Source organism: Streptomyces sp. ITFR-6 (assembly GCF_031844725.1).
In the GTDB taxonomy this organism is placed as follows: Bacteria; Actinomycetota; Actinomycetes; order Streptomycetales; family Streptomycetaceae; genus Streptomyces.
In genome coordinates, this window is record NZ_CP134612.1 from 5,416,847 (window position 1) to 5,528,462 (window position 111,616).

Here is a 111,616-nt window from a genome sequence, read left to right on the forward strand (position 1 = left end):
CAAGGTCCTGGCCAGCCCGTACGTCGCGGCCTGGAAGATCATCGGGCTGCCGGGCGCGGGCGTCGTGATGGACATCGTGATCCTCACGGCCGTGCTGAGCGTGCTCAACTCCTCGGTCTACGTCTCCTCGCGGATGCTGCGGGCGCTCGCCACCCACGGCGACGCCCCCACCTGGCTGGTGGCGACGAACAAGCGCCAGGTGCCGGCCCGCGCGATCCTGGCCGGAACCGTGGTCGGCTGGATCTCGGTGCTCCTGGCCTACCTCTCGCCGGACACCGTCTTCACCTACCTGGTGAACTCCTCCGGCGCGATCGCCATCTTCATGTACCTGATGATCGGCGTGTCCCAGCTGCGCATGCGGCGTCGGCTGGAGCGCGAGGAGCCGGAGCGGCTGACCCTGCGCATGTGGCTCTTCCCGTACCTGACCTGGGTGGTGATGGCCGGATTCGCCGCGGTGCTGGTGGCCATGGCCGTCATCGGTGACCAGCGCACCCAGCTGTTCACCAGCCTCGGCAGCCTGGCCGTCGTCCTCGTCGCGTACGCGGTGCGCAGGGCGGGCGGCAGCCGTCCGGTCCCGGACGCCGGAGTCACCGGCTGACCCGTCACGCGGAACCGCCCGCCCCCGCGTCCTTCCGGACGAGGGTGCGGGCGGTTCCGTATACCGAGGCCGTGACCGGAATCGAACCGGTGTAACTCGAGTTGCAGTCGAGCCCCTAAGCCTCTCGGGCACACGGCCGTGCGTTGCTCCGGTACCGACCGTAGGCGCCCGCGACCATGGGTGCCAAGAGCGCGGGCCGTCCCGCAACGCGACTGCCACACCCCGTTCATGAACAGTCGTCCGGTCCTACGACCAAGGGACCAGAACGGGAGGGACTCGCGACAGAGTCCAAGGGCGGTTTTGCCCCTTACTCTAGGGTTCATGACCGCTCTGGAACCGCGTGACGCCGAGGTCTCGGCCCGCCCCGAAGACATCGATGACCTGCACGGGACCATGGTCGCGGGCGCGGTGGAAGGGGTGCTCGGGCGCACCTACCGGGCGCTGAGCATCGGCATCGTCTCCGTCGTGTTCCTGATCGCCTTCGAGGCCACCGCCGTGGGGACCGCGATGCCGGTCGCCGCCCGTGAGCTGCACGGCATCCCGCTGTACGCCTTCGCGTTCTCGGCGTACTTCACCACCAGCCTCTTCGCCATGGTGCTCTCCGGCCAGTGGGCCGACCGGCGCGGCCCGCTGGGGCCGCTCGCCGCCGGGATCAGCGCCTTCGGGCTGGGCCTGTTGCTGTCCGGGACCGCGAGCACCATGTGGATGTTCATCGCGGGACGGGCCGTGCAGGGGCTCGGTGGCGGGCTGGTGATCGTCGCCCTGTACGTGGTGGTCAGCCGGGCCTACCCGGAGCCGCTGCGGCCCGCGATCATGGCCGGGTTCGCCGCGAGCTGGGTGATCCCGTCCGTCGTGGGGCCGCTGGTCTCCGGGAGCGTGACCGAGCACCTGGGCTGGCGCTGGGTCTTCGTAGGCATCCCGGTCCTGGTGGTCTTCCCGCTGGCGCTCGCGCTGCCCGCGATCCGGCGCATGGCGTCCGGGCCCGCGGACCCGGCGGCGCCCGTCGAGCCGTTCGACCGCCGGCGCGTCGTACTCGCGCTGGGCATCTCGCTGGGCGCGGCACTGCTCCAGTACGCCGGGCAGGAGCGGAACTGGTTCTCGCTGCTGCCGCTCGTCGCCGGGGTCGCCCTGCTCGTCCCCGCGGTGCGCGGTCTGCTGCCCCGGGGCACCGGACGGGCGGCGCGCGGGCTGCCCTCCGTGGTGCTGCTGCGCGGGGTGGCGGCCGGGTCCTTCATCGCCGCCGAGTCGTTCGTACCCCTGATGCTGGTCACCCAGCGCGGCCTGTCCCCGACGATGGCCGGGCTGTCGCTCGCGGCCGGCGGCGGGACGTGGGCGCTGGGCTCGTTCCTGCAGTCCCGGCCGCGCCTGGAGCCGCACCGGGAGCGGCTGATGGTGGCCGGCATGGTGCTGGTCGCTGCGGCGATAGCCGCAGCGCCCGCCGTGCTGATCGACGGGGTGCCGGTCTGGACGGTCGCCGCGGCCTGGGCGGTCGGCTGCCTCGGCATGGGCACGGTGACCGCGTCGACCAGCGTGCTGCTGCTGAAGCTGTCCGCACCGCATGAGGCGGGGGCGAACTCCGCGGCCCTGCAGATCTCCGACGGCCTCTCCAACGCCCTGCTGCTGGCCGCCGGCGGCGCGGCGTTCGGCGCGCTCGGCGGCGGAGCGGTGGGGGCCGTGCACGAGGCCGTCGAGGCGGGCTCCTCCGGCTCCCACCCGGGGGCGTTCGCGGTGGTGTTCCTGCCGATGGCGGGGGTCGCGCTGGTGGGGGCGTGGGTGGCTACGCGGGTGCGTGAGCGGTGAGTGGTACCGATCTGGCCCCACGTGGTGGTACCGTTTTGGTATGGCCATGAACCTGCGTCTTCGTGACGACCAGACCGAAGCACTCAAGCAGCGCGCCGAGCAGGAGGGCACGAGCATGCACGCCATATTGCTCCAGGCCGTGGACGACTATCTGGCCCGGACCGCCCAGCAGGCCATCGTCCGCAAGACGGCGAAGGAGCAGGCGGCCAAGTGGGGCGAGCTCATGGAGCGGCTTAAGTGAGCTGTATCTACCTGTCCTCCGAAGACATCCTCGTCATCGCCGAACACGCCTGCCCCGACATGCGGATCGTGGTCCGCGACGCCGGGCTCCTCGAATCGGCTGCCCACCGGCCGTCCGCGGCCATGTTCGGTGAGGAGGCGTATCCGGACGTCGTGGACAAGGCGGCCGCACTGCTCCAGTCCCTGGCGATCAACCATCCGCTCTTCGACGGAAACAAGCGCACCGCCTGGCTGTCGTGCGTGGCCTTCCTCGCGATGAACGGCGTCGATCTTCGCCCCGACATCGATGCGGCGGAGCGCCTGGTCATCGCCGTCGCCACAGGCGAAACGGACGAGGTGAAGGTCATCTCCCAGGGGCTGCGCGAACTGGTCACCGACCAGGTGTGAGAGCCGTCGCAATCCGCCCCGGGGTGGCGGCGTCCAGGGCGGATCGCACCCCGCCCCCGGTAGGGTGGCCCGGTTGTCGTATCGCGTGCGTGCCCGTCCCGGCCCGTGCGGACAGCACCCCACGTACCCGAGAGACCCGAACCGGAGACCGTGACTACTACCGCCTCCCACCACCTCTCACCCGCCTTTCCCGGCCGCGCCCCCTGGGGTACGGCCGGGAAGCTGCGAGCCTGGCAGCAGGGCGCCATGGAGAGGTACATCCAGGAGCAGCCGCGCGATTTCCTCGCCGTCGCGACCCCCGGCGCCGGTAAGACCACCTTCGCGCTGACCCTCGCGTCATGGCTGCTGCACCACCACGTCGTGCAGCAGGTCACCGTCGTGGCACCGACCGAGCACCTCAAGAAGCAGTGGGCGGAGGCCGCCGCCCGGATAGGGATCAAGCTCGACCCCGACTACAGCGCCGGCCCCGTGAGCAAGGAGTACCACGGGGTCGCCGTCACGTACGCGGGTGTCGGGGTCCGCCCGATGCTGCACCGCAACCGGTGCGAGCAGCGCAAGACCCTGGTGATCCTCGACGAGATCCACCACGCCGGCGACTCGAAGTCCTGGGGGGAGGCGTGCCAGGAGGCGTTCGACCCGGCGACCCGCCGGCTCGCGCTCACCGGCACGCCCTTCCGTTCCGACACCAACCCGATCCCCTTCGTCGTCTACGAGGAGGGGAACGACGGCATCCGGCGGTCCTCCGCCGACTACACCTACGGCTACGGCAACGCGCTGGCCGACGGTGTGGTCCGCCCGGTGATCTTCCTCAGCTACAGCGGCAACATGCGCTGGCGCACCAAGGCCGGTGACGAGATCGCCGCCCGGCTCGGTGAGCCGATGACCAAGGACGCCATCGGGCAGGCCTGGCGCACCGCGCTCTCGCCCACCGGTGACTGGATCCCCAATGTGCTCAGCGCCGCCGACAAGCGGCTGACCGAGGTCCGCAAGGGCATTCCGGACGCCGGCGGCCTGGTCATCGCGACCGACCAGGAGTCCGCCCGCGAGTACGCCAAGATCCTCAAGAAGGTGACGGGCGAGAAGGCCACCGTCGTCCTGTCCGACGAGAAGGCCGCGTCCAAGCGGATCGACAAGTTCACCGAGGACGGCTCGCGCTGGATGGTCGCCGTCCGGATGGTGTCCGAAGGTGTCGACGTGCCGCGCCTCGCGGTCGGCGTGTACGCCACCACCATCTCGACGCCGCTCTTCTTCGCCCAGGCCGTCGGCCGCTTCGTGCGCTCCCGCAAGCGCGGTGAGACCGCCTCGGTCTTCGTACCGACGATCCCCATGCTGCTCGACTTCGCCAACGAGATGGAGGTCGAGCGGGACCACGTCCTCGACAAGCCGAAGAAGGGCAGCGACGAGGAGAACCCGTTCGCGGAGGAGGACAAGCTCCTCGCCGACGCGGAGAAGCTGGAGGACGAGGAGACCGAGGAGCAGCTGCCCTTCGAGGCCCTCGAATCCGACGCGGTCTTCGACCGGGTGCTGTACGACGGTGCCGAGTTCGGCATGCAGGCGCACCCGGGCAGCGAGGAGGAGCAGGACTACCTCGGGATCCCGGGGCTGCTGGAGCCCGACCAGGTGCAGCTGCTGCTCCAGAAGCGGCAGACCCGGCAGATCGCGCACAGCCGCCAGAAGCCGGCCTCAGAGGCGGATCTGCTGGAGAAGCCGGCCGGTGACCGGCCGGTGGTCACGCACAAGCAGCTGCTGAGCCTGCGCAAGCAGCTGAACACCATGGTGTCGGCCTACACGCACCAGAGCGGCAAACCGCACGGGGTCGTCCACACCGAGCTGCGGCGGGTGTGCGGCGGGCCGCCGAGCGCGGAGGCCACCGCCGGGCAGATCGAGCAGCGGATCAAGAAGGTCCAGGAGTGGGCCACACGCATGACGTGAGCCCGCCGGAAACGCGTGGGCACCGGCCCGGGGCACAGGACAGCCGTCCTCGCCCCGGGCCGGTGTCATGAGCGGGCCGGCTCCAGCGGGCTGAGGCCGGTGCCATGAGAGGTCCCCGCCGCTACCAGACGAACGGTGCGGACTGGCTGCTCGTCGCCACGCACGGCACGGTGGCCGACGTCGGGGACGAGGCCACGATCTGCAGCGACCAGTTGGTGGTGCTCGGGGGAGCGGGCAGCACCGTGGAGTTGGTGCTGTCCCCGGCCGCGAGCGTGCCGGAGGTGAGCTTCAGCGGTCCGAGGGTGATCGGGTTGCCGCCGCTCAGGCCGGGGTTGGTCTTCGCGGAGAACTGCACCTGGCTGGTGACGCCGCCCGAGGTCTTGGTGAGCTTGAGCGTCGTCGTGATGCTGTTCGGGTCGGCACTCGTGCCGGCCGGCATGGTGATCGCCGTGGAGGTGATCTTGATGGTCTTGTTCGTACCCGAGTCGGCGGCGGTCAGGGTGGCGACGCCGCTGCCCCAGGAGCCGCAGTCGTAGCTCGCCGTCGCGGTGAGCGGGGCGACGGCGGAGGCGGTCGGCGACGACAGCGCGAGCATCGCGCCGACAGCGGACGCGACGCCCGACACCAGCGGCAGGCGTCTTCGGCTCCGGGTGATGCGTGAGGAGATCGACATGACGGGTGGAACTCCTTCCGGTTGAATTCCGCAGATTCGCTGGATCGGTACCAGCCTGCGGATCTGCGTGCCGGGCCCGGCATGTCGGGTGCAGTGAAACGGTGATCTTCGAAGATGTCAACGGATGCGCCGAAAACGCGTGCTGAAATGCTTTCCGGGCATTTCCGAAAGGATCAATTCGGTCTCTCTTGACTTCTCTGCACCAGAGCTCCTCAATGTGCGCAATCAATGGGCCATGAAAGGGTGTCAGGTGATCCGACGTCGAAGACCCGGGGTGATCGGTCTGCTCGCAGCCTGCTTCTTACTGTCGCTGGGCTGCGCCGGGGCCGCCGCGCCGCTTCCCCCGCACCACGCGACGGCGGCCTCGGCCGGCACGGTGAACCCGACCGTCCACTGCACCCTGCCCGCGGGCCAGGGCGAGGCGACCGGGCCGCAGGAGATGAACGTCGAGCTGTCGCCCGAGGTCGTCGCCCCGGGCGGCAAGGTGCACGCCAAGGTGACGCTCGGCGCGTCCCCCGCCACCAGCGCCATCGCACTGGACGACGTGCCGACCATCCCCAGCCTCGACCTCGCGATGTCCGGCGGGGCCACCGGCACCGTCACCGTGCGGGGCGCCGAGTTCACCATGGACGTACCGGCCGGGCAGCCCATCGAGATTCCCGCGTACGAGGGCGACTTCCTGGTTCCGGTGGACGCCTCCGGCGAGATATCGCTCGCCCCGGTCCGCACCCTCACCCAGACCAAGGTCCTCGGATCGGTCTTCGAGACACCGTGCGACGTCGTCGGTGACGTGGGCAGCGTCGGCACCGTCACGGCGGCGGGCTCCACCTCGGAGCCCGCCACCCTGACCGCCCCGGCAGACCCGGTACGCCCCAACACCGCCGTCAAGCTGCGCGGTTCGCGGTGGACCCCGGACGGCACCCCCGTACCGTCGCTCTGCGCGGCGGGCGGTGGCGGCTGCGACCCGCTGAAGTTCACCTCCAGCACCCTGCGGATCGACTCCTACGGCACGCTCACCGGCACCGCGACCCTCGGCGAGGCCGGGGCGGTGCCCGACGGCAGTTACGAGGTGAAGGTCAACGACGGCACGAAGGAGGCCACCGCACCCCTCACCGTCAAGGCCGTCGCGGCAGGCAACCGGGAGATCTCACTGTCTGCGGACAGCGGCCCGGTCGGCAGCGTGGTCACCGTCAGCGGCCGGAACTACAACCCGGACCGCTGGATCAACATCATCGGCCTCGACGCGGCGGGCACCGGGCTCGACGACAGCGCGGTCTACGTCAAGAGCGGCCCGGACGGCACCTTCGCCGTCGAGTTCACCGTCATCTCCGACGCCGTCGTCGCCGTCCAGGCCGACGAGGGCAACGACCCGGCGACCGTCCGCACGGCGCAGTTCACCGTCACCACGGAGGGCGGCGGCGGGGACGACGGCGGCACGGCCGAGCAGAAGCTGACCACCGAGGTCAGGGCCGGGACGCTGGCCATGACCCAAACCGGTGACACCGTCGACTTCGGCACCACGGTGCTGGGCGCGGACACCGGTGCGCAGCGGGCCCGGCTCAACCGGGTCGAGGTCGAGGACGCCAGAGGCGTCAACAGCGGATGGTCGCTGACCGCCACCCTGAGCCGCTTCACGAACGCCGACGGAAACATCATCCCGGCCTATGCCGTGCGCTGGACCCCGGCCTGCTCGGCGCAGGACGGAAGCGTGGGGACACCGGTGGCCGGAGCGCCCACGGCGCTCGGGAGCGAGGCGGCGAGCCTCTGCCGGGTCGATCCGGACGGATCACGTCCGTTCATCGGCGGGAAGTTCGACGCCGACGCGGATCTCGCCCTCACCGTTCCCGAATTCACCCGGCCCGGAGAATACAGCGCCACCCTCACCCTGACCCTGCTGTAACAGGGGTCACCGGGGAAAGCCCTTCCGGACGCCCGCCCGCTCCATACGGCAATGGAGCGGACGGGCGTTTCCCGTGCCACGTCCGCGCCATTCCGTCCATTCCCATCATTCGCATTCCGCTTCCTTTGGAGGAGTCGTATGTTCGCGCATCACAGATCCGCCGGCACCGGAAGACCGGGTGGCTCGGCATTACGCCGTGCCGTCGCACTCGGCGCCACCACCCTGCTCGTCTGGACCGGCGGATCCGCCGCCCTGGCCCCGCTCGCCCACGCCGGTACGGTCACCCCGACCGTGCACTGCACCCTGCCGGCCGGCCAGGGCGAGGCGACCGGGCCGCAGCAGATGAACGTCGAACTCACCCCCGACGTCGTCGACCCCGGCGGCAAGGTCCACGCGAAGGTGACGCTCGGCCCGTCGCCCGCCACCAGCGGGCTCAGCCTCAACGACGTACCCACCACCCCGAGCCTCGACCTCGCCATGTCCGGCGGCGCCACCGGCACGGTGACCGTCACCGGGCCCCAGGTCTCCCTCGACATCCCGTCCGGGAAACCGATCGAGATCCCGCCGTACGAAGGGGACTTCATCGTCCCCGCCGACGCGAGCGGGCCGGTCTCCTTCACCCCGCTGCGCAACCTCACCCGTACCGAGGTGCTCGGCGGCACCTACGAGACGGCGTGCGTCGTGACCGCGGGCGGCGGGTCCATCGGCACCGTGACCGTGGAGGGCAGCGCCGGACAGCCGGCCACACTGATCGCCCCCACCACCCCGGTGCGCCCGTCCACCGCGGTCACCCTGGCGGGCAGCCGGTGGACACCGTTCGCCACCCCCGTACCGTCGCTCTGCGCGGCGGACGGCGGCGGCTGCGACCCGGCCGAGTTCGCCTCCTCCACCCTCGCGATCGACGGCTCCGGGCAGCTGACCGGCAACGCCGTGCTCGCGGAGGCGGGCGCCGTGCCGGACGGCTCGTACCTGGTGAAGGTCGGCGACGGTACGAAGGAGACGACCGCGCCGCTGACCGTCCGCGCCTTCGTCCCCGGCGGGCCCCGCGCGATCGCGCTGTCCCGGAGCAGCGGGCCGGTCGGCAGCGTCATCGCCGTCACCGGGAGCAACTACTTCCAGGACCGGTGGATCAACACCGTCGCCCTCGACGCGAGCGGGGCGACCCTCGACGACACCGCCGTCTACGTGAAGAGCGGGCCCGACGGGAAGTTCCGCGTGGAGCTCACCGTCTCCGACCCGGCGATCGCCTCGGTCCACGTCGACGAGGCCAATGACCCGGCGACCGTACTCACCGCGCCGTTCACCGTGACCGAGGCCACCGCGACGCTCTCGGCGGGCACGGCCAAGGTCAAACCGGGCGGGTCCATCGGCGTCTCCGGCGACGGCTGGCCGTCCGGCGTCACCCCGTCCGCCGAGCTGTGCGCCGCCGACGGCACCGGCTGCGACGCGGCCCGGATCAGCGGCTCCACCCTCCGGATCACCGCCGACGGCGACCTGAGCGGCACGGTCACCGTCGTCGGCTCCACCCCGCGCGCCGTGTACGCGCTCCGGGTCACCGCCGGCAGCTCCGAGGCCCTCACCCAGCTGACCGTCGCACCCACGTACATCGTCCTCACCCCGGCAGCCGGCCCGAAGGGCACCGCCGTCACCGTCCTGGGACAGGGCTTCGCGAAGGTCGCGACCGTGTCCATCGTCGGGCTGCGGGCGGACGGCTCACAGACCTCCGACCCGGTACGGACCAAGGTGGTCGGCCTCGACGGGGCGTTCTCGCAGACGTTCACCGTCAAGGCGGCCGACACCGTCGCGATCCGGGTCCGCGAGGTCCTCGTCAACCCGCGCACCGAGACGGCCGCCTTCACCGTCCAGGACGGCACGGTCCCGGCCGGCCCGTCCTTCGCGCTCTCGCCGCCCGAAGGACCGGTCGGCACCGTGGTCCAGGTGACCGGTCGGGGCTTCGCACCCCTCGCCACGGTCTCGGTGACCGGACGCACCGCGGACGGGAAGCAGACCTCCGACTCCTACGTCACCCGGATCATCGGACTCGACGGCACCTTTGCCCTCAACTTCACCGTCCGGGACCCGGCGACGAAGTCGATCCGGGCCTGCGAAGTGCTCGTGAACGGTAAAATCGTCCAGCAACTGTTCACGGTGAGTTAACGCTGGTTCACAACTCATGCACGGAGCGTCGCGAGGGAGTCGGCCGACATGGACGCGCGTAGATCCGCGTTGTCCGGCCGACGCCCCGCTGACCGGCGCTTATGCTCGCGGCGCACAAGCGCTTTTCCGTAGGCGCCCGGATTCTGGACGAGGTCTTCCGCTGAGCGGACTGGCTCGCTACTGTCCCAAAAATGTGAACGCCCCGTGGCAACGCCGCCGCGGGGCGCAGCCGGTGCCTTGGCCAGGCCGGCGGCCTCTCCGTGCGTCGCCGCTGGGACCGGTGACGCACAATCCGTGGGAACCAGCCGCCGCCGCTCACCAAAGAGGAGAGGGCGTCGTGACCGCGGAGACCTCGCAGACGCTCGACCGGGGACTGCGTGTCCTCAAACTGCTTGCCGACACCGACCACGGACTGACGGTCACCGAGTTGTCGAACAAACTCGGCGTCAACCGCACCGTGGTCTACCGTCTGCTCGCCACCCTGGAGCAGCACACCCTGATCCGGCGCGACCTGGGCGGAAGAGCCAGAGTCGGCCTGGGCGTACTGCGCCTGGGCCGCCAGGTGCACCCGCTCGTCCGGGAAGCCGCGTTGCCCGCGCTGCGCTCGCTCGCGGAGGACATAGGGGCCACGGCCCACCTCACGCTCGTCGACGGCACGGACGCGCTGGCCGTCGCGGTCGTCGAACCGACCTGGACGGACTACCACGTCGCGTACCGGGCCGGCTTCCGCCACCCGCTCGACCGGGGCGCCGCGGGCCGGGCCATCCTCGCGGCCCGGCAGAAGCCGGTGGGCGAGACCGCGTTCACCCTCACCCACGGCGAGCTGGAAGCCGGGGCGAGCGGTGCGGCGGCCGCGCTGATGGGGGTGACGGGGGTCGAGGGCAGCGTGGGCGTCGTGATGCTCGCGGACGCGGTCCCGGAGCGGGTCGGCCCGCGCGTCGTGGACGCGGCACGGGAAGTGGCCGACGCGCTCCGCTAGCGGGGCCCTCGGCCGGGCGGGCGCGCGGGGTCTGTGCGCCGGTCTCCTTGGCGCGGGGTTCCGTCCCCACCCACCGGACAGGCGCACCCCGTACAGGCGGACGCACCCGCACAGGCCGGTCCGGTTAGATTGGGCGGGTGCTCACACGTCTCTCGCGCCCCCGCACCCTCGCCCTCTGCGCCCTGCCCGTGCTCGCCCTCTTCGGCGTGGCCGCCTTCGCGCCGCTGCCGTTCACGCTGGCGCAGCCCGGTACGACGGCGAACGTGCTCGGGGAGGACAAGGGCGCCCCTGTGATCACCATCGAGGGCACTCCCACCCGGCCCACCAAGGGCCAGCTGCGGATGACGACGATCGTGGCGACCGGGCCCGACGCCGATGTCGGGATCAGTGACGTGATCGACAGCTGGTTCCGTACGGACCGGGCGGTCATGCCCCGGGATTCGGTCTACCCGAGCGGCGGCTCCGAGAAGGAGATCGAGAAGCACAACCTCGACGACATGGTGGAGTCGCAGGACTCGGCCGTGGACGCCGCGCTGAACTACCTCGGCAGGAAGCCCGGCTCCGTCGACGTCACCCTGCACCTCGCCGACGTGGGCGGCCCGAGCGCGGGACTGTTCTTCGCGCTCGGGATCGTCGACAAGCTCGACGGCGACGGCTCGGGGGGCGATCTCACCGGCGGCCGCACCATCGCCGGCACGGGCACCATCGAGGCGGACGGCAAGGTCGGCGCGGTCGGCGGCGTCTCGCTGAAGACGCAGGCGGCCCGCCGGGACGGGGCGAGCGTGTTCCTCGTGCCGAAGGCGGAGTGCAAGGAGGCGCACGCCGAGCTTCCCGACGGGCTGCGGCTGATCCCGGTCACGACTCTGAAGGGCGCGGTCTCCTCGCTGCGGGCACTGGACCACGGGGGGAAGGTCCCGAGCTGCTGACCTGCCGCTCCGCAGGGTCCGAGGGCTCATCCGGACGGGCGCCCGGTTCGTCGTCCATCGTCCGCCAGGCCGGGAAGACGAGCGGGCTCAGCGTCGCGAGCAGGTAGCACCCGCCCATCGCCAGCAGCGCCCCCGAGGCACCCGCGCTCTCCACCAGCAGCCCGGCCGCGAGACCGCCCACCGGCATGGCCAGCTCGCAGCCGGCGGTGATCGCTCCGGAGACCCGGCTGCGCAGCGCGTCGGGGACGCTCCCGTAGATCACCGTCGTCAGGATCGGGTTCAGCACGCCGCCCGCGATCCCGCTCAGCACCATCGTCACGGCCAGCGGCAGCGTCGTGCCGGTGAGCGCCGCGACCAGGAACCTCGGCGCCCCGCACAGCACCACGCAGACGCTGAACACGGCGCGCCGTGAGTAGCGGTGCCCCACCGCCCCGTACAGCAGGGCACCGGTCAGGCCGCCCGCTCCGAACAGCGCGGTGAGCAGGCCCAGATCCCGGGCTCCGCCGAGTTCGGCCGAGGCGTGGACCGGCAGCAGGACGGCGGCCCAGCCCTGGTCGGTTCCGTTCATGATCAGGACCATCACGACGACGCCCAGCAGCAGCCGGTTGCCGAACAAGTAGGCGTAGCCTTCGCGCAGTTCGCGCTTGTAGGTGGGCAGTGAGACCGGTTCGGCGGTCCTGACCGGCTCGGCGGCGCGCACGCCCCGTAGCCCTGCCGCGATGAGCGCGGCGGAGGTGAGGAAGGTGGCCGCGTCCAGCAGCAGTACGGTCTCCGCGCCGACCAGCGCGATCAGTACTCCGGCCAGCGCGGCGCCGACCATCCTGGCCCCGCGCGAGACCGCGTCGAAGAGGCTGGCGGCGCGGGGGAGTGTGGTGCCGGCGTGTTCGGCGAGGTCGGGGACCAGGACGTAGCGCGCGGTGTTGCCGGGCGTGTGGAACAGCCCGTTGACGGCCATCAGGGCGCAGAGCATCCAGAAGGTGAGGGCGTCGGCGTAGTGGAGCAACGGCACCGCGGCGACGGCCAGTCCGCACACCGTGTCGGAGGCGACGGAGACCCGGCGGCGGCCGGTCCGGTCGATGACGGGACCGCCGATCAGGGCGGAGACGACGATCGGGAGGGTCGCGCAGAAGGCGACGAGCCCGGCCCGACCGGCGCTGCCCGTGGTTTCGAGAACGAACCACGGAACACCGATGAGCGTGAGCGAAGTACCTGCTGTGGATATGGAGTTGGCGGCCAGTACGGCGACGAGCGGTAGCCGGTTCCGTGTGTTCTTCCCCCCGTCCACGGACTACGCCGTTCGAGCGGGGCGGGCCGGTGCGGCGGACCCGTCCGGCAGCAGCCGCAGACCGAACTCGACCATGGTCAGGCCCAGTCGGGTGCGCAGGCCGGTGCGCGGTGCGCGGGCGTCGGTGTCGATGCCGGGCCGGGGGTGGGAGAGGCGGAAGTCGGCGGCGTGGCGCCGGAGTTCGGCGGAACGGATGGTGTGCAGCTGAAGGTGCGTCCCGGGATGCATGGCTTGGTGGTCCCCTCGGTCGGTCAGGCCGGTCGGCCATTCGGACAGTCGGTCGGGTAACGCGGTGGCCCGGCGGGTCATTCGGCGGGGCGCGGGAAGACGTGCAGGTGGGTGCGGACCAGGGCGGAGCCCTCGGTGCCTTCCGGGACCCGCCCCCAGTAGCTCTCGATGAGCTCGTGGACCTTCTCCGCCATTTCCAGGGCGAGTTCGGGCGTGAGGAGCATCTTGAAGTCGCTGAGGTCGGAGGAGCGCACCCACTCCTTGGGCCATTCGTGCGTGGTGCCGAGCCAGGTGTTCAGTTCCTGGGCGTGCCGGGTGGCGCTCTCGTGCAGGACGGCTCCCATGGCGCCGCGGATCTCCGGGTCCGGGTCGCGGAGGAAGTCCGCGCTGTGCTCGAAGGCGATGCCTCCGTGGACGGCCCTCCACCACCGCTCGCGACCCTTGCCGCGCTCCGGGTCGTCCTCCACGAAGCCGTACGAGGCGAGCTGCCGCAGGTGGTAGCTGGTGGCGCCGCTGGACTCGCTGAGCCGGTCCGCCAGGCCGGACGCGGTGGCCGGGCCGAACTCCCGGAGGGCGGTCAGCAGCCGCATCCGCAGGGGGTGGGCCAGTCCGCGCAGGGAGCGGGCGTCCACCGTGTGCATGCTGGGGGTGCCGTCCTGACCGGCCTCATTCTCTGTCATGCCCCAACCATAGAATTACAAAGGAAGCTTTGCAACAGGTTCTTTGCATCGCTTTCTTTGTAACTCCGGACGGCTGGATGGCGGTACGGACGGACGGATGGATGGACGGATGGGCCCCGCTCCGTCACCCCGTCTTGATGAACCCCTCCGCTACCAGCCAGTCCTTCGCCACCTGGTGCGGGTCGTCCCCGTCGACGTCCACCTTGGCGTTCAGCTGCTGCGCGACCTCCGTGGTCAGCCGGGCGCTGAGCGGGTCCAGCAGGGCGGCGATGACCGGGTACTTCTCGAAGGTCGGGGTGTGGATGACGGGCGCCGCGTTGTAGTTGGGGAAGAAGTGTTTGTTGTCCGTCAGCACATCGAGGTTCATCGCCTTGATCCGGCCATCGGTGGTGAACACCTCGCCCAGCAGGCAGGAGTTGGACTTGGACACCTGGGTGTATACGATCCCGGCGTCCATCTTCTTGATGTTGGCGCCGGGGATGGACATCCCGTACGCCTTCTCCATGCCCGGCAGTCCGTCGTTGCGGGAGGCGAACTCGTTCTCCACGCAGACCGTCACCGCCGAGGGGTTCTTCTTCGCCAGCGCGGCGACGTCGGAGAGCGTCTTGAGGTGGTACTTCGCGTTGTTCCGCTTGCTGATGGCGAGCGCGTACGTGTTGTTCAGGGTGGACTGCGGCAGCCACGTCACCCCGTTCTTCCGGTCCGCGTCACGCACCGCCTCCCACTGCTTCAGCGGGCTGGTGATCGGCTTCGAACGGCCCAGATAGGTGATCCAGGCGGTCCCCGTGTACTCGTACATCGCATCGGCGTCGCCCTGGCGGATCGCCTCGCGCGCGCTGATCGAACCGGGCAGGTTCGTCCGGTCGAGCACCTCGGCCCCGGCGGCCTTGAAGATGAGGCCGATCATCTGGCCCAGGATGATGTTCTCGCTGAAGTTCTTCGAGGTGACGGTCAGCGAGGCGCCGTCCAGCGGCTCGCCCTTCCCCACGGCCCCCGGCTTCACGTCGTCGACCATCGGGGACCCGCTCTTCAGGCCGCACCCGGAGAGCACCAGCGCCAGGGCGGCCGCCGCCACCGACGCCGTACGCATCCGCCTCCTCCTCATGCCCCCGCCTCCAGTCCGCGCGGTGTCAGCACGACCTCGACCAGCGACGCCAGCCAGTCCACCAGCAGCGCCAGCACCACCGTCAGCACGGAACCGAGCACCAGCACGGGCATCCGCTGGGTCTGGATGCCCGAGGTGATCAGGTCCCCGAGCCCGCCGCCGCCCCCGAACGTCGCCAGGGTCGCCGTGCCCACGTTGAGCACCAGCGCGGTACGCACCCCGGCCAGGATCAGCGGCACCGCGAGCGGCAGTTCGACCTTGGAGAGCGTCCCCATCGCGGACATCCCGATCCCGCGCGAGGCCTCCACCAGGGTCGGCTCGATCGCCTTCAGGCCGGCGATGGTGTTGGAGAGCACCGGCAGCACCGCGTAGATCACCATGCCGGTGATCGCCGTCGAGGGGCCGATGCCCAGCCAGATGACCAGCAGCGCGAGCAGCCCGATCGCCGGGGTCGCCTGCCCGATGTTGGCGATCGCGGTGACCACCGGGGCCGCCTTGTTCAGCCCCCGCCGGGTCAGCCCGATGCCCAGCGGAATGGCGATGATCAGCACCCAGAAGGTCGAGATCGCGGTCAGCCTGACGTGCTGCCACCAGCGCAGTTCGACCGTGTCGCCCGCGAGGGAGTTCTCCGCGATGGCGTCGAGGTGGACGTTGTTGATCCATACGTAGGTGACGACCAGGACCACCGCGAGCGCGAGGGGCACCGTCACCAGCTTGCGCCAGGTGATCCGGCGGGCCGGCCGGGCCGCGGCGGGCGGCGGCTCCTCCTCCTCCTCGTCACGGAAGGCATGGCCCTTGACGTCGTGCTCGCCCGGCGGGCGGTCCCGGTCGGACGCGGGGTCGGAGGAGGGGGAGCGGGAGCCGGGAGTCATACGTCCGCACCGCCCTCCAGCTCCTGCACGGTCTGGTGGCTGCGCAGCTCCTGGAGCTCGTGCTGGTGCTCGATGGCGGTGAGCCGGTCGGCCTCCAGCAGTTCGTGCACGGAGTTCATCAGGGTGTGCATGTCGACGACCCCGATGAACTCGCCGCGCCGCCCGGTCACCGCGACCCGCCCACCGCTGTCGGTCAGTACCGCCTCCAGCGCGTCGTGCAGCGTCGCGTCCCTGGTCACCGTGTCGTGCACGAGCTGCCCGGCCCGCGCCAGTGAACCCCGGGCGCGCATCAGGTCCCCGCGCCGCAGCCATTTGTAGGGGCGGTTCCTGCGGTCCAGCATCAGCAGTTCGTTGTGCGGGCCGCCGCCCAGCTTGTTGAAGACAGACTGGAGCGGGTCGTCGACCGTCACCGTCGGGAACTCGGCGATCTCCACGTCCCGTACCCGGGTGAGGTTGAGCCGCTTCAGCGCCGCACCGGCCCCGACGAAGCCCGAGACGAAGTCGTCCGTCGGGTTGGTCAGGATAGCCTCCGGGGTGTCGAACTGCGCGATGTGCGAGCGCTCGCGCAGCACGGCGATCCGGTCGCCCAGCTTGATCGCCTCGTCGAAGTCATGGGTGACGAAGACGATGGTCTTGTGCAGTTCGTGCTGGAGCCGGATCAGCTCGTCCTGGAGGTGGTCACGGGTGATCGGGTCGACCGCGCCGAACGGCTCGTCCATCAGCAGCACCGGCGGATCGGCGGCCAGCGCCCGCGCCACGCCCACCCGCTGCTGCTGACCGCCGGACAGGGCGCGCGGATAGCGCCCGTGGTACTCGCGCGGGTCGAGGCCGACCAGGTCGAGCATCTCCTCGACCCGGTCCTTCACCTTCGACTTCGACCAGCCGATCATCTTCGGCACCAGGGCGATGTTCTCCGCGACCGTCATGTGCGGGAAGAGCCCGGACGACTGGATCGCGTACCCGATCTTCCGGCGCAGCTTCACCGGGTCCATGTCGGTGACGTCCTCGTCGCCGATCCGGATCCGGCCGGACGTCGGCTCGATCAGCCGGTTGATCATCTTCAGCGTGGTCGACTTCCCGCAGCCGGACGGGCCGACGAGGATCACGGTCTCGCCGGCCTTGATGTCCATCGAGACGTTGTCCACGGCCGGGCTCGGGTTGCCCGGGTAGAGCTTGGTCAGGTTCTCCAGCTGGATGGTGGCACCGGAGGTGGCGTTCACGGCGGGTTTCTCCCCGGCTTCCGCCTCGGTCTCAGACACGGATCCCCCTCGGGATGGTGAGCCGCCCCAGCAGTACGTACGCGGCGTCGAAGAGCAGGGCGAGGACGACGATGCCGAGCGTGCCGGCGAGCACCTGATTGATCGCGTTGGCGCTGCCCAGCGAGGCGATCCCGCGGAAGATCTCGTTGCCGAGCCCAGGCCCGGAGGCGTACGCGGCGATGGCGGCGATGCCCATCAGCATCTGGGTGGAGACCCGGATGCCGGTCAGGATCGGCGGCCAGGCGAGCGGCAGCTCCACCTTGCAGAGCCGCGCGATCCGGGACATCCCGATTCCCTTCGCCGCGTCCACCAGCGCCGGGTCGACGCCGCGCAGCCCGACGATGGAGTTCCGGACGATGGGCAGCAGCCCGTACAGCGTCAGTGTGATCACGGTCGGCGCCACACCGAGTCCGACCAGCGGGATCAGCAGACCGATCGCGGCGAGGGACGGAATGGTCAGGATGGCCGCCGTCGAGGTGATCGCCAGGGAGCCGCCCCAGCCGCTGCGATAGCTGACGACGCCGATCAGGACGCCGAGCACCGTCGCGATGACCATGCACTGGAACACGGCGCTGACGTGCTGGAACGCGTCGGTGAGCAGCTGCTGGTGCCGATTGCCCAGATACTCCCAGAAGCTCAACTCGGCACTCCTCGGATCGGTTGACTCGGCTCAGTCGGCGTCCTCCGCCGCCTGTTCGACGAGGGGGATGATGCGCAGGGGTACGGGGTTCTCCATGACGATGGCCGTGGAGGCCCGGACAATGCCATCAAATCCGACAACGAGGTCGATCACCCGTTGGAGATCCGCGTTGGAACGGGCCACGAGCCGGCAGAACATATCGCCCTGTCCGGTGGTGGTGTGCAGTTCGAGTACCTCCGGTACGCCGCTCAAGTGCGCCCGTACGTCGGTCCCTTGGCCCTGTTTGATCTCCAGCGTCGCGAAAGCGGTGACCGGGTAGCCGAGGGCCGCCGGGTCCACGTCCGGACCGAATCCGCGGATGACGCCATTCGACTGAAGACGGTCGAGGCGCGCCTGCACCGTCCCGCGCGCCACGCCGAGCCTGCGTGAAGCCTCCAGTACCCCGATCCTGGGTTCACGCGCCAGCAGCACGATGAGCCGCCCGTCCAGGTGGTCGATCGCCAAGGTCTGCCTCCGGGGAGTCGCAGGGATGGTCAGCATGTACAGATAGCCCGCCCATCATGGTCAACCACTGCACAGACTGCCCAGTGATTTCGCGAACTGTTGCGCACCTTGCGAAGCGGGGAGACCCTTCGGACATGACTGAGACGATGCACAGCACCCCCGACAGTGCACGGCAGGCCGACCCCTTCCCGGTCAAGGGAATGGACGCCGTCGTCTTCGCCGTCGGCAACGCCAAGCAGGCCGCGCACTACTACTCCACCGCCTTCGGCATGAAGCTGGTCGCCTACTCCGGACCGGAGAACGGCAGCCGTGAGACGGCCAGTTACGTCCTGACCACCGGCTCCGCCCGCTTCGTCTTCACCTCCGTCATCAAGCCGGCCACGGACCACGGCCGCTTCCTGGCGGACCACGTCACCGAGCACGGCGACGGCGTCGTCGACCTGGCCATCGAGGTCCCGGACGCCCGCGCCGCGTACGCCTACGCGGTCGAGCACGGCGCCCACGGCCTGACCGAGCCGCACGAGGTGAAGGACGAGCACGGCACGGTCGTCCTGGCCGCCATCGCCACGTACGGCAAGACCCGCCACACGCTCGTCGAGCGCGGCGGCTACGACGGCCCCTACCTCCCCGGCTACGCCGCGGCCGAGCCCATCGTCGCGCCGCCCGCCAAGCGCACCTTCCAGGCCATCGACCACTGCGTCGGCAACGTCGAGCTCGGCCGGATGAACGAGTGGGTCGGCTTCTACAACAAGGTCATGGGCTTCACCAACATGAAGGAGTTCGTGGGCGACGACATCGCCACCGAGTACTCCGCGCTCATGTCCAAGGTGGTCGCGGACGGCACCCTCAAGGTCAAGTTCCCGATCAACGAGCCGGCCGTCGCCAAGAAGAAGTCCCAGATCGACGAGTACCTGGAGTTCTACGGCAGCGCGGGTGTCCAGCACATCGCGCTCGCCACGAACGACATCGTCGCCTCCGTGAAGGCGATGCGCGCGGCCGGCGTCCAGTTCCTGGACACCCCGGACTCGTACTACGACACGCTGGGCGAGTGGGCCGGCGAGACCCGGGTGCCGGTGGAGACCCTGCGCGAGCAGAAGATCCTGGTGGACCGCGACGAAGACGGCTACCTGCTCCAGATCTTCACCAAGCCGGTCCAGGACCGGCCGACGGTGTTCTTCGAGATGATCGAGCGCCACGGCTCGATGGGCTTCGGCAAGGGCAACTTCAAGGCCCTGTTCGAGGCGATCGAGCGCGAGCAGGAGCGCCGCGGCAACCTCTGAGCGACGCGGGAGTGACCGCGACGGGCGGGCCGGATTCTCTCCGGCCCGCCCGTCGCGGTTTGCGGGGCGGCCACCTGCGTGTCAGCTCTTGCCCGATGCGGTGTTTGAATGGGGCGTCGTTCCTGATCCCGCAAGGAGATGCGCTGTGCCCCTGGTGTCTGTAGTGATGCCCGTGTACAACTCGGCCGCGACGCTGGGGGCAGCGATCCGGTCGGTGCTCACGCAGACCCATAGCGATCTGGAACTGCTGGTCACCGACGACCAGTCCTCCGACGGCTCCATGGACCTGCTCCGCGAGTTCGCCGCCCAGGACGAGCGCGTTCTGCCGGAGTCCGCGCCCGAGCGCGGCGGCGCGGGCCGCGCCCGCAACCTCGCGATCGAGCGCGCCCGCGGGGACTACGTCGCCTTCCTCGACTCCGACGACATGTGGCTCCCGGAGAAGACCGAGAAGCAGCTCGCCTTCGCCGCGGAGGCCACCGCGCCCCTGACGTTCACCTCGTACTTCAAGATGGACGCGGACTACGCGGGTGACAGCACCGACTGGGTCCCGAACGGCCGGGTGATCCCCGCGCGGGCGCACGTGGACTACCGCGCGATGCTGGTCAAGGACTACATCGGCGCCCTCACCGCCATGTACGACCGCAACGCCCTGGGCACACGGCTGATGCCGGAGATGCGCAAGCGCCAGGACTACGCCCTGTGGCTGTCGATCATGCGCGACGGCGCCGACGCCCGGGGCCTCACCGAACCACTCGCCGTGTACCGGGCCCACCAGGCGGGATCGCTGTCCTCCAACAAGCTGTCGCTCGTCCCCTACAACTGGAACCTCTACCGCGAGCACGAGCACCTGTCGGTCCCTCGGGCGACCCGTGCACTGGCCGGCGCGGTGTGGCAGTCGCTGCGGAACTCGCGGATCTGACCCGGGGCACGGGCCGGGAAGCCGGGCGTGGGGTGTCCGCTGTGTCTCAACTAGAGCGTGTCCGCACGTTCTTTGAGTTCCGCGACGCCGAACACTCCGTGGAGGCGGTCGAGGTCCAGCCGGGCGCGCATGTCGTGCAGGGCGTCGTGGACCTTCATTGAGCGGATGCCGACGGTGCAGTCGAGGAATTCGTTCCATACGGCGACCGCGCCGTCGACGTCGTCGCGGCGGAGCCGGACTTGACCGAGGTCGGCGAGGACCATGGCACGGGTGCGCTTGCGGTCGATTCCGTGGATGTCGAGCGCGAGGTGCAGGTGCTCTTCGGCGGCGTCGAGGTCTCCGAGGCGGGCGAGGACCATGCCGGACTCGTGCGCCCAGCGCCCCGGCGAGTAGTGGGCGACCCAGGATTCCCCCGGGACGGCGGGAGCACTCTCGATGGCAGTCTGTGAGGCGGCGAGAGCCTTGGCGGCGGTACGGGGGTCGCCGTCGGTGGCGGCGGCGTTGGCGAGGGTGGCGTTGTAGTAGGCGATGGTGCGCGGCTCATCGAGGTGGCGGGCGAGGCGGACGCATTCCTCGGAAATACGTACCCCGGCCGCCCGGTAGTTCAGGTCGATGCACTGGACGGCGAGCCCACGGAGGGCGGTCGCGGCCAACTCGGCGTGGCCGGCCTCCCGGGCCATCTGATACGACTCCTTGAAGTACTCCTGCGCCATGCCCTGGTTGCCTTCATCTTGCGCCATCCATCCGGCGAGGTGGATGAGCTGGGCGACGGAGGCGAAGAGTTCGCGGCCGGTGGCCTGGGTGTAGCTGTCCTCCAGCCAGGGGCGGACGTCCTGGGTGAGGTAGCGGACCGCCAGGTGACGGGCGTGGCCGCCGCCGAGCTCGGAAGCAGCGTCGCCGAGCGTGGTGGTCATGTGCCGGACGGCGGTGACCTCGCCGAGGCCGACGGTCACGGTGGCGCCTGCGTCCGCGGCGGCGGTACGGCGGGTGATGCTGTCGGGGTCGGGCAGGGAGAGCGCGCTGAGGGCCGCGGCGCTGGAGGCTGCGAGGAACTGCCGACGGTGCAAGTCTGACTCTCCTAACCGGACGACCGAGGCCACGGTATCGGCCCCGGCTCACCGCGTGGGGGCTCGCGCTTGGGCAAGTTCAGCGCGGAAAGCGCCTGGTTGTGCGCCGTCGTCAACCGGGGCAGACGCACTGTCGCACCGGGCGCGAGGGACAACCTCTACACGCTGCCGGGATACGACTACGGGCGGGCCGGGAGCTCCGACCCGCCCGTCGCGGCCGAGGCGTGCTCAGCGGGGCTGCCTGGCGTCCTCGACGAAGGAGGCCCAGGCGTGGTTGCCGAGGATGAGGGCGGGGCCGGTGGGGTTCTTGCTGTCGCGGACGGCGGTGCGGGCGGTGAGGCCCGCGACCTCCAGGCAGTCGCCGCCGTCGGAGCTGTAGCTGCTCTTGCGCCATCGGGCGGTCCCGATTTCGGTGGAGTTGGTCATTGGCTGGCCTCTCGTCTTGAACGTTGTTACATGTCCCGTCGCACCTTGGTGATCAAGGTCAGGCTGTCTTTTGGGTTCAGCGCAACGGCCTGGAGAGAGTCAAAGATCAGCCCGTAGGTGTCTGCCTCATCGGGGCTCTCCAGGTAGTAGGTCCCCGTCCGATGCTCCAGGCAGGCAACATCAGTGATCGATGAGTGCGGGAAGCTGAAAAGCACGAACGATCCCGTCAGGCCGGCGTGGGCTCCGGCATGGTCAGGAATGACTCGTATCTCCACGCTCGGATGCTCAGTCATCGTCGCCAAGTGTTCAAGCTGCTTGCGCATGGCCGCAGCGCCTCCCACCTGTAGCCGGAGAGCGGCTTCGCTCTGAACGACACAGAGGCGAGGCGGTTGGGCGCGGCTCAGGATCTCCTGTCGATGGATGCGTGCTGTCACCAGCGCATCAATCGCTGCCTGGTCCAGCTTTGTTGGAGAGACGGCGATGACGGCCTGGGCGTATTCCGGCGTTTGGAGAAGCCCGGCGATCAGATTGCCCTGGTAGGAGCGGATGCGGTCGGCGGTCTCCTCGTAGCTGATGAAGTCGGTGTACGACGGACGCACGCGGGCCGCACGCTGTACCCATGCCGGCTCCCGGCTGCGCCGGGCAAGCGACACCAGGGCTTCGACCTGATCAGGGTCCTCCACGCCGTAGAACGTCAGCAGGTCACGCAACTCTCCCAGCGAGATGCCGAGTCGGGCGTTCTCGATCCGGCTGATCTTCGACCTGTGGCAACCGATGCGCTCGGCCGCCTCCTCCGGCTTCTTGTCGGCGGCTTCGCGGAGCTCGATCAGAGTGGCGGCAAGTCGGCGCCGTCGGGCAGGTGGTCGTGGTTCGGCCACGTGCGGCCCCCTTTCGTGCGTGGCAACAAGCAAAGACTAGTGCGCGCAAAAGATCTTGGAATATTTTCCTTCTGATTGGGTTGCAGTCGGGACGGGTTCGAGGGCAATCCAGGTTTCGTAGCTCAGGGTGATCAATCGATCGCGCTCGGGTTGTACGGCGCTGCGCGCAGCGCCCATATAAAGACCCCCGCGACCTGCACCGGTCCGGGGGGCGTGGCCCACGCCCTCCAGGAGCGTCGACATGAAGCATGTTATCGACTGGCTGTTTGGTCCGCTGCGGCGATTCATGAAGCCGCCCCCTCAACTCCGTCCCCTCCCACCGCCCTTTTCGGTCAGGCCCCGGTCCGGCGTCATCGCCCTGGCGGACACGCGGCTGGCCGCCGCGCCCGGCCCCTACTCGCCCGCCGCCTGGGCCCGATGGGAGCGTGCCGCGAACCGGGAGCGGCGGGCGCGGCGGACCGTGTGGTGGCTGGCCGCGCACGGTGACTGTGCGAGGAAGGGGCTCATCCACGGTGTGGTGGTGGGCCGGTGACGCCGGATCAGGTTGTGCGGCGGTGGAGCCGGCATCCCCGGCATCCCCGGCAGGTCGGCCGGGCGCGCGCCGAACTGCGTACGGCACTTGCGAGTTGGGGCCTGGTGCCGGTCACCGACACCGCGTTGCTCGTTCTGTCCGAGTTACTCACGAATGCCGGGCGGCACGCCCGGGTCTCGCCGGGCCGGGAGATCGAGACCCGCTTCGTCCGGCTGCCGGACGGCGTGCGGATCGAGGTGCACGACGCCTCGTCCGTCCGCCCGGTCCGCCGGGAGCCCGTGCCGGACGCGTGCGAGGGACGCGGGCTGTTCCTCGTCGCCGCACTCGCGGACCGGTGGGGCGCCGCAGACCGCAACGGCCCGGGGAAAGCCGTATGGGCGGAGTGCATGCTGCCGTCGGAGACCGGAGGCGGTTCGGATGCCGTCTGAACAACTGCGGTGCGCGGTACGGATGAGGCGGGGCGACCTCGTACACGTACAGGGGGAGTGGCGTGAGGTGTGCGCCGTGCGGCTGGACCGGTACGCGACCGGCGGCATGGCTGTAGTGCTGACCTTCGCCGGAGGGGGTCGCCCGCTGCGCGTGCCCGCCGATCACCTGGTCACCGTGCCGCTACCGGAGCCACCGGAGCCACCGGGGCCGCCGGGCTGGGCGTTCGTCGAGGACGCGTCGGACAGCCCGGCGGTGCACGAAACGGAGTGCGTCACGTGTGGGGAGGGCCCGGAGCCCACCGCGTCGCAGGACGTTGCCGTACGGCACCTGTGGTGCGCCGAGCATGCGGCCCGGACGGGGCACACCGGGTCCCTGGCCCTGCGCGTGGGGCTGCTGAGGGCGGTCGCGGTGGACGGGGGCCCTCGTTGACGCGGTGTTCCCGACCTCGCGTGAGGGGGTCGGTCAGCCGAGCAGGCCCGTGTCGGCGCCAATCTTCTTTATGTACGCGTCCTCGGTGGCGAACAGGGTGACCACGCCGTTGTCCGCCAGGACCAGGTAGCTCGCTATCAGGGTCCAGCCGCGCTGCTTCAGGACCGTCCGGGACTCGGCGATGTCGCCATCTGTGTGCTTGCGGTCCTCCCGTTTCCGGGACAGTTGCCAGTCGCGCTCGCGCAGTTCGCTCACCACTCCCTCGAAACTGCTGAGGTCAACAGGCGTGGACTTGGTACCGAAGCCCTTGAAGGCGACGGCGCACGACGCCGGTGAGCCGTCCGACCGCTCCTCGGCCGACCGGGCGAAATCCGGTGCGTTCGCCGGAACGCCCGCATCCGCGGTCGAGGTGTCGAGGTCCGTGCGTACGACCTTCTCCGGGAGGGGGCCGGTGCGGCGAGAGTGCGTGCATGGCGTCGCCCGGCAGAAGGACTCCCGCGACAAGCGCGCCCGGGTCCTGACCGTGGTTGACCAGATGCTCGCCGAAAAGGAGCCGGTCACCTTCACCGCGGTGGCGCGGCGGGCGAAGGTCTCGCACTGGCTGGTCTACGCGGAGGGCGTGCGCGAGGTCGTCGAGCAGGCGCGGCGCCGCCAGGATCGCCAGCCGCGCGAGGACGGCGCCCGGAAGGCTCCGGCCGGCTGGCAGGTGGAAGTACAGATCACCCGGGAGGACAACCGGCGGCTGCGGGAGGAAGTCGACCGGCTCAAGGCCGCCGTGCGCCGCTCCCCGGGCCAGCAGATCGACCAGGTCGGCGCCGCAGACCTCGGCGCCCGCTTCGACGAGCTCACCGCCGTCAACCAGCGCCTCGAAGGCGAACTCGCCCAGGCGAAGGCCCGTTCCGAGGAACTGCAAGGCCGGCTCACCGAGACGGAGGACGATCTCGCCGGGGCGCGAACCAGCCTGCGCCGCATGATCCGGTCGGGGAACCAGGATCCCTCCGTGTGATCCATGCCGGTGCCGACCGCCCGGCCCGGGCGGTCGGCACGTGTGGGTGGCGGGAACTGCCGGCGGTCGTCGGCGGGCAGCAGGCGGGGACCAGCAGGACGTAGGCGACCATGCCGAGGACTCGACTTTGGACCCGGGTGACCGCGGCGATTGCCAGACCCGGCCCGGCTCGAGGGCCAAAGTAGCGAGTCGCGCCGTTCGAACGGTTTGTCCGCCCTCACGGTCGCGGGCTTGTGTGGCCTGGGGCTGTGCCCTGCAGATGCCGGACAGCACGAGCGCGGTGAGACCCCAGGCGTCCGATCAACGCGCTGTCTGCGTCTCCGGAGTGCAGCAGGAGCATCCCGGTTGGCAACCGCAGCCGTCAGTTTCGGCGGCTGCTGCGTCGGGGTTGGCCGCGACCGGCATCGTGGGGGCGCAGCAGCCCTTGCCCTGCCAGGCATCGCGGCCTTCCTTGGCGGCGATGACGGCGATGAAGAGTGCGGCGATGGGGTCGGCCCAGGACCAACCGAGGGTGGCGTTGAGGACCAGGCCGACCAAGAGGATGGCGGAGAGGTAGGTGCACAGCAGGGTCTGTTTCGAGTCGGCGACGGCGGAGGCGGAGCCCAGTTCGCGCCCGGCCTTGCGCTGGGCTGCTGACAGGAACGGCATGACGGCCAGGGAGAGGGCTGCGATGACGATCCCGGAGACGGAGCGTTCGGCCTCGCCAGTGCCTGCCAGAGCGCGGACCGCGTCGATGCTCACGTAGGCGGCTAGCGCGAAGAAGGACGCGGCGATGATCCGCAGCGTGGTCTTTTCGCGGGCCTCGCGCACCGCGCGGTCGCGGGCGGAGAACTGCCAGGCGACCGCGGTGGCGGAGGAGACCTCGATGACGGAGTCGAGGCCGAAGCCGATCAGCGCCGTGGAGGAGGCGATGGTGCCCGCGGTGATGGCGACGATCGCTTCGATGGCGTTGTAGGTGATGGTCGCGGCGACCAGCAAGCGTATGCGCTTGGTGAGAGTGTCGCGGCGGGCCGGTCTGGGGCCGAGGGATATCGCGGTCATCAGCAGCAGCCTTCCGTCTCGGCGTTCGGGCAGGTCTTGTCCGCCTCGACGGCCACCACGGCGTTGCGCAGGTCGTCCAGGGCGCGGCCGAGGCGTTCGTCGGCGAGCTCGTAGCGGGTACGGCGTCCGACGGGCACGGCGACGACCAGGCCGCAGTCGCGCAGGCATGCCAGGTGGTTCGAAAGCCGCGTGCGGGAGATCCCCAGCGCATCGGCCAGGTCGGAGGGATGGGCCGGGGACTCGCGCAGCGCGAGCATCAGCCGGCAGCGGATCGGGTCGGCGAGCGCACGGCCGAAGCGAGCCAGCACCTCGATGTCAGGGGCAATGGTCAGCACCCGACCGACAGTACAAGAAATCCTGAATTCAGAGAAGCGTGAACCGTTAGTGGGCGTGGGGCCCGGGGCGGTGTGTGGGGCCGTGGGTGTCCTCGTCCTGGCCTGCTTCGTCGGGGGTGTGCTGGGGGGTGGTGATCTGGAGGAGTGAGTCGGGGGCGGTCTCGTCCTCGCCGAGGTGGTCGACCTGCAAGGTGGCGTGGGTGATGCGGTAGTCCTCGCGGAGCTGGTGCTGGAGGGTGCGGCGTACGGCGTGGCAGTCGCCGCCGGGGGCGACCAGGACGTGGGCGGACAGGGCGGGCTGGCCGGAGGTGATCTGCCAGATATGCAGGTCATGGACCTCGACAACGTCGTCTGCCGAGGCCATCGCGTCGCCGACGGCGTTGGGGTCGATTCCGGCGGGGGCGGCCTCGAGGAAGATGCGCCCGGAGGCGCGGATCAGGCCGATGCCGGCCTTGAACATGAGGGCGACCACCACCAGGGTGGCAATGGCGTCGGCGCGGGCGAACCCGGTGGTGAGCACGATCGCCCCGGCGATGGCGGTGCCGATGAAGGCGTACAGGTCGTTCAGAATGTGCTGGAAGGCGCCTTCGACGTTCAGCGAGGTGCGGTTGGCCTTGGAGATGCACCAGGCCGCGGCGATGTTGACGACGATGCCGACAAGGGCGGTGACCAGGACCAGGCCGCCCTCCACCTCGGGCGGATGGATCAAGCGCCGCACACCCTCATAGCCGAGCCAGGCGCCCAGCAGGACGAGGGTGAGGCCGTTGGCCTGGGCGGAGAAAATCTCGGTGCGCTTCAGGCCGTAGGTGTAGGGACCGCGGGGCGGCCGGGCGGCCAGTCGCATCGCGATCAGTGCCAGGACGATGGAGGCGGCGTCGGTCAGCATGTGCGCGGCATCCGAGATGAGCGCGAGGGACTTGGCCAGGATGCCGACGACCACCTCGGCGGCCATGAACGCGGTGATCAAGGTGAGGGCGATGCTCAGCCAGCGACGGTCGGCGTCGGCACTCACGCCGTGGGAGTGGCCAGCATGGCCGCCCGTGCCGGGGCCGTGGTCGTGCGTGTGATCGTGGCTCATCGCCGATGCCCTCCCGTTGCGCCGGCCTCGCGCCGGCGCTGCGGGCAGCGAAGCACACCAGTTGCCGAAGCAGCAAAGGCTGCATCGGTGACCGTTGTCAGTACCGATAACCACCGCTGTGACCTGCACTTTCACTATCTGGAGGCTGTAGGCGTCGGGCGCGATCTCTTCGGGAGGTGCGGTACGGGGAAGCCGAACGTGGCCGGTGTCCGCGCCGCTACGATGCGCGGACAGTTCCGCCCGCGGGCGGCGGGCTGGCCAGGGGCGGTGAGGATGGGCAGGCGTCCGCGCATAGCGGCCGACCGGACACGCTGGGGCGGCCGGTTGGTGAGGGCGGCAGCGTTCGCCTGCGCATCGGTAGTGCTGGCCGCGGCCGCCCATCACGGCGCCTCACGCCAGCCCGTGCCCGGCACCACGGTGCTGGTGATGGCCGCGGTTCTGTTCGCCCTGGCGTGGCCGGTATGCGGGCGGGCCAGGACGCTGCCGACCATGGTCATAGCCAAGCTCGCCGTACAAGGGGCGGCGCACAGCGCACTGTCGGCCGTCGCACAGCCCGGCGGCGGCGCTCACGCCGCCCATCATCTCGATGTCCCGGCCGCCGGCGGGCACGGCATGGCGCTGGCCCCGGCCGTCATGCTCACCGCGCACCTGGCCGCCGCCGTCGTGGTGGCCGCGATGCTGCAGGCGGCGGACGGACGGATCACCGCCCTGCCCTCACATCTGGCCCGTCTGGCCGCTGCCGCCCGGGCCCGTCTGCGCCGGTGGCAACCCGTCCTCCGCCTCGCTGCGGTCGTCCGGCCGTGTCCGCGGGGGCTGCCGTCCGCGTCCCGGCGCAAGGTGGGCGTCGGAACACTTCTGGCCCACGTCCTCACCCGCAGAGGGCCGCCGGTACTCACGTGCCGCTCCGTGACCGCAGGGCCCTTCACTCAACCGAGGACACCATGACGCCGAACACACCCTCTGCCCCGCGGACTTTCCGCCGCGTGGCCGCCATTGCCGCCGCAGCGGCCTCGATCGTTGTCGCCGCCGCGGGGACAGCCGCCGCGCACGCGGAAGTCAGCGCTTCCGATGACCGCGCGCTGGCCCGGGAGGTGACGCTGACCTTCGAGTCGGAGGCGGAATCGTCCTCCGCGGGCTTCACGAAGATCCAGATCGTGCTGCCGGAGGGCATCGATCCTGCCGCTGTCCGCCTGGCCAAGGCCCCCGAGGGCTGGAAGATCACCCCCGGCACGGACGGCTACACCGTGGCCGGGCCGAAACTGGCCGCAGGAGTCAACGCCGAGCACAGCATCACCGTCGCACAGCTGCCGCAGGCGAAGTCGCTGGCGTTCAAGACGGTGGAGACCTACAGCGACGGCGAGGTCTCCCGCTGGATCGAGGTGCCCAAGGACGGCGAGGCCGAGCCGCAAAACCCCGCGCCCGTACTGAAGCTGAAGGCCGCCGCGGCCGACGCCTCCTCGCTCGCTCCCGGCCCGAGCCCGACGCCGAGCGTCACCGCTTCCTCAACCGCGCCCTCGCCTTCCACCTCGACTGCACCCTCGGCGCAGGCCGAGGAGAACGACAGCGACGAGGGCTCCGGCGCAGGGGTATGGATTGCTGTGGCCGCCGTCGTGGTGGCAGCCGCGGTCGGCGCGGCATGGTTGATTCGGCGCAGGCGCAGCTGACGACGGCTTGTCCGGCGGGGCCGGGGCTGCGCACGTGGTGCGCTCCCCGGCCCCGCCGGTCCGGTTTCAGGCGTTCACGGGCTGGGGCGCGGGGTGGGTGAGCCGGCCGGTGCGGGCCAGCGCGCTCACCGCCGCGGCGCATCCGGCACCCGTAGCGGCCAGGGCCGCCCACACCAGCCAGGTCGCGTCCCGCGCGTGGGCGAAATCCCACAGCGCTCCGCACACCAGATTCCCCACTGTGATGCCGATCCCGGAGACGGTGTTGTAGAAGCCGTAGTGGGTGGCCACGAGCTTCTCTCCCGACAGGGCGACGACGGTGTCCATCTCAAAGGGGTAGACCACCGCGCTACCGGCGGCCAGCACCGCGACCGCTACAACCAGCGCGCCCAGCACCCCGGCCGTGGACGACGCGGGCACCAGGGCCAGGGGCACGAAGGCGGCGCCCATCACGGCGAGCCCCACGACCAGGGCCTGTTGCCCGGTAAAAACGCGCTTGGCCCAGCCGGTCAGCCGCAACTGCCCGGCCACCGCCACGGCGGCGGAAACGACGAACAGGCCGCTGGTGACCTTCGTGCCATCAGCACCCAGCGCGGCGTCCGCGGTCAACGGCAGCGCGAGGTAGACCTGGAAGGTCAGCACGTAGGAGCCGATCATCGCCGCGGAGAACAGCAGGAACGGCCGGTTCCCGGCCACCTGCCGCCACTGCGCCCACACCCCCGTCCCAGCGGTCCCGGAAGCGGTCTCGCCGACGCCGCGCCGCGGTGGCAGGGCCCGGGCCTGCAGGATGCTCAGGGCGGCGAAGATGGCGGCGGCCACCGTGCACACCAACCGGAAGTCCGCGGCCAGAAGGGCCAGGCCCACCAGCGGGCCCAGCAGCATCCCGGCCTGGTAGTAGACGTTGAACGTCGCGAACGCGTCCACCCGCCGCTCGCCCGCCTCGGCCGCGAGGTAGGCGCGGACGGCGGGGTTGAACAGGGCGCCGGCGAACCCGGTCGCGGCCGAGGCGGCCACCAGGGCGGGCAGGGAATCCACCCAGCCCAGCAGGGCGAACCCGCCGGTGCGCAGTACGCACCCGGCCAGGATCGGCGCCTTGTAGCCGAAGCGGTCGGCGATCGTCCCTCCGATGAGGAACATGCCCTGCTGGGAGAGGTTGCGTACTCCGAGCACCAGGCCGACCGTCCACGCCGCGAGGCCGAGGTCGCCGGCGAGGTGGGCGGCGAGGTAGGGCATGAGCATGTAGAAGGCGAGGTTGATGGCGAACTGGTTCACCATCAGCAGTCGCACCGCCGGGGTGAAGGACAAAGTCTGACGGATCACGTTCTTCACCGCGTTACTCCCGCCAGGGTGTGGCTGTCCGCGCCCGCGACACCAACCGTCAGGGGCTTTTCCACCGTGCGGCAGCGGGTCCAGCAGTCCACCACCGCCTCGGCCGAGCGCCCGATCTCCTGCGGGGCGTCGGCCGGGACGTGCCCGAGAAGGCCGTTCGCGCGGCACCAGTCGTCATCGAAGACCGTGCCGACGTAGCGGTGCGGCCCGTCGGGGAAGACGGCCGCGATGCGCTCCTCCGCCGGTGAGACGCGCGCCAGCCAGCGCGCCACCAGGGCCACCGCCCCCACACTCCACCCGCCGGTGGCATACCGGGTCCGCGCCAGAGCGCGGGCCGCCCACACCGCTTCCGGGGCGGCGACCCAGTGCACTTCGTCAAAGAGCTCGTAGGCGACATTGCCGGGGAAGATGCTGGATCCGAGCCCGCGCATCAGCCGGGTCCCGGCCGGCTGCCCGAAGATCGTCGACCCGCAGGTATCCACGCCCACCACCCGCACGGCGGGAAAGAAGGAGCGCAGCACCCGGGCGATGCCGGCGGAGTGCCCGCCGGTGCCGACACTGACGACGAGCGTGTCGATCCGGCCGAGCTGGGCGATGAGCTCGTGCGCCAGCGGTCGGTAGGCGGCGACGTTGTCCGGGTTGTTGTACTGATCCGGGCACCAGGCGTCCGGATACATGGCCAGCAGCTCGGCCACACGGTCACGGCGGGCCTGCTGCCAGCCGCCGACAGGATGCGGTTCAAGGACGGTATGCACCTCCGCCCCGTACGCGCGCAGAAGGCCAGCGACCTGCGCCTCCATGCCCGGGTCGGTGACCACCGACAGCGGGTGGCCGTACGTCACGCCGGCCAGGGCCAGGCCCAGGCCCAGCGTGCCGGAGGTGGACTCCACGATCCGTCCGCCAGGTACGAGATCACCGCGGCGGCGCGCGGCCTCGACCATGTACAGCGCGGTCCGATCCTTGATCCCGCCGGGATTGTGACCTTCCAGTTTTGCCCAGAACCCCCGGCCGGGGGCAGTGAACGGCTCACCTACCCACAGCACAGGGGTGTCGCCCACCAGGTGCGCCGGTGTGGGCGCCGACCGCGCCGCGGCGGCCAGCAGCTGAGCGGGCGACGAAGGAGAAGGGGGAACAGATTCGAGGACGGTCGACAGGTGGTTCATCGGCACAGCTCTCTCACCACTCCACCGCGGCAGCAGGCCGTAGCGAAGCGGTGTGCAATAACGACGGTCAGGACGGCCCACTCCGAGCCGGTCATCCGCAGCGGGCCTGTTCGGCCCCCGCGAGACCAGCACGGTCGGCTCCGTCAGTGCCGCCACACCTGCAAAGCCGCCCGGGTCCTACCGCTGTACGTAGACGGCGCGGCGCCCTCTACCGGCGGGCCACGCATGGGAGCGGCGTACGGTCCCGCAGCAAGAGTCAGGTCGGCAGGCTGCGGCATCTGGCCTTTGGTCGACGCCGCCTGCGCCACAGCCGGCTCGTCGACTCCGGTACACGCCTGCTGACCGCCATGATGACGCTCGCACGGACCAGAATGTGCCAATACCTGCTCGGTCGCCGACCGCAGGGGAGTAGAGGCGGCGGCTGGCGCTGAGACGGGGACAGCGTCCATCCGCGAGCCACCGGAAGGCTGCGGACCATGCGCGCAGCCAACCATGTGAACAAGCAAGGCGAGCACCAGCGCCGCCCACGGCGCCCACCGCGCAGCGCGCCGATCGCCCGGTGCCGCCTCAAAGATCACGGACACACGGTAATGGATTGATTACGTAAAGTTCTTGTCGGGTTGGCGCCGGCACCTCCTGCACCCCGCCCGTTCGGCCCCTTACTTCCCGCCCTCAGCGGGTTTCTCGATGATCGTCGGCCGCGCGACCGCGAGGCTCTGGGCAAGCATTTTCGCCGCTCTGGATCTTCAGTCCCTTACGTCCCTGAAACCCTTAGGGCGTGCTGACCGGGGCCGATACTTGACAGCTGTAGATAAAGGGCCGGGTCGGCTTCCAGTGGTTCAGGACGATGCCGGCGCGCGGGTCGACGATCAGATAGTGCGGAATGCGCATGGCGGGGTAGTCGCGCATCTTGCTCACGTAGTCGTTCTCGGGGTTGGAACGCGAGACGATCTCGGCGGCAAGGAGAACGTCCGCCGGGTCGATGCCCTGCTCGTCCCCCTCCTCAAGTACCGATTCAGGGATCACGATCACATCGGGGCGTCGCAGAATCCCGAGCGCCTGTTCCTCGACGTCTCCGCCGACGTGAGCGACCACGCCATCGGGCAGCTGGGCGTCGAGTTGCCTGCGCAGACGCAGCGCGGCGAGCTCATGTCGCTTCGCTGGCGACATCACCATGACGATCGCGCCGTGGCTGATCTCCGGGTACTCCAGACCGGGAGGCACGGTGAGTTCTGCGGCGAATTTGCGCAAACGACCGTACACGGTGTCGTTCATGTACTTGATGATAGGGGCCGAGAGCGGCGCAGCTGCTGGTCGAGGCGGGCGGGCGGTTAAGTGGGCCGGACCGTCCGCGCCGCCTCGGTAGGGGTGACCTTCCCGGACGTCAGTGGCCCGACGACGCCCCCGCCGCGCCCTGCTTCGGGGGCGCGGGGGACGGGGCCGGTGCCTGCGAAGGGGCCGGGGCCTGCGGCGGGTCGGTTCGCTGCGGGGCCGGGGCCTGCTGCGGGGCCGGAGGGGGTGCGGGCTGCATGTCCTGGGGGCCGCCCGCCGGGGGCTGGCCCATGGTGTCCAGGGCCTCCTGCGCGTTCGGGGCGTCCAGGGGCGAGAACTGCGGGTTGGTGCGCAGCGCGTCCTCCAGGTTGCGGCGGGCCGGGCCGAAGTCGCTCAGCCCGCGCTGGACCATGCCCAGGTGGTACGCGTACGAGGCGTTCTGGCCGCCCGTGTCGACCGCCTTCCGCGCGTACTCCAAAGCCGAGTCCGAATAGCCCGAGCGGTGCAGCGCCCAGCCCAGCGCGTCCGCCACCGCCGCGCTGCGGTGCCCGAGGTCCCACTCCGCGCGCAGCTGCTCCACCGCCGCGTCCGCGTCACCGTGGGCGGCCTCGAAGCGGCCGAGGAGCAGGGCCTCGTCCACGCCCTGGGTCCCGGCCCGGGACAGCGCCTTGCGCAGCCGGGTGTACTGGCTGACGGAGTCGCCGTCCAGGCCCAGCGACTCGTACAGCTCGCCCAGCTCAAGCATGTATTCGGGCCGGGGGGACTTGGCCAGTGCGGCCTGGTAGTCCCGCTGGGCCTCGTCCGTGCGGCCGAGGGCCGCCAGCGCACGGGCGCGGCCCGCGAGGGAGGCGTGGTGAGCGCGGTCGGTGCGCAGGGCCGCCCCGTACTGGGCCACGGCCTCCTCCGGTTCGCCCCGCTCCCAGGCCAGATCGCCCAGCCGGGAGAGGCAGGCCGCCTTCTCCGCAGGTGTCTTCGCCCGGTTCGCGGCGTCCTGGGCGGTGGCGAGCGCGTCCTCGCGCCAGCCCCGGTCGCGGTACATCTCCGCGGTCCGGCCCAGCGACGGGACGCCCGCCCGCAGCGCCGCGTACTTCTCCACCGCCGCGGTCGACGACTTGAGGTCACCGAGGCCGTTGTACGCGTCGATCAGCTCCGGGTACACCGCCCACTGCTTCGGCTGTCGGCGCCGTACCGTCTCGCCCCACTTCTTCGCCGTCACGTAGTCGTGCCGGGCATTGGCGAGCGAGGCGAGGCCGACCCAGGCCGCCTCGTTCCCCCGGTCGCCCGGCCGCACGTTCAGCGACCGCTTCAGCGCCTGCTCGGCGCGGGTGTAGTACGCCGCGTCCGCCGACCGCCGCCCCCACTCCACGTACGCGGACCCGAGCTCCGCCCACGACCGCGCGTCCGAGGGGTGGGTGCCCACCCACGCCTGCCGGTCCCCGATCAGCGCCGTCAGATCGGAGAGCGAGGCGGGGGAGCCGGCCGCCGTCGCGGTCATCGCCCGGGAGACCGGACCGGACACCGGCGGCGCCGCGTCCTTGTCCTCGTCCGGCACGGCGACCACCGCACCCGTCACCAGCACCGCACCCGCCACCGCGCCGAACGCGGCCCGGCGCAGCGTCGTGCGCAGCGAGGCGGGTGGCGGCTCGGCCAGGGACGCGAGGGCCGGAGGGGATTCGCAGGGTGGGGCGTAGGCGGTGTCCGGGGTCTCGGGGGAGTGGTCCGGCCCGGGGGCCGCCGGGGGCTGCTGCGGAGTGACGTCCATGCCGATCACTCTGCGTCAGTACGAAGATCGCACCGCGTCTTGGGATGGCAGGCGCTTACGGGTTCACACCAATGGGCCCGGATGCGAGTCTTGGATCATGGACGATCTTCTCGAACTACTGCGTGCGGGGCTCCCGGCCGAGGCCCTGATCACCGACCCGGACATCACCGCCTCCTACGCCAACGACATGGCGAGTTTCTGCGAGGCGGGCACCCCGGCCGTCGTCGCGCTCCCACGCAACGTCGAGCAGGTCCAGCACATCATGCGCACCGCCACGGCTCTGCGCGTCCCGGTCGTCCCGCAGGGGGCCCGCACGGGCCTGTCGGGCGCCGCCAACGCCTCCGACGGCTGCATCGTGCTCTCCCTGACCAAGATGGACCGCATCCTGGAGATCAGCCCCGTCGACCGGATCGCCGTGGTGGAGCCGGGTGTCATCAACGCGGTGCTGTCCCGCGCGGTCGACGAGCACGGGCTGTACTACCCGCCGGACCCCTCCAGCTGGGAGATGTGCACCATCGGCGGCAACATCGGGACCGCCTCCGGCGGACTGTGCTGCGTCAAGTACGGGGTCACCGCCGAATACGTCCTCGGCCTGGACGTCGTCCTCGCGGACGGACGCCTCCTCAGCACCGGCCGCCGCACCGCGAAGGGCGTCGCCGGATACGACCTCACCCGGCTCCTCGTCGGCTCCGAGGGCAGCCTCGGGATCGTCGTCAAGGCAGTGCTCGCGCTCAAGCCGAAGCCGCCCCGGCAGCTCGCGCTGGCCGCCGAGTTCCCCAGCGCGGCCAGTGCCTGCGACGCGATCTGCGCGATCATGGAGCGGGGGCACACCCCGTCACTCCTCGAACTGATGGACCGTACGACAGTCCGAGCCGTCAACAAGATGGCGAACATGGGCCTCCCCGACTCCACGGAGGCGCTCCTGCTCGCCGCCTTCGACACGCCGGACCCGGCCGCCGATCTGGCCGCCGTCGCGGAACTCTGCACAGCCGCCGGCGCCACCGAGGTCGTCCCCGCGGAGGACGCGGCCGAATCCGAAATGCTGCTCCAGGCCCGGCGGATGTCGCTCACCGCGCTGGAGACCGTCAAGTCCGCCACGATGATCGACGACGTGTGCGTACCGCGCTCCAAGCTCGGCGCCATGCTGGAGGGCACCGCCGCCGTCGCGGAGAAGTACGGCCTCACCATCGGCGTCTGCGCCCACGCGGGCGACGGCAACACCCACCCCGTCGTCTGCTTCGACCACACCGACGCCGACGAGTCCCGGCGGGCCCGCGAGTCCTTCGACGAGATCATGGCGCTCGGCCTCGAACTCGGCGGCACGATCACCGGCGAACACGGCGTCGGCGTACTCAAGAAGGAGTGGCTCGCCCGGGAACTCGGCGAGGTGAGCGTGGAACTGCACCGGGGCATCAAGCAGGCCTTCGACCCGCTGGGGCTGCTCAACCCGGGCAAGGTGTTCTGACACCCCGCCAAGCTGTTCCGACCGGCGTCCCGCGCCGCGCCCGCTCAACTCTCGCCGTCCTGCGCGTCGTCCGACGGCCAGGGATCGCTCATCCACAGGTCGTCGGCCGGCAGCGGCGCCAGCAGTTCCGCGAGGCCCTCGTCGATACCGAGCCGCTCGGACTCCGTGCCCGGCGGCACCACCCGCAGCGTCCGCTCGACCCAGGCGGCCACGGCGGCGGACGGCATCTCAAGCAGGGCGTTGCCGTCCGGCGAGGTCAGCGCCACACAGATGACGGAGCGTCCGTCGACCTTGGTCGGCCAGATCCGTACGTCCCCGTGCCCGCATGGCCGGAACACCCCCTCCACCAGCAGTTCGCGGGCGAACGTCCAGTACACGGGGGCGTCCGAGCCGATGTGGAAGGTGATGTGCACGGCGTACGGGTCCTCGGTCCGATACGTCAGCCGGGCGGGCACCGGGATGCTGCGCTCGGGCGACAGGACCAGCTTGAGATCCAGCTCGCGTTCCACGACGGTGTGCATGAGGCGTCCCTTCGATACCTGTGAGCCGGTTCCGCGACCGGCCTTCACAGGGAGAGAGCGCCCTGCCCGCCATCCATTACGCGACTTCGGGGAAAAAGATTGGCGTGACCGGAAAGTGGCCCAAACCCCCGGACCGGCACGGGGGTACGCGGGTGTCTGGTAGATGTGGACCCTTGTACTGAGACTCGAAGAGATACGGGACCACGGTGATGAGCGCCCCAACCCCGGCACCCGGTGACGAAAGCCCCCGCGAGGGGTACTACCCCGATCCGTCCATTCCCGGATACGTTCGGTACTGGAACGGCGCCTCCTGGGTGCCCGGCACGAGCAGGCCCGCCCCGCAGAGCGGCGAGTCGATGCCCTCGGTACCCGACCCGGAGCCGGCCGAACCGCACCGGCCCGCCCCCGCGCCGGTGGACGAGACCGGTCCGATGTTCTTCGACGAGGAGCCGCTGGACGACGTCCGCTCCGAGCCCTCGCCCGCCTGGCAGGCCGACGTCTCCCGGCAGAACGGCTTCGGCGGCGAGCACGACCGCCGGGTCTCCTGGGGCGGCCGGCCCGGCCCGCAGCCCGTGCAGCCTGCACCGGGGCCCGATCCGCGTACGGCCGAGGGCGATTCCCCGGCGGCCGACACGCCCGGGGACCGCTCCCCGGTGCTGCGTTCCTCCGGTGACCGCTCGCCCGCCGTCCGGCGGGGCGCCGAACTCGCTCCGGTGGACCCGCGCCTGCCCGTGCCGCCGGGCCGGGAGACGGCCCCGAGCCCGGCCCCGGCTCCCGACCCCGCCGCCGGTGCGCTGCCGGGCATGCGGGACGGCGGTGACCGGGCGGAGAACACCGTCGCCATCCGGGTCGCTCGGTCCGGACGCTCAGGCCGGTCCGGGGGCTCCGCCGACTCCGGCGGCGGCGACCGCGACGGGCAGGAGCCGTCCGCCGAGGGCACGATGACGATCCGGGCGATCGGCCCGGCCGTTCCGGCCGCCCCACAGGCCGCCGCGCTTGGCCCCGCGCAGCAACAAGGGCCCGCGTTCCCTCAGCAGGCTCAGGCACTCCAGCAGGCTCAGGCACCTCAACAGGCTCAGACAGCCCGGCAGATTCAAGCGCCTCAGCAGGCCCGCCAGCCTCAGCAGGCCGAACAGACCCACCGGCCCCAGCAAGCTCAGCAGCCCCCGCTGGCCCAGGCGCCCCACCAGGCTCAGGGGCCCGATCAGCCCGTCGTGCCCTGGAAGCCTCCGGTGAACGACCACTTCCAGCAGCTGGCGGCGGCTCAGTCGGCCGCCCGTCCGGCCGCGCTCGGCAAGAGGTTCGCCGCCCGGCTCATCGACACCGTCGTGCTCGGCGCGCTCGTCGGCGCCGTCGCCTTCCCCCTCGCGACCCGGGCCGCGGACCACATCAACGAGAAGATCGACGCGGCCAAGCTGTCCGGTGAGACGGTCACCGTCTGGCTGCTGGACTCCACCACCGCCGGACTGGCCGCCGGGGTCCTCGTCGCGTTCCTGGTGCTGGGCGTCCTCCTGGAGGCGCTGCCGACCGCGAAGTGGGGCCGTACGCTCGGCAAGAAGCTCTGCGGACTCGGCGTACGGGATATCGAGTCCGGCTCCTCGCCCACCTTCGGTGCCGCCCTGCGCCGCTGGCTCGTCTACGGCGTGCTGGGCCTCCTGGCGGTCGGCGTGCTCAACGTGCTGTGGTGCTTGATCGACCGGCCGTGGCGGCAGTGCTGGCACGACAAGGCGGCCCGCACCTTCGTGGCCGGCTGAGAAAGCCGCACGGCGGAGGAACCCGCACGGCTGACGGCTCATCGGGTGATGGGCCGTCGGGTGGTCCCGTTCCCCCGAAAGCACCTCAGCCGTTGCGGGCGCCCGTGCGGCGGGGTGCACTGCCCCCATGAGCAACGATCAGCCGACGTCCGGCCAGCCGCCAGAGGACGACCCGTTCCTCAAGAAGCCGCACGAGCCCCAGCCGCCGTCGGGCTCGCCCTACGACAGCGCGCCGCCGCCTCCGCCGTACGACCCCGGCCCCTACGGCGGAGGTCAGTTCGGGGGCGCGGACCCGCTGGCGGGGATGCCGCCGCTCGCCGAGCCCGGCAAGCGCATCCTGGCCAGGCTGATCGACTTCCTGATCATCTCGATCCCGCTGTACCTGATCTCACTGCCCTGGGGCGGCGCGGTGGAGGTGTCGAACGACAACAACGGGAACGACGACGTCGGTGACATCTTCGCCCAGACGTACAGCGGCCATCAGCTGATCTGGTCGCTGATCGGACTGGTGATCTATGTCGGGTACGACACGTACTTCACGCACAAGGACGGCCGCACCCCCGGCAAGCGGCTGCTGAAGCTGCGGGTCGCGATGCTCAACGACGGCAGCGTGCCGGACACCGGGAGCTCCTTCCTGCGGGCCGTGGTGCTGTGGCTTCCGGCGCTGCTGTGCTGCCCCTGCCTGTGGTGGCTGATCAACATCGTGCTGATGTTCACGGACAAGCCGTACCGGCAGGCACTGCAGGACAAGGCGGGCAAGACGGTGGTGGTGACCACCAACGGCCGCAACACGGCCTGAGGCAGCCGGGGCACGGCCTGGGCGGACGCGGTCAGTGCCGCAGGGAGTGCTCGCCCACCCGGGCGGAGGCGGAGGTGCGCGCGGCCGGGATCGTGCGCTGTACCTGGCCCACGGCGCGGTCCCCGGTCTCGTGGGCGGGGCGGGCGTCCTGGTGCGCGGAGACCGCGGCCCCGGTGGACTGCGTCCGGCGGCGCGCCGGCGCGGGCACGGTGACGGCCACCAGCAGGCCGAGCGCGAGCCCGGCCGCGGCGATCACGACGATGCCCAGGTCCGAACTCGTCCGGAACAGCAGCAGCATGGCGAGGGTCGAGAAGACAACGGTGACCGAACCGTAGGAGAGCTGTGCGGCAGTAGGACGCGGCATGGCGTTATCCGTCCTCGGGGCGTCGGATGGGCGGTCTCTCAACACGGTCGCACTGTCAAGCGACTCTACGACGGTGGATGCCCTCGCGGAACGGGTAGTAAGCATGACCTAACCCACAGTGCCGGTGCACGGGGGGCGCACGGAGTCATTCTCTGTGTCAATCACGTTTCACGGCGCGCCGGTTGAGTGTGACGTGGTCGTCCGGATAGCGGAAATGTGCTCCTGCATAGTGCACGTGGTCTGTTCAAGTCAAGGTCTGTCTTTTCTCTCGTAACTCCGGTCGAATGTCGTCACTTGTGACGCGTTTCCGCGCGCGGCCCCCTCACACCCCCAGGCCGCAGTCGCGGGCGCCGGGGAGGACTGCATCACGTGATCATTAACAGACGGGCGCTTCGCACCGGAGCGGTTGTCGTGGCCATGGCCGCGACCGCCGCCACCGCATCCGCCTTCGCCACCGCTCAGGCTGATGACAGAGCGTCAGGCACCGCTGCCTCCGCTGTCGACCGCCGGGACCCGGGGTCGAACGAGGGCAACGCGCACAACCTGGAAGGCCCGTTCAGCAAGCAGCAGGACGCCCAGCGTCAGGCCGCCCTTGAGCAGGTCATATCCGGCGACAAGAAGGTGTCGACGCGCAGCGGCTCCAAGGTCGTCAAGCTCGACGACAAGAAGTACGTCGAGCTCGGCCGCGAGAAGACCGACAAGATCTTCACCATCCTGGTGGAGTTCGGCGACAAGGTCGACAACACGACCATGTACGACCCGGACGGCGACGGCCCCAAGCCCGCCGTCCCGAAGTACGGCGGCACGCCCGGACCGGCGCACAACAAGATAGCCAAGCCGGACCCCAAGAAGGACAACAGCACCGCCTGGCAGGCCGATTACAACCAGGCCCACTTCCAGGACCTGTACTTCGGCACGGGCACCGGCAAGAACTCGCTCAAGACGTACTACGAGAAGACGTCCTCCGGGCGCTACTCGGTGGACGGCGAGGTCTCCGACTGGGTCAAGGTCCCCTACAACGAGGCCCGCTACGGCTCGAACTGGTGCGGTTCGACCAACTGCGCCAACGCCTGGGACATGATCAAGGACGGCACCAACGCCTGGGCCGCCGACCAGAAGGCCAAGGGCCGTACGCCGGAGCAGATCAAGACGGATCTCGCCCAGTACGACCAGTGGGACCGTTACGACTTCGACGGTGACGGCAACTTCAACGAGCCCGACGGCTACATCGACCACTTCCAGATCGTGCACGCCGGCGAGGACGAGTCCGCCGGCGGCGGCGTCGAGGGCACCAACGCCATCTGGGCGCACCGCTGGTACGCCTACGGCACGGACGCCGGTGCGACCGGCCCGGCCGAGAACAAGGCCGGCGGCACCCAGATCGGTGACACCGGCATCTGGGTCGGTGACTACACCGCGCAGCCCGAGAACGGCGGCCTGGGCGTCTTCGCCCACGAGTACGGCCACGACCTCGGTCTGCCGGACCTCTACGACACGACCAACACCGCCGAGAACTCGGTCGGTTTCTGGTCCCTGATGTCGGCCGGCTCCTGGCTCGGCACCGGTAAGAACAGCATCGGTGACCTGCCCGGCGACATGACCGCCTGGGACAAGCTCCAGCTGGGCTGGCTCAACTACGCCGAGGCGAAGGCCGCGACGAAGTCCACCCACAAGCTGGGCGTCTCGGAGTACAACACCAAGGACAAGCAGGCGCTCGTCGTCACGCTGCCCGACAAGGCCGTCACCACCGATGTCACGGCGCCCGCGGAGGGTGCCAAGCAGTGGTGGAGCGACATGGGTGACAACCTCAACAACACCCTGTCCCGCCCGGTCGACCTCACCGGCAAGTCCAAGGCCTCCCTCGACCTCGCCGGCTGGTGGGACATCGAGGCGGACTACGACTACCTCTACACCGAGGTCTCCGACAACGGCGGCACCAGCTGGACCGCGATCGACGGCACCGCCGACGGCAAGGCGATCCCGCGCGACGCCAGTGACAAGCCGGCCCTGACCGACGTCTCCGGCAAGTACCAGAAGCTCTCGTACCCGCTGGACGCCTACGCGGGCAAGAAGATCGACATCCGCTTCCGCTACGCCACCGACGGCGGCGCGGGCGGTGTGGGCTTCGCGGCCGACACCATCGTGGTCAACGCCGACGGTGCCGCGCTCTTCACGGACAACGCCGAGGGCGACGACAACGGCTGGACCGCCAAGGGCTTCTCGCGGGTCGGCGAGTCGTTCACCAAGGACTACCCGCAGTACTACCTCGCGGAGAACCGCCAGTACGTCAGCTACGACCAGACCCTCAAGGTCGGCCCGTACAACTTCGGCTTCGCGAACACCCGTCCGGACTGGGTCGAGCACTTCCCGTACCAGAACGGTCTGCTCGTCTGGCTGTGGGACACCTCGCAGAAGGACAACAACGTCTCGGTCCACCCGGGCAAGGGCCTGATCCTGCCGGTCGACGCGCACGCCAAGCCGCTGAAGTGGGCGGACGGCACGGTCATCCGTAACAAGATCCAGCCCTTCGACGCACCGTTCAGCTGGTACCCCACCGATGGATTCACGCTCCACAACGGTGACGTGGCCACGAGGATCAAGCCGAAGCTCGGCATGCCGGTCTTTGACGACCACAGGGGAACCTACTGGTACAAGGAGAACAAGACCGGAAGCGTGCAGGTCGCTGACACCAACACCCGGATCACGATCATCAGCGAGCCGCTCAGCGGCTCCACGATGACCGTCCGGGTGGGCGCCTCGCACAAGTAATCCGGTAACACCGCAGGTCAGAGCATGATCGGCCGTCGCCCTCTAGCGGGCGGCGGCCGATCGTGTTTAGGTGCCTCTTGTTCTGTTCCTTATTGACACGATGTCTCGCGGGGGAGTGCGGAGTATGGCCGGCGGAGGATTCAGCAAGTTGCCGAACGGGAGCGTGGTCGTCGCGATCACGCTGTCGAGCCCGGCGCAGAGTGTGGGGCCGGACACCCCGGTCCGCGTCCTGGTGCACGCGCCGAACCGGGCCCGCGCACTGACCCGGCTGCGCAATCTGGGCCTGCGCGCCGTCTACCTCCGAGGCAACGCGGAACCGCCCACCCCGGACGAGATCACCGCCGTTTTGCACCACCCCGACGGCGTGCTGTGGCGAGCGAGACCCGAGCGGGCCCAGGAACTCTGGCACCCGATCCGGGCGCTCCTGAGGCCCGCCCTGCCGGCCCGGCAGACGGCAGTTTGAAGACAGGCCCTAGACCACAGGCTTGCCGGCGAGCACCACGCCCGCCTCCCGCAGCTCCGTCAGCGCCCGGTCCGTGGTCGCCTCCGCGACGCCCGCGGTCAGATCAAGGAGCACGTGCGTGCCGAAGCCCTCCCGTACGGCGTCCAGCGCGGTGGCCCGGACGCAGTGGTCGGTGGCGATACCGACGACGTCGACCGATCCCACCCCCCGGTCGCGCAGCCACTCGGCCAGCCCCACTCCGTTCTCGTCCAGCCCCTCGAAGCCGCTGTACGCCGCGGCGTACGCCCCTTTGTCGAAGACCGCGTCGATCGCCCCGGAGGCGACCGCGGGTGCGAAATTGGGGTGGAAGCCCACCCCCTCCGTACCGGCCACGCAGTGCGGCGGCCAGGAGTGCTCGAAGTCCGGCGCCGAGGAGAAGTGGGCGCCGGGGTCGATGTGGTGATCACGGGTGGCGACCACGTGCCGGTAGCCGGGCTGGGCCTCGCCGATCAGGTCCGTGATGGCGGCGGCGACATCGGCACCCCCCGCCACCGCGAGGCTCCCGCCCTCACAGAAGTCGTTCTGAACGTCCACGACGATCAAGGCGCGGTGCATGGCGGGTGTCCTTAGGTGGGGGAAGCGGAAAGGGCGGCGGTTACGGGGGAGGCGGACCAGCGGTGGTTACGGGGATGGCCCCGAGCCTAGAGACTCGGGGCCCACAATCAAGCCCGGCCGCGCCTCATACGTACTCGGTGGGAAGAACCGGCTCGCCCCGCGACAGCTGCATCGCGGACATCGGCAGCCCCGCCCGCGCCGCGATGTGCCGCTCCCGGGCCGCGTCCAACGGCTCCCGGGCGACCACCTCGCCGCCCCGGACCAGCTCCACCAGCAGCTGCCGCTCTGCCAGCTCCGGCGGCACCGGGCCGGTGCCGATCACCTCGGCCTCGGCCACGCCGTCCTCGTCCAGCCGGCGCGCCGCCCACTTGCGGCCCCCGATGGAGGTCTTCGCGCCGAGCGACTTCTTCGCCACCGGACGCAGCGGGTCCGCCGGATCGGCCGAGGCCGCGCGTGCCACCAGCTTGTAGACCATCGAGCAGGTGGGCTGCCCGCTGCCGGTCACCAGCTGCGTGCCCACCCCGTACGCGTCCACCGGAGCGGCGGCCAGCGAGGCGATGGCGTACTCGTCCAGGTCCGAGGTCACCACGATCTTCGTCTCCGTCGCGCCCAGCTCGTCCAGCTGCTGGCGCACCCGGTGCGCGACCAGCAGCAGATCGCCGGAGTCGATCCGGACGGCGCCCAGCTCGGTCCCGGCGACCTCGACCGCCGTACGGACCGCCGCCGTCACGTCGTACGTGTCGACCAGCAGCGTCGTATCGCGCCCCAGCGAGTCGACCTGGGCCCGGAACGCGTCGCGCTCGGAGTCGTGCAGCAGGGTGAAGGCGTGGGCGCTCGTCCCGACGGTCGGGATGTTGTAGCGGAAGCCCGCGGCCAGGTCGGAGGTGGTGTCGAAGCCGCCGATGTACGCCGCGCGGGCCGAGGCCACCGCCGACAGCTCATGGGTGCGCCGGGCGCCCATCTCGATCAGCCCGCGGCCGCCCGCAGCCGACGACATGCGCGAGGCCGCGGCGGCGATCGCGGAGTCGTGGTTGAGGATCGACAGGATCACCGTCTCCAGCAGCACACACTCCGCGAAGGAGCCCTCGGCCCGCAGGATCGGTGAGCCGGGGAAGTACACCTCGCCCTCCGGGTAGCCCCAGATGTCCCCGCTGAAGCGGAAATCGGCCAGGTAGTCGAGCGTCGGGGCGTCGACCACGTGCTGGTCGCGCAGGAAGGCGAGCATCTCGTCGTCGAAGTGGAAGTTCTCGACCGCGTCCAGTACCCGCCCGGTGCCCGCGACGACGCCGTAGCGCCGCCCCTCGGGCAGCCGGCGGGTGAACGCCTCGAAGACCGAGCGCCGGTCGGCGGTGCCGGCCTTCAGCGCGGCCTGCACCATCGTGAGCTCGTACTGGTCGGTGAAGAGCGCTGTCGAGGGCACACCGACCCGTCGCCCAAGGTCCGCAGAGTTCATGCCGGGGATGCTACCCCTATTTCGTCAAAGTGACGAGATGGGGGTGGTGGGCCTGGCGCGGTGCCGGGCCCGTTTGTGCGATGCCCCCTCCCGAGTGGCAGCATGGGGTAGGTGAGCGTCGCCCCCGTAGAGATCGAACGTCCCGAATCGGCCGAGGAGAACCTCGTTGCCCCCGAGCCCGACGTCCCCTGGGTGACGCTGGTCCACAACGACCCGGTCAACCTCATGAGCTACGTCACCTATGTCTTCCAGGCCTACTTCGGCTATTCGAAGGACAAGGCCCACAAGCTCATGCTCGACGTCCACCAGAAGGGCCGCGCCGTCGTCTCCAGCGGAAGCCGCGAGGAGATGGAGCGCGACGTCCAGGCGATGCACGGTTACGGGCTCTGGGCCACACTCACCCAGGACCGCAACTAGCACCGCGGCACCCCTCGCCCCGCCCTGTCCCGCCCCGCACGCCCGACCACCATCGGAGAAAACCCATGGCCGGCCACTTCGAGGCCACCCCCGGCGGCGGCGCGGCCGTCGCGCTCGACGAGGTGGAGGTCGCGATCCTGCGCTCCCTCGCCGTCCAGCTGCTGGAGCTCATCGGCCCCGGCGACGAACCCGTCGAGGGCGAGGACCCGCTCGCCGCGCTCTTCGCCGAGGGCCCCAGCGAGCCGCCCGGCGACCCCGCCCTGGCCCGTCTCTTCCCCGAGGCCTACGGCGACGAGGACGACGAACTGCGCGCCGCCTCCGCCGAGTTCCGCCGCTTCACCGAGAACGACCTGCGCACCCGCAAGCGCGACGACGCCCTCGTGGTCGTACGCACCCTGGACGGACTCTCGCCCGTCGGGGAGGCCGTCGCCGTGCTCCGGCTCGACGCGGGCCAGTGCCGCAACTGGCTGGGGACCCTCAACGACCTGCGCCTCACCATCGGCGCCCGGCTGGAGGTCTCCGACGAGGACGGCGGCGAGGAGGGCTCGCTCTACCGGCTCCCCGACAGCGACCCGCGCAAGCCCATGGTCATGGCCTACCTCTGGCTGGGCGGCCTCCAGGAAACGCTCATCGAGACGCTGATGCCGTAACGCGAGGCCCAGGCACCGACCCGGCGCGTTCGCTCAACGGACCCTCAAATCCGAATAACGATCGCGTCACCCGATCGGCCTTTTTTGCGATGCCTGAACACCGATGTCCGCTTCTTCTTGTGGTATGCGCCACATGATGTCCGACGAGCCCCCGTGATGCCCGTGATAGATCTTCATGACCACTCGGGGACGCCACCCCTGTCCCCGACGGCGCTATCGACCGGTCACCACCGGCGGCACTCCATCCATATCCGGGGGGATCAGGACCTGATCCGCAGTCGCAAGGCGCGGATCAGCATGGAGAAAGGCGCACCACATGACATCGGCGAAGGTCGAAAAGGGACCGGAAGAGCCACCGGCCGCAGCCGCGGACACCACCTCGGCCGAGGGCTACCAGCGCGCTCTCGGAGCACGCCAGATCCAGATGATCGCCATCGGCGGGGCGATAGGCACCGGCCTCTTCCTCGGCGCGGGCAAGGCCATAGCCAAGGCCGGACCCAGCCTCATCCTGGCCTACGCGATCGCGGGCCTGGTGATCTTCTTCATCATGCGCGCCCTGGGTGAACTCCTCATGTACCGGCCGGTCGCGGGCTCCTTCTCCGAGTACGCCCGTGAATTCGTCGGGCCCTTCGCGGGCTTTGTCACCGGCTGGACGTACTGGCTGTTCTGGGTCGTCACCGGAATCACCGAAGTCACCGCGGCGGCCCAGTACATGACGTTCTGGTTCGCCATTCCGCAATGGGTCTCCGCACTGATCTTCACGGTCATTCTCTACGGCGTGAACCTCATCTCCGTGAAGCTCTTCGGTGAACTCGAATTCTGGTTCTCGATGGTCAAGGTCACCGCCATCGTCGGCATGATCCTCATCTGCGCCGGAATCCTCACCCTCGGCTTCTCCGACGCCGGCGACACCGCGTCCGTCACCCATCTCTGGGCCGACGGCGGCTTCTTCCCGCACGGCATCAAGGGCACCCTGATGACCCTGCAGATCGTGATGTTCGCCTTCCTCGCCGTCGAGCTCGTCGGCGTCACCGCGGGCGAGTCCAAGGACCCCAAGACCGTGCTGCCCAAGGCCATCAACACCGTGCCGTGGCGCATCGCCGTCTTCTACATCGGCGCGCTCGTCATGATCCTCTCGGTGGTCCCCTGGACCGCGTTCTCCCCGGACGTCTCCCCGTTCGTCGCGGCCTTCCAGAAGATGGGCCTCGGCCTCGGCGCGGGCATCGTCAACTTCGTCGTCCTGACCGCGGCGCTCTCGTCCTGCAACTCCGGCATGTACTCCACCGGCCGGATGCTGCGCGACCTCGCGCTCAACGGCCAGGGCCCGAAGGTCTTCACCCGGCTGACCAGGAGCGGCACCCCGCTCGTCGGCACCACCGTCTCGGCCGCCCTGATGCTCGTCGGCGTCTGGATCAACTACCAGTGGCCCGGCGACGCCTTCACCTACGTCGTCTCCTTCGCCACCATCTCCGGCATGTGGGCCTGGATCATGATCCTGGTCAGCCAGCTCCGCTACCGCCGCCTGGCCGACCGAGGAGTCCTCCCGCAGTCCAGCTTCCGGGCCCCCGGCGCCCCGTACACCAGCGTCTTCGCGCTCGCCTTCCTCGGACTGGTCATCGTGATGATGGGCATCGACAAGGACACCCGGATCTCGCTGTACTGCGCCCCCCTGTGGGCCCTGATCCTGGGCGTCTCCTACCTGGTGCTCAAGGCCCGCAACCCCGCGGACAAGGCCTTCACCGGCCGCTGAACCGTACGCCCGTGACCTGGGCGGTTCCACGATGCGGGCCACCGCGTACCACCCCTCGGTACGTGGTGGCCCGTCGTCCTATCCTGGGCGCCATGCTGACCATCACCCAGGCGCTGTACGACCAGATCGTCGCGCACTCCCGCGCCGACCACCCCGACGAGGCGTGCGGCGTGGTCGCCGGGCCGGCCGGGACCGGCCGCGCCGAACGCTTCATCCCCATGCTCAACGCGGCCCGCTCGCCCACGTTCTACGAATTCGACTCGGCCGACCTCCTCAAGCTCTACCGCGACATGGACGACCGCGACGAGGAGCCAGTGATCGTCTACCACTCGCACACCGCGACCGAGGCCTACCCCTCCCGCACCGACGTGACCTACGCCAACGAACCTGGCGCCCACTACGTCCTCGTATCGACCGCCGACACCGACGGGGCGGGGCCCTTCCAGTTCCGCTCGTACCGGATCGTGGACGGCGAGATCACCGAGGAGGACGTCGAGGTCATCGACGCCCACGACGCCGCCTGAGCCGGGGCCACCGGCACCCGCCGCACCGGCCGGACAGGGCCGCCACCCCGGCCCTGTCCACCTGTCGAACACCAGCCATCCACCAATTGAGATCACATTCCAGATTCCGGACCGGGAATCGATACGATGAGCCCATGGTTCTCCATGACGTGAGCGACAAGACGCCGGGCACGCTGCTCGTGGCGCGCCTGCACGTCGATCTGTGCCGGCTCTCCAGCGCGATCTGTACGAACCACCGGACCGCCGGCCGCGAGGCCTGAGCCGGGCCGGGGCAGGGCGCCGCCGGGCCGGGGCGCCACCGCACACGCACCGCCTCGCACACGTCCGGCCGCCCCACACACGTTCCACCCCCGCGCGGGGGCAGCGCCGCGTGCCCCACGCCCACCGTCACCACTCCGCTTCGACAGGAGCCCACGCCATGGCCATCGAGGTCCGCATCCCGACCATCCTCCGCACCTACACCGACGGCGCCAAGGCCGTCGAGGCCGGCGGAGCGACCCTCGCCGACCTCTTCACGGACCTGGAAGCCCGCCACACCGGCATCCGTGAGCGCATCGTCGACGGCGACCAGCTGCGCCGCTTCGTGAACGTGTACCTCAACGACGAGGACGTCCGCTTCCTCGACGGCATCTCCACCAAGCTGAGCGACGGCGACAGCGTCACCATCCTCCCGGCCGTCGCCGGCGGCATGAACTGATGCGCTACGACAGCCCGCTCGCCGCAGTGGGCAACACCCCGCTCGTCCGCCTGCCGCGGCTGTCACCGTCGGACGACGTCCGCGTCTGGGCCAAGCTGGAGGACCGCAACCCCACCGGCTCGATCAAGGACCGCCCCGCGCTCCACATGGTCGAGCAGGCCGAGAAGGACGGCCGGCTCACCCCCGGCTGCACCATCCTCGAACCCACCAGCGGCAACACCGGCATCTCGCTCGCCATGGCGGCGAAGCTCAAGGGCTACCGCATCGTCTGCGTGATGCCCGAGAACACCTCGCAGGAACGGCGCGACCTCCTCACCATGTGGGGCGCCGAGATCATCCCCTCCCCGGCGGCGGGCGGCTCCAACACCGCCGTCCGGGTCGCCAAGGAGCTGTCGGCCGAGCACCCGGACTGGGTGATGCTCTACCAGTACGGCAACCCCGACAACGCGGGCGCCCACTACGCCACCACCGGCCCGGAGATCCTCACCGACCTCCCCTCCATCACGCACTTCGTGGCGGGCCTCGGCACCACCGGCACGCTCATGGGTGTCGGCCGCTACCTGCGGGAGAACGTCGAAGGCATCAGGATCGTCGCCGCGGAGCCGCGCTACGACGACCTGGTCTACGGCCTGCGCAACCTCGACGAGGGCTTCGTCCCCGAGCTGTACGACGCCTCGGTCCTCACCACCCGCTTCTCCGTCGGCTCGGCCGACGCCGTCACCCGCACCCGCGAACTCCTCCAGCAGGAGGGGATCTTCGCGGGCGTCTCCACCGGCGCCGCGCTGCACGCCGCGATCGGCGTGGGCAACAAGGCGGTCAAGGCCGGCGAGCGCGCCGACATCGTCTTCGTCGTCGCGGACGGCGGCTGGAAGTACCTGTCGACGGGCGTCTACACCGCGCCCACCACGGAGGCGGCGATCGAAACGCTGCACGGCCAGCTCTGGGCGTAACCGTTTCCGGGGGCGCTTGCCCCCAGTACCCTCGCTTGATTTTGCCCCCGTTGCCGCACACCCGCGGCAACGGGGGCTTTTCCGTTCGCGCCGCGAAACCCAGAGCCCCGGTCACGGGCCCGCGCTTCCATCGAACCGGTGACAGCACAGGTGAGTTCCCCCACAACGGCCCGCCGCGAAGGAGCGACCAGCTCTTTCGCGCCTTACGCTCAACAAACCGCTCCACGAACCGCACGAACCCTCCCCGTTCCCACGTCTCGGAGGTTCACGCTCCATGAAGCTCACCGTCGTCGGATGCTCCGGCTCGTTCCCGTCCGCGGGATCAGCCTGTTCGAGCTACCTCGTAGAGGCCGACGGCTTCAGGCTGCTCCTCGACATGGGCAACGGCGCCCTCGGCGAGCTGCAGCGCCACGTCGGTCTCTACGACCTCGACGCCATCTTCCTCAGCCACCTCCATGCCGATCACTGCATCGACATGTGCGCGTACTTCGTCGTCCGCTACTACCCGCACGGGGGCGGACACCTGGTCCCCCTCCCGGTCTACGGCCCCGACGGCACGGAGCAGCGGCTCACCACCGCTCACGCCGACACCCCGTCCGACCACGCGATGAGCGAGGTCTTCGACTTCCACACGCTGAAGCCGGGCTCGTTCGAGATCGGCCCCTTCTCGGTGCGTACGGAGAAGCTCCGCCACCCCGTCGAGACGTTCGGCATCCGCGTCGAGCACGGCGGCCGCTCGCTCACGTACTCCGGCGACACCGGCACCTGCGAGGCCCTGGACGAGCTGGCCGAGGGCGCCGACCTCTTCCTCTGCGAGGCGTCGTTCGTCCACGGCAAGGAGGACATCCCGGACCTCCACCTCAACGGCCGCCAGGCGGGCGAGCTCGCCGCCCGCGCCGGGGTGGGGCGTCTGGTCCTCACCCACATCCCGCCGTGGACCGATGCCGCCCGCAACCTCTCCGACGCCCGCGAGGTCTTCGACGGCCCGAGCGAGCTGGCGGCACCGGGCGCGGTCTACGAGATCTGACGGAGCCCAGCGCCGTACGCACGACCGAGCCCTCACCTTCCGCCGGGAAGGTGAGGGCTCCGTCGTGTACCGACCGGGCTTACGCCTTGGTCAGGTCCTCGACCTCTTCCTCGGGCTCGCGGCCCGGGGTGGTGAGGTTGAACTTGGTGATCGCGAAGCGGAACAGCACGTAGTAGAGCGCTCCGAAGACGAGACCGATCGGGATGATCAGCCACGGCTTGGTCGCCAGGTTCCAGTTCAGCGCGTAGTCGATGAAGCCCGCGGAGAACGTGAATCCGGCGTGCACGCCGAGCGCCCAGGTGACGGCCATCGAGATGGCGGTGAGGACGGCGTGGATCGCGTAGAGCACCGGCGCGATGAACATGAACGAGAACTCGATGGGCTCGGTCACACCGGTGACGAACGAGGTCAGCGCGAGGGAGACCATCATGCCCATCACGGCCTTGCGGCGCTCGGGGCGAGCGGCGTGTGCGATGGCGATGGCGGCGGCCGGGAGGCCGAACATCATGATCGGGAAGAAGCCCGACATGAACTGACCCGAGGTCGGGTCACCGGCGAAGAAGCGGTTCAGGTCGCCGTGCACGACGGCGCCGGTGGCGTCCGTGAAGTCACCCAGCTGGAACCACGAGACCGTGTTGACGAACTGGTGCATGCCGACGGGCAGCAGCGCGCGGTTGATCAGGCCGAAGAGTCCGGCACCGAAGGAACCGAGACTGGTCATCCACTCGCCGAAGTCGGCTATGACATCGCCGATGGGCTCCCAGACCAGACCGAAGAACACACCGAAGATCACGCCGACGAAGGCCATGATGATCGGGACGAGACGGCGGCCGTTGAAGAAGCCCAGCCAGTCCACCAGCTTGGTGCGGTGGAACTTCTGCCACAGGATCGCCGTGACGAGACCCATCAGGATGCCGCCGAGGACACCGGGGTTGTTGTACGTCGCCGCGGTGTCCTCGCCCTTCTGGATCACCGCTTCGGTGATCGGGAAGGCCTTGAGGACGTTGCTGTAGACGAGGAAGCCGACGAGCGCGGCCAGCGCCGTGGAGCCGTCCGACTTCTTGGCGAACCCGATGGCGACACCGATGCAGAAGAGCATCGGAAGGTTGTCGAAGACCGCGCCGCCCGCGGTGGCGAACACCGAGGCGACCTTGTGCCAGCCGAGACCGTCGTCACCGAAGACGTCGGGCTGGCCGAGGCGGAGCAGGATGCCCGCGGCCGGCAGCACGGCGATCGGCAGCTGGAGGCTGCGCCCCACCTTCTGCAGGCCCTGGAACAGGCCGGAGCCCCGCTTCTTCGCGGGGGCCGCCGTAGCGGTGGCCGTACTCATCAACTTCCTCCAGTAGGCAAGGCGCCGCCAGGGACAGGGTTTTTGGTGGGCGACGACTCAAGAGACGCGGCAGAACGCCGCGTGGTCTGGACCACTCAGTGGTGTAGACCAGTTTTAGCACGGTGAGGGTTAGATAAGGAACCTGCAATTTGCGACTACTTCGCAGTAGCCATCGCGCACGCAACGTGACATGCCGAAGACCCCCGGACCGAGTGGTCCGGGGGCCTTGGCGGTATGGGCTACAAGCCCTTGCCGGCGGCTACTTCGTGAGGTTGCTCTCGATCTCCTCCTCCACCTCTTCGGGCTCCCGGCCCGGGGTCTGGAGGTTGAACCTGGTGATCGCGAACCGGAAGATCGCGTAGTACACCACGGCGAAGCCCAGGCCGATCGGGATGATCAGCCATGGTTTGGTGGCCAGACTCCAGTTGATGACGTAGTCGATCAGGCCCGCCGAGAAGCTGAAGCCGTCCTTCACCCCGAGCGCCCACGAGAGCGCCATCGACACACCCGTCAGCACCGCGTGGATCGCGTACAGCACGGGCGCGACGAACAGGAACGAGTACTCGATCGGCTCCGTGATTCCCGTCACGAACGACGTCAGACCGACCGAGACCATCATTCCGCCGACCGCCTTGCGGCGATGCGGCTTCGCGCAGTGGTAGATCGCCAGCGCGGCCGCCGGCAGGGCGAACATCATGATCGGGAAGAACCCGGTGGTGAACTGGCCGGCCGTCGGGTCGCCCGCCAGGAACCGGTTGATGTCACCGTGCACGACCGTCCCGTCCGGCTTCGTGAAGTCACCGAACTGGAACCAGACGAACGTGTTCAGGAACTGGTGCATACCGATCACCAGCAAGGCGCGGTTGGCCACACCGAAGATGCCGGAGCCCAGCCAGTCCAGGTCCACCAGCCACTTCGAGAAGCTCGTCAGACCGTCACCGATCGGCTGCCACAGCCACGCGCACAGCGCCGCGAACAGCAGACCGACGAAGGCCATGATGATCGGGACGAGACGCCGGCCGTTGAAGAAGCCCAGCCAGTCCACCAGCTTGACCCGGTGGAACCGCTGCCAGAACCAGGCCGCCATCAGCCCCATCACGATCCCGCCGAACACCCCCGGGTTCTGGTAAGCGGCTGCCGTCACCTGCGCGTCATCCGTGACACACGTGCCGAACCAGACCCCGCCGGAGACGAACGTCGAACCCGCGTCGCAGTCCACCGGGAAGGCGTGCAGCACCGCGTAGTAGACGAGGAAGCCCGTCACCGCGGCCAGCGCCGTCGAACCGTCCGCCTTCTTCGCCATGCCGATCGCCACACCGACGCAGAACAGCAGCGGAAGGCCGAGCCCCGAATCCAGCAGCGCGCCACCGGCCGCCGCGAACACCTTGGCGAGGTTGGTCCAGCCCAGACCGTCGTCACCGAACACGTCCGGCTGGCCGAGCCGGTTGAGGATGCCCGCCGCGGGCAGCACGGCGATCGGCAGCTGAAGGCTGCGCCCCATCTTCTGCAGGCCCTGGAACAGACCGTTCCACCACCGCTTCTGTGGGATCGCTGCGCTGCTGGAGCTCATCGGGGTCCTCCTGGAACAAGGCACAATTGGGGGCTGTTGCACACTGGTGTAGACCAGTTGCGGTACGGTGCGGAACCGCCCGGAAGACAGGGCACCGATGATCGTCATCATTGGCGATGGCTCGACTGCCCGCCCGCGAAGTTGGGCCAACCGTGCGTTACCGTGACGAAACGGACCCATGGTGGGCCGTCACATGTACGTGAAGAACCAGGGAGAAGGCCATGGCCAGCAAGGCTGAGAAGATCGTCGCCGGGCTCGGCGGAATCGACAACATCGAAGAGATCGAAGGCTGCATCACCCGCCTCCGTACCGAGGTCATCGACCCGAGCAAGGTCGACGAAGCCGCGCTCAAGGCCGCAGGCGCCCACGGCGTCGTCAAGATGGGCACCGCGATCCAGGTCGTCATCGGCACCGACGCCGACCCCATCGCCGCCGACATCGAAGACATGATGTGACCCACCGCTGAACCACCCGGGCCCTGGCCCGAGCCCCGCAGGCCCCGCCCATCAGGTCGGGGCCTGCGGCGTGCGCACGACCGCACTCCACCCGCCGGATAGGCTTCCGCCCATGTCTCGTATCGACGGCCGCACCCCCGACCAGCTCCGCCCCGTCACCATCGAACGCGGATGGAGCAAGCACGCCGAAGGATCCGTACTCATCTCCTTCGGCGACACCAAAGTCTTCTGCACCGCCTCCGTCACCGAAGGCGTCCCGCGCTGGCGCAAGGGCAGCGGCGAAGGCTGGGTCACCGCCGAGTACTCCATGCTGCCCCGCTCCACCAACACCCGCGGCGACCGCGAATCCGTACGCGGCAAGATCGGCGGCCGCACCCACGAGATCAGCCGCCTCATCGGCCGCTCGCTGCGCGCCGTCATCGACTACAAGGCCCTCGGCGAGAACACCATCGTCCTGGACTGCGACGTACTCCAGGCCGACGGCGGCACCCGCACCGCCGCCATCACCGGCGCCTACGTCGCCCTCGCGGACGCGATCACCTGGGCCCAGGGCAAGAAGATCATCAAGCACGGCCGCAAGCCGCTGACCGGCACGGTCTCCGCCATCAGCGTCGGCATCGTCGACGGCACCCCCCTCCTCGACCTCTGCTACGAGGAGGACGTCCGCGCCGAGACCGACATGAACGTCGTCTGCACCGGCGACGGCCGCTTCGTCGAGGTCCAGGGCACCGCGGAGGCCGAGCCCTTCGACCGGGGTGAACTGAACGCCCTCCTCGACCTCGCCACCGCCGGCTGCGTCGACCTCGCCGCGTTCCAGAACGACGCACTGGCCCGCACCCTCGGCGCCTGAGGAGCTGTCCGGCCGGTCAGGTAAAGAAGCAACCAAGTCCCCACGCACAGCGTCGATACGAGTACGGGCGCACGGGTCGAACCGTGCGCCCGTACTCGTATCCGCACCCGGGGAGGGACCACACCATGGCCGCGCGCCACCGACGCCACCGCATCGCACTGGCCATCAGCACCGCAACGCTCACCGTCACCGCCGCCACCGGCTGCGGCGCCCTCGACAAGACGCTCGACTGCGTCCGTACCGCCGACGCCATCGCCACCAGCGTCAACAACCTCCAGCAGGCCGTCTCCAACGCCTCCAGCGACCCCACCCAGGCCTCCGAGTCCCTGGACGAGATCGAGAAGGAGCTCGGCAACCTCAGCGACAAGACCGACAACGCCGATCTGGTCAAGGCCGTCGACGACCTCCGGGACGGCGTCGGCAACGTCCGCGACTCCATCGACAAGGACGACGCCACCCCCGACATCACCCCGGTCACCGACGCGGCCAAGGAGATCGGCAAGGTCTGCACCCCGTAAGCCGCGCTCCCGGTGGCGGCGATAATCGAGCCATGACCCGCCTCATCCTCGCCACCCGCAACGCCGGGAAGATCACCGAACTCCACGCGATCCTCGCCGACGCGGGCCTCACCCATGAACTCGTCGGCGCGGACGCGTACCCCGAGATCCCCGACGTCAAGGAGACCGGCGTCACCTTCGCCGAGAACGCCCTCCTCAAGGCCCACGCCCTCGCCCGGGCCACCGGCCACCCCGCCATCGCGGACGACTCCGGCCTCTGCGTCGACGTACTCGGCGGCGCCCCCGGCATCTTCTCCGCCCGCTGGTCCGGCACCCACGGCGACGACCTGGCCAACCTGGACCTGCTCCTGGCCCAGCTCTCCGACATCGACGCCCCGCACCGCGCCGCCCACTTCGCCTGCGCCGCCGCCCTCGCACTCCCCGACGGCACGGAACGCGTGGTCGAGGGCCGCCTGCCCGGCACCCTGCGCCACACCCCGTCCGGCACCCACGGCTTCGGCTACGACCCGATCCTCCAGCCGGACGGCGAGACCCGCACCTGCGCGGAACTGACCCCGGCGGAGAAGAACGCGATCAGCCACCGAGGCCTGGCGTTCCGCGCCCTGGTGCCGGTGGTGCGGGAGCTGGTGGGGTGAGCATGCGGATGGGCCGCCCCTGAGGGCGGCCCATCTGTTGTGCGGCCGGTGGGATTCGAACCCACACAGGATTTCTCCCAGATGCCCCTAAAACACCCGCCGATACCAGTTTGGCTACGGCCGCTCACGTGGATCCATCGTAACGGGCGGGGGTGTTCGTGGCACAGACAGGCCGCCACTCCGAGACGTGGAGTCGGCTGTCTTCCTCCGGCACCAGGTTTCCGTAAGCGCGTGGCAGTTCGGGCAGGTAGCGAAGGTTCTCTGCCCGGTTGTCGAGCCAATCGCCATTGACGTGGTCGATCTGAAGCGTGAAGGAACGCTTCAGCCATTTGCCCCGATTCCCACAGGAATCACAGCGGTACACGATTCCGATCTCCTGCAGGGCCTGGTGAAGCCTGTCCCTCTTCGTGCGTCCTGATCCCTGCGGTTTGACTACCAGGGTCGTCGGTGCGACCGCCTTCGGCTCGCGTACCTGGGTCGAAGCCCAGGAACGTCGCGTGAAATGGCTTGTGTCGAGCTTCAGCTGAAGGACTTTGCGTCGCGCGCGGCGGTGGTTGGAGTCCTTTACCTCAAGGCCGAGTGCACGCATGACGTCCGCGTAGCTGCTGGCTCGCGGAACGGCGTCCCGCAGGGCGGCCTCTGGGATTGCGAGGCGCGCATTACGGAAGTGCGAGGTATCGATTCCCGCGGCTGCGATGCGGCGGCTGATGTGGGAGAGCGTGCCACTGGCGGGTGGTGCACCGAGTTCGGTGACGACTTCGCGTAGCGACGAAGAGGACGCGACGGCCGCTGCAATGGCCACGTCCGGGTACTTCTGCCACGGGCTGCGCTTCTTGAAGTGGGACGTATCCAGACCGTGTTCGGCCACCTTCCCCTGCAGCACGCGTCGCTGGCCCCCACTCTTCTTGAGTCCGAGCCGACTCATCAGGTCCGTCCAGTTCTTCGCCTCGGCGATGGCCCTGGCGAGCCGCTCCCGCTCGTACTGACCCGGCACGTTCCCCTCCGCATCCGGCCGCACGTTCGCAGCCTCGTACGGAACAACGAACCGTTTATCGGAGGGTCACGTCCGATGTCCGACAAGATGCGGGACGGGCCATTCCCGAAGGTGAAGGGTCAGAACTTCGGGTCCGGGGTCTGGTTCGCGACCAGTTCTTCCATCTCCTCGCTCGTCTCCACCGAGGGCGGCGAGCCGTCCAGCGGCTTGTTGGCCGTTTCCTTCATGCAGGCCACCGCGATGACGCCGACCACGGCCGCGCCCATCGCGTAGTACGCCGGCATCAGGTTGGTGCCCGAGACGCTGATCAGGGCCGTGATGACGAACGGGGTCGTGCCGCCGAAGATCGACGCCGACAGGTTGTAGCCCACCGACAGGGAGCCGTAGCGGACCTGGGTGGGGAACAGGGCCGGGAGGGCGGCGGACATCGTGCCGAGCATGCAGACCAGGGAGAGGCCCAGCATCAGCATGCCGAGCGCGACGGCCGGGATGCTGCCCTGCCGGATGAGCAGGAACGCGGGGAGGGAGAAGACGAGGAAGCCGAGCATGCCCGTCATCAGGAGCGGCTTGCGGCCGAAGTGGTCGGAGAGCTTGCCGACCTGGCTGATGATCAGCATCAGGAAGACCATGACGCCGAGCAGGATGAGCAGTCCGTGGGTCTCGCTGTAGCCGAGCTCGTCGGAGAGGTACGTCGGCATGTACGACAGCAGCATGTAGTCGGTGATGTTGTACGCGCCGACCAGGCAGATGCAGAGGATCAGCGTCGGCCAGTAGTCGCGGAAGATCTTGGCGAGGTCGCCCTTCGCGGTCACCTCGACGCCGTCCGCCGCCTCCGTGGCGTGTGCCGTGCCGCCCTCCAGCTTCTGGAAGGCGGGGGTCTCGTCGAGGCGCAGCCGCAGGTAGAGGCCTACGAGGCCGAGCGGGCCGGCGACGAGGAAGGGGATGCGCCAGCCCCATGTCTCCATCTGGCCGGTGTCCAGGAGCGCGTAGAGCAGGGTGACCAGGCCGGAGGCGCCCACGTACCCGGCGAGCGTGCCGAATTCGAGGAAGCTGCCGAAGTAGCCGCGTCGCTTGTCGGGGGCGTACTCGGCGATGAACGTGGAGGCGCCGCCGTACTCGCCGCCCGTCGAGAAGCCCTGGAGCATCCGGAAGAAGATCAGCAGGACCGGGGCCCAGACGCCGATGGAGGCGTGGGAGGGGATGAGGCCGATCGCGAAGGTGCCGATCGCCATCATGATCATGGTGAGGGCGAGGATCTTCTTGCGGCCGACCTTGTCACCCATGGGCCCGAAGAACATGCCACCGAGGGGGCGCACCAGGAAGGCGACCGCGAAGGTCGCGAAGGAGGAGAGGAGCTGGGTGGTGTCACTCCCCGACGGGAAGAAGACGTGGCCCAGCGTGGCGGCCATGTAGGAGTAGATGCCGAAGTCGAACCACTCCATGGCGTTGCCGAGCGAGGCCGCCTTCACGGCGCGCTTGACCGCCTGGTCGTCGGTGATGGTGATATCCGTCCGCCGCAGCTTGGGGTTCTGCCGCTTGCGGATGGCCCGGAAGAGGGCGGGATGGCGTTTGACCGCTTCGGGGTCGGCCGCCTGATGGGGGTCGGAGGCCGCCATGGCCGGGTCCTTTCCTCGGTGGGTGTTCCAGGGAAGGCTTCTGCGCGGTCATGGCGGTCGCAAACCGAATCGGCGGGGGATTGGGATGTCCATCACATTTTTTCGGCCATTCGGCCCAATCCCCGGCTGCTGGATGCGGTCGTCAGATCCCGAGGTCCCTGATGATCTTCGCGACGTGGCCGGTGGCCTTGACGTTGTAGAAGGCGTGCTCGATCTTGCCCTCTTCGTCGACGACGATCGTGGAGCGGATGACGCCCGTCACCGTTTTGCCGTAGAGCTTCTTCTCGCCGAAGGCGCCGTAGGCCTCCAGGGTCTCCTTGGCCGGGTCACCGACGAGCGTGACCTTGAGGTTCTCCTTCTCGCGGAACTTGGCGAGCTTCTCGGGCTTGTCGGGGGAGACGCCGATGACGTCGTATCCGGCACCGGCCAGCAGGTCGAGGTTGTCGGTGAAGTCGCAGGCCTGCTTGGTGCAGCCGGGGGTAAGAGCCGCCGGGTAGAAGTAGACGATGACTTTGCGGCCCTTGTGGTCCGCGAGCGAGACGTCGTTCCCGTCGGCGTCCGGGAGGGTGAAGGCAGGGGCGGTGTCGCCGGGCTGGAGTCGCTCGCTCATGGTTCTCCTCGTTGGTACGTGGGGTGTACGGGACCGAGAGTAATAGGGGTGCCGCCGGGTGCGGGGGCGGCCGAGCTGACAGACTGTCGATGAAGGTTTACCGGACGAGGACCACGGAGGCGGCGCGGTGTCGGATGCCAGGAGCCCTGCGCAGATCGAGGCGGACATCATCACCAGGCGCGAGCAGCTCGCGGTGGTGCTCGATGAGATCGGGGTGCGGGTGCACCCGAAGACGATCATCGGTGACGCGAAGGCGAAGGCCGCGGAGGCCGTGGACCGGACGGCCGGGCGGGCGTTCGTCGCGGTGAACCGGACGGTCTCCGACGTGAAGGCCCAGTTCGTCACGGAGGAGGGCGCGCCCCGGCTGGAGCGGGTGATTCCGGCGGCGCTGCTCGCGGTGGGTGTGGTCGGGCTGCTGACGGTGTCCTCGCGGCGGAAGAAGCGTTGAGCCCCGAGGGCGCGGGGTGGCGTCGCGGCCAGGTAGGTTGCGGGGTGTGAGCGAGAACACCGACGACAAGCTGCCCATCCGGATGCTGCACGACCGTGTGCTGGTCCGGTCCGATTCGCCCGAGGGCGAGCGGCGTTCCGGCGGCGGCATCCTGATTCCGGCGACGGCCGCGGTCGGCCGCCGTCTGGCGTGGGCCGTGGTGGTGGCCGTGGGGCAGAACGTGCGGACGGTGGAGCCGGGGGACCGGGTGCTGTACGACCCCGAGGACCGTGCCGAGGTCGAGGTGCGGGGTGTGGCGTACGTGCTGATGCGGGAGCGGGATCTGCACGCGGTGGCGGCGGACCGCTTCGAGGGCTCGGTGGATTCGACCGGCTTGTATCTGTAGCCCCGAGTGGCGGTGCGCGAGGCCTGGTGACGGTTGTCACCAGGCCTTTTGCCTGTCCTTTGCTAGGGTGGTGGGACCCCGACGAGACGCGCCGTACCGGGCTTCGCAAAGACGACGCACCGTGTTGTTCGCGTGTTCTGTCGTCGGAGGTTCTGTCATGGCGTGGGTTCTGCTGGTGATCGCCGGTCTGCTGGAAGTGGCCTGGTCGATCGGGATGAAGTACACCGAGGGGTTCACCCGGCTGTGGCCGAGTGTGTTCACGGGCCTCGGGATCGTGGCGAGCATGATGCTGCTGTCCCATGCGGCGCGGACGCTGCCCATCGGTACGGCGTACGGGGTCTGGGTGGGTATCGGTGCGGCCGGTGCCGCGGTGCTGGGCATGGTGGTGCTGCACGAGCCGGTGACGGCGGCCCGGATCTTCTTCGTGTGTCTGCTGCTGGTGGCCGTCGTGGGGCTGAAGGCGACCTCGGGTCACTGACGGGCCGGGTTCCGGACCGCAGCCGCGGCTGCCTCTCAGAGGCGGCCGGGGGCGCGGGTGCCCCGGGCGCCTTCCAGCAGGCCGCCGGTGGTGCCCGCGCCGTTGTCCGCCCCGCCGTTCTCCCCGCCGCCGCTGTCGCCGCCTGCGGTGTCCGTGCCGCCGTCGGCCCCGCCGTCGGCCCCGCCGTCCGTCCCCCCTGTGCCGCCGTCCGTGCCGCCCGCGGTGTCGGTGCCGCCGTTCGGGGTGCCGGTGGTGGCGGGCGGGCTCTCCGGGGTGGACGGGGTGGTGGGCGGCGTGCTGGACGGGGTGTTCGAGCTGGTGCCGGACGGGGTGCGGGACGGCTGACCGGTGTCGCCGGGTGCGCTGCTCCGCGTACTGGGCAGTTCGGTTTCGTCGGTGCCGCTCTCCAGGTCGAGCGTGAAGTTCTTGACGGGGGTGCCGCGCAGGGCGGCTCCGGTGTACTGGGCCCAGGTCTCCGCGGGGGCGCCGCCGCCGTTGATGCGGGGCAGCCCGAGCGCGCCGTAGAGCGGTTTCTGTACGCCGGTGGTGGGGTCCTGGCCCATGACGGCGATGACGGTGGCGAGTTCGGGGGTGTAGCCGGCGAACCAGGCGGCCTTGTCCTCCTCCGCGGTGCCGGTCTTGCCGGCGGCGGGGCGGCCCGCGCCCTGGGCGGCGGTTCCGGTGCCGCCGTCGACGACGCTCCGCAGGATCGAGGTGGTGGTGTCGGCCGCCTCGCGGCTGACGGCCTGTCTGGTGCTGCGGTCCGGGAGCTTGACCGCCGTACCGTCCTTGGTGACCTTGTCGACGAGGACATGGGCGCCGTGCCTGCCGTGGCCGGCGAGGGTGGCGTAGGCGTCGGTCATGTCCAGGACGCTGGCGGTGGCGGGGCCGAGCGCGATCGACGGGGACGCCGTGAGGTCGGGGGTGTCCTTGGGGATGCCGAGGTCGACGGCGGTCTGGCGGACCTTGCCGGGGCCGACGTCCTCGGCCATCTGGGCGTAGACGGCGTTGACGGACTTGTCGGTGGCGGCGCTGACGGTGATGGGCCCGTAGCTGACGTCGTCCTCGTTGGCGGGGGAGTAGCCGGTGGGTCCGTCGGGGCCCTGGACCATGCGCTTGTTGGTGCCGTCGTAGATGGTGGTGGGGGTGATGCGCCGGCCGTCCTGGGTGGTGGAGCCGCCCGCGACGGCGGAGGTGAAGACGAACGGCTTGAACGTGGAGCCGACCTGGTAGTCGGTGCGGGTCGCGTTGTTGACGTACTGCCGGGTGTAGTCGATGCCGCCGTACATGGCGACGACGCGGCCGGTCGCGGGGTCGATGGAGGCGCCGCCGACGCGGACGTTGCGGTCGGCCTTGTTCTGTTTGCTGGTCTTGGACATGACGTTGTCGTCGACGGCTTCGACGAGGGCGTCCTGTTTCTTCCTCTCCAGCGTGGTGGTGATCCGGTAGCCGCGGGTGGCGAGGGTCTTCTCGTCGAGGATGTCGTTGCGGACGAGGTAGTCCTCGACGGCCTGAACGATGTAGCCGCGCTGTCCGGAGAGGCTGTTGGCGGGCTTGACCCGGCCCGGCGGGGGGAAGGTCATCGCGGCGCGTTCGCCGGCCCCGAGCCAGTCCTCCTTGACCATGCCGTCGAGTACGTAGTTCCAGCGGGCGACGGCGGCGCTCTTGTTCTCCGGGTGGGTGATGACGTCGTACGCGCTGGGCGCGTTGAGCAGGGAGGCGAGGTAGGCGCCCTCGGCGGTGGTGATGTCGCCGATGTCCTTGCTGTAGTAGGCCTGGGCGGCGGCCTGGATGCCGTAGGCGTTGCGGCCGAAGTAGCTGGTGTTGAGGTAGCCCTCGAAGATCTTGTTCTTGGATTCCTCGCGGTTGAGCTTGATCGCGATGAAGAACTCCTTGATCTTGCGGCCGACGGTCTGTTCCTGGCCCAGGTAGTAGTTCTTGACGTACTGCTGCGTGATGGTCGATCCGCCCTGTTTGCCCTTGCCGGTGAGGGTGTTCCAGCCGGCCCGGAACATCGCCTTGATGTCGACGGCGCGTTCGGAGTAGAAATCGCGGTCCTCGGCGGCGAGGACCGCCTGCTGGACCGTGCGGGGGACCTGGGCGAGCTTGATGTTCTCCCGGTTGACCTCGCCGTCGCGGGCGATGACGCTGCCGTCCTCGTAGAGGTAGACGTTGGACTGGGCGGTGGCACTGGCGTTGGCGGAGGGGATGTCGACGAGCTGGTACCCGGCGATGAAGCCGCCGATCAGGACCAGGGCGACGAGGAGGATGGCGCCGAGCACCATCCGCCAGGTGGGGACGGCGCGGCGCCAGCCCTTGCGTTTGGGGCGCTTGGGCTTCTTCTGCTTTCCCGCGCCTTCGACGGGGGTGCCCTGGTTCGCGGGGGCGGCGGCGTCGGCAGGCAGGTCTCTGGGGGTCCAGCCCCTGCGGTCGGGGTCCCCGTTCTGCTGCTGTGGCTCGTCGCTCATGTCGGTGCAGACTCCTCGGCCGCGGTCAGTTCCCCCATAGTGCCCTTTTCTCCGGTATAACCACCGGATCTGTCCCCGAAAAGCGGTCGCGGCGGCCGGCCCGGCTGGACTAGGCTCGTGCGCTTTGGTGCCGAATGCCGGGCGGCGTCACAGACAGCGGGGGGTGGGGGTGCGGTGCGGCTCTATGCGGTGGTGGCGGCGGGCGGGTTCCGGCGCTATGCCACGTACCGGATCGCGACGGTCGCGGGGGTCTTCACCAACACCGTCTTCGGTTTCATCATGGCGTACACGTATGTGGCCCTGTGGGACGAGCGTCCGCAGCTCGGCGGCTACGACATGCCGCAGGCGCTCACGTACGTGTGGCTGGGGCAGGCGCTGCTGATGACGTGCGCGATGATGGGCGGCGGCTTCGAGGACGAGCTGATGGAGCGGATCCGTACCGGCGATGTCGCGGTCGACCTCTACCGGCCGATCGACCTCCAACTGTGGTGGCTGGCCGGGGATCTGGGGCGTGCCGCGTTCCACCTGCTGGGGCGCGGCATCGTGCCGATGCTGCTGGGCTCCATGGCCTTCGAGCTGGCGCTGCCCACGTCGCCGGGGATCTGGCCGGCGTTCCTGGTCTCCGTGGCGCTGGGGGTGGTGGTGAGTTTCGCGATCCGCTATCTGGTGGCGCTGTCCGCGTTCTGGCTGATGGACGGGGCGGGGGCGGCGCAGATCGCGTTCCTGGCGGGGATGTTCTTCTCCGGGCTGCTGCTGCCGCTGAACCTGTTCCCGGGGCTGCTGGGCGAGGTGGCGCGGGCGTTGCCGTGGTCGGCGCTGCTCCAGGTGCCGGCCGATGTGCTCCTGGGCAAGCGCACGGGCTGGAGCCTGGTGCGCGCGTACGGGTTCCAGGCGGGCTGGGCGCTGGCGCTGCTGCTCCTCGGGCGGCTGATGCAGTCGGCGGCGACGCGGAGGGTGGTGGTCCAGGGTGGCTGAGGCGCTGGAGACGGCAGTGGCGGAGCCGCCCGTCGCGGTGTTCGAGCCCCGGTCGCGGGTGGTCGAGGGGGTCAGGGCGTACGGGCTGATCGCCGCGATGTGGCTGCGCTCGACGATGGCGTACCGGGCGTCGTTCGTGATGACGGCGTTCGGCAACTTCGCGGCGACGGCGTTCGACTTCGTCGCGATCATGCTGATGTTCTCGCACGTGGATGTGCTGGGCGGTTACACGCTGCCGGAGATCGCCCTGCTGTACGGGGCCGCGGGCACCGCGTTCGGCCTCGCGGATCTGGTGATGGGCTCGATGGACCGGCTCGGCCGGCGTGTGCGGGACGGGACACTGGACACCTTGCTGGTGCGGCCGGTTCCGGTGATGGCGCAGGTGGCGGCGGACCGGTTCGCGCTGCGCAGGCTGGGGCGGATCACACAGGGGGTGCTGGTGCTGGGCTATGCGCTGGTGACCCTGGACATCGACTGGACCGTCACGAGGGTGCTGATGGTGCCGCTGATGCTGCTGAGCGGGGCGGCGATCTTCGGGGCGGTGTTCGTGGCGGGGGCGGCGTTCCAGTTCTTCGCGCAGGACGCCTCCGAGGTGCAGAACTCCTTCACGTACGGCGGCAACACGCTGCTCCAGTACCCGCCGACGGTCTTCGCGAAGGACCTGGTGCGGGGGGTCACGTTCGTCGTGCCGCTGGCCTTCGTGAACTGGCTGCCGGCCCTGTACGTGCTGGGCCGGCCGTATCCGCTGGACCTGCCGGACTGGGTGGCGTTCCTGCCGCCGGTGGTGGCGGCGCTGTGCTGGGCGGTCGCGGGTCTGGCCTGGCGGGCGGGGCTGCGGGCGTACCGGAGTACGGGAAGTTGACGGAAACGGAATACGGGCGCGAAGGAGCGACACGAGTATGGACGACACGGACTTCATCGAGCTCGACGGCGTCGAGAAGGTCTTCGACGTCCGCCGCAGGACGGGCTTCCTGCGCAGCGAACGCCGCGAGGTGCGGGCCGTCGACGGCATCAGCTTCCGGGTGGAGCGCGGTGAGATGGTCGGCTACATCGGCCCGAACGGCGCGGGGAAGTCCACGACGATCAAGATGCTGACGGGCATCCTCACCCCGAGCGGCGGCTCGCTGCGGGTGGCGGGCATCGACCCTTCGCGGGAGCGTACGAGGCTGGCGCACCGGATCGGCGTGGTCTTCGGGCAGCGCACCACGCTCTGGTGGGACCTGCCGCTGCGCGACTCGTACCGGCTGGTCCACCGGATGTACCGGGTCCCCGACGCCCGCTTCCGGGCCAACCTGGAGCGGTGCGTCGAACTCCTGGACCTGGCAGAGCTGTTGGACGTACCGGTGCGGCAGCTGTCGCTCGGGCAGCGGATGCGCGGCGACATCGCGGCAGCTCTGCTGCACGATCCGGAGGTGCTGTACCTGGACGAGCCGACGATCGGCCTGGATGTGGTGTCCAAGGCCAAGGTCCGTTCATTCCTGCGGGACTTGAACGCGGAGCGCGGTACGACGGTGCTGCTCACCACGCACGATCTGACCGACATCGAGCAGCTGTGCAAGCGGGTGATGGTGATCGACCACGGTCGGCTGATGTACGACGGTGCGCTCGAAGGGCTGCACGAGGTGGGGGAGAGCGAGCGGACGCTGGTGGTCGACCTGGAGCGTGAACTCCCGCCGATCAGGCTGGAGTCGGAGCCCTCGGTGCGCACGGTGAAGGTGGAGGGGGTGCGGCAGTGGCTGGCGTTCCCGGCGTCCGCGTCGGCGGCCCCGCTGGTAGCCCGGATCGCCGCGGACTATCCGCTGATGGACCTGTCGGTGCGGGAACCGGACATCGAGGCCGTGATCGCGAAGATGTACGCGTCGGCCACCGGTCATTGGGTCGGTGACGGGAGCGGACGCGTTCAATAGGCTGCGCGCTATGAGTAGCGAACTTCCGGACATGCGTGCCTCCGACGCCGAGCGTGAACGCATCGCCGAGATCCTGCGCGAGGCGGTGGCCGAGGGCCGGCTGGAGATGGAGGAGTTCGAGCAGCGCCTCGATGCGGCCTACAAGGCCCGCACACACGGGGAGTTGGAACCGATCGTCCGCGACCTTCCGGCCGTGGGTGCGGCGGTGGCGCCGGTGGCCGCGGGGCAGCCCCGAACCGGTTCGATGGCCCGCTGGCCGGACCGGGTGGGCAAGCCCGCGACGTCGGGCGGTGCCTTCGCGTTCTGGGGCGGGTTCCGCCGCCGGGGCAACTGGACGGTCGGCCGGAAGTTCACCGCGTTCGCGATGTGGGGCGGCGGTGAGATCGATCTGCGCGAGGCGAACTTCGAGGACCGTGAGGTGGTCATCCGCTGCTTCGCGATCATGGGCGGTATGCAGGTGACGGTCCCGCCGGACCTGAATGTCGAGGTCCGGGGCATCGGCGTGATGGGCGGCTTCGGGGAGAACACGAAGGACGAGGGCGTTCCGGCCCCCGACTCCCCCCGGGTACGGGTCACCGGCTTCGCGCTGATGGGCGGCGTCGGCGTGGAGCGCAAGCGGAGCAAGGCGGAGAAGCAGCGGCTGCGGGAGGCCGAGCGCTCGCGCGGCCGGCTGGAGAAGGGCGACGGGGGCGGGGGGAAGGGCAAGTAACCCCGGCAGCCGCAGCGTTCGCCCTGGCCCGGTCCCGGCTTCCGCCCCGCCCCGGCGCCTGCTCCGCGCAGCCCTGGCGCCCCGCCCCTGTCTCGCTGTGCCGCCCCCGTCCCGCTGCCCCGCCGTCCCCCCGTCCCGACGCCCCGTCCCTCAGAGCGCGTCGGACGACGGCCGGACGTTCACCAGGTTGGTCAGGTTCACCAGGGAGCCCAGGCGCTGGTAGCCCGCGTCGTTCAGGTGGAGGTGATCGCCGCAGTCGTAGGCGGGGTTCAGCCGGTACGGGTGGCCCGGGTCGCGCATGTCGCGGTCGAAGTCCAGGACCTGGTCGAAGACCCCGCCGGCCCGGATCGTCTCGTTGACCCGGGTGCGGACGGCGTCCTGGGCGGGGGTCCAGCTGCGGTAGCCGTCGTACGGCATCAGGGTCGCGCCGACGACCCGCATCCCGCGTGCGTGGGCCCGCTGCGTCATGCCGCGCAGGGCGTCCGTGATCCGCTGCGGGTCCGTCTGCTGGGGGAAGCCCTGCACGTCGTTGACGCCGAGGGCGATGATGACGGTCTTCGCGCCGCTGATGTCCAGCACATCGCGCTGGAAGCGGTCCAGGGCGCGGGGTCCGATGCCGTCGCGCAGGATGCGGTTGCCGCCGATGCCCTGGTTCACCACCGCGTAGCGGCCGTTCAGCCGGTCGGAGAGGACATCGGGCCAGCGGGTGTTCGCGTCGGTGGTGGAGCCGGTCCCCGCGGTGAGGGAGTCACCGAGCGCGACGACGGTTCCGGTGGCGGTCGTGCTGCGTACGTCCACGGCGGTGAGGTAGCGCCAGGTGGTGCTCCGCCAGGTGCCCTTCTCGGTCTCCACGTACGAGCTCTGGTGGCTGTTGGGGTGCGCGGTGACCGGGCCGCTCGCGTGGGGGGTGCGCAGGGTGACGACGAGGTCGGCGTCGGCGGTGACCGGGACGACGACGGGGTCGCTGACGATCTTCGCGCCCGCGGCGACGGTGGTGGCCGGGGCGCCGCGGAACGTCACCGGGCGGGTGTTCACGGTGACGTTGTCGATCAGCAGCGGCCGCGTACCGAAGAGGTTGGAGAGGGTGACACGGGCCGCGTTGCCACCGATGCTGGTGTGAACGACGTTGCGGATGGTGCGGTGGGTCAGGTCCTGGTCGTGGTTCGGGTCGGGAGCCCCGAGGACCGGTGCGGCCGCCCAGGTGGCGAGCCAGAGCCCGGCGGAGCGGGCCGGGGCCGCGGGCGGCCGGCCCGTGCTCTGCGGCGCGGCGGACGCGGAGGCCTTCGCCCGGGGCCCGGAGAACAGCATCGAGCCGGCGAACGCCACGACGGCGGCGAGCGCGGCGGTGCCGGTCACGAGAGCTATGAGCAGGGCGTACCCCTGGCGCCTGGGCATGGGCGGTCTTTCTCCTCTGTTCGTGGGCCGGTTCCATGATGCGGCAGGGCGCGGGGAACTCAACGTGCGGCCCGGGAGTAGGTCGGGTAAGGACAATGCGTACGGGGCGTCGGGGGACGATGCGTACGCGGACGGGTGGAGTGGATGGAACAGATCGAAGGCAGCGGACCCGGCGAGCGGGAGGCCGGTGCGCGGGCGGGCGAGAGCGGGGGCGCGGGGGCCGGGGGCGCGGGCAGCCGCGGCCCGGCCTCCCTGGCCTCGTTCTCGTACACCGCCGCGGACGAGGAGAAGCGGCGCGGCGTACGGCGGATGAAGACCACGGCCACGGGCCTCCTTCTGCTGGTCGCGCTGGTGTACGTCCTCGCCACCTGGGCGAAGAACGAGGGGGTGGGCGGCTGGCCGGGCTTCGTCGCCGCGGCCGCCGAGGCGGGCATGGTGGGTGCGCTGGCCGACTGGTTTGCCGTCACGGCGCTCTTCAAGCGTCCGCTCGGCCTGCCGATTCCGCACACCGCCATCATTCCCACGAAGAAGGACCAGCTTGGAGCCTCACTCGGTTCCTTCGTCGGCGAGAACTTTCTGGCGGGCGATGTCGTACGGGACCGGATCCACTCCCTCGGCATCGGCGGGCGGCTCGGTGCGTGGCTCGCGGAACCGGCCCACGCGGACCGGGTCACGGCCGAGCTGTCGACCACGCTGCGCGGTGCGCTGACGGTGCTGCGTGACTCGGATGTGCAGGCCGTGGTGGGTGAGGCGATCACCCGGCGGGCGAACGCGGCGGAGATCGGGCCGGGCCTCGGCAAGATGCTGGAGAAGGTCGTCGCGGACGGCGGCCACCGCAAGGTGGTGGACCTGGTGTGTGTCCGGGCTCACGACTGGCTGGTGCTGCACGGCGACTCGGTGATGGACGCGGTGCAGGGCGGTGCGCCGGGCTGGACCCCTCGGTTCGTGGACAAGCGGGTGGGGGAGCGGGTCTACAAGGAGCTGCTGCGCTTCCTGACGGAGATGCGCGACATGCCGGGGCACCCGGCGCGCGGCTCGATCGACACGTTCCTGACGGACTTCGCGGCCGACCTCCAGACGGACTCGGAGACCCGGGAGCGGGTGGAGCGGCTGAAGTCGGAGGTGCTGGGGCGCGGCGAGGTGCAGGACGTCATCGCGTCCGCCTGGTCCTCGGTCCGCACGATGGTCATCGCGGCGGCCGAGGACGAGCAGAGCGAACTGCGGCTGCGCGCCCGCGCCTCCCTGATGTCCCTGGGCGCCCGCCTGGCGACGGACGGCCGCCTCCAGGCGAAGCTGGAGGGCTGGCTGGAGGACGCGGCGGTGTACGTCGTGACGACGTACCGGACGGAGATCACGTCGCTGATCAGCGACACGGTGGCCGGCTGGGACGCGGACCAGACATCGAAGAAGATCGAGGCGCACATCGGCCGCGACCTGCAGTTCATCCGCATCAACGGCACGGTGGTGGGCGCGCTGGCCGGCCTGGCGATCTACACGGTCTCCCGAGCCCTGGGCGGCTGACCCGGACGAGGCGACTCAAGCCGGTCCGGCGGCGGCTCGGGCGCGTCCGTCGGTCACATCGGGCTGGTCCGGCGGCTCGGGTACGTCCGCCGGCCAAATCAAGCCCGTCCGGCGATTGAGGACAACCGGCCACCCGGACGCACCCGGGGCTCACCCGCGCCTCGCCCGATCCCCCCGGGGCCCCGGGCGCCGCCCGCCCCGCCCCGGGATCAGGCCGCGCGCCGCGTAACCGCCCAGGACGCGGCGGCCACCGTGCCCGCCACGGCGAAGACCGCGGGCCAGGCGCCGATCCGCTTGGCGAGCGGGTGCGACCCGGCGAAGGCGGCGACGTACGCGGTGGTCAGCCCGACGGCCGCGCGCATCCCCGCCTGCCGGTTCCACTCGTACGCCGCCGCCGTGCCCGCCGCGGCGAGGGGGACGCCGCCCAGCGGCCGCTTCCTGGTCCACCGCGCCACCGCGTAGCCGCCGACCAGCCCGCTCGCCGCCACTGCCGTTGCCGGAATCCTCGCCATCGCGGCCACCTTCACCTTCGCGTCCGTCGTCCGGTGCCGCTTCTCGGGCCCGGATCCCGGATCCGAGGCTAACGCGGCTTTCCGGCGTCCCGTCGCCGAGGGGGTGTACGTGCGTTTACCCTAGGACTCCGGGGGTGAACGTAAGTACACCCCTGTCTCGCCGCCGAGCCTCGTACGGAGAGCCATGCCCGCGGACATACCCGTCCCAGCCGATCCCGCCACCCCCGCCGTCCAGGCCCCGCACCCCCGCTTCGCCGTCGGCGTGCTGGCGTTCTGCGGTGTCGTGGTCGCGGTCATGCAGACGATCGTCGTACCGCTGCTGCCGCACATCCCCGAGCTGACCGGCGCCACCCCCGCCGCCGCGAGCTGGCTGGTCACCGTCACGCTCCTCACCGGTGCGGTCTTCACCCCGGTCCTGGGCCGGGTCGGTGACATGTACGGGAAGCGGCGGGTGCTCGTCGCCTCGCTCGCGGTGCTGGTGGTGGGCTCCGTGCTCTGCGCGGTCAGCTCGCACATCGGGGTCCTGATCACCGGCCGCGCCCTCCAGGGTGCGGCGATCGCCGTCGTACCGCTGGGCATCAGCATCCTGCGCGACGAGCTCCCGCCCGAGCGCGTCCTGTCCGCCGTCGCGCTGATGAGCTCCACCCTCGGGATCGGCGCGGCCGTCGGCCTGCCGGTCGCCGCCGTGGTCATCGAGAACTTCGAATGGCACACGATGTTCTGGGTCTCCGGCGTGATCGGGCTCATCGACATCGCGCTGGTGCTGCGCTGTGTGCCGGAATCCCCGCTGCGCAGCCGGGGCCGCTTCGACGCCGTCGGCGCGCTGGGCCTGTCCGCCGCGCTGGTCTGCCTGCTGCTCGCGGTCACCCAGGGCGCCGACTGGGGCTGGGGATCGGTCCGGACGGTGGGCCTGCTCGTGACGGCCGTCGTGGTGGCGCTGCTCTGGGGCGCGTACGAGCTCCGCGTCGCGACGCCCATGGTCGACCTGCGGGTCTCCGCCCGCCCGGCCGTACTGCTCACCAACATCGCCGCCCTGCTGATCGGTTTCGCGTTCTACGCGAACTCGCTGGTGACCGCCCAGATGGTGCAGGAGCCGAAGGCCACCGGCTACGGGCTCGGCGCCTCGCTCGTCGTCAGCGGCCTGTGCCTGCTGCCCGGTGGTGTGGCGATGGTGGCGCTCTCGCCCGTCTCGGCGCGGATCTCCGCCAAGCGCGGCCCGAAGGTCAGTCTGGCGCTGGCGGCCGGGATCATCGCCGTCGGTTACGGGGCGCGCTACTTCACCAGCCACAGCCTGTGGCTGATCGTCGCCGGAGCCACCGTCGTCGCCTCTGGTACGGCCATCGCCTACTCGGCCCTGCCCGCACTCGTGATGCGCGGGGTCCCGGTCAGTGAGACCGGGGCGGCCAACGGTCTGAACACCCTCATGCGGTCGATCGGACAGGCCTTCTGCAGTGCGACGGTGGCCGCCGTCCTGGCCAACATCACGTTCCAGGCAGGAGGACGTACGGCCCCGACCCTCCACGCGTACCAGTCGGTCTTCGTGATCGCGGCGGGGGCGGCGCTCGCCGCGCTGGCCGTCACGCTGTTCCTGCCGGGCCAACGGCAGGCCGGGGCGGGTACGGCCGGGGAGAGCCGCAAGGCGTCGGGCATCCGCGAGGACGGTGTACGGACAGCACAGATCCAGGAGGGCGCATGACCGGCGGCCAGGCCCCCACCGCACCGGTCACCGGGTCCGCGGACGCGGGCACCGGACGGAGCGCGATCCTGCGCGCGGCCCGGCGGGCGTTCACCCAGCGCCCGTACGCGGAGGTGACGATCCGCCAGATCGCGGCGGACGCCGGGGTCAGCCCGGCCCTGGTGGTCAAGCACTTCGGCCGCAAGGAGGAGCTGTTCAACACCGTGGCCGACTTCGGCCCGGCCGCCTCCGAACTGTTCGACGCCCCGCTCACCCGGCTGGGCCGCCACCTGGTCGTCACCCTGGTGACCCGGCGCCGCGAGTTCAACTCGGACCCGCTCCTGCGCGTGGTGTTCTCCCTCGGCAACCAGGACGAACGCTCGCTGCTGCGCGACCGGTTCCACGAACAGGTCACCGACGTACTGACCGCCCGGCTCTCCGGCCCCGACCGGGCACTGCGCGCCGAGCTGCTGGTCGGCCACCTGCTCGGCCTCGGCGCCACCATCAGCCTGCACCGCGAGGGAGCCGGCGCCCTGGCCACCCCGGAACACATCGCGGACCTCTACGCACCCGCGCTCCAGAAGCTGATCACGGGCTGAGCGGTCCGGGGCAGGGCCCGCCCGGGTCCGGGCCATCCGGCCTGGTCGGCCCCCGGGGTCACTTGCCCAGCTTCGCCGCGAGCGCGGCGCGCCGGGCGAACGTCTCCTCCTTGGCGGCGTCCATCTCGCGCAGGGCCGTCTTCCGGTCCCGCTGGGCGAGCCGGTCCAGATAAAGGTGGCCGCGCAGGTGGTCCGTCTCGTGCTGGAGGCAGCGGGCGAAGTAGCCCCGGCCTTCGATGACCAGCGGATTGCCGTCCTTGTCCCGGCCGCGTACGACGGTACGGTCCAGCCTCGCCACCATCCGGTAGGGGCCCGGGACGGACAGGCACCCCTCGGACTCCTCGACCAGCCTGCGCTGCTCGGGCGGCACCTCGTCCAGGACGGGATTGGCGATGTGCCCGACATGGCGCACCCCCCAGTCGTCCGTGATGTCCCACATGAACAGCCGCAGGTCCACATCGACCTGGTTGGCGGCGAGCCCGGCGCCCTCCGCCACCTGGTTGGTGGCGAACATGTCGTCGACCAGCCGGGAGAGTTCGGGGGTGCCGAACTCGGTGACCTCCCGGCACGGGCGGCGCAGGATCTCCTCCCCGACGACGGTGATCCGGCGCACCGAGCCCCGTTCGGACTCCGGCGCGAACCGGGGATAGGAGTCGACGGGTACGCCCTGCACACGTACCCGGCGGTCCTGCGAGGTGTCATCGAACCGAGCGGCCATGGGGATGATCAACGCCTTCCGCGCACGAGGGAGTCGGCCGGGGGACGGCCTGGGCGGCCGGGGGCGGCCGGTTTGACCGAACGCTTTGCAAAGTAGCACCCTTTGCAAAATGAGCGATGAAAAGCGTCAAGCCGGGTCCACGGGGCCGCTGCCGTACGGGGCCCGCAAACCGCTCCCGGACCACCCCGTCCGGGTAGCCCTGCTCGACCTGCTCGCGGAGGCCGGCACGGTGACGTCCACCGAGGCCGCCGCCCGCCTGGGCCACAGCTCCGGGCTCTGTTCCTTCCACCTGCGCCAACTCGCCGCGCACGGCGTCATCGAGGAGGCCCCGCACGAGGGCGGCCGGGTGCGGCCGTGGCGGCTGCGCTGGGAGACCTCCCGTGAGCCGGGGCAGGAGGGGACGGCTGAGTTCGACGCGCTCGCACGTGGGCTGGAGGACGAGAGCTACCAGCACTGGCTGAGCCACCGCGACCGGTCGCCGGCCGAGTGGCGGCAGGACGAATCGTTCAGTGCCGTCGTCCGTCTCACCCCGGCGGAGATGGCCGAACTCGCTTCATCGGTACGTGAATTGCTGGCTGTCTACCGCGAGCGCGAGGACCACCCGGAGGCTCGCCCCGCGGACGCCGTGGCCGTGGCGGCGGTCACCAGACTGTTCCCCCTGCTGGCCGACAACCCCGGCCGCCCGCACTCGACCTGACGGCTACTCCGCGCCGGTATCCGTATCCGCGCGGACCCGTCCGTCAGCTCCAGCTCGGCCACCACCTGGTCGCCGCTGAGCTCACCGGTCGCCCGGAATCCGAGCTTCCGGTAGAACCTCTCGGGTCCGTGCTCGCCGGGCACGTACGAAACGGTCGTACGTGTCTGCCCGCGCCGGCGCAGCTCGTCGTTGACGGCCTCCACCGCGAACCGTCCGTAGCCCCGGGTCTGCTGTCCGGCGGCGATGTCCAGCCGCCAGAGCCCGGAGCGCGGCCGGTCGTCCGGCTCGCCGGGGTGGAAACGCACGTCGAGGAAGGCCATCACGAAGCCGACGATCCGCTCGTCGTCGACGATCAGCCGGGGCCACGCGGTCTCGGGCGAGGCGTACGCCTGGGCCAGGGACCAGGCGACCGGCTTCACGAGTCCGTCCTGGTCGGGGCGGACCCGCAGGGCGCAGGCATCCTCGACGTTGTCGGACGTGACCGTGACGAGGCGGGGTGGGGAAGGCATCCCCGCAAGCTACCGGCGCGGCCGGATACCCGCCCGCGAATATCGGCCGCCCCAGCTTGCTCCTCCCTGCCGCCCCGCCTCGTTCCGCCCGGCCCCGGAGCCGGATCAGCTGAAGACGACCGACCGGAGCTTGAGCCGGCTGGAGGCGTGGCCGCCGTCGGGCCGCAGGGTGTAGTAGGCGCCGTCGCAGTCCGGGCCGGTGAAGACCGTGGCGGTCGCACCGGTGTTGTTCCAGGGCGTGTCGGCGGGGTCCGAGGTGTTCCGGTCGGCCACTCCCGGCAGGGTGACGCACTCCCGGCTGGGCGGGTCGAGCAGCACGACCGCCTGCCGGTGCCCCGACGTGGTCGTGTATGTGTACGCGAACTGGCCCTCGGCCGCAGCCGCGTTCGCGGCGCCGGGAAGGCTGACGATGAGCGCGAGCGCGCCGAGGGCGGCGGCCGCAGTGCTACGAAGTCGCATGGTGGAGGCACTCCTTGTGGGGTTCGACGTGCGGCCCGTCGCACGGTTCGACCGGGACCGGACCGCAACGAAGCAAGATCGTTCCGGCCGGAGTCTGGCCCGGCAGCGGCCCCGCCGGACCGCGGATTCACTCGCACGCGGGACGTGCTCACCCGAACGGGAACCGCCTCATGGGCCTGCCTTCGGCCATGTGGGTCACGCGGAGGGACGGACCGCATCGGACCGGCTGTGTTGTGCAACCCGCACGGCCACGCCGGGATCGGCGGTGCCGTGCGGACGGCAGCCCCCGCCGGCCACCGCACGCATCGCACCGAACCCGACCTGGAGGCCCCGCCGTTCATGAGTGGCTTCAGCATCCACCGCGGACAGGTGCACCACGCCTGGGACCGGACGGTCAAGCCCGTCGCCACACTCGCCCCCCGGCGAAGAGGCGGTCCTGGAGTTCCAGGACGCGAGCGGCGGCCAGCTGGCCGCCGGATCGACCCCCGCAGACCTTTCCGAGCTCGACTTCGGCACCCTCAACCCCGTCACCGGCCCCCTGTACGTGGCCGGGGCCGAGCCCGGCGACGCGCTGGTCGTCGACATCCTCGACGTACAGGTGGGGGAGTGGGGCTGGACGGCCTGCCTGCCCGGGTTCGGGCTGCTCACCGACGACTTCCCCGACCCGTACCTGCGCATCTCGACGATCACCGACGGCCATGCCGAACTGCTGCCCGGACTGCGGATCCCGGTGGTGCCGATGATCGGGACGATCGGCGTCGCCCCGCCGGAGCCCGGACCGCACTCGGTCATCCCGCCCCGCCGCTGGGGCGGCGACATGGACATCCGCCACATCGGCCCCGGCGCCCGGCTCATCCTGCCCGTCGCGGTGCCGGGAGCGCTGCTCTCGGCGGGCGACGCGCACGCCGCGATGGGCGACGGCGAGGTCTGCGGTACGGGCATCGAGACGCGGGCGACCGTGCGGCTGCGGGTGGCCATGGCCACGGCGACGACGTCCGAGACATAGGCGGCGCGGGAGACATCCTGCGGGCGGCGTTCGGCGGCGCCGTGCCCGCGTTGATCGACCGCGACGATCCGCAGTCCGGGGCTCAGGGACCGGGTCACGGCGTCCCATTCTCCGGCGTGGCCCGCCAGCCCGTGCAGCAGGATGACGGGCTGCCCCGGCCCGCCCCGGTCCCGGCAGACCAGCCGGACACCGTCCCGCGTCACCGTGCGCTCGGACCAGGACATACGGGGGCCTCCTGGGCTTGGGGGGGCGGGTTCACACCGGGCTCGGCACCAGGCGCCGAGCACACCGGGCCCGGCAGACAACCAGCAGGTGGCCCGGGTTCACGGGCTGGAGATCCATGAAGGCGAGCACCGACTCGTCCTCGTGGACCACGTCGGCATCCGTCCGGCCGCGCACGAGCGAGCGGAACACGCATCCGCCGTCCGTCACAGAGACCCCTCCGGCCCCGAAGTCCGAGCCCCAATCAGTAGATCGGGAGCGTCGGCCGGTCCGCAGACGAATTATCGTTCCGGTTTGTCCTTTGAGGTCCAATACACATAGATTTCCGCCACGTTGTGCGCCAGCTGTTCCTTCTCGGGACGCTGTTCGCCCCTGGAACGTGGTCGAGCGGCAGCGCGGCCCGTCATCCTCGGCTGGGAGGGCTCCGCCCACATGTCCGGAACCGTCGACCGGTGGACCACAGCACTGCGCGGAGCCTGGAGGGACGGCACACTGTGGCCGTGGTGCCTGGCGGCCGTCGCGGCGGTCTGCGGCTACGCCGTGGCAACCGTCTTTCACCCCGGGTACCTCAGTGCGGACAGCAACACCCAGCTGTGGCAGGCGCTGGGGGACGAGCCGGTGAACGACTGGCACCCCCCGGTGATGGCGCTCCTGTGGCGCGTCCTCATCCGGATCACGGGGGACTTCTCGGCCATGGCCGCGCTGCAGGCCGCGGTGCTGTGGGGGACGTTGTGGGTCCTCGCCCGGCTGGTGTGGAGGAGCTCTGGCAGCCGGGCGCTCTCCCTCGCGGTGCTGGCCGTGGGCTTCGCGCCGCACATCATGAACTTCACGGGAGTGGTGTGGAAGGACGTGCACCTGGCGTACGCGCTCCTCGCCGTGTTCGCGATCGCGCTCACCGTGCGTGAGCTGCCGCGCGAACGGGTCGTGAGCCGCTGGGCCCTTCTGGTCGCGGGCCTGCTGTTCCTTGCGTACGCCGCCCTCGTACGCAAGAACGGTGTCCCGGCCGTGATCCCGGTCTTCGCCCTCCTTGCGCTCGCCGCGTGGCCCGCCCCCGGCCGGCGCCGCTGGCTGGCCGCCACCGGTGTATTCGCCGCTGTCGTGATCGCCTGCGGGGCCGGTGTGTCCGCGGCCACCACCCCGCTGGCCACCCGCGTGTACGCGGTGATCCCGGTGGACGACCTCGCGCACGTACTGACCCCGGACCAGATGCGGTCGGCGGCGGAACAGGCGCACACGGGGCCGGACCTGCGGGACCGCCTGGTCGCCACCGCGGTGAACTGCCGGAAACGGAACATCGCCTCGGACGCGTACCTGCAGTGCTTCCCGCACACCAAGCCGTTCGACGTCACCTACCTGGACCGGCACGCCGATGCCATCGTCCGGATGTGGGCGCAGCAGATGCCGCGCCACTGGAAGGGCTACGCCGAGTACCGGGGCCGGGTCTTCACCAAACTGCTCTTCCAGAGCAACCAGACCTTCTGGAACGGCACCCGTGCCAATGCCGGCGCCCGACTGCACCCCCTGGTGCGGAAGCAACCACTGAACGACACGCTGAGGTTCGCTCTGCGGAACTACGTGAGCGGCTTCACCCGCGATCTGCCGATGCTCTTCCAGGGCTGGTTCTGGCTGGCCGTCTCGCTGGTGCTCGTGCTGCGCCGCCGCTGGGCGGGTCCCTACTCCCGGGAACTCCGGCTCCTCGGGGCGAGTTCGCTCCTGTACATCCTCGCGTACCTGCCCACGGCGCCCGAGTCCAACTACCGGTACGTGTACTGGCCCGCGCTCTCCGGGACCGTAGCCCTCGCGCTCATCGCGACCGGTTTCGTGGCACGTCGCCGCGCGGCAGCGGACCGCCCGGCCGCTGTGCCGGACGACCGGCTCGTGGTGCCACCGGCCGGCCGCGCGCCCGACACCGCGCCGGCAGGGCCGCGCGAGGGCGCCGAGGCCCCCCTCTGACCGCCCGGGGTGTGGCGCGAGCAGCCGACGGCACCCGCATCGCGCACTCCATGCCCAGGACCCCGGCGTGTGTCGTACGGCGCCGCTAGGCTGTGGATCATGTCGGACGACTCCCCTCTCATACAGAGCCTGCGGACAGCGGTCGCCGCCGCGCCCGCCGATGTGCCCCTCCGGCTCCACCTGGCCCAGCTCCTGCTGGAGGCGGACCGGTCCGACGAGGCCGTCGCAGAGGCGGCCGTGGCTCTGCAACACGCGCCGGGCGACGCCCAGGCCAGGGACCTGATGGCCAGGGCGATGGGCGCGCCGGCCCCGTCCGCGTCCCAGCCCCAGCCCGCGTCCCAACCCCCGCGTACGCGGACCGGGTCGACTGGAAGGCCGCGGAGGACCAGGTCGGGGACGCGGTGCCGCCCCGGTTCACCGAGGCGCCGGTCCGCGCGGACGGACAGGACGACTCCGCGGGCGCCGACGCCTGGGACGTCGAGGGCCCCGGCACCGTACGGCTGGCCGACGTCGGCGGCATGCAGGAGGTGAAGGACCGCCTGGACGCCGCCTTCCTCGCCCCGCTGCGCAACCCCGAGCTGCGCAAGCTGTACGGGAAGAGCCTCCGCGGCGGGCTGTTGCTGTACGGGCCGCCCGGCTGCGGCAAGACGTTCATCGCGCGGGCGGTGGCCGGCGAACTCGGCGCCGCGTTCCTGTCGGTGTCCGTGAACGACGTGCTGGACATGTGGATCGGCAACTCGGAACGCAACATGCACGAGGTCTTCGAGACCGCCCGCCGGCAGGCGTCCTGCGTGGTCTTCCTGGACGAGCTGGACGCCCTCGGCGCCAAGCGCGGCCGCACCGGGCACAGCGGCATGCGCAATGTGGTCAACCAGCTGCTCAGCGAGTTGGACGGCATCGACTCCGCGGCGAACGAGGGCGTCTTCGTCCTGGCCGCCACCAACGTGCCCTGGGACGTGGACAACGCCCTGCGCCGCCCCGGCCGCCTCGACAGGACGATCCTCGTCCTCCCGCCCGACGGACCCGCCCGGGAAGCCATCCTCCGCTACCACCTCCGCGACCGGCCCATCGAGAACGTCGACGTGGGCAAGCTGGCCAAGACCACCGAGGGGCTGTCCGGCGCGGACCTGGCCCATGTCTGCGAGGCGGCGGCCGAACGGGCACTGCTGGATTCGGCGCGCTCCGGAAACGTACGGATGATCAACATGAAGGACCTGCTGGCCGCCGAGAAGGAAGTCGTACCGTCGGCCGAACCGTGGTTCTCCTCCGCGCGCAACGTGGCGATGTTCGCCAACGAAGGCGGCATGTACGACGACCTGGTGACGTACCTGAAGAAGAGGCGCAAGCTGTGACCACGACCCTGCACCCCGCGGTGGAGCGGGCCGACCTCCTCAACGACCTCAAGCGGTACGAGGAGGCCAGGGAACTGCTGGCCCAGCGGCTCGCGGAGGACCCCGACGACATCCGGGCCTGGGTCGAACTCGCCCGGAGCCACCTCGGGCAGATCGACCCGAGCGACAAGGAGGACCGCCCGAAGGCGCTGGAGGCCACCGAACGGGCCCTGGCCCTCGACGCGGAGGACATCGGGGCGCTCCTCATGCACGCGCGCGCCCTGCGGGTGAACAGCCGCTTCCCGGAGACCGAGGGCGTACTGCGCGAGGCGATCCGGCTGGCGCCCGACTACTGGTTCACCTACGCGCGGCTCGCCGACCGGCTGTGGCGCATCAGGATGATCAGCTCCGGCCAGGCCAACGGCGGCCAGGTCCGGCGCGAGGACATGGAGGCCGGCCAGCGTGAGGCCGACGCCCTGGCCCACGAGGCCATCCGACTGGCCCCCGAGCAGGTGTACGCCTACGAGGTGGCCCGGCTCATCGCCGAGATGTCCGCCGACCGGAGCGCCGCCGCCCGTCTGGACGAGGCCATTTTCCGCCTGGACCCACAACACGAACAGGCCCTGGCCCGCCGGACGAAGGCCGCGGCGACCGCCCCCGGCGTCAAGGCGACGGAAGCCGCCATCCTGTACGCCGACGCACTGTCCACCACCCCGGACTCCGTCCCCATGCAGCGCGGACTGGACGCCGCCTCCTACCGCCTCCTACGCGGCCTCCGCTGGCCGGCCCTCCTCTGCCTGGCCCTCGCCGCCACGGGCATCGACCTCTTCGCCACGGACGGGGATACCCAGCGAGAGCTCCCCCTGGTCCTCGGCCAGCGCCTGTGGGACCTCGTCCCGATGTCGGCCATCTGGGCCCTCGGCGCCCTGCTCCGCTACCGCCGCCTCCGCGCCGGCATCCGGGTCAACCTCCGCTCCCTCATCCACCGCATGCCCTGGTCCCGCGTCGTCCTGGCCCAGGCGGCATGGGCCATGCTCTGCGCGCTGCTGATCACCCAGATCCCCTGGACGGACCGCACGATCCCACTCGTCCTCTTCTGGGCGGGCCTGGTGCCGTCGGTGGCGACTATGTGGTTCGACCGGCCGAAGACCACTTGATCCGCCGGGGAGGGAGGGGGCGAGCGACGGCTCCCGAGGCCTGCCTCCCTTCCCGATATCGGCCGACTGGAGTTCACACCGGCCCAGATGCTGAGCACAACGGAGACAGGAAGCCGGAGTTGTTGCCGGCCAGGGCGCACAGACATCCCGCGCCACGTCTGGGGCTCGACGGGCCTCTGAGGCTCAAGCAGGCCCGTGGCTCTGACCTCAGCCTCGGCTGTCTCGGTTTCCCTTCTGTGCCGCGGCGGCCAGTGTGAACGCGACGTCTTCATGCCGGCCGGCGTCATTGAGGGCTGCCACGATGGTCAGGACCGCTTGCCTGTCAGTCCGGTCGGCAACGTTGATCAGTATCGCCTCGGCGGCATCTCGCAGCCCAGCGGAGCGGCACGAGGCTACGGCCTGGACGATTTTCTCGGCTGAGTAGGAAGCGCCTGCCTGCCAGAGCATGACGCCAGCGTCACGTTTCTGGCCGTTGGCGAGGTACCGGGCCACCACCGCGGTCTCCGTCCAGGTGAGTTCCGCCGCGTGTGCAGGGTGCCGGTCCCCCTCTTCCCGGGGGACCGGCACCCTGATGTCTTCCTCAGACACCGAAATTTCGCGCCGTCGGGTACGTCGCCGCAGCCGCCGCGCCCGCAGCAGCTCACGGTTGGCAGTGGTGGGGGAAGCCGGCTGTGGCTGGCCAGCCTTATCGGGTGTGGGCGGGTAGCCGACTGAACAGCACTCGCAGTGCTTCTTCTTGGCGTCGATGCGTAGCGCGAGAAGCCTCTCCAGGGTGTGTGGCAGAGGGCCGTTGCCATTGCCTGCAGCGTCCTTCTCGATGACCACGTAGAAGTCCCGCAGGAGCGTTTCCTCCGGGATACGGCCAGCATTCAGGTGGTTTGAGAGGGTTGTCGGCTCCTGGTTCGCGTCCTTCGCGATGTCAGCCTGCGTCCGATGACTGCATTCCCGGACCTCACGCATCGCTGATACCAGCGCCCGATGGGCAGCGGTGGTGGCAGACGGCAGCTCTTTCCAAGTCCTGGGCCTGGGCGTCACGCACGACTTCCGTTCGTCTGATGGTGCAGCGGTGAACGCCAATTGTGTAGGACGCGGACAGTTACGGCTAGTTTTCGGGAGAGCGTGAACATTTTCCATAACGCCTCGAAACCTTGCGGGACCTGGCGTGATGGGCCGTCAAGCGGGGAGAGTGGCGTTGTCCGCAAGGAGTGCCAGCGGCTGATGCTGGAACTGCCGTGTACCTGACATACCTGGGGGTTGTGAATGACTATGCCGTCGTGGCAGGACGAGAATCTGGGCACCATGAAGCGGGCCGCGCTGTGGCTGGTGGCTGTTGTAGGAGAGGACAACATCTTCACTAAGGAGGACGTCAAGAACGCCTTCCCCGGTATCAGCCAGGCTGACCGGCGCGTGCGTGACCTGCGTGACTACGGCTGGAAGATCGCGACTCACCGGGAGGACGCCCTCCTGGGCCAGCACGAGCAGCGGTTCGTCGCGCAGGGGCAGCCCGTCTGGGAGCCTGGAAAGGCGACCAAGGACAGCTCCTCTTCGATCACGGACACCCAGCGGCGGAAGGTCCTGACCGCTGATGGCAACCGCTGCCGGTCCTGTGGGATCACCCCCGGGCAGGTCTACGCCGACTCGTACGAGACCGCTCAGATCGATATCGCCAGGCGGAAGGTGAAGCTGCCCAACGGCACCACGTCCGTGCAGCACATCGCGGAGTGCAACCGCTGCAGGGTGGGCGGGCGCAGCCTGGAAGCGGACCTGGGCGCCGTGCTGGAAGGCGTTTCGAAGCTTGGCGGGCTGCAGCTGCAGACTCTCACGGACTGGGTCGCTGCCGACGAACGCGAGTTCAGTGCTGTGGAACGGCTCTGGGCTGACTTCCGTACGCTGCCGGCGGAGGCACGGGAAGAGGTCCGGGCAGTCCTCGGGCTGCCCCCCGTCTGAAACCTGTCCCCACGGCCGGGTGGGGCCGCTGCCGGCAGCGGCCCCACCCGTGAACTGAGACGAGTCTTTCGCTAGTCAGAGGAGAACAGCAGTGATGAAGAACGATGGGAACTTCGGCCTGCCGCCGTACGCGGCTAAGAACAAGGATGTCGTTGAGCGGCGTCTGAAGGAAGCAGCTATTGGCTCGGGGCTTCAGGAAACTCTGACGATTGAGTGGCGCGGAAAGCCACAGGTTGTACAGGTCATCGATATGCAAGTGGCAACGCTCTACTACAACCCGGGGACGCACCGGATCCGTGCCCAGCGTAGCTTCGATCCGCAGCTCGATCAGCGGCTCGACGACGACCCGTGGAGCGACGAGAGCCAGGACTACCTCCAGTACCTCCTCCAGGCCGAACCTTCTGACCCGTCGAAGAGGGACAAGGACTTTGACGCGCTGAAGCAGAGTCTTAACGATTTCAGGCAGAACGAGCCAGGGCTTATTACCCGCGAAGGCATCCTGGTTAATGGCAATACCAGGGCGGCCGCACTGCGCGAGCTGAGTGTCGAGGACATCCGGGTGGCTGTCCTCCCCGAGTCCTGCACCTGGGCGGACATCAACAGGGTCGAACTCTCACTCCAGCTACGCCATGACACCCGTCGGCCGTACTCGTACATCAACAGGCTGCTCACGATTGATGAGCAGGTGGAGGCGGGCCGGCCGCTGAAGGAAGTCGCACGGGACTTCCGCATCAGAGAGTCGACGGCAGAGCAGGACCTCTGGGTTCTCTCGTGCCTCCGAGACCTCAGTGAGAGGTCGTCGACAGGAGACGTGCAGCTCCGCCTGCTGGACTTCGAGGACGCTCAGGAGAGGCTTCGCGAGGTACACCGCGCCTACGGAAAGGAGTCGAAGGCTGATCTTCAGAAGGCCGAGCTGCTTAAGGAGAACCGTCTCGCGGCGATCGTGATGAATTTCTCCAAGACCGACGTCCGTCTCATCGAGGCCGACTTCCGCACCCGGTATTTGGAGCACCGTCTGCCGGACGAGCTGAAAGCCGCCCCCGTAGCCGCCCCCGGACGGGTGATCCCCGGGATCAACCGAGCGGTCAAGGCTGCCGCGCCCCAGGTGTCCGAAGCCCGCGCATTCACTGACTCGGTCCTCCGCGCGAAGGCCGCCGTCCGGGCGAAGGAGAAGGTCCCTTCGGCTGAGTGGGAGCAGGCCGCGTCCGTTTTCGAGGCAGCGCATAAGGCTGTGGAAGACGCCCTCGAACCGGCGGGCAAAGACGCTCGCGTGCGTAAGCGGAAGCAGGCCGCCCCTGACCGTCTCAACGATGCCTGCCAGGACATCGACCAGTGCATCACCGACATGGTCCTGGCGAACGCTTCCCGGACCCTGGACGAAGAAGCCCTGGATGAGGCTGTTCTCAAGCTGAGGGCCACACTGCAGAAACTTGCCCAGGCGACCGCTCAGACCATTGAAGTGCCTGGAGAAGGCGTTGAGTGGCTGCGCGATGCCGTGCGGAAGGAGCGACCGTGACGGTGATGCCTGAGGAATCGTCCCTGCACATCGGCTTCGACGTGACGCGGACCAAGGCCGTGCTACGCGCTGGTGAGCAGTACCGCAGCGATCTCACCCGGATCGCGGCCAGGTTTCCGGGCGGCGGGCTGCGGAGCCGCCTGACCCTGGAACTGTCCCTCGATGACTTCCTGGTGGGCATTGATGTCCTTGCGGACTGGCCACACCCCGAGTCCGTTGTCTGGGCAGATGAGCTGAGCACCCTGGTCGGGAGTGTTCTTGACGACGCCGACCAGGCTGAGCAGCAGCTTCTTTCTCCACGCCAGGCCGAGGTGTGGGACGACAGTGTCGTCGACGCGGCACTGGGGCCGACCTGGCGCGCTGACCTCACCGAGTTTCAGCGGCGTGACGTCGCACGGTTGCTGGCACTGCAGCACGGCGCCAATTTCAGTGTTCCTGGTGCTGGAAAGACTCGCGTGGGCCTGGCGGTGTACGCGGCCATGCGCGAACGCGAAGATGTGCGCCGACTGCTGGTCGTCAGTCCGAAATCCGCATACGAGGCGTGGCTTACGGAGAGCGAGCTCTGCTTCAAGGAGCCGCCGGTCACTGTTGTCATGGGCAAGACCCCTGATCTCGGAGCTGAAATCCTGATCGTCAACTATGAACGGCTCGACAGGTCGCTGGCGTCTCTGGCGTCATGGCTGCGCGGTGCTCCTTCCATGATCATCCTTGATGAAGCGCACCGTATGAAGCTTGGAGCGCAGGGCACGTACGGCAGTGCGTGTATGGCACTGGGGCCGCTCACCCGCCGACGTTTGATCCTCACTGGCACTCCGGCTCCGAACGGAGCCCGGGATCTGGAGAACCTGCTGTCCTTTGTCTGGCCGGGGCACGGGCGGAGGGTGGTTACCGAGGCCGTCTCCGGAGGGGACCTGGCGCATGCGAGCTCGGTGCTGCGCCCGTTGTTTACGAGGACCACGAAGAAGGAACTGGGGTTGCCGCCATTTGAGACACGTATCCGGCGTCTGCAAATGCCAGAGCTGCACCGAGAAGTGTACGACGCCCTCGTGGGACGCTTTACGTCAAGGGCTGAGGCATCCCGTGACGACTTTGACGCTCTTGGCAAGGCGATGCTCCGACTCCTTATGGCAGCCACCAGTCCCGCACTTCTCATCGAAGGAGAGAGTCGCTACGAACCGCTGACTTATCAAGTGCCACCGCTTGAAGTCCCGCAGGGTGAATCGCTGTACTCATTGATGAGGAACCTGCCGGCCCACGAGCTCTCCCCGAAGTACAAGGAAGCCCTCAACATCGTGGCGACGAACGCCGTGATGGGCCGGAAAACTCTGGTCTGGACGACCTTTGTGCGGAGTATCACCACAATGGAGAGTCTGTTCGCCGCGTATCAGCCCGCCGTCGTGCACGGTGGCACACCTGACAGGGAGGAGCAGATCAGGCGCTTCCGTGAGGATCCCGACTGTCACGTGCTCCTGTCCAACCCCGCTACCCTTGGTGAAGGCATCAGCCTGCATCATGTCTGCCATGACGCCGTATATGTCGACCGTGACTTTATGGCAGGGCGTTTCCTTCAGAGTCTGGACCGTATTCACCGGCTCGGTCTCGCCCCCGATATCCAGACCCGCGTCACCGTGCTGGCGGTCGAGGGCACCATTGACGAAGTCGTGGCTATGCGACTTGAGGAGAAGCTCGAATTCATGGGGCGGATCCTGGATGACCCTTCCGTGCAGCAGCTGGCGGACCTGGAGGACGAGCCGTCCGGCGCCGCCGGAATGGACATGGCTGACGTCCGCGCACTGCTGGACCATGTCGATGCGGTCGCTGCCCACTGAGGCGACGCGCCGCGCGGCGCGTCGCTGGCTGACTGAGCTGCGGGTGGCCGGAGTGCCCCGGGTGCGTGTGCTCTTTACGCACCACCCGCGGTACTCCGATCTCACTCCAGCCCAGTATGCCGAGGGCCTCGCCTGGCTCAGACGGATGGGCATGGTGACGATGGCGGGACGCCCCGTGGTGGAGATCAGCGACAGCGAAGTGAGGGATCCCGCGTTAGTAGCTGTTGTCGTTCCGATCGTGCGGGGTGGGCGTCGAACGGGAGTCTCGATCGGGTGACCGTGGCCGGCTGCGGGCATGAAGGCAGGGCCTCTTGGTAGCTCGGGGTTGCGAAGCCAACCGAGATCCAGGAGACCCTGTTGCCGCAGTTGTACGTGCTCGCGCCGGTGGAGTTCAACTCGGCTGCTCTGTCGTGTGATTGTGTCGCTCACCGGTTCGGGAATGCGGCCGACCATCCGGAGCGTGTTCGGCGGTATCCCTCGGACATGACGGACGCGGAGTGGGCCGTGGTCCGGCCGCTGCTGCCGGTGCCGGGCTGGCTGCGAGGTCGGGGCGGGCAGCCGGAGGCGTACTGCCACCGGGCGATGCTGGACGCGATCCGCTATCTGGTCGACAACGGGATCAAGTGGCGGGCCATGCCGGCCGACTTCCCGCCGTGGGACCGGGTCTATGCGTTCTTCCGCCGCTGGCGCGACCACGCGCTGGTCAGAGAGTTCCACGACCGGCTGCGCGGCCGGGTCCGCGAGGAGTCGGGGCGAGATGCGGAACCGACGGCCGGCGTGATCGACTCGCAGTCCGTCAAGGCGGACGCCGTCGTCGGCGCCGACAGCCGCGGCTTCGACGGCGGCAAGCTGATCAACGGCCGCAAACGGCACGTGGTGGTCGACACCCTCGGCCTGCTGCTGGGCGTGATGGTCACCGCGGCGGACATCGGCGACCGCGCCGCCGCGAAGGTGCTGCTTGAGCGGGTGACCGACGCTCACCACCGGCTGGAACTCGTCTGGGCCGACGGCGGCTACACCGGCAGCCTCGTCAAGCACTGCCTGGCCGCGCTCGCGCTGGTCCTGGCGATCGTCAAGCGGAGCGACGACATGCGCGGCTTCGTGGTGCTGCCCAAGCGGTGGATCGTCGAGCGGCTCTTCGCCCACCTGATGCGAAGCCGCCGTCTGGTGCGTGACTTCGAACGATCCATTAGCAGCGCCGAGGCGATGATCTACTGGTCGATGACCATGATCATGACCCGCCGCCTGGCCCGCTCACGCTCCGCGCGAGGGTGAACCGGCCCGGTGCCGACTCGGCCAGCCAGCCCCGCGCGACCAGGCGTTTCGCCTTCGACCGCAGCCCCTCCACCTTGGCAGGCACCACGTCCAGGCCGAACGCAGTGGCCATCTCCTGACAGGTCAGCGGCCCTTGACCGAGACGGCCCCGATCCTCGATCGCGGCCAGGATGCGCTGGTAGTCCACCGACAGTGCCGTCCCGGCCAGCCCCTCGCGCCACATCGGAACCTGCGACCTCGCCTTCACCACCAGAGGTGCAGACGCCTCCACCTCGGTTCCCGTCACAACACCCTCCGGCACGTCAATGGCGCCCACGCCGGCTGAGTCACCGCCCGGCGCGGACAGCACCGCACCGACACGCTCGCGGGCGATCGTCCACTCCGACCACTCCTGCTCGGCCACCGCGAGCTCGGCCTGGATGCGGTCCGCTGCCTCACGCAGCCCGTCCACACGACGACGAGCGGCAAGCTCGTGCTGTTCCAGCAGTCCGACAACCGACGGCATCCACGGCCTCCACGAGAGCGACGAAACGACACCCCATCACTCCCACACCGACGCCGCCCCTACCCCTGACCAGCGAAAACACAGTCGTCAGACTCGGAAAGACAACAGCGTCTTAGCCGCGACGGCCCCCCTGGTGCGGTGGAGCCATGCGGCTGAAGAGGCGAAGAGAGCTATCGGGGCGGCCGGCGAGCAGGCTCTGCTCCAGCTGTTGCGTGACGGAGGTGTGCCGAACGTCAGACATGTGGCAGCTGAGTCTGATGCATACGGTTACGACATAGAGGCTGTCCGGTCCGGGGCTGAGCGGGCGCACATCGAGGTCAAGTCGACCACTGACCCGACCCGCCTGGTGATCCACTTCACGCGCCAGGAGTACGAGGTGATGACGACCGACGCGGAATGGTGCCTGGCCGCTGTTCTCGTCGGCGGTGACGGGAACGCGCTGTGTGTCGCCACAGTCGACCGGGACTGGCTTGGTTCAGCGGTTCCGCAGGACCGGGCGAAGTGCGGGCGATGGGAGTCGGCCCGGCTTGAGGTCCCGGTTCACGCCATCACGCAGGGGCTGGCTACGAGGACATGGCGGGTGCTGGCTGACCATCTGCTGCCAGGCTCTCCGGTCTGGGCCCTTCAGCCGTCACAACTGATTTCCGCCTGAGCCACGACGAGGGCGTTAACGACTGGGCCTGAAACGTCGCCGCCGAGTTCGCCGAGGCAGCGCCCCGCCCAGACTTGAGGCGTGGCGCTGCCGTCTGTTGTCGACGTGCGGCAAGTCGTCACTCTGTCGGCCATCAGCTATCGAATCCAGCCAACGGTGAGCGGGGTGCGGGTAGGCTCTGCTGAGGCCTCCGGGCGGAGTGAACCCTCTGGGACGGACGTCAGCGGGGATCTGGGCGCCAGGCCTGGCGGAGTGGGCGCGGGCGAGAACCCGCCGGGATGCCAAACTTGTCTTTTTGTCAATGAACCGTACGAAGAGGAGCCAATGCCGATGGGCCTCCAGGCGCACCAGGAGGATCTGATGGGTCCCAGCGATGACGTGCTGACCTCAATCGAGATCTGCGCGGGGGCCGGAGGACAGGCCATCGGTCTCCATGAGGCTGGCTTTAAGCATCTGGCGCTCGTGGAGATTGACCCGCATGCCGCCAAGACCCTCCGGGAGAACATCAAAAGCCTGGATGCTTGGAGCTGGGAGCGGGAATACTGCGACGTAATCGCAGGTGACGTGAATGACTTCCGTGCCATTCCGGAGAGCCCGGATCAGGAATCACACGTGAAGAAGGCGCAAAAGTATCTGGGGAAGCCTCTTTCGAGGCGCGATCTCAGTCTTCTTGCTGGCGGCGTTCCGTGCCCCCCTTTCTCGCACGCTGGAAAGCAGCTGGGAAAGGATGACGAGCGCGATCTGTTTCCTCGTATTCTGGAACTCGCCGACGAACTCCGTCCAGAAGCGGTGATGATTGAAAATGTCCGCGGCATTAAAGATGTAAAATTTGAAGAATATCGCAAATATATTGAGGCTCGTCTCCAGGGGGGGTGGGCCAAGCATCCTGCGACTGGCATTGAGGAAGACTTCAAGGGGCTTGGCTACGAAGTCTGCGAGTGGGAAGTGCTGGAGGCCAGTGATTTTGGTGTGCCCCAGTTGCGGCCCAGGGCCGTCCTGGTGGCCATCCGCAAGGATGTACTAGGTGATCTTAAGTTTGTGTGGCCCACTGCCACGGGGAGCCCCAAGAGCGTTTTTCGTGCGCTAGAAGAGTCCATGGAGCTCAGGTATGACCCATATCTGAAAATGGGTGGCGACGTAGCGCGCTTGGCGAGGGAGTGTCTCGGTAAGTGGAAGACGGAAGCGAAGAAGGCTGAGAACAGAAAAGACTTCGGTATTGCTCCCACCCTCGTCGGTGGTTCCAAGAAACATGGAGGAGCCGACCTAGGGCCGAGCCGCGCTAAAGCCGCCTGGAGTCTTCTGGGTGTTTCAGGGGTCGGCGTTGCCAACTCTCATGAAGTAGGTGTGCGGAAGAAAAGCCAGGATAGGGATCTCTTCAGGGAATCCGGTCCCATGCTCACCGTAGAGCAAGCCGCAATTATCCAGGGGTTCCCGGACAACTGGAAATTCTCTGGCGGCAAGACCGCGCAGTACCGACAGGTCGGAAACGCGTTTCCGCCGCCCGTCGCAGCCGCAGTGGGCAAGGCGATCGCGGACGTGCTGCTCGCTGCCCGCGAACGTGACAGGCGCAAGCCTGGACCCGCAGAAGTGCTACCCGGCCAAGCCGGGCCTGCGCTCGCGGACCGTGCTGACGATCGTAGCCGCGCACGCGTCTGAACTCTGGTGCTCCCAGAACCGCAGGACCAGCCAGCCAGCCTCAGTGAGACGTTTGTCGGTATCGCGGTCCCGTGCCATGTTCCGTGCCACTTTGTCTGACCAGTAGCCCGGGTTGGTCTTGGGCGCGACGTAGTGCTCAGGGCAGCCATGCCAGTAGCAGCCGTCGACGAACACAGCCACCTTCGCCGGACGGAAGACCAGGTCTGCCGTCCGGCGAAGGTCTGGCAATGGTCTGGCTGCGACACGGTAGCGAAGGCCGTTCGCGTGCACGAGCCGGCGAATGAGCCTCTCCGGCTGTGTGTCGCGGCTGCGAATGGCCTGCATGTTCCTTCTGCGCGCCGCAGACGAGGCCCACGAGCCGTCTGGCGGCGTCCAGTCTGCGGGCTCAGGCACCAAGGTCACTCCAGAATTTTCGTCACTGCACTTCAATAGTGGCTTCACCGAGGCGGGACGAGTCGACTGCCCGGAAGCGAACGTAGGGTACCGATTCCCTGTCGCGCTGGTCGCCGGGATGAATGCTGCTGCCAGCACGACCTTGGCCGGATCGATACTGCTGCCGGACACGAGGCCTGCGGCATCCCCAGGGCGATCCGTGCGAGGGCGAGGTGGCCTTCCGGGCTGCGGGTGCTGTTCCAGCCGCCCGCCTGGACGAGCCGGTTGTTCCGGTAGATGTAGAAGCCTTGGCGTTCTGCGAGCGGACCGATCCCGCGGTAGCTCACCAGGGGTGACTTCGGAGACCAGATATGTGCGGTGAGGGCGACACCGCCGACGCCCTCGACCGGTGCCTTGCAGGTACGGGGGAAGCCTGCTCGGCCGGGCACCCGGTAGCCGAACGGGTCGATCGGTTCGACGCCCCCGTGGTCCAGCTCCTCCGTTGTCCGCACGTCCTCCACGACGATGTCTATGCTGAAGTCCTCGCGGGCGAGGAATCGGTGGAGGCAGAGGCCGAGGTGGGTCTCCCAGTGGGAGATCTTGCCTTGCCATTCGATGAGACCGTCGTATCGGTCGACGAGTTCCTGGCAGTAGCCGGGGTCCACGATGTCGCAGGTGAAATCTACTTGGGCGCGTGATGTCCGCCAGCGACGGCCTGTGGACGGGCTGCGCTTGGTGCGACTGATCACCGTCAGCGAATCGGCGTGCGAGAGGGATGCGGCCTTGAGGCCGGAACCGAAGTGGCCGAGGGCGGACTCGTCGTACCCTTCGCGGCCGCCGACCGTCATAGCTGTGCCCAGGGCGTCGTCGATGGAGTTGTCGACCAGGTTGGCTATGGCCGCCTCGAAGCAGTACCCCTGATGGGTCAGTGATTCGAGATACCGGGCGGGAGCCGCTTGGTCCCGGTGGTCGGTACCTCGAACTGCCAGTCGGCAGAGTGCTGATAGGGCGGCATGAAGGGTCCTCCCGCACGCAGAGCTGAGACCTGTGTGGGGGAGGTGCGGCCCTGGAGACGAATATTCTGGATGTGATGATATTGCAAAGATAGAAAGTAAAGCGCGCGGATCCGTCGTTCACTGATGGCCCCGGGCAACACCGGCATCCGCGCCCGACCGGTTCACCGCGACCGCCTTGAAGAACGTGTAGTGGAAGGTCCCGTGGGTCAGGGCCGTGCGGTGCAGGTCCGTGATGCCCTGGTCCCAGTCGGGCTCGGTCATGAGGTTGGCGGCCAGGGCCTCGTCCCGGACCGCTTCGATCATGGCGATGAACGTGTTGCGGGTGAAGCCGTCGACCAGGGTGGGGCGGGTCTGGTCGGCGTACACCGTGCGGGGGCGGACCATGATGTCGTCGTATCCGGCGCGAGCCAGCAGCGGGTGTAATCGCCGGCCGATCAGGGCGTCTCCGCCGGCGGCCGACTGGAGTTGGACCTGGCAGTCGATCACTGCTCGGGCCAGGGCGCTGGCGGGGTGGAAGAGTGCGGAGCCGTGGTCACCCTCGACCACGGTGATGGTGCCTTCGGGGCGTAGTACGCGACGTAGTACGGCCAGGGCGCGGTCGGGGTCCGGCAGGTGTTCCAGGACGAAGCAGACGAAGACGTGGTCGAACTCCGCGGGGGCGAAGGGGAGGTCGAACAGGTCGGCGTGGTGCCACTCCACGTCCGCCCCCGGTGCGTGGTCCGCGACCCGGGCGCGGGCCTGTGAGAGGGATTCGGCGGAGTGGTCGACCGCGGTGATCCGGGCCTCCGGGGCGGCCTGGGCCAGGTGGACCGTCTGGGCGCCGACCCCGCAGCCGATCTCCAGCACCCGGCTGCCGGGGGGATAGGCCGTGCCCGCGTGCAGGAGCGCCGCCAGGGTGTCCGCCTGGTCGCCGAGCCGGGCCGCCTCGCGGTCGGAGTACCCGTGGACGTAGTCGGGTGTCGTCATCGCCTCAGGTGATGCCATTGCCCCATTCTTACGGCAACGCTGCGGCGATTTCGGTGGATCAGCAGGTCCGGTAAGGCTGTTCGGTCGATACCTGCGTCATCCGTGTCCGTCGCGTCAACTCGCTGTTAACGCTTGGTAGTTGACAGTTCCCGTAGGTACGCCAGGCCCCGCTTCCCGCTCAGCGGTACCTCCTCGCCCGTCGGGACGAAGCCCGTCCGGGTCAGTACCGCGCGGGAGGCCGTGTTCGTGAGGGCGGCCGACGCGCGGAGTGAGGTCAGGGCGTACGTCGTCGCGCTCAGCTCGAAGATCTGGTGTACCGCCGCCGTGGCCAGGCCGCGGCCCGTCGCGCTCTCCGCCAGGCGGAAGCCCAGGTCCGCGGCGCCGTCCGCCAGGTTGAAGCGGCCCAGTACCTCGCCGCTGTCCTCGGCCACCAGGAGGTGGAAGTGGCAGCTGCCGGCCGCCTGCTCGGTGAGGAGGGCCTCGTGGCGGGCGGCGAAGCCGGTGAAATAGCCGTCGCCGCGGTCCGGCACCGTCGCCGCGAAGAACGCGCGGTTGGCCCGCTCGAACGCGAGGAGGGCCGGGGCGTGGTCGGCGCGCAGCCGCTGGAGTTCGGGCATGGCCGGACCGTACCCAGTCGGTGCGCGCCGCGGCATCCGGATATCGACGCGATCGTGCTGCTGCCTCCGGGGCCCGCCTCCTACAGCGCGCCCCCGTGGCAGTCGCGGTACGACCGGCCCGTGCCGCACCAGCAGGCCGCGCTCCTCGCCGGGGGCCACGGGACCGCGCGGCCCCGGGCCGCCAGGGTGGTGGCGTACTGGGGGAGCAGATCCGGGTCGGCGGGGGAGGCGGCCTCCGAGGCGGCGAACGCCTCGTACGAAGGGACCGTGCCCGTCACGATGCCGAGGTTCGGGGTGCCCGTCGCGTGGAGGTCGCGCAGGGCCGATTCCAGGCGGGCCAGGTGGTCCGGGTGGGAGGCGTACTCGCTGCCGAGGCTCGGGTACGCGGTGAGGAGCTCGTCCAGTTCGGCCTGCGGCCAGTGCAGCACCGCCACCGGGAAGGGGCGGGAGAGCGCGGTGCGGTAGGTGCCGAGCTCGGCGCGCAGGCGGGTGATCTCGGCGCGCAGCTCGCCCGGGTCGGAGGAGCCCAGGGCCCACAGGCGCTTCGGGTCGTGGAGCTCGTCCAGTGGGACGGCCGCCGTGTGCAGGGTGTCGGCCAGCTCGTCCCAGGCGTCGTGCCGGACGCCCATCAGCCGGCGGACCCGGTGCCGGCCGGTCAGCAACGACTGGGTGGCGTACGGGACTTCCTCGCCCGGCGCGATGAGCAGGGTGAGGGCCGTGGAGAAGTAGTCGTGGGCCGACTCCAGCTCGTCGTGGGCCTCCAGGGTCTCCGCCGCGATCTCCCAGGGAGCCGCCTCCAGCGGGCCCGCCGCGCGGATACCGTCGATGATCGCGCGGGCCTCGGCCTCGTGGCCGTACTCCCACAGGTTGGCGGCGTTGAGCGCCTTGACCAGGTGCGGGTGCTCGGTGCCGGGAGCGCTGAGCAGTTCGTCGTAGAGCGCCGTGGCGCGGGCGCGCTCTCCGGCGAGCTCCAGATGGGCAGCGGCCTGGAGGAGCAGCGGCTCGTGGTCCTCCGGGTACCGTGCCGCGGTGCGCAGCAGGCGCTCGGCTTCGGTGATGTGATCGGCAGGCGTGTCGGGGCGCATGAACCACACCGTACTGCGGTAGAGCCGCGGGGCGGAGAGTTGTTCGGGCTCTGGAGAGTTACGGGGCCTGGCCCTATCGTGCGGGCCGTGGTCAAGCGGATACCTGTGGTGGTGCAGCGGAACTCGCGGGGGCGGCGGGCCGCTGTGCGCGGGCTGTGGACGAGCGCCGAGGTGGTGGTGACCCTCGGCGTCGTCCTGCTGCTGCTCGTCGCCCATCAGCTGTGGTGGACCAACCGGCAGGCCCGCGCCGGCGCCGCGCACACCGTGCAGGCCCTCCAGCGGGACTGGGAGGAGCCGTCGCCCGAGCCCTCGCCGTCGGCGGTGCCGGAGAAGCCCGCGGAAGACAGTCCCGCCGTGTCCACGGGGGAGGGGAAGGCCGAGGCGGGCGGCGCGGCTCCGGCCACCGCTGCCGCGCCCCGCCGGTCCCAGGCCTACGCCGTCATCCGCATCCCGCGCATCGGGCTCACCGCCCCCGTCGCCCAGGGCATCAGCAGGAGCGGCGTCCTCGACAAGGGGTACGTCGGCCACTACCCGGGCACCGCGCAGCCCGGCGCCCCCGGGAACTTCGCGCTCGCCGCCCACCGCAACACCCACGGTGAACCGTTCCGCTACATCAACCGGCTGCGCCGGGGCGACCGCGTCACCGTGGAGACCCGGGACGCCGTCTACACGTACACCGTCGACAAGACCCTCCCGCAGACCGGCGCCGGGGACGGCGGGGTGGTGGCCGCCGTGCCGCGCAGCAACGTGAAGCCGTACGTCGGGTACCGGGCGGCCGGGTCCTATGTGACGTTGACGACGTGCACGCCCGAGTTCACCTCCCGCTACCGGCTGGTGGTGTGGGGGAAGCTGACGGATGTGCGGGGGAGGTAGAGGGGACACCGGCCGACAGGCCCTAGGGTCTCTGACGTGCTGAGACGACGTCCGCAGTTGCTGTGGTTGCTGGTTCCCTACGTGCTCTACCTGGGGGCGCTGCCGTTCGTGAACCGGGTCCGTCCCGTCGTTCTCGGGCTGCCGTTCCTCTTCTTCTGGCTGCTCGGGGCGACCGTGCTGACCCCCGTCGCCGTCTGGCTGACCCGGCGGGGGGACCGCCGGTGAACGCCGCCGTCGCGACCTCCGTCTTCGGGGTCTTCATGGTCGCCACCGTGGCCCTCGGACTGTTCGCCGTGCGCGGGCGGCGCGGGGCGAAGCGCGGCGGGCTCGCCGAGTGGTCGGTGGGCGGGCGCAGCCTCGGGACCGTCTTCATCTGGGTGCTCATGGCCGGTGAGGGCTACACCAGCTTCAGCTACCTGGGTGCCGCCGGCTGGGGTTACAACTACGGGGCCCCGGTGCTCTACGTGGTGGCTTACATGTCCTGCGGTTACGCCGTCGGCTACGTCGTCGGGCCGATGCTCTGGGCGTACGCGCGCGAGCACGGACTCGTCGGGATCACCGACATGGTGGCCCACCGCTTCGGCCGGCCCTGGCTCGGGGCGCTCACCGCCGTCCTCGCGACCGTCTTCCTGCTTCCGTACATCCAGCTCCAGATCACCGGCATGGGCGTGGTCGTCTCGACGATCTCCTACGGCGCCATCAGCCTGAACTGGGCCTACTTCATCGCCTTCGCCGTCACCACCGGCTTCGTCGTCGTCAGCGGGCTGCGCGGCAGCGCGTGGGTGTCCGTGCTGAAGGACGTCATGGTGATCGTCACGCTCGGCTTCCTCGCCGTTTACGTGCCGATGCACTACTTCGACGGGTACGGGCCCTTCCTCGACCGGCTCGTCACCGAGAAGAGCGAGTGGCTGACCTTCCCCGGGCACGGGGACAGCGGGATGGGGCAGGCCTGGTTCATCACCACCTCGTTCCTCAACTCGCTCACCGTCGTGATCTTCCCGACGACCGTCGCCGGCTACCTCGGCGCCAAGAACGCCGACGTGCTGCGGCGCAACGCCATGTGGCTGCCCGCCTACAACGTGCTGCTGTTCGTGCCGATGCTGCTGGGCATGGCGGCCCTGTTCGTCGTCCCGGGGCTGGTCGGGGCCGAATCCAACCTGGCCCTCTTCAAGCTCGTCGTGGACTCGCTGCCGGCCTGGTCCGTCGGGGTCATCGGCGTCGCCGCCGCCCTGTCGTCGATCGTGCCCATGGCCGTCTTCATGCTGGTCATCGGCACGATGTGGGGACGCAGCGTGCTCTCCCTCGTACCGCGCTGGAAGCAGCGGCAAAAGGGCGCGGCCCAGGCCGTCGTCGTCATCGCGGGGAGCCTGGCCCTGCTGCTCACGTACACCGCGCCGAACACCCTCGTACGGCTCTCGCTGATCTCGTACGAGGGGATGGCACAGCTGCTCCCCATGGTGTTGCTGGCGCTGATGTGGCGGCGGCTGACGCTGCTCGGGGCGATGAGCGGGCTGGTCGTCGGGGTGGGAGTGGTGTGCGGGTTCGTCTTCACGAAGAACGATCCGGTGTGGGGTGTGAACGCCGGGATCATCGCGCTCGGCGCCAATCTGGCCGTCGCGCTGGCCGTGACGTACGCGGGTCCGCGCGAGCGCGACGAACGGCCGGACGAGGACGTACTGGCGCGCGACGAGATCGAGGACCGCGCAGCGGACCTGGGGGCGGGCGAGGCCCATCGTGTATAACGGTCAAAGGTTGAAGTGCCGCTTTACGCTGCGGCCGCAGGAGCGCGAGAGGGGGAGGGGCGATGGACGCACGCGCCATGAACCGCTTGCGCGGTGGCCTCGCCCGGCTGCTCCGCCCCGCCGGGCTGCTGCTCTTCTTCCTCACCGAGGTCCTGCTCGCGGAGGGCGGCAGCCTCTCCGCCGCCGTCGCGCTCGCCGCCACCGCGGCCGCCGGTACCGCACTCGTCGCCTGCTCGGTCATCAGCGCCCGCTGCGCCGCCCCGGTGCCCCGCACCCGGGTCCGTACCGCCATGCGCGACCGGGAGAAACGCACCGCGTTCCTCCCGCAACGAGACCCCGACGCCAAGGGGCGCCGGCGCCCCCGAGCCCCCGGCCGTGTCCTCCTGACGGCCGCGTAGGGCTCCCGCTCTCCTCCCTCCTTCGTCCAGGTGCGTACGCCGTGCGCGCGGGCGCCCCGCGCGGATCGTCATGCCGAAGCTGATTCACAGCTGATCCACTTCCCGGCACGACGAGACCCCCGGAGGGCTCATCCATGTCCGCCTTCATGTCCGCGTTCGCCAGCCTGGTCGGCGCCTTCGCCGATCTGCTGCACCCCTTCTTCCAGACCGCGTCCACCGCCGCCGCGATCGTGCTGTTCACCGCGCTCGTACGGCTCGCCGTGCACCCCCTGTCGCGGGCCGCGGCGCGCGGGCAGCGAGCCCAGCGCCGGCTCCAGCCGCAGATCGCCGAACTCCGCAAGAAGCACAAGAAGAACCCCGAGCGGATGCAGAAGGCGATCATGGAGCTGCACAAGGAGGAGAAGGTCTCGCCGCTCTCCGGCTGCCTGCCCAGCCTGCTCCAGATGCCTGCCTTCTTCCTGCTCTACCACCTCTTCTCCAGCCAGAAGATCGGCGGCGACGCCAACCAGCTCCTCGGCCACCAGCTCTTCGGCGCCCCGCTGGGCGAGCGCTGGCACGACGCGCTCGCGAACGGCGGGGTGTTCGGCGCCCACGGACTCGTGTACCTGGGACTGTTCGTGATCGTCGCCGCCGTCGCCACGTTCAACTACGGCCGGACGAAGCGGCAGATGGCGGCCAACCCCACCACCCCGGCCACCGGGCCCGACGGACAGCCGGTACCGGGCATGGGCGCCATGACGAAGGTGATGCCGCTGATGTCCTTCTTCACCCTCTTCACCGTCGCCTTCGTGCCGTTGGCCGCCGCGCTGCACGTCGTCACCAGCACCACCTGGACCGCGATCGAGCGGGCCTATCTGTACCGCGACATGCCTGCCGCCGGTGCCGCCATGGCCACCGCGGCGTAGTCGCGGACACGAGTGCGCCGGTCGAGTGCGCCGGTCCAGTGTGTGAACAGGGTCTTGCGGAGTGATCGGATGTCTTGGAGGATCGGACAAGCCTGCGATGGCCGCAACCCATCCGACGGGCCCGATCTCGACCAAGGGGAGACAGACCGTTGAAGCTGCTTCGTGTAGGTACGGCAGGCGCGGAACGACCGGCACTGCTGGATGAGGACGGCACCCTGCGTGACCTGTCGGGAGTCGTCACCGACATCGACAGCGCGCTGCTCGCCGACGAGGACGCGCTGGCCCGGGTCCGGGCGGCCGCGGCCGCGCCCGGCGAGCTGCCGGTGCTCGATGCCGAGGGGCTGCGGGTGGGTCCGCCGCTCGCCCGGATCGGCAAGATCGTGTGCATCGGGCTGAACTACCACGACCACGCCACGGAGACCGGCGCACAGATACCGGCGGAGCCGATCCTGTTCTTCAAGGCGCCGGACACCGTCGTCGGTCCCGAGGACACGGTGCTGGTGCCGCGCGGCAGCGTGAAGACCGACTGGGAGGTCGAGCTCGCGGTCGTCATCGGCCGCACCGCCCGGTACCTGGACTCCGCCGAGGAGGGCCTCGCCCACGTCGCCGGGTACGCGGTCGCGCACGACGTCTCCGAGCGCGAGTACCAGATCGAGCGCGGCGGCACCTGGGACAAGGGCAAGAACTGCGAGACGTTCAACCCGCTGGGCCCGTGGCTGGTGACGGCCGACGAGGTGGCCGACCCGCAGGCGCTGCCGCTGAAGCTCTGGGTCAACGGTGAGCTGAAGCAGGACGGCACGACGGCCGAGCAGATCTTCCCGGTCGGTGAGGTGGTGCGCTACCTGAGCCACTTCATGACGCTGTATCCGGGCGACGTGATCAACACCGGTACGCCGGCCGGGGTGGCCATGGGGCAGCCGGAGCCCAAGCCGTATCTTCGGGCGGGGGATGTCGTGGAGCTGGAGATCGCAGGGCTGGGGCGGCAGCGGCAGGAGCTGAAGGGGGCGTAGGCCGCGAGGCGGGGCGGGCTCTGGGGCCGGGTGCGTCCGGGGGCCGCTCTGTCCTCAAGCGCCGGACGGGCTTGGTTCTGCCGGGCTCGGCTTGATTGTGCCGGATGAGCTTGGTTGTGCCGGATGGTTTTGATGGGCCCCGACTGGCTCGTCTAAAGATCGGAGGGGTGGAGGCTGCCGGCGGCCAGCCCCCACCCCTCCGGGCGGTCAGCCGCTGATCGTTGTCACGAACTGTTCCAGGGCCTCGACCACCAGCGCGTGGTCCTCCGCCTGGGGCAGGCCGGAGACCGCGACCGAGCCGATGACGCCCGCGCCCTCGACCGAGATCGGGAACGAGCCGCCGTGCGCGGCGTACGTGCCCGGGTTCAGCCGCGAGGCCTCGTCGAACGTCGTCCCCTTGGCCCGGAACCGGGTTCCGACCAGGTAGGAGCTCTCTCCGTAGCGCTCGACGACCCTGCGCTTGCGGTCGATCCAGGCGTCGTTGTCCGCGCTCGAACCCGGCAGCGCGGCGTGGAACAGCTGCTGCGCGCCGCGCCGGATGCCGATCGCGACCGGTGCGTGGCGTTCCCGGGCCAGGGCGACGAGCAGGCCGCCGAGCGCGTACGCGTCGTCGTAGCCGAAATGCGGGAGCGTCAGCCTGCGCTCCTGCGCGATCAGCTCGGAGATGGTCGGAGCTGTGGGGTTCATGCGGGCTGCTCCTCTGTGCCGGGGGTGGTGGCGGTGGCGGGAGTCGTGGGCAGGGTGACCGTGACGCCCTCGCGGGCCGAGCGGCGGGCGGCCTCCAGGACGTCCAGCGCCGCGGTGGCCTGGAGCGCGGTCACCGGATTCTCGCCCTTTCCGCGCAGCGCGTCGGTGACCGCCGCGTAGTACGCGGGATAGTCGCCCGGCAGCGTACGGACCGGGTCGCCGCCGCCCGTGAGCGGGGACTCGCCGGAGCCGAGCCGGCCCCACAGCTCCTCGGCCTCCTCGCCCCACGGCTCGTCCGCCGACGGGCGGGCCCCCTCGCGCAGGGCCGCCTCCTGGGGGTCGAGGCCGTACTTCACATAGCCGGCGGTGGAACCGAGCACCCGAAAACGCGGGCCGAGCTGCGCCGTCGTCGCGCTGACGTACAGGTGCGAGCGGACCCCGTTCGCATGGGTGATCGCCACGAACGTGTCGTCGTCGGCCGCCGCACCCGGGCGGCGCACGTCCGACTCCGCGTACACCCGCACCGCCGGGCCGAACAGGACCAGCGCCTGGTCGACGACGTGGCTGCCCAGGTCGAACAGCAGCCCGCCGATCTCCTGCGGGTCGCCCGACTCGCGCCAGCCGCCCTTCGGCTGCGGCCGCCACCGCTCGAAGCGGGACTCGAAGCGCTGCACCTCGCCCAGCGCACCGTCCGCGAGCAGCGAGCGCAGGGTGAGGAAGTCGTTGTCCCAGCGGCGGTTCTGGAAGACCGAGAGCAGCACCCCGTGCTCCTCGGCCAGGGCCGCCAGCTCCCGCGCCTGCGCGGCCGAACCGGCGATCGGCTTGTCCACGACCACCGGCAGACCGGCCCTGATCGCGGCGGCGGCGATCGGGACGTGCGTCTTGTTCGGTGACGCGATCACGATCAGGTCGAGCTCGTCGGCCCGCTGCCACAGCTCGTCCGGCGAGGCGGCGAACCGTACACCGGGGAATTCGGCGCGGGCCTGCTCCCGCCGTTCCTCGTTGGACGTGACGACCGTGTCCAGGACGAGGCCGTCGGTCGCGGCGATCAGCGGGGCGTGGAAGACGGAACCCGCCAGGCCGTAGCCGACGAGTCCGACGCGCAGGTGGGTCCCGGACGTGCCGGAGGTCTCGTGAGTCGCGTGGGCAGTCATGCGTTCCACTTTGGCCACGCTGTTGCCAAAGTGCAAGCGGCAGCGACAATGGGTCCGTGAACAGGAGTAATAGCGGCGCCAACCTGCCGACGCTGCGCGGCCACAACGCGGCGCTCGTGCTGGACCTGCTGCGAGTCGCGGGCGAGCGCGGGATCAGCCGGCTCGAACTGGCCGAGCGGACGGGGCTCACCCCGCAGGCCGTCAGCAAGATCACCGCACGGCTGCGGGCCGAGGGGCTGGCCACGGAGGCGGGCCACCGCGCCTCCACGGGCGGCAAGCCCCGGACCGTGCTGCGGCTGGTGCCGGACGCCGGTCACGCGGTGGGGCTGCACCTGGACCGCGACGGGCTGACCGTGGTGCTCGTCGACCTCGCGGGCACCGTGGTCACGAGCCGTACGGCTCCGCTGGACTTCGGCGCCCCGGCCGACGAGGTGGTCGCGGCGGCCGCCGGGGCGGTGGCGGAGGTGCGCAGGGACGGCGCCCGGCCGGTGCTCGGCGTGGGCGCGGCGGTGCCGGGGCCGCTCGACCACCGGGACGGGGTGCTGCACCGCGTCACCGGATTCCCGCAGTGGGACGGCTACCGGCTCGGAGACGCGCTCACCGCACGGACCGGGCTGCCCGTCGTCATCGACAAGGACACCAACGCCGCCGCCCTCGGGCTCGCCCTCCAGGCGCCTGGCCCGGCCGACTTCGCCTACCTCCACCTCGGGACCGGGCTCGGCGCGGGGCTGGTCCTCGGCGGGGCGCTGCACCGGGGTGCCCGTACCGGAGCCGGTGAGTTCGGCCATCAGACCGTCCAGCTGGACGGTCCGAGGTGCGGCTGCGGCGGGCGCGGCTGCATCGAGGCGCTCTGCCTGGCGGCGGTCGCCCGCGGCGATGTGGCCGAGGCCGCGCGGGTGCTCGGCACCGGCGCCGCGAACCTGGTCGCGCTGCTCGACATCGACCGGGTGGTGCTGGGCGGCCGCACCGTCGCGGCAGGGCCCGAGGCGTACGTACGAGGCGTGCGCGCGGTGCTCGACGAGCGGGCCCGGCGCGGAGGCGGCGTGGGCGGGGCGCCGGTACCGGACGTCACCGCGGGCGGGGGCGACCGGCCGGTGGCCGAGGGGGCGGCGCAACTGGTTCTGGCCCCGCTGTTCGGCCGCGTCGGCGGCAGCCACGTGGAGCGGGACGGGTGAGAGGACCCGAAGGGGGCGGGGACCCGAACGGGACGGTGAGGGGCCCCGAACGGGGGCGGAGCCGGCGCGGCTCGGCTGATCGAGGGGTTCCGCGCCACCGGCCTGGCGGCCGCCCGGCATGTCTGCGCGCGGGCGCCCCGGGCGGCGTGGCAGCGTCGCGGGTCCATACCGGTGGACTCCGGGTCCGGGGCGAGCCGACCGTTTCCGCGAGCAGCGAAGGCCGCCCTCATGTCCCCCACACCGCCCCCGCCCGCCACACCCCCGGAGCACCCCGCGCCGCCGCCCCCGTCCGCGCCCACCGGGCGGCCCCGGCACGGGCTGGTGCTCGGGCTGGCCGCGGCCAGTGTCGTCCCCGCCGTCGTGCTCGGCGGGGCGGCGAACGCGTCCGCGGCGCCGCAGCGCAATCCGGCGGCGACCCCTGCCACACCGCTGCCCCCGGCTCTGGCGGCCTCGGCCTCGGCCTCTGGGCCGGCCCCGGCGTCGGTTCCGGCCGCTCCCGTAGCCGGCGCACCGGCCGCGGTCACCGCAGTCACCGCTGTCACCGCGGTCACAGGTGCCGCTGCCGAGCAGCAGCCCGCCTGCGGGGATCCGGAGGCGGCCGACTTCCCGATCGACACCCGGATCCACGGCGGCCCGGACACCTACGCGTCCGGCGGTGGCTACGGCACCTGGTTCCTGGACCTGACCAACACCACGTCCCGGGCCTGCCGCTCCATCCACCCGGTCCTGGTCCTCACCGACGAGGACCGCGGGCTGACTGCGGACCAGATCCAGCTGAAGTTCTCCGAGCGCGCCCATCCGGACGTGGAACACCGCGTCACCTGGGAGACGACCGACCGGGACGAGCACATCGGCGTCTTCGGCGGCCCCGGCGACGACGCCTTCGAGGGCTTCACCGTGCCCGCCGGCCGCACCGTCACCGTCCAGGTCCGGCTCGCGTTCACCTCCGACACCAGCCCCGGCCATATCACCGCCAACGCCGCGATCGTCCAGCGCAAGCACCCGGCGGGCGGCAGGAGCGACAACGGCGCGGGCGACAGCGGTACCGCACCGCAGGGCAGCGACGGGGAGTGGGTCGGCGAGTCGGAGGACTACGTGTTCACCGTGGTCGAGGACGGCGGCGGGGCGGGCGTGGACCGCGACGGGACCGGCCGGGACAACGACGGTACCGGCGAAGTCGGCAAGGGCCACGAGACCGGGGGCACCGGCCGGGAGAGCGACGGTACGGCCGAGGAGCCCGGCCGCCTCCCCGACGGCGCCCGGCCCAGCCCGCGCCCCAGCGGCGCCGCCACCGGCACCCCGCGCCCCGTCGCACCCGGCCGGGACCCGGCAGGAGTGCCGGAGCTGGCCAGGACCGGTATCCCCGTGACGCTGCCCCGGCCGGCCCTCACCGTCTCCGGATTCCTGATCGGCGGCGGAGCGATGGTGGCCTGGTCGCGCCGGACGCGCCGCGCCCGCCCCTGACGTCCCACCGCTGGCGTCCCGCCCCTGACGTCCCACCGCTGACTTCCGGCCGCCGAGTGCCGGAGCGTCCACCGGTGTTCATGTCCGTCTGCCACCATCGGGGCCGTGGACTACCCGCACGACCAGACACCTGGCGCACCGATCCGCTCCGGCATCCCGGAGCACGGCCGTATTCCCAAGTACTACGCCGTGAAGGCCCATGTCTCCGCCCTCATCGAGGAGTTGGGTGAGGGCGGCATGCTCCCGCCGGAGCGCGATCTCGCCCTGCGCTACGCGGTGTCGCGCGAGACCGTGCGCCAGGCGCTGCGTGAACTGCTCCTGGAGGGGCGCCTCGCCCGGCAGGGCCGAGGCACGGTGGTCGCCGGCCCCAAGCTGGAGCAGCCGCTCTCCCTCGCCGGCTACACGGAGGGCGTACGCCGGCAGGGCCGCACCCCGGGGCGCCATCTCATCGGACTGGAACGCTTCCCCTGCCCCGAGGCGCTCGCCGCCGAGATCGGGGCGGAGCGCGGGGAGCCGGTCTGGCACCTGGAGCGGGTGCTGCTCGCCGACGACGACCGGGTCGGGCTGGAGAGCACGTACGTCAGCGTTGCCCGGGTGCCGGACCTGGCCGAGAAGTTCGACCCCGACTCGTCGTTCTACGCCTATCTCCACGACCGGCTCGGGATCTCCTTCGGTGACGCGGACGAGCGGATCGAGACCGTACTCGCCACCCCGCGCGAGGCGCTGCTCATCGGTACGCCGCTCGCGCTGCCCATGCTGCTGATCCACCGGGTCTCGCGGGACGCGGGCGGGCGGCCGCTGGAGCGGGTACGGACCCTGTTCCGGGGCGACCGGTTCTCCTTCACCGCCCACCTGAGCGGACGCGGCTGACCCGTAACGCGGCGCGAGCGGACGGCAGATCGACTCACTCCGATAACGGGAACGTAACGGGTCCAGGCCAAGTTTGGGGCTCGGTTCACCCTCCCGTTGCCGTACCGATCCGTACGGGTCACCCGTCCCGAGGAGCGTTGCCGTCGTGAGAGTCATCGTCGTAGGAGCCGGCGTGGTGGGAACCATGCACGCCTGGCACGCAGTCAACCGCGGCCACGAGGTCGTACAGATCGAGCGCGAGAGCGAGGCACGCGGGGCGTCACTCCGCAATTTCGGACAGATATGGGTCAGCGGCCGGGCCGGCGGCGAGGAGCTGGAGACCGCGCTCCGCGCCCGTGAGCTGTGGGAGTCCATCGGGGAGCGGGTGCCGGACCTGGGCTTCCGCGCCTGCGGCTCGCTCACCCCGCTGCGTACCGAACGGGGGACCGCCGTGGCGGAGGCGGCCGTCGCCCGCCCCGACGCGGCGGCCCGCGGCTACAAGCTGCTCACCGCCGCGGAGGCCCGCGCGGTCAACCCGGCCCTGCGCGGCGGCTTCCGCGCCGCCCTGTGGTGCGAGCGGGACGCGGCCGTGGAACCGCGCATCGCCCAGCTCGCCCTGAAGCGGGAGCTGCTGGCCTCCGGCCGGTACAGCTACCTCGGGGGCCGCGAGATGCGCGAGGTGGTCGGCACGCGTCCGTCCGCGACGACCACGGCGACGTGCACACGGGCGGCGCCGTCGTCCTGGCCACCGGCGCCTGGCTCGGCGGGCTCGTCCGTGAACTGGCCGGCCCCGATCTGCCGGTGCGCCGGGTCCGCCTCCAGATGATGCAGACCGACGCGCTCGGGGAGAAGCTCACCACGTCCGTCGCGGACGCCGACAGCTTCCGCTACTACCCCGCCTACCGGGGCGAGGCGCTCGACGCCCTCAACGCCGGACAGCCCCAGGCCGCCACCGCCGCGGAGCACCGGATGCAGCTCCTGATGGTGCAGCGCCGCGACGGCGGACTGACCATCGGTGACACCCACGAGTACGAGCACCCCTTCGCCTTCGACACCGTCGAGGAGCCGTACGAGCACCTCACCGCGGTCGTCGAGTCCTTCCTGGGCCGCCCGCTGCCGCGCATCCGCCACCGCTGGGCCGGGGTCTACGCCCAGTGCACCGACACCGGCCGCGTCGTCCACCGCCAGCAGGTGCGGGACGGCGTCTGGCTCGTCACCGGACCGGGCGGACGCGGCATGACCTGCTCACCCGCCATCGCAGAAACGACCGCCAACGAACTGGGCTGGTGAAGAAGCTGACCACCGACACCGCACTGAATCTGATCGTCCTCGACATGGCGGGCACCACCGTCGCCGACGGCGGCCTCGTCGAGCGGGCCTTCTCCGCCGCCGCCGGACACCTCGGCGTACGGCCCGGCTCGGACGACCACGCCGAGAAGCTCGACTACGTCCGCGCCACCATGGGTGAGTCCAAGATCACCGTTTTCCGGCACCTCTTCGGTGAGGAGGCCCTCGCCCAGCAGGCCAACGCCGCCTTCGAGAAGGCGTACGGGGAGCTGGTCGACGGCGGCCTCATCGCCCCCGTCCCCGGCGCCCCCGAGGCCATCGAGCGGCTCCGGACCGAGGGCCGCACCGCTCGATCCTGTCCACCGGATTCGCCCGCACCACCCAGGACGCGATCCTCACCGCGCTCGGCTGGCAGGACCTCGTCGAGCTGACCCTCTGCCCCGCCGACGCGGGCGGCCGGGGCCGCCCCTACCCGGACATGGTCCTCGCCGCGCTCCTGCGCACCGGGGCGGTGGACGACGTCCGCCGCACCGTCGTCGCGGGGGACACCTCGTACGACATGCTCAGCGGCGTGCGCTCCGGGGCCGGGATCGTCGCGAGTGTCCTCACCGGCGCCCACGACAAGGACCGGCTCATCCGCAGCGCCGCCACCCAGGTGCTGGGCTCCGTGGCCGAACTGCCGGACCTGATCGCGCGGGCCGAGGCATGACGGGCGGGGCCACGGCCGTCCGCAGCGGCATCAGGTTCGACCGGGTCAGCGTCGCGTACGGCGGGAACACCGTCCTGGACGGCCTCGACCTCACCGTCGAACCTGGCGAGGTCATGGCCCTGCTCGGGCCCTCCGGATCCGGCAGGACGACCGCCCTGCGCGCCGTCGCCGGATTCGTCCGGCCGGCCTCCGGGCGGGTGTACATCGGTGACCGCGACGTCACCGCCCTGCCGCCGCACAAGCGCGGCATCGGCATGGTCGTCCAGAGCTACGCCCTCTTCCCGCACCTGCGGGTCCAGGACAACGTCGCCTTCGGCCTGAAGGCCCAGAAGGCCGACAGGTCCGAGGTCCCGGACCGGGGCGCGGAGGCGCTCGAACTCGTCGGCATGGCCGGGTACGCCCGCCGCTACCCGCGCGAACTCTCCGGCGGCCAGCAGCAGCGCGTCGCCATCGCCCGCGCCATCCGCCCCGGCGTCCTGCTGCTCGACGAACCGCTCTCCGCGCTCGACGCCCAGCTGCGCTCCGGGATGCTCACCGAACTGGCCCGGCTGCACCGGGAACTGCCCGTCGCGAAGACCGGCGACACCGTGGACTTCGCCGGGCACGCACTCGCCGTACCCACCGGCGAGGTGGCCGAGGGCGTCACCGCCACACTCTGCGTCCGGCCGCACCTGGTCGGGCTCGGCGCCGGGCCCAACGCGCTGACCGGCACGATCTCCGAGGTCCAGTGGCGCGGCTCCACCCACCGGCTGTACGTCGATGTCGGCGGGCACCGGATCAAGGCGGATGTCCGGGAGCTGCGGGAGACGCCTGCGCTGGGCAACGCGGTGACGCTGCACTTCGCGGCGCAGGACGCGGTGCTGCTGCCTGCGGGGGCGGGGGACGCTCATGGGTAGCGCCGGCGCACCGACCACGTCGCGGCGCCCCGCACCGGGGGTTGTGCCCACCCATCCCCAAGATCTCGGCTCCGCTCGATCAGGGGAGGCCCCACCCGCCCCAGCGGAACAGATGCGCACAAAGGCGCGGAGAGGCTGGAACGCCTGGGCCGTACCCCCCGTCGCCGTGCTCGCCGTCGTGTTCCTCTGTCCGCTTCTCCTCGTCGTCCGGCAGTCCTTCAGCCCCGACGAGGGGGGTACCTCCTTCGCCCCGTACACCGAGGTCTTCGCCTCCGCCTCCTTCCGCTCGGCGCTCACCACCACCGTGTGGCTCGCGGCCGGTGCGACCGTCGGGTGTCTCGTCCTCGGCTTCGTCCTCGCCATGGTCATCGCCTTCGTACCGTTCCCCGGCGGCAAGGCCGTCGCCCGGTTCGTCGACGTCTTCCTCTCCTTCCCGTCCTTCCTGATCACGCTCGCCCTGCTGTTCGTCTACGGCAACTCCGGCATGGCCAACGGCCTCTGGACCGGGGCCACCGGTGCGGCAGAGGGGCCCTTCCACTTCCTCACCACACCGTGGGGCGTACTCCTGGCCGAGATCACCTACTTCACCCCGTTCGTGATGCGCCCGCTGCTCGCCGCCTTCTCCCAGCTCGACACCGCGCAACTGGAGGTGGCGTCCTCGCTGGGCGCCGGGCCCGCCCGGATCGTGCGGCAGGTGATCCTCCCCGAGGCGCTCCCGGCGCTCGCGGCGGGCGGCAGCCTCGTCCTGGTGATGTGCCTCAACGAGTTCGGCATCGTGCTGTTCACCGGCGCGAAGGGCGTCACCACCCTGCCGATGCTCGTCTACAGCAAGGCGATCCTGGAGTCCGACTACCCGGCCGCCTGCGTCGTGGCCGTCGTCAACATCGTGATCTCCGTCGGCCTCTACAGCTTGTACCGGGTGGTGAGCCGCCGTGCTGGTGCATAGCCGTACCGGGAAGTGGGCCACCTGGGCCGTGTTCCTGCTGCTGTTCGTCCTCGCCGCCTCGTTCGCCACGAACTGGTCCGGCGCGCTCCCCTCGGGGCCGACGCTGAAGCACTACGACGCGGCGACCGCGGGGGACTCCCTCCAGGCGCTCACCACGAGCCTGGTCACGGCCGTCACCGCCAGCCTCCTCGCGCTGCTCGTCGGCTCCTGGGCGGCGCTCGCCGCGGCCTCGCTGGGGCGGCGCGGGAAACGGTTCCTCGACGCGCTGTTCATGCTGCCCGTGGCCGTGCCGTCGGTCGTCGTCGGGCTCGCCGTGCTCGTCGCGCTCAGTCAGCCGCCGGTGCTGCTCAACGGGACGCGCTGGATCGTGATCCTCGCGCACACCGTTCTTGTCACGGCGTTCGCCCATTCGTCGGTTTCGGCCGCGACAGTACGTCTCGACCCGATGTACGAACAGGCCGCTGCCAGCCTCGGCGCCCGGCCCGCGTGATGGCGACGACGCTGCTCGTGCTGTTCGCGGTCTCCCGCATCCGCACCAGGGCCTCGTACCGCTGACCTCCCCCGCTCCGACACGTTTTCCAGGAGATACGGATCCCATGCGCAAGAACCACCTCAGGCCCATAGCCGCTGTCACCGGCGCGCTCGCCCTCGCCGCCTCGCTGTCCGCCTGCGGCGGCTCATCCGCCGCCTCCGACGCGAAGGCCGTCACCGTCTACAGCGCCGACGGCCTCAAGGGCGAGAACGGCGACGGCTGGTACGACAAGGTCTTCAAGGACTTCGAGAAGAAGACCGGCATCAAGGTCAAGTACGTGGAGGGCGGCTCCGGCGAGATGGTGCAGCGCGCCGTCCCCGAGAAGACCAACACCCAGGCCGACGTGCTGATCACCCTCCCGCCGTTCATCCAGCAGGCCGACTCCAAGGGCCTCCTCCAGGCGTACGAACCGGCCGGCTCCGAGCACGTGGCGAGCGCCGACAAGGCGTCCGACGCCAAGTGGACCTCGGTCGTCAACAACTACTCCGGCTTCATCCACAACACGAAGGAGCTGAAGACCCCGCCCGCCACCTGGGAGGAGCTGCTCGACCGCCTCCACCGGCAAGCTCGCGCCCAAGGTCGACAAGGGCGAACTCCTCGCCGCCAACGGTGACGTCCAGATGAACTACGCCCAGTCCAAGGACATGCCGAACCTCGGCATCTGGTCCGCGAAGGCCGGTGCCAAGCCCACCACCTTCGCCCTGCCGTACGCGGCGGGCCTCGTCGCCAAGGCCCCGCACAGCGCCAACGGCAAGAAGCTGCTCGACTTCATGCTCGCCGAGCAGGCCCAGCAGGACGTCAGCGCGGTCGGCGGCGGCTTCGCGGCCCGCGAGGACATCGAGGCGGGCGACCCCAACGCGGTCGCGCTGAAGAAGCTGATGACCGGGGTCGAGGTCTTCGAGCCGGACTGGGCGGACATCGCGGCCAACCTCGACTCCGACGTGGACGCCTGGAAGTCGGCCACCGGCAGCTGACCGTTGCCGGACCATTCACCGCAGGGGTCCGGACCTCCGGCGGATCATCGCGACAGGATAACGGGTCTAGGTCAAAGTTCAACTCCTCTTCGAAAAGCGGGGAGTTGAACGGGTCTTCCGTGTGCCCCCACCACTCCGACGGAGGATCTCGTGACCTCAGGTATGTCCCGCCGCACACTCCTCATGAGCGCGGCCGCCCTCGCCGCCGCCGCACCGCTCGCCGCCGCGGGCGTCGCCGGTGCGGCCGCCGCCCGTACCCCCAAGGTCCTGGTCATCGGCCTGGACGGCGCCCTGCTGAACAGAATCAAGGACGCCGACGCGCCCCACCTCGACGCGCTGGTGGCCGCCGGACTCACCTCCGTCAGCCCGCTCTACGCGGACCCGATGGCCCCGACCCTGTCCGGCCCCGGCTGGTCCACGATCATCACGGGCGTCTGGCCCGACAAGCACCACGTCAAGAACAACGAGTTCAGCGGCAACGCCTTCGCCGAGTACCCGGACTTCCTCACCCGGATCGAGACGGCGAAGCCCGCGCTCTCGACGTACGCCGTGGCCTCCTGGAACCCGGTCACCGACACGATCTTCTCCGCGAAGGTCGACACCCGGGTCTCCACCCCGGACGCCGAGTACGACACCGGCACCACCAGCCGGGCCGCCGCGGAACTGGCCAATGGCAACCGGGACGCGGTCTTCGTCCACCTCGACAACGTCGACCACGCGGGCCACAGCTACGGCGCCGCCAGCAGCCAGTACCTGGACGCGATCCACGGCGTCGACACCCAGGTCGGCCAGCTGGTCGCGGCGGTGAAGGGCCGGGCCGCCTACGGCTCGGAGGACTGGCTCATCATGATCACCGCCGACCACGGGCACACCGACGCGGGCGGCCACGGCGGGGCCAGCGCCGCCGAGCGGCAGACCTTCCTCATCGCGACCGGCGGTGGCATCACCGCGGGCTCGACCCGGTACGACATCAAGATGCCGGACGTCGCGGTCTCCGCCCTCGCCCACCTCGGCATAGCCGTCGACCCGGCCTGGGACCTGGACGGGCGCCCGCTCCAGCAGCCCACGCCCGACGCCTTCGACGCGCTGCGCCCGAAGCTCCAGACCCGGGTGGACGAGACGGGCACCGGAGCCGCGGTCCTCGGCTTCACCCACACCCCGCCCGCCGGATGGACCATCGACAACAGCGCGACGGGCACCGGCGGCGTCACCGAATGGCGCGGCTGGACCTTCACCACCGACGAGTTCTGGACCGCCGCCGAGCGCGGCCAGTGGCGCGAGACCAACGTCCGGGCCCGGAACGTCTTCGCGGTCGCGGACGGCGACGAATGGGTCGACAAGAGCTACACGGGCACCTTCGACTCCACCCTGATCAGCCCCGCCTGGCCGGTCACCGGCGGCCGCACCGCGACCCTCGCCTACACCACCCACTACCGTCAGGAGGCCCCGCAGAAGGGCGAGGTCCTCGTCTCCTACGACGGCGCCGCACCCGTCTCCGTCAAGACGTACACCTCGGACACCGTCTCCGTGACCGAGTCGATCGCCATCGAGGTCCCGGCCGGAGTCTCCACCGCCCAGGTCCGGTTCCGGTACACCGGGGGCAACAACTGGTTCTGGGCGGTCGACGGTGTGAGCGTCACGTCCGGCTGATCCGGAGCCGCGGCCGGAACGCCCGGACGCGGACCCTCTAAAATCGGGTACGCCGGCGCTGCACAACGCGGTGCCGCCGGCGTCCCGCACCCGGCGTACGGCACATCAGGAGTCCCGCATGGCAGAGCGCAAGCCGATCTCGTCCTGGCTCACCGACATGGACGGAGTCCTCATCCACGAGGGGACCCCGATCCCCGGCGCCGACGCCTTCATCAAGCGGCTGCGGGAGTCCGGGCTGCCCTTCCTGGTCCTCACCAA

The 111,616-nt window shown here is 70.1% G+C and carries 111 protein-coding genes, 2 tRNA genes, 7 pseudogenes and 1 riboswitch (2 of these 121 cut by a window edge); of the genes and pseudogenes, 72 read left to right on the plus strand and 48 right to left on the minus strand.

The window, feature by feature from the left end; all coding sequences use genetic code 11:
- Positions 1-598: the 3' end of an amino acid permease gene (locus tag RLT59_RS24720; protein ID WP_311305427.1), read on the plus strand. 869 nt of this gene lie to the left of the window's left edge; the window shows 598 of its 1,467 coding nt (coding positions 870-1,467); the start codon falls outside the window, past its left edge; the stop codon is at positions 596-598.
- 66 nt (positions 599-664) lie between these two features.
- Here the strand turns inward: RLT59_RS24720 and RLT59_RS24725 are convergent.
- Positions 665-736 (minus strand) — tRNA-Cys (locus tag RLT59_RS24725).
- A 183-nt stretch (positions 737-919) separates the two neighbouring features.
- Here RLT59_RS24725 and RLT59_RS24730 point away from each other — a divergent pair.
- From RLT59_RS24730 to RLT59_RS24745, 4 genes are all read left to right on the plus strand, one after another.
- Complete coding sequence (locus tag RLT59_RS24730) at positions 920-2,398, plus strand: MFS transporter (RefSeq protein ID WP_311305428.1); 1,479 nt, start codon at positions 920-922, stop codon at positions 2,396-2,398.
- Between the two features lie 40 nt (positions 2,399-2,438).
- Positions 2,439-2,639, plus strand: coding sequence for a ribbon-helix-helix protein, CopG family (locus RLT59_RS24735; protein ID WP_073738190.1), 201 nt, complete (start codon positions 2,439-2,441; stop codon positions 2,637-2,639).
- Positions 2,636-3,025, plus strand: a complete 390-nt coding sequence (locus RLT59_RS24740) for a type II toxin-antitoxin system death-on-curing family toxin (RefSeq protein WP_311305429.1) — start codon at positions 2,636-2,638, stop codon at positions 3,023-3,025. The genes RLT59_RS24735 and RLT59_RS24740 overlap by 4 nt, the downstream gene beginning before the upstream one ends.
- 150 nt (positions 3,026-3,175) lie before the next feature.
- Positions 3,176-4,957, plus strand: a complete 1,782-nt coding sequence (locus tag RLT59_RS24745) for a DEAD/DEAH box helicase (protein ID WP_311305430.1) — start codon at positions 3,176-3,178, stop codon at positions 4,955-4,957.
- Positions 4,958-5,078: 121 nt separating this feature from the next.
- On the opposite strand, the gene RLT59_RS24750 is transcribed toward RLT59_RS24745, so the two are convergent.
- Positions 5,079-5,630 carry a hypothetical protein gene (locus tag RLT59_RS24750; protein WP_311305431.1) on the minus strand — a complete coding sequence of 184 codons (552 nt, stop codon included), beginning with the start codon at positions 5,628-5,630 and terminating at the stop codon, positions 5,079-5,081.
- 274 nt (positions 5,631-5,904) lie between these two features.
- On the opposite strand from RLT59_RS24750, the gene RLT59_RS24755 reads away from it, so the two are divergent.
- The 4 genes from RLT59_RS24755 to RLT59_RS24770 all read left to right on the plus strand — a co-directional run bounded on the left by RLT59_RS24755 (position 5,905) and on the right by RLT59_RS24770 (position 11,592).
- Positions 5,905-7,530, plus strand: coding sequence for a WxL domain-containing protein (locus RLT59_RS24755; protein ID WP_311305432.1), 1,626 nt, complete (start codon positions 5,905-5,907; stop codon positions 7,528-7,530).
- 138 nt (positions 7,531-7,668) lie between these two features.
- Positions 7,669-9,687: a hypothetical protein gene (locus tag RLT59_RS24760; RefSeq protein ID WP_311305433.1), complete on the plus strand. Its 2,019-nt coding sequence runs from the start codon at positions 7,669-7,671 to the stop codon at positions 9,685-9,687.
- Positions 9,688-10,024: 337 nt separating this feature from the next.
- Positions 10,025-10,666, plus strand: coding sequence for an IclR family transcriptional regulator (locus tag RLT59_RS24765; protein WP_024489166.1), 642 nt, complete (start codon positions 10,025-10,027; stop codon positions 10,664-10,666).
- 137 nt (positions 10,667-10,803) lie between these two features.
- A complete protein-coding gene (locus RLT59_RS24770; RefSeq protein WP_311305434.1) occupies positions 10,804-11,592 on the plus strand; it encodes a S16 family serine protease in 789 nt (262 codons plus the stop codon).
- Here RLT59_RS24770 and RLT59_RS24775 read toward each other — a convergent pair.
- The 8 genes from RLT59_RS24775 to RLT59_RS24810 all read right to left on the minus strand — a co-directional run bounded on the left by RLT59_RS24775 (position 11,522) and on the right by RLT59_RS24810 (position 18,165).
- Positions 11,522-12,877: an MFS transporter gene (locus tag RLT59_RS24775; RefSeq protein ID WP_311305435.1), complete on the minus strand. Its 1,356-nt coding sequence runs from the start codon at positions 12,875-12,877 to the stop codon at positions 11,522-11,524. The genes RLT59_RS24770 and RLT59_RS24775 overlap by 71 nt on opposite strands.
- 3 nt (positions 12,878-12,880) lie before the next feature.
- A complete protein-coding gene (locus tag RLT59_RS24780) occupies positions 12,881-13,105 on the minus strand; it encodes a hypothetical protein (RefSeq protein ID WP_311305436.1) in 225 nt (74 codons plus the stop codon).
- 77 nt (positions 13,106-13,182) lie between these two features.
- A complete protein-coding gene (locus RLT59_RS24785; RefSeq protein ID WP_311305437.1) occupies positions 13,183-13,785 on the minus strand; it encodes a helix-turn-helix domain-containing protein in 603 nt (200 codons plus the stop codon).
- A gap of 124 nt (positions 13,786-13,909) precedes the next feature.
- Complete coding sequence (locus RLT59_RS24790; protein WP_311305438.1) at positions 13,910-14,875, minus strand: glycine betaine ABC transporter substrate-binding protein; 966 nt, start codon at positions 14,873-14,875, stop codon at positions 13,910-13,912.
- A gap of 11 nt (positions 14,876-14,886) precedes the next feature.
- Complete coding sequence (locus RLT59_RS24795; protein ID WP_311305439.1) at positions 14,887-15,762, minus strand: ABC transporter permease; 876 nt, start codon at positions 15,760-15,762, stop codon at positions 14,887-14,889.
- Positions 15,759-17,021, minus strand: coding sequence for an ABC transporter ATP-binding protein (locus RLT59_RS24800; protein ID WP_311305440.1), 1,263 nt, complete (start codon positions 17,019-17,021; stop codon positions 15,759-15,761). Before RLT59_RS24800 ends, RLT59_RS24795 begins: the two co-directional genes overlap by 4 nt.
- Positions 17,014-17,661 carry an ABC transporter permease gene (locus RLT59_RS24805; protein WP_311305441.1) on the minus strand — a complete coding sequence of 216 codons (648 nt, stop codon included), beginning with the start codon at positions 17,659-17,661 and terminating at the stop codon, positions 17,014-17,016. Before RLT59_RS24805 ends, RLT59_RS24800 begins: the two co-directional genes overlap by 8 nt.
- A gap of 30 nt (positions 17,662-17,691) precedes the next feature.
- Positions 17,692-18,165 carry an Lrp/AsnC family transcriptional regulator gene (locus RLT59_RS24810; RefSeq protein ID WP_311305442.1) on the minus strand — a complete coding sequence of 158 codons (474 nt, stop codon included), beginning with the start codon at positions 18,163-18,165 and terminating at the stop codon, positions 17,692-17,694.
- A gap of 134 nt (positions 18,166-18,299) precedes the next feature.
- Here RLT59_RS24810 and hppD point away from each other — a divergent pair, with 134 nt between their 5' ends.
- Complete coding sequence (gene hppD / locus RLT59_RS24815; RefSeq protein WP_311305443.1) at positions 18,300-19,445, plus strand: 4-hydroxyphenylpyruvate dioxygenase; 1,146 nt, start codon at positions 18,300-18,302, stop codon at positions 19,443-19,445.
- A 145-nt stretch (positions 19,446-19,590) separates the two neighbouring features.
- Entirely contained in the window at positions 19,591-20,364 is a 774-nt protein-coding gene (locus RLT59_RS24820) for a glycosyltransferase family 2 protein (RefSeq protein WP_311305444.1), read from the plus strand.
- A gap of 50 nt (positions 20,365-20,414) precedes the next feature.
- Here the strand turns inward: RLT59_RS24820 and RLT59_RS24825 are convergent, their stop codons facing one another.
- From RLT59_RS24825 to RLT59_RS24835, 3 genes are all read right to left on the minus strand, one after another.
- Positions 20,415-21,431 carry an NsdA family TPR-like regulatory protein gene (locus tag RLT59_RS24825; RefSeq protein WP_311305445.1) on the minus strand — a complete coding sequence of 339 codons (1,017 nt, stop codon included), beginning with the start codon at positions 21,429-21,431 and terminating at the stop codon, positions 20,415-20,417.
- A gap of 228 nt (positions 21,432-21,659) precedes the next feature.
- Entirely contained in the window at positions 21,660-21,857 is a 198-nt protein-coding gene (locus RLT59_RS24830) for a DUF397 domain-containing protein (RefSeq protein WP_311305446.1), read from the minus strand.
- A gap of 26 nt (positions 21,858-21,883) precedes the next feature.
- Positions 21,884-22,735 (minus strand): helix-turn-helix domain-containing protein, encoded by an 852-nt coding sequence (locus RLT59_RS24835; protein ID WP_311305447.1) that lies wholly within the window; start codon positions 22,733-22,735, stop codon positions 21,884-21,886.
- A gap of 241 nt (positions 22,736-22,976) precedes the next feature.
- Between RLT59_RS24835 and RLT59_RS24840 the strand changes: the two genes are divergently transcribed.
- Genes RLT59_RS24840 through RLT59_RS24850 form a run of 3 tightly spaced genes read left to right on the plus strand, consistent with a single transcriptional unit; the run spans position 22,977 to position 24,125 of the window.
- Complete coding sequence (locus tag RLT59_RS24840) at positions 22,977-23,267, plus strand: hypothetical protein (protein ID WP_311305448.1); 291 nt, start codon at positions 22,977-22,979, stop codon at positions 23,265-23,267.
- The gene (locus tag RLT59_RS24845) at positions 23,264-23,695 is read left to right on the plus strand and encodes an ATP-binding protein (protein ID WP_311305449.1); all 432 of its coding nucleotides are present in this window, start codon (positions 23,264-23,266) and stop codon (positions 23,693-23,695) included. The genes RLT59_RS24840 and RLT59_RS24845 overlap by 4 nt, the downstream gene beginning before the upstream one ends.
- Positions 23,685-24,125 (plus strand): DUF7848 domain-containing protein, encoded by a 441-nt coding sequence (locus RLT59_RS24850; protein WP_311305450.1) that lies wholly within the window; start codon positions 23,685-23,687, stop codon positions 24,123-24,125. Before RLT59_RS24845 ends, RLT59_RS24850 begins: the two co-directional genes overlap by 11 nt.
- A gap of 33 nt (positions 24,126-24,158) precedes the next feature.
- Here RLT59_RS24850 and RLT59_RS24855 read toward each other — a convergent pair whose 3' ends face one another.
- The gene (locus RLT59_RS24855; protein WP_311305451.1) at positions 24,159-24,380 is read right to left on the minus strand and encodes a hypothetical protein; all 222 of its coding nucleotides are present in this window, start codon (positions 24,378-24,380) and stop codon (positions 24,159-24,161) included.
- A 31-nt stretch (positions 24,381-24,411) separates the two neighbouring features.
- On the opposite strand from RLT59_RS24855, the gene RLT59_RS24860 reads away from it, so the two are divergent.
- Positions 24,412-25,131 carry a DUF6262 family protein gene (locus RLT59_RS24860; RefSeq protein WP_311305452.1) on the plus strand — a complete coding sequence of 240 codons (720 nt, stop codon included), beginning with the start codon at positions 24,412-24,414 and terminating at the stop codon, positions 25,129-25,131.
- A gap of 300 nt (positions 25,132-25,431) precedes the next feature.
- Here the strand turns inward: RLT59_RS24860 and RLT59_RS24865 are convergent, their stop codons facing one another.
- The 3 genes from RLT59_RS24865 to RLT59_RS24875 are packed head-to-tail and all read right to left on the minus strand — an operon-like array spanning position 25,432 to position 27,585.
- Positions 25,432-26,172 carry a cation efflux transmembrane domain-containing protein gene (locus RLT59_RS24865; protein ID WP_311305453.1) on the minus strand — a complete coding sequence of 247 codons (741 nt, stop codon included), beginning with the start codon at positions 26,170-26,172 and terminating at the stop codon, positions 25,432-25,434.
- Positions 26,172-26,507: an ArsR/SmtB family transcription factor gene (locus RLT59_RS24870; RefSeq protein WP_311305454.1), complete on the minus strand. Its 336-nt coding sequence runs from the start codon at positions 26,505-26,507 to the stop codon at positions 26,172-26,174. Before RLT59_RS24870 ends, RLT59_RS24865 begins: the two co-directional genes overlap by 1 nt.
- Positions 26,508-26,553: 46 nt before the next feature.
- A complete protein-coding gene (locus RLT59_RS24875) occupies positions 26,554-27,585 on the minus strand; it encodes a cation diffusion facilitator family transporter (RefSeq protein WP_311305455.1) in 1,032 nt (343 codons plus the stop codon).
- A gap of 273 nt (positions 27,586-27,858) precedes the next feature.
- On the opposite strand from RLT59_RS24875, the gene RLT59_RS24880 reads away from it, so the two are divergent.
- Together RLT59_RS24880 and RLT59_RS24885 are read left to right on the plus strand one after the other, a co-directional pair.
- Positions 27,859-28,530 carry a hypothetical protein gene (locus RLT59_RS24880; protein ID WP_311305456.1) on the plus strand — a complete coding sequence of 224 codons (672 nt, stop codon included), beginning with the start codon at positions 27,859-27,861 and terminating at the stop codon, positions 28,528-28,530.
- A 38-nt stretch (positions 28,531-28,568) separates the two neighbouring features.
- Positions 28,569-29,249, plus strand: a complete 681-nt coding sequence (locus RLT59_RS24885) for a DUF1775 domain-containing protein (protein ID WP_311305457.1) — start codon at positions 28,569-28,571, stop codon at positions 29,247-29,249.
- A gap of 66 nt (positions 29,250-29,315) precedes the next feature.
- Here the strand turns inward: RLT59_RS24885 and RLT59_RS24890 are convergent, their stop codons facing one another.
- From RLT59_RS24890 to RLT59_RS24905, 4 genes are all read right to left on the minus strand, one after another.
- Positions 29,316-30,521: an MFS transporter gene (locus RLT59_RS24890; RefSeq protein ID WP_399126959.1), complete on the minus strand. Its 1,206-nt coding sequence runs from the start codon at positions 30,519-30,521 to the stop codon at positions 29,316-29,318.
- A gap of 50 nt (positions 30,522-30,571) precedes the next feature.
- Positions 30,572-31,738 (minus strand): PLP-dependent cysteine synthase family protein, encoded by a 1,167-nt coding sequence (locus tag RLT59_RS24895; RefSeq protein ID WP_311305459.1) that lies wholly within the window; start codon positions 31,736-31,738, stop codon positions 30,572-30,574.
- A gap of 771 nt (positions 31,739-32,509) precedes the next feature.
- Positions 32,510-33,013, minus strand: coding sequence for a Uma2 family endonuclease (locus RLT59_RS24900; RefSeq protein ID WP_311305460.1), 504 nt, complete (start codon positions 33,011-33,013; stop codon positions 32,510-32,512).
- Positions 33,014-33,122: 109 nt separating this feature from the next.
- On the minus strand, positions 33,123-34,772 hold the full coding sequence (locus RLT59_RS24905; RefSeq protein ID WP_311305461.1) for a tetratricopeptide repeat protein: 1,650 nt from the start codon (positions 34,770-34,772) through the stop codon (positions 33,123-33,125).
- Between the two features lie 97 nt (positions 34,773-34,869).
- On the opposite strand from RLT59_RS24905, the gene RLT59_RS24910 reads away from it, so the two are divergent.
- The gene (locus RLT59_RS24910) at positions 34,870-36,237 is read left to right on the plus strand and encodes an FAD-binding oxidoreductase (RefSeq protein ID WP_311305462.1); all 1,368 of its coding nucleotides are present in this window, start codon (positions 34,870-34,872) and stop codon (positions 36,235-36,237) included.
- 44 nt (positions 36,238-36,281) lie between these two features.
- Here the strand turns inward: RLT59_RS24910 and RLT59_RS24915 are convergent, their stop codons facing one another.
- Positions 36,282-36,758, minus strand: coding sequence for an SsgA family sporulation/cell division regulator (locus RLT59_RS24915; RefSeq protein WP_311305463.1), 477 nt, complete (start codon positions 36,756-36,758; stop codon positions 36,282-36,284).
- 209 nt (positions 36,759-36,967) lie between these two features.
- Between RLT59_RS24915 and RLT59_RS24920 the strand changes: the two genes are divergently transcribed.
- Both RLT59_RS24920 and RLT59_RS24925 read left to right on the plus strand, forming a co-directional pair.
- The gene (locus RLT59_RS24920; protein ID WP_311305464.1) at positions 36,968-38,512 is read left to right on the plus strand and encodes an RDD family protein; all 1,545 of its coding nucleotides are present in this window, start codon (positions 36,968-36,970) and stop codon (positions 38,510-38,512) included.
- Positions 38,513-38,639: 127 nt separating this feature from the next.
- Positions 38,640-39,311, plus strand: a complete 672-nt coding sequence (locus tag RLT59_RS24925) for an RDD family protein (RefSeq protein WP_311305465.1) — start codon at positions 38,640-38,642, stop codon at positions 39,309-39,311.
- A 31-nt stretch (positions 39,312-39,342) separates the two neighbouring features.
- On the opposite strand, the gene RLT59_RS24930 is transcribed toward RLT59_RS24925, so the two are convergent.
- A complete protein-coding gene (locus RLT59_RS24930; RefSeq protein ID WP_311305466.1) occupies positions 39,343-39,675 on the minus strand; it encodes a hypothetical protein in 333 nt (110 codons plus the stop codon).
- A gap of 369 nt (positions 39,676-40,044) precedes the next feature.
- On the opposite strand from RLT59_RS24930, the gene RLT59_RS24935 reads away from it, so the two are divergent.
- Entirely contained in the window at positions 40,045-42,444 is a 2,400-nt protein-coding gene (locus RLT59_RS24935) for an immune inhibitor A domain-containing protein (RefSeq protein WP_311305467.1), read from the plus strand.
- 124 nt (positions 42,445-42,568) lie between these two features.
- The gene (locus RLT59_RS24940) at positions 42,569-42,907 is read left to right on the plus strand and encodes a hypothetical protein (protein WP_311305468.1); all 339 of its coding nucleotides are present in this window, start codon (positions 42,569-42,571) and stop codon (positions 42,905-42,907) included.
- A gap of 9 nt (positions 42,908-42,916) precedes the next feature.
- Here RLT59_RS24940 and RLT59_RS24945 read toward each other — a convergent pair whose 3' ends face one another.
- The gene (locus RLT59_RS24945; RefSeq protein WP_311305469.1) at positions 42,917-43,501 is read right to left on the minus strand and encodes an isochorismatase family protein; all 585 of its coding nucleotides are present in this window, start codon (positions 43,499-43,501) and stop codon (positions 42,917-42,919) included.
- 124 nt (positions 43,502-43,625) lie between these two features.
- Entirely contained in the window at positions 43,626-44,954 is a 1,329-nt protein-coding gene (locus RLT59_RS24950) for a nicotinate phosphoribosyltransferase (RefSeq protein ID WP_311305470.1), read from the minus strand.
- A 111-nt stretch (positions 44,955-45,065) separates the two neighbouring features.
- Between RLT59_RS24950 and clpS the strand changes: the two genes are divergently transcribed.
- The 8 genes from clpS (at position 45,066) to RLT59_RS24990 (ending at position 50,969) form a co-directional block, all read left to right on the plus strand.
- Positions 45,066-45,371 carry an ATP-dependent Clp protease adapter ClpS gene (clpS, locus tag RLT59_RS24955; RefSeq protein WP_311305471.1) on the plus strand — a complete coding sequence of 102 codons (306 nt, stop codon included), beginning with the start codon at positions 45,066-45,068 and terminating at the stop codon, positions 45,369-45,371.
- A gap of 65 nt (positions 45,372-45,436) precedes the next feature.
- Positions 45,437-46,021 (plus strand): DUF2017 domain-containing protein, encoded by a 585-nt coding sequence (locus tag RLT59_RS24960; RefSeq protein WP_311305472.1) that lies wholly within the window; start codon positions 45,437-45,439, stop codon positions 46,019-46,021.
- A 316-nt stretch (positions 46,022-46,337) separates the two neighbouring features.
- Entirely contained in the window at positions 46,338-47,771 is a 1,434-nt protein-coding gene (locus tag RLT59_RS24965; RefSeq protein WP_311305473.1) for an amino acid permease, read from the plus strand.
- A 92-nt stretch (positions 47,772-47,863) separates the two neighbouring features.
- The gene (locus tag RLT59_RS24970; protein ID WP_024489648.1) at positions 47,864-48,295 is read left to right on the plus strand and encodes a M67 family metallopeptidase; all 432 of its coding nucleotides are present in this window, start codon (positions 47,864-47,866) and stop codon (positions 48,293-48,295) included.
- 134 nt (positions 48,296-48,429) lie between these two features.
- A complete protein-coding gene (locus RLT59_RS24975; protein ID WP_311305474.1) occupies positions 48,430-48,555 on the plus strand; it encodes a putative leader peptide in 126 nt (41 codons plus the stop codon).
- A 158-nt stretch (positions 48,556-48,713) separates the two neighbouring features.
- On the plus strand, positions 48,714-48,992 hold the full coding sequence (locus RLT59_RS24980) for a MoaD/ThiS family protein (RefSeq protein ID WP_311305475.1): 279 nt from the start codon (positions 48,714-48,716) through the stop codon (positions 48,990-48,992).
- Positions 48,992-49,942, plus strand: a complete 951-nt coding sequence (locus tag RLT59_RS24985; protein ID WP_311305476.1) for a PLP-dependent cysteine synthase family protein — start codon at positions 48,992-48,994, stop codon at positions 49,940-49,942. The genes RLT59_RS24980 and RLT59_RS24985 overlap by 1 nt, the downstream gene beginning before the upstream one ends.
- A gap of 274 nt (positions 49,943-50,216) precedes the next feature.
- The gene (locus RLT59_RS24990) at positions 50,217-50,969 is read left to right on the plus strand and encodes an MBL fold metallo-hydrolase (RefSeq protein ID WP_311305477.1); all 753 of its coding nucleotides are present in this window, start codon (positions 50,217-50,219) and stop codon (positions 50,967-50,969) included.
- Between the two features lie 79 nt (positions 50,970-51,048).
- Here RLT59_RS24990 and RLT59_RS24995 read toward each other — a convergent pair whose 3' ends face one another.
- Together RLT59_RS24995 and RLT59_RS25000 are read right to left on the minus strand one after the other, a co-directional pair.
- Positions 51,049-52,299, minus strand: coding sequence for a PTS transporter subunit EIIC (locus tag RLT59_RS24995; RefSeq protein ID WP_311305478.1), 1,251 nt, complete (start codon positions 52,297-52,299; stop codon positions 51,049-51,051).
- Positions 52,300-52,558: 259 nt separating this feature from the next.
- Entirely contained in the window at positions 52,559-53,869 is a 1,311-nt protein-coding gene (locus RLT59_RS25000) for a PTS transporter subunit EIIC (RefSeq protein WP_311305479.1), read from the minus strand.
- Positions 53,870-54,090: 221 nt separating this feature from the next.
- Here RLT59_RS25000 and RLT59_RS25005 point away from each other — a divergent pair, with 221 nt between their 5' ends.
- The 4 genes from RLT59_RS25005 (at position 54,091) to rdgB (ending at position 56,327) form a co-directional block, all read left to right on the plus strand.
- The gene (locus RLT59_RS25005) at positions 54,091-54,324 is read left to right on the plus strand and encodes a PTS sugar transporter subunit IIB (RefSeq protein WP_037692518.1); all 234 of its coding nucleotides are present in this window, start codon (positions 54,091-54,093) and stop codon (positions 54,322-54,324) included.
- Between the two features lie 112 nt (positions 54,325-54,436).
- Positions 54,437-55,174 carry a ribonuclease PH gene (gene rph / locus RLT59_RS25010; RefSeq protein ID WP_311305480.1) on the plus strand — a complete coding sequence of 246 codons (738 nt, stop codon included), beginning with the start codon at positions 54,437-54,439 and terminating at the stop codon, positions 55,172-55,174.
- Between the two features lie 125 nt (positions 55,175-55,299).
- Positions 55,300-55,692 carry a DUF8711 family protein gene (locus RLT59_RS25015; protein WP_311305481.1) on the plus strand — a complete coding sequence of 131 codons (393 nt, stop codon included), beginning with the start codon at positions 55,300-55,302 and terminating at the stop codon, positions 55,690-55,692.
- 32 nt (positions 55,693-55,724) lie between these two features.
- Complete coding sequence (rdgB, locus tag RLT59_RS25020; protein WP_311305482.1) at positions 55,725-56,327, plus strand: RdgB/HAM1 family non-canonical purine NTP pyrophosphatase; 603 nt, start codon at positions 55,725-55,727, stop codon at positions 56,325-56,327.
- 40 nt (positions 56,328-56,367) lie between these two features.
- Here the strand turns inward: rdgB and RLT59_RS25025 are convergent.
- The 4 genes from RLT59_RS25025 to bcp form a co-directional block, all read right to left on the minus strand.
- Positions 56,368-56,451, minus strand: a tRNA-Leu gene (locus RLT59_RS25025).
- On the minus strand, positions 56,452-57,321 hold the full coding sequence (locus RLT59_RS25030) for an HNH endonuclease (RefSeq protein ID WP_311305483.1): 870 nt from the start codon (positions 57,319-57,321) through the stop codon (positions 56,452-56,454). It abuts the tRNA gene before it with no gap.
- 119 nt (positions 57,322-57,440) lie between these two features.
- Positions 57,441-58,937 (minus strand): glycine betaine/L-proline transporter ProP, encoded by a 1,497-nt coding sequence (gene proP / locus RLT59_RS25035; RefSeq protein ID WP_311305484.1) that lies wholly within the window; start codon positions 58,935-58,937, stop codon positions 57,441-57,443.
- A gap of 142 nt (positions 58,938-59,079) precedes the next feature.
- Positions 59,080-59,547, minus strand: a complete 468-nt coding sequence (gene bcp / locus RLT59_RS25040) for a thioredoxin-dependent thiol peroxidase (RefSeq protein WP_311305485.1) — start codon at positions 59,545-59,547, stop codon at positions 59,080-59,082.
- A gap of 127 nt (positions 59,548-59,674) precedes the next feature.
- Between bcp and RLT59_RS25045 the strand changes: the two genes are divergently transcribed.
- The 3 genes from RLT59_RS25045 to RLT59_RS25055 all read left to right on the plus strand — a co-directional run bounded on the left by RLT59_RS25045 (position 59,675) and on the right by RLT59_RS25055 (position 60,858).
- Positions 59,675-59,995 (plus strand): DUF3618 domain-containing protein, encoded by a 321-nt coding sequence (locus RLT59_RS25045; protein WP_311305486.1) that lies wholly within the window; start codon positions 59,675-59,677, stop codon positions 59,993-59,995.
- A 46-nt stretch (positions 59,996-60,041) separates the two neighbouring features.
- Complete coding sequence (locus RLT59_RS25050; RefSeq protein WP_031087845.1) at positions 60,042-60,380, plus strand: GroES family chaperonin; 339 nt, start codon at positions 60,042-60,044, stop codon at positions 60,378-60,380.
- Positions 60,381-60,430: 50 nt separating this feature from the next.
- A riboswitch (guanidine-III (ykkC-III) riboswitch) is annotated at positions 60,431-60,501 on the plus strand.
- A gap of 36 nt (positions 60,502-60,537) precedes the next feature.
- Positions 60,538-60,858 (plus strand): DMT family transporter, encoded by a 321-nt coding sequence (locus RLT59_RS25055; protein WP_311305487.1) that lies wholly within the window; start codon positions 60,538-60,540, stop codon positions 60,856-60,858.
- 35 nt (positions 60,859-60,893) lie between these two features.
- Here RLT59_RS25055 and RLT59_RS25060 read toward each other — a convergent pair whose 3' ends face one another.
- On the minus strand, positions 60,894-63,326 hold the full coding sequence (locus tag RLT59_RS25060; RefSeq protein WP_311305488.1) for a transglycosylase domain-containing protein: 2,433 nt from the start codon (positions 63,324-63,326) through the stop codon (positions 60,894-60,896).
- A 174-nt stretch (positions 63,327-63,500) separates the two neighbouring features.
- Here RLT59_RS25060 and RLT59_RS25065 point away from each other — a divergent pair, with 174 nt between their 5' ends.
- From RLT59_RS25065 to RLT59_RS25080, 4 genes are read left to right on the plus strand one after another with little or no spacing between them, the layout of a single operon-like run.
- A complete protein-coding gene (locus RLT59_RS25065; protein ID WP_311305489.1) occupies positions 63,501-64,301 on the plus strand; it encodes an ABC transporter permease in 801 nt (266 codons plus the stop codon).
- Positions 64,294-65,163 (plus strand): ABC transporter permease, encoded by an 870-nt coding sequence (locus RLT59_RS25070; RefSeq protein ID WP_311305490.1) that lies wholly within the window; start codon positions 64,294-64,296, stop codon positions 65,161-65,163. Before RLT59_RS25065 ends, RLT59_RS25070 begins: the two co-directional genes overlap by 8 nt.
- Positions 65,164-65,200: 37 nt before the next feature.
- Positions 65,201-66,208, plus strand: a complete 1,008-nt coding sequence (locus tag RLT59_RS25075) for an ABC transporter ATP-binding protein (RefSeq protein WP_311305491.1) — start codon at positions 65,201-65,203, stop codon at positions 66,206-66,208.
- Between the two features lie 31 nt (positions 66,209-66,239).
- On the plus strand, positions 66,240-66,917 hold the full coding sequence (locus RLT59_RS25080; RefSeq protein ID WP_311307845.1) for a DUF1707 SHOCT-like domain-containing protein: 678 nt from the start codon (positions 66,240-66,242) through the stop codon (positions 66,915-66,917).
- 150 nt (positions 66,918-67,067) lie between these two features.
- On the opposite strand, the gene RLT59_RS25085 is transcribed toward RLT59_RS25080, so the two are convergent.
- On the minus strand, positions 67,068-68,312 hold the full coding sequence (locus tag RLT59_RS25085) for an SGNH/GDSL hydrolase family protein (RefSeq protein ID WP_311305492.1): 1,245 nt from the start codon (positions 68,310-68,312) through the stop codon (positions 67,068-67,070).
- Positions 68,313-68,456: 144 nt separating this feature from the next.
- Here RLT59_RS25085 and RLT59_RS25090 point away from each other — a divergent pair, with 144 nt between their 5' ends.
- Positions 68,457-69,833, plus strand: coding sequence for a DUF445 domain-containing protein (locus RLT59_RS25090; protein WP_311305493.1), 1,377 nt, complete (start codon positions 68,457-68,459; stop codon positions 69,831-69,833).
- A 209-nt stretch (positions 69,834-70,042) separates the two neighbouring features.
- Here RLT59_RS25090 and RLT59_RS25095 read toward each other — a convergent pair whose 3' ends face one another.
- Positions 70,043-70,345 (minus strand): hypothetical protein, encoded by a 303-nt coding sequence (locus tag RLT59_RS25095; protein ID WP_311305494.1) that lies wholly within the window; start codon positions 70,343-70,345, stop codon positions 70,043-70,045.
- Positions 70,346-70,529: 184 nt separating this feature from the next.
- Between RLT59_RS25095 and RLT59_RS25100 the strand changes: the two genes are divergently transcribed.
- On the plus strand, positions 70,530-72,041 hold the full coding sequence (locus tag RLT59_RS25100) for an MFS transporter (protein ID WP_311305495.1): 1,512 nt from the start codon (positions 70,530-70,532) through the stop codon (positions 72,039-72,041).
- On the plus strand, positions 72,038-72,619 hold the full coding sequence (locus RLT59_RS25105) for a TetR/AcrR family transcriptional regulator (protein ID WP_311305496.1): 582 nt from the start codon (positions 72,038-72,040) through the stop codon (positions 72,617-72,619). Before RLT59_RS25100 ends, RLT59_RS25105 begins: the two co-directional genes overlap by 4 nt.
- 58 nt (positions 72,620-72,677) lie before the next feature.
- On the opposite strand, the gene def is transcribed toward RLT59_RS25105, so the two are convergent.
- A complete protein-coding gene (gene def, locus RLT59_RS25110; protein WP_311305497.1) occupies positions 72,678-73,337 on the minus strand; it encodes a peptide deformylase in 660 nt (219 codons plus the stop codon).
- Positions 73,338-73,446: 109 nt separating this feature from the next.
- Here def and RLT59_RS25115 point away from each other — a divergent pair, with 109 nt between their 5' ends.
- Positions 73,447-74,034: a winged helix-turn-helix domain-containing protein gene (locus tag RLT59_RS25115; RefSeq protein WP_311305498.1), complete on the plus strand. Its 588-nt coding sequence runs from the start codon at positions 73,447-73,449 to the stop codon at positions 74,032-74,034.
- Here the strand turns inward: RLT59_RS25115 and RLT59_RS25120 are convergent.
- Complete coding sequence (locus RLT59_RS25120) at positions 73,917-74,543, minus strand: GNAT family N-acetyltransferase (protein ID WP_399126052.1); 627 nt, start codon at positions 74,541-74,543, stop codon at positions 73,917-73,919. The genes RLT59_RS25115 and RLT59_RS25120 overlap by 118 nt on opposite strands.
- 105 nt (positions 74,544-74,648) lie before the next feature.
- Positions 74,649-75,002 carry a hypothetical protein gene (locus RLT59_RS25125; protein ID WP_311305499.1) on the minus strand — a complete coding sequence of 118 codons (354 nt, stop codon included), beginning with the start codon at positions 75,000-75,002 and terminating at the stop codon, positions 74,649-74,651.
- A 343-nt stretch (positions 75,003-75,345) separates the two neighbouring features.
- On the opposite strand from RLT59_RS25125, the gene RLT59_RS25130 reads away from it, so the two are divergent.
- Positions 75,346-76,008 (plus strand): acetamidase/formamidase family protein, encoded by a 663-nt coding sequence (locus RLT59_RS25130; protein WP_311305500.1) that lies wholly within the window; start codon positions 75,346-75,348, stop codon positions 76,006-76,008.
- Here RLT59_RS25130 and RLT59_RS25135 read toward each other — a convergent pair.
- Both RLT59_RS25135 and RLT59_RS25140 read right to left on the minus strand, forming a co-directional pair.
- Positions 75,984-76,232, minus strand: a pseudogene (locus RLT59_RS25135) (alpha/beta fold hydrolase); the annotation flags it as partial. The gene RLT59_RS25130 and the pseudogene RLT59_RS25135 sit on opposite strands and share 25 nt — an antisense overlap.
- A gap of 31 nt (positions 76,233-76,263) precedes the next feature.
- On the minus strand, positions 76,264-76,440 hold the full coding sequence (locus RLT59_RS25140; RefSeq protein WP_311305501.1) for an HIT family protein: 177 nt from the start codon (positions 76,438-76,440) through the stop codon (positions 76,264-76,266).
- Between the two features lie 222 nt (positions 76,441-76,662).
- Here RLT59_RS25140 and RLT59_RS25145 point away from each other — a divergent pair, with 222 nt between their 5' ends.
- The 3 genes and pseudogenes from RLT59_RS25145 to RLT59_RS25155 all read left to right on the plus strand — a co-directional run bounded on the left by RLT59_RS25145 (position 76,663) and on the right by RLT59_RS25155 (position 80,671).
- Entirely contained in the window at positions 76,663-78,183 is a 1,521-nt protein-coding gene (locus RLT59_RS25145) for a hypothetical protein (protein ID WP_311305502.1), read from the plus strand.
- 99 nt (positions 78,184-78,282) lie between these two features.
- Positions 78,283-79,535: pseudogene (locus RLT59_RS25150) on the plus strand (ATP-binding protein).
- The gene (locus tag RLT59_RS25155) at positions 79,532-80,671 is read left to right on the plus strand and encodes a tetratricopeptide repeat protein (protein ID WP_311305503.1); all 1,140 of its coding nucleotides are present in this window, start codon (positions 79,532-79,534) and stop codon (positions 80,669-80,671) included. The pseudogene RLT59_RS25150 and the gene RLT59_RS25155 overlap by 4 nt, the downstream one beginning before the upstream one ends.
- A gap of 207 nt (positions 80,672-80,878) precedes the next feature.
- Here the strand turns inward: RLT59_RS25155 and RLT59_RS25160 are convergent, their stop codons facing one another.
- Complete coding sequence (locus RLT59_RS25160) at positions 80,879-81,706, minus strand: hypothetical protein (protein ID WP_311305504.1); 828 nt, start codon at positions 81,704-81,706, stop codon at positions 80,879-80,881.
- A 225-nt stretch (positions 81,707-81,931) separates the two neighbouring features.
- Between RLT59_RS25160 and RLT59_RS25165 the strand changes: the two genes are divergently transcribed.
- The 4 genes from RLT59_RS25165 (at position 81,932) to RLT59_RS25180 (ending at position 87,238) form a co-directional block, all read left to right on the plus strand.
- On the plus strand, positions 81,932-82,618 hold the full coding sequence (locus RLT59_RS25165) for a KpnI family restriction enzyme N-terminal domain-containing protein (RefSeq protein WP_311305505.1): 687 nt from the start codon (positions 81,932-81,934) through the stop codon (positions 82,616-82,618).
- Between the two features lie 94 nt (positions 82,619-82,712).
- Entirely contained in the window at positions 82,713-84,134 is a 1,422-nt protein-coding gene (locus RLT59_RS25170; protein WP_311307846.1) for a ParB N-terminal domain-containing protein, read from the plus strand.
- A gap of 5 nt (positions 84,135-84,139) precedes the next feature.
- Positions 84,140-85,963 (plus strand): DEAD/DEAH box helicase, encoded by a 1,824-nt coding sequence (locus RLT59_RS25175; protein ID WP_311307847.1) that lies wholly within the window; start codon positions 84,140-84,142, stop codon positions 85,961-85,963.
- Between the two features lie 483 nt (positions 85,964-86,446).
- Positions 86,447-87,238 carry an IS5 family transposase gene (locus RLT59_RS25180; RefSeq protein WP_311304303.1) on the plus strand — a complete coding sequence of 264 codons (792 nt, stop codon included), beginning with the start codon at positions 86,447-86,449 and terminating at the stop codon, positions 87,236-87,238.
- On the opposite strand, the gene RLT59_RS25185 is transcribed toward RLT59_RS25180, so the two are convergent.
- The gene (locus RLT59_RS25185; RefSeq protein WP_311304797.1) at positions 87,195-87,743 is read right to left on the minus strand and encodes a hypothetical protein; all 549 of its coding nucleotides are present in this window, start codon (positions 87,741-87,743) and stop codon (positions 87,195-87,197) included. The genes RLT59_RS25180 and RLT59_RS25185 overlap by 44 nt on opposite strands.
- 133 nt (positions 87,744-87,876) lie before the next feature.
- On the opposite strand from RLT59_RS25185, the gene RLT59_RS25190 reads away from it, so the two are divergent.
- Positions 87,877-88,395, plus strand: coding sequence for a protein NO VEIN domain-containing protein (locus RLT59_RS25190; RefSeq protein ID WP_311305506.1), 519 nt, complete (start codon positions 87,877-87,879; stop codon positions 88,393-88,395).
- Positions 88,396-88,755: 360 nt separating this feature from the next.
- Entirely contained in the window at positions 88,756-90,051 is a 1,296-nt protein-coding gene (locus RLT59_RS25195) for a DNA cytosine methyltransferase (protein WP_399126961.1), read from the plus strand.
- Here RLT59_RS25195 and RLT59_RS25200 read toward each other — a convergent pair.
- The 5 genes and pseudogenes from RLT59_RS25200 to RLT59_RS25220 form a co-directional block, all read right to left on the minus strand.
- Positions 89,986-90,444, minus strand: coding sequence for a very short patch repair endonuclease (locus tag RLT59_RS25200; protein ID WP_311307848.1), 459 nt, complete (start codon positions 90,442-90,444; stop codon positions 89,986-89,988). The genes RLT59_RS25195 and RLT59_RS25200 overlap by 66 nt on opposite strands.
- 179 nt (positions 90,445-90,623) lie before the next feature.
- Positions 90,624-91,438 (minus strand): annotated as a pseudogene (locus RLT59_RS25205) (ATP-binding protein); the annotation flags it as partial.
- 118 nt (positions 91,439-91,556) lie between these two features.
- Positions 91,557-92,423: a methyltransferase domain-containing protein gene (locus RLT59_RS25210; protein ID WP_311305508.1), complete on the minus strand. Its 867-nt coding sequence runs from the start codon at positions 92,421-92,423 to the stop codon at positions 91,557-91,559.
- A gap of 107 nt (positions 92,424-92,530) precedes the next feature.
- Positions 92,531-93,022, minus strand: coding sequence for a GNAT family N-acetyltransferase (locus RLT59_RS25215; protein ID WP_311305509.1), 492 nt, complete (start codon positions 93,020-93,022; stop codon positions 92,531-92,533).
- Between the two features lie 80 nt (positions 93,023-93,102).
- Positions 93,103-94,107: an SEC-C metal-binding domain-containing protein gene (locus tag RLT59_RS25220; protein WP_311305510.1), complete on the minus strand. Its 1,005-nt coding sequence runs from the start codon at positions 94,105-94,107 to the stop codon at positions 93,103-93,105.
- An 87-nt stretch (positions 94,108-94,194) separates the two neighbouring features.
- Between RLT59_RS25220 and RLT59_RS25225 the strand changes: the two genes are divergently transcribed.
- The 6 genes from RLT59_RS25225 (at position 94,195) to RLT59_RS25250 (ending at position 99,035) form a co-directional block, all read left to right on the plus strand.
- Complete coding sequence (locus RLT59_RS25225; protein WP_311305511.1) at positions 94,195-94,980, plus strand: class E sortase; 786 nt, start codon at positions 94,195-94,197, stop codon at positions 94,978-94,980.
- Between the two features lie 66 nt (positions 94,981-95,046).
- The gene (locus RLT59_RS25230; RefSeq protein WP_078617706.1) at positions 95,047-95,205 is read left to right on the plus strand and encodes a DUF3311 domain-containing protein; all 159 of its coding nucleotides are present in this window, start codon (positions 95,047-95,049) and stop codon (positions 95,203-95,205) included.
- Entirely contained in the window at positions 95,202-96,722 is a 1,521-nt protein-coding gene (locus RLT59_RS25235) for a sodium:solute symporter family protein (protein WP_311305512.1), read from the plus strand. The genes RLT59_RS25230 and RLT59_RS25235 overlap by 4 nt, the downstream gene beginning before the upstream one ends.
- 62 nt (positions 96,723-96,784) lie before the next feature.
- Complete coding sequence (locus RLT59_RS25240) at positions 96,785-97,120, plus strand: DUF6412 domain-containing protein (protein WP_311305513.1); 336 nt, start codon at positions 96,785-96,787, stop codon at positions 97,118-97,120.
- A gap of 134 nt (positions 97,121-97,254) precedes the next feature.
- Complete coding sequence (locus tag RLT59_RS25245; protein ID WP_311305514.1) at positions 97,255-98,025, plus strand: YidC/Oxa1 family membrane protein insertase; 771 nt, start codon at positions 97,255-97,257, stop codon at positions 98,023-98,025.
- A 149-nt stretch (positions 98,026-98,174) separates the two neighbouring features.
- Complete coding sequence (locus tag RLT59_RS25250) at positions 98,175-99,035, plus strand: fumarylacetoacetate hydrolase family protein (RefSeq protein WP_073738275.1); 861 nt, start codon at positions 98,175-98,177, stop codon at positions 99,033-99,035.
- A gap of 207 nt (positions 99,036-99,242) precedes the next feature.
- On the opposite strand, the gene RLT59_RS25255 is transcribed toward RLT59_RS25250, so the two are convergent.
- Positions 99,243-99,722 (minus strand): heme-degrading domain-containing protein, encoded by a 480-nt coding sequence (locus tag RLT59_RS25255; RefSeq protein ID WP_311305515.1) that lies wholly within the window; start codon positions 99,720-99,722, stop codon positions 99,243-99,245.
- The gene (locus tag RLT59_RS25260) at positions 99,719-100,876 is read right to left on the minus strand and encodes a Gfo/Idh/MocA family oxidoreductase (protein ID WP_311305516.1); all 1,158 of its coding nucleotides are present in this window, start codon (positions 100,874-100,876) and stop codon (positions 99,719-99,721) included. The genes RLT59_RS25255 and RLT59_RS25260 overlap by 4 nt, the downstream gene beginning before the upstream one ends.
- Before the next feature lie 56 nt (positions 100,877-100,932).
- Here RLT59_RS25260 and RLT59_RS25265 point away from each other — a divergent pair, with 56 nt between their 5' ends.
- From RLT59_RS25265 to RLT59_RS25315, 11 genes and pseudogenes are all read left to right on the plus strand, one after another.
- Positions 100,933-102,051: an ROK family protein gene (locus tag RLT59_RS25265; RefSeq protein ID WP_311305517.1), complete on the plus strand. Its 1,119-nt coding sequence runs from the start codon at positions 100,933-100,935 to the stop codon at positions 102,049-102,051.
- A 228-nt stretch (positions 102,052-102,279) separates the two neighbouring features.
- On the plus strand, positions 102,280-103,515 hold the full coding sequence (locus tag RLT59_RS25270; protein WP_311305518.1) for a hypothetical protein: 1,236 nt from the start codon (positions 102,280-102,282) through the stop codon (positions 103,513-103,515).
- A 105-nt stretch (positions 103,516-103,620) separates the two neighbouring features.
- Complete coding sequence (locus RLT59_RS25275; RefSeq protein WP_311305519.1) at positions 103,621-104,385, plus strand: GntR family transcriptional regulator; 765 nt, start codon at positions 103,621-103,623, stop codon at positions 104,383-104,385.
- Between the two features lie 145 nt (positions 104,386-104,530).
- A pseudogene (locus tag RLT59_RS25280) lies at positions 104,531-105,654 on the plus strand (TIGR03364 family FAD-dependent oxidoreductase).
- Between the two features lie 44 nt (positions 105,655-105,698).
- Positions 105,699-106,360, plus strand: a pseudogene (locus RLT59_RS25285) (HAD family hydrolase).
- The gene (locus RLT59_RS25290) at positions 106,357-107,256 is read left to right on the plus strand and encodes an ABC transporter ATP-binding protein (protein WP_311305520.1); all 900 of its coding nucleotides are present in this window, start codon (positions 106,357-106,359) and stop codon (positions 107,254-107,256) included. Before RLT59_RS25285 ends, RLT59_RS25290 begins: the two are co-directional and overlap by 4 nt.
- Before the next feature lie 112 nt (positions 107,257-107,368).
- On the plus strand, positions 107,369-108,202 hold the full coding sequence (locus RLT59_RS25295) for a 2-aminoethylphosphonate ABC transporter permease subunit (RefSeq protein ID WP_311305521.1): 834 nt from the start codon (positions 107,369-107,371) through the stop codon (positions 108,200-108,202).
- Positions 108,189-108,689: pseudogene (locus RLT59_RS25300) on the plus strand (ABC transporter permease); the annotation flags it as partial. The gene RLT59_RS25295 and the pseudogene RLT59_RS25300, both read left to right, overlap by 14 nt.
- 109 nt (positions 108,690-108,798) lie before the next feature.
- Positions 108,799-109,708 (plus strand): annotated as a pseudogene (locus RLT59_RS25305) (extracellular solute-binding protein).
- Between the two features lie 162 nt (positions 109,709-109,870).
- Positions 109,871-111,358, plus strand: coding sequence for an alkaline phosphatase family protein (locus RLT59_RS25310; protein ID WP_399126963.1), 1,488 nt, complete (start codon positions 109,871-109,873; stop codon positions 111,356-111,358).
- Positions 111,359-111,476: 118 nt separating this feature from the next.
- Positions 111,477-111,616, plus strand: the start of a protein-coding gene (locus RLT59_RS25315; RefSeq protein ID WP_311305522.1) for an HAD-IIA family hydrolase. It continues 649 nt past the right edge of the window; the window shows 140 of its 789 coding nt (coding positions 1-140); the start codon lies at positions 111,477-111,479; the stop codon falls past the right edge of the window.

Excerpts from the sequence above, each read along its gene's own strand:
- RLT59_RS24995 (WP_311305478.1), bottom strand. The coding sequence starts at position 52,299 with ATGAGTACGGCCACCGCTACGGCGGCCCCCGCGAAGAAGCGGGGCTCC.
- RLT59_RS25180 (WP_311304303.1), top strand. The coding sequence starts at position 86,447 with ATGACGGACGCGGAGTGGGCCGTGGTCCGGCCGCTGCTGCCGGTGCCG.
- RLT59_RS24980 (WP_311305475.1), top strand. The coding sequence starts at position 48,714 with ATGGCCATCGAGGTCCGCATCCCGACCATCCTCCGCACCTACACCGAC.
- RLT59_RS24735 (WP_073738190.1), top strand. The coding sequence starts at position 2,439 with ATGGCCATGAACCTGCGTCTTCGTGACGACCAGACCGAAGCACTCAAG.
- rdgB (WP_311305482.1), top strand. The coding sequence starts at position 55,725 with ATGACCCGCCTCATCCTCGCCACCCGCAACGCCGGGAAGATCACCGAA.
- RLT59_RS24970 (WP_024489648.1), top strand. The coding sequence starts at position 47,864 with ATGCTGACCATCACCCAGGCGCTGTACGACCAGATCGTCGCGCACTCC.
- RLT59_RS24975 (WP_311305474.1), top strand. The coding sequence starts at position 48,430 with ATGGTTCTCCATGACGTGAGCGACAAGACGCCGGGCACGCTGCTCGTG.
- RLT59_RS25240 (WP_311305513.1), top strand. The coding sequence starts at position 96,785 with ATGGACGCACGCGCCATGAACCGCTTGCGCGGTGGCCTCGCCCGGCTG.
- RLT59_RS25085 (WP_311305492.1), bottom strand. The coding sequence starts at position 68,312 with ATGCCCAGGCGCCAGGGGTACGCCCTGCTCATAGCTCTCGTGACCGGC.
- RLT59_RS24750 (WP_311305431.1), bottom strand. The coding sequence starts at position 5,630 with ATGTCGATCTCCTCACGCATCACCCGGAGCCGAAGACGCCTGCCGCTG.
- RLT59_RS24840 (WP_311305448.1), top strand. The coding sequence starts at position 22,977 with ATGAAGCATGTTATCGACTGGCTGTTTGGTCCGCTGCGGCGATTCATG.
- RLT59_RS25055 (WP_311305487.1), top strand. The coding sequence starts at position 60,538 with ATGGCGTGGGTTCTGCTGGTGATCGCCGGTCTGCTGGAAGTGGCCTGG.
- RLT59_RS24960 (WP_311305472.1), top strand. The coding sequence starts at position 45,437 with ATGGCCGGCCACTTCGAGGCCACCCCCGGCGGCGGCGCGGCCGTCGCG.
- RLT59_RS24785 (WP_311305437.1), bottom strand. The coding sequence starts at position 13,785 with ATGACAGAGAATGAGGCCGGTCAGGACGGCACCCCCAGCATGCACACG.
- RLT59_RS25215 (WP_311305509.1), bottom strand. The coding sequence starts at position 93,022 with ATGCCCGAACTCCAGCGGCTGCGCGCCGACCACGCCCCGGCCCTCCTC.
- RLT59_RS24925 (WP_311305465.1), top strand. The coding sequence starts at position 38,640 with ATGAGCAACGATCAGCCGACGTCCGGCCAGCCGCCAGAGGACGACCCG.
- RLT59_RS24930 (WP_311305466.1), bottom strand. The coding sequence starts at position 39,675 with ATGCCGCGTCCTACTGCCGCACAGCTCTCCTACGGTTCGGTCACCGTT.
- RLT59_RS24830 (WP_311305446.1), bottom strand. The coding sequence starts at position 21,857 with ATGACCAACTCCACCGAAATCGGGACCGCCCGATGGCGCAAGAGCAGC.
- RLT59_RS25060 (WP_311305488.1), bottom strand. The coding sequence starts at position 63,326 with ATGAGCGACGAGCCACAGCAGCAGAACGGGGACCCCGACCGCAGGGGC.
- RLT59_RS24965 (WP_311305473.1), top strand. The coding sequence starts at position 46,338 with ATGACATCGGCGAAGGTCGAAAAGGGACCGGAAGAGCCACCGGCCGCA.
- RLT59_RS25000 (WP_311305479.1), bottom strand. The coding sequence starts at position 53,869 with ATGAGCTCCAGCAGCGCAGCGATCCCACAGAAGCGGTGGTGGAACGGT.
- RLT59_RS25255 (WP_311305515.1), bottom strand. The coding sequence starts at position 99,722 with ATGAACCCCACAGCTCCGACCATCTCCGAGCTGATCGCGCAGGAGCGC.
- RLT59_RS24780 (WP_311305436.1), bottom strand. The coding sequence starts at position 13,105 with ATGCATCCCGGGACGCACCTTCAGCTGCACACCATCCGTTCCGCCGAA.
- RLT59_RS24910 (WP_311305462.1), top strand. The coding sequence starts at position 34,870 with ATGGACGATCTTCTCGAACTACTGCGTGCGGGGCTCCCGGCCGAGGCC.
- RLT59_RS25005 (WP_037692518.1), top strand. The coding sequence starts at position 54,091 with ATGGCCAGCAAGGCTGAGAAGATCGTCGCCGGGCTCGGCGGAATCGAC.
- RLT59_RS24950 (WP_311305470.1), bottom strand. The coding sequence starts at position 44,954 with ATGAACTCTGCGGACCTTGGGCGACGGGTCGGTGTGCCCTCGACAGCG.
- rph (WP_311305480.1), top strand. The coding sequence starts at position 54,437 with ATGTCTCGTATCGACGGCCGCACCCCCGACCAGCTCCGCCCCGTCACC.
- RLT59_RS24795 (WP_311305439.1), bottom strand. The coding sequence starts at position 15,762 with ATGACTCCCGGCTCCCGCTCCCCCTCCTCCGACCCCGCGTCCGACCGG.
- RLT59_RS25220 (WP_311305510.1), bottom strand. The coding sequence starts at position 94,107 with ATGCGCCCCGACACGCCTGCCGATCACATCACCGAAGCCGAGCGCCTG.
- RLT59_RS25310 (WP_399126963.1), top strand. The coding sequence starts at position 109,871 with ATGTCCCGCCGCACACTCCTCATGAGCGCGGCCGCCCTCGCCGCCGCC.
- RLT59_RS24890 (WP_399126959.1), bottom strand. The coding sequence starts at position 30,521 with ATGGTGAACCAGTTCGCCATCAACCTCGCCTTCTACATGCTCATGCCC.
- RLT59_RS25175 (WP_311307847.1), top strand. The coding sequence starts at position 84,140 with ATGCCTGAGGAATCGTCCCTGCACATCGGCTTCGACGTGACGCGGACC.
- RLT59_RS24945 (WP_311305469.1), bottom strand. The coding sequence starts at position 43,501 with ATGCACCGCGCCTTGATCGTCGTGGACGTTCAGAACGACTTCTGTGAG.
- RLT59_RS25260 (WP_311305516.1), bottom strand. The coding sequence starts at position 100,876 with ATGACTGCCCACGCGACTCACGAGACCTCCGGCACGTCCGGGACCCAC.
- RLT59_RS24760 (WP_311305433.1), top strand. The coding sequence starts at position 7,669 with ATGTTCGCGCATCACAGATCCGCCGGCACCGGAAGACCGGGTGGCTCG.
- RLT59_RS25115 (WP_311305498.1), top strand. The coding sequence starts at position 73,447 with ATGAGCGATGAAAAGCGTCAAGCCGGGTCCACGGGGCCGCTGCCGTAC.
- RLT59_RS25120 (WP_399126052.1), bottom strand. The coding sequence starts at position 74,543 with ATGCCTTCCCCACCCCGCCTCGTCACGGTCACGTCCGACAACGTCGAG.
- RLT59_RS24990 (WP_311305477.1), top strand. The coding sequence starts at position 50,217 with ATGAAGCTCACCGTCGTCGGATGCTCCGGCTCGTTCCCGTCCGCGGGA.
- RLT59_RS25095 (WP_311305494.1), bottom strand. The coding sequence starts at position 70,345 with ATGGCGAGGATTCCGGCAACGGCAGTGGCGGCGAGCGGGCTGGTCGGC.
- RLT59_RS25295 (WP_311305521.1), top strand. The coding sequence starts at position 107,369 with ATGCGCACAAAGGCGCGGAGAGGCTGGAACGCCTGGGCCGTACCCCCC.
- def (WP_311305497.1), bottom strand. The coding sequence starts at position 73,337 with ATGGCCGCTCGGTTCGATGACACCTCGCAGGACCGCCGGGTACGTGTG.
- proP (WP_311305484.1), bottom strand. The coding sequence starts at position 58,937 with ATGGCGGCCTCCGACCCCCATCAGGCGGCCGACCCCGAAGCGGTCAAA.
- RLT59_RS25090 (WP_311305493.1), top strand. The coding sequence starts at position 68,457 with ATGGAACAGATCGAAGGCAGCGGACCCGGCGAGCGGGAGGCCGGTGCG.
- RLT59_RS25170 (WP_311307846.1), top strand. The coding sequence starts at position 82,713 with ATGAAGAACGATGGGAACTTCGGCCTGCCGCCGTACGCGGCTAAGAAC.
- RLT59_RS24940 (WP_311305468.1), top strand. The coding sequence starts at position 42,569 with ATGGCCGGCGGAGGATTCAGCAAGTTGCCGAACGGGAGCGTGGTCGTC.
- RLT59_RS24895 (WP_311305459.1), bottom strand. The coding sequence starts at position 31,738 with ATGAACCACCTGTCGACCGTCCTCGAATCTGTTCCCCCTTCTCCTTCG.
- RLT59_RS25015 (WP_311305481.1), top strand. The coding sequence starts at position 55,300 with ATGGCCGCGCGCCACCGACGCCACCGCATCGCACTGGCCATCAGCACC.
- RLT59_RS25270 (WP_311305518.1), top strand. The coding sequence starts at position 102,280 with ATGTCCCCCACACCGCCCCCGCCCGCCACACCCCCGGAGCACCCCGCG.
- RLT59_RS25165 (WP_311305505.1), top strand. The coding sequence starts at position 81,932 with ATGACTATGCCGTCGTGGCAGGACGAGAATCTGGGCACCATGAAGCGG.
- RLT59_RS25195 (WP_399126961.1), top strand. The coding sequence starts at position 88,756 with ATGGGTCCCAGCGATGACGTGCTGACCTCAATCGAGATCTGCGCGGGG.
- RLT59_RS25290 (WP_311305520.1), top strand. The coding sequence starts at position 106,357 with ATGACGGGCGGGGCCACGGCCGTCCGCAGCGGCATCAGGTTCGACCGG.
- bcp (WP_311305485.1), bottom strand. The coding sequence starts at position 59,547 with ATGAGCGAGCGACTCCAGCCCGGCGACACCGCCCCTGCCTTCACCCTC.
- RLT59_RS24850 (WP_311305450.1), top strand. The coding sequence starts at position 23,685 with ATGCCGTCTGAACAACTGCGGTGCGCGGTACGGATGAGGCGGGGCGAC.
- RLT59_RS25125 (WP_311305499.1), bottom strand. The coding sequence starts at position 75,002 with ATGCGACTTCGTAGCACTGCGGCCGCCGCCCTCGGCGCGCTCGCGCTC.
- RLT59_RS24985 (WP_311305476.1), top strand. The coding sequence starts at position 48,992 with ATGCGCTACGACAGCCCGCTCGCCGCAGTGGGCAACACCCCGCTCGTC.
- RLT59_RS24900 (WP_311305460.1), bottom strand. The coding sequence starts at position 33,013 with ATGAACGACACCGTGTACGGTCGTTTGCGCAAATTCGCCGCAGAACTC.
- RLT59_RS24865 (WP_311305453.1), bottom strand. The coding sequence starts at position 26,172 with ATGACCGCGATATCCCTCGGCCCCAGACCGGCCCGCCGCGACACTCTC.
- RLT59_RS25185 (WP_311304797.1), bottom strand. The coding sequence starts at position 87,743 with ATGCCGTCGGTTGTCGGACTGCTGGAACAGCACGAGCTTGCCGCTCGT.
- RLT59_RS25075 (WP_311305491.1), top strand. The coding sequence starts at position 65,201 with ATGGACGACACGGACTTCATCGAGCTCGACGGCGTCGAGAAGGTCTTC.
- RLT59_RS24730 (WP_311305428.1), top strand. The coding sequence starts at position 920 with ATGACCGCTCTGGAACCGCGTGACGCCGAGGTCTCGGCCCGCCCCGAA.
- RLT59_RS24905 (WP_311305461.1), bottom strand. The coding sequence starts at position 34,772 with ATGGACGTCACTCCGCAGCAGCCCCCGGCGGCCCCCGGGCCGGACCAC.
- RLT59_RS24920 (WP_311305464.1), top strand. The coding sequence starts at position 36,968 with ATGAGCGCCCCAACCCCGGCACCCGGTGACGAAAGCCCCCGCGAGGGG.
- RLT59_RS25080 (WP_311307845.1), top strand. The coding sequence starts at position 66,240 with ATGCGTGCCTCCGACGCCGAGCGTGAACGCATCGCCGAGATCCTGCGC.
- RLT59_RS25100 (WP_311305495.1), top strand. The coding sequence starts at position 70,530 with ATGCCCGCGGACATACCCGTCCCAGCCGATCCCGCCACCCCCGCCGTC.
- hppD (WP_311305443.1), top strand. The coding sequence starts at position 18,300 with ATGACTGAGACGATGCACAGCACCCCCGACAGTGCACGGCAGGCCGAC.
- RLT59_RS24880 (WP_311305456.1), top strand. The coding sequence starts at position 27,859 with ATGGGCAGGCGTCCGCGCATAGCGGCCGACCGGACACGCTGGGGCGGC.
- RLT59_RS24915 (WP_311305463.1), bottom strand. The coding sequence starts at position 36,758 with ATGCACACCGTCGTGGAACGCGAGCTGGATCTCAAGCTGGTCCTGTCG.
- RLT59_RS25245 (WP_311305514.1), top strand. The coding sequence starts at position 97,255 with ATGTCCGCCTTCATGTCCGCGTTCGCCAGCCTGGTCGGCGCCTTCGCC.
- RLT59_RS25210 (WP_311305508.1), bottom strand. The coding sequence starts at position 92,423 with ATGGCATCACCTGAGGCGATGACGACACCCGACTACGTCCACGGGTAC.
- RLT59_RS24875 (WP_311305455.1), bottom strand. The coding sequence starts at position 27,585 with ATGAGCCACGATCACACGCACGACCACGGCCCCGGCACGGGCGGCCAT.
- RLT59_RS25105 (WP_311305496.1), top strand. The coding sequence starts at position 72,038 with ATGACCGGCGGCCAGGCCCCCACCGCACCGGTCACCGGGTCCGCGGAC.
- RLT59_RS25145 (WP_311305502.1), top strand. The coding sequence starts at position 76,663 with ATGTCCGGAACCGTCGACCGGTGGACCACAGCACTGCGCGGAGCCTGG.
- RLT59_RS24790 (WP_311305438.1), bottom strand. The coding sequence starts at position 14,875 with ATGCGTACGGCGTCGGTGGCGGCGGCCGCCCTGGCGCTGGTGCTCTCC.